85 protein-coding genes and 5 pseudogenes are annotated in these 103443 nt (G+C 48.2%); 17 read left to right on the top strand and 73 right to left on the bottom strand.

The window, feature by feature from the left end; all coding sequences use genetic code 11:
* From AMS66_RS21180 to AMS66_RS21160, 5 genes are all read right to left on the bottom strand, one after another.
* On the bottom strand, nucleotides 1-1651 hold a 1651-nt coding region (locus AMS66_RS21180; RefSeq protein WP_053782667.1), incomplete at its 3' end, for a tetratricopeptide repeat-containing glycosyltransferase family 2 protein.
* A gap of 45 nt (nucleotides 1652-1696) precedes the next feature.
* Nucleotides 1697-3625 (bottom strand): tetratricopeptide repeat-containing glycosyltransferase family 2 protein, encoded by a 1929-nt coding sequence (locus AMS66_RS21175; RefSeq protein ID WP_160319723.1) that lies wholly within the window; start codon nucleotides 3623-3625, stop codon nucleotides 1697-1699.
* A complete protein-coding gene (locus AMS66_RS21170; protein WP_053782665.1) occupies nucleotides 3582-5939 on the bottom strand; it encodes a glycosyltransferase in 2358 nt (785 codons plus the stop codon). The genes AMS66_RS21175 and AMS66_RS21170 overlap by 44 nt, the downstream gene beginning before the upstream one ends.
* A gap of 78 nt (nucleotides 5940-6017) precedes the next feature.
* Nucleotides 6018-7283, bottom strand: coding sequence for a DUF6385 domain-containing protein (locus tag AMS66_RS31940; RefSeq protein ID WP_236703554.1), 1266 nt, complete (start codon nucleotides 7281-7283; stop codon nucleotides 6018-6020).
* 45 nt (nucleotides 7284-7328) lie between these two features.
* Nucleotides 7329-7826, bottom strand: coding sequence for a DUF6385 domain-containing protein (locus AMS66_RS21160; RefSeq protein WP_053782664.1), 498 nt, complete (start codon nucleotides 7824-7826; stop codon nucleotides 7329-7331).
* A gap of 224 nt (nucleotides 7827-8050) precedes the next feature.
* Here AMS66_RS21160 and AMS66_RS21155 point away from each other — a divergent pair, with 224 nt between their 5' ends.
* Together AMS66_RS21155 and AMS66_RS21150 are read left to right on the top strand one after the other, a co-directional pair.
* The gene (locus AMS66_RS21155; protein ID WP_053782663.1) at nucleotides 8051-8584 is read left to right on the top strand and encodes a hypothetical protein; all 534 of its coding nucleotides are present in this window, start codon (nucleotides 8051-8053) and stop codon (nucleotides 8582-8584) included.
* A 30-nt stretch (nucleotides 8585-8614) separates the two neighbouring features.
* Nucleotides 8615-9196: a hypothetical protein gene (locus AMS66_RS21150; RefSeq protein ID WP_053782662.1), complete on the top strand. Its 582-nt coding sequence runs from the start codon at nucleotides 8615-8617 to the stop codon at nucleotides 9194-9196.
* A 103-nt stretch (nucleotides 9197-9299) separates the two neighbouring features.
* Here the strand turns inward: AMS66_RS21150 and AMS66_RS21145 are convergent, their stop codons facing one another.
* The 34 genes and pseudogenes from AMS66_RS21145 to AMS66_RS20990 form a co-directional block, all read right to left on the bottom strand.
* Nucleotides 9300-10640 carry an MFS transporter gene (locus AMS66_RS21145; RefSeq protein WP_053782661.1) on the bottom strand — a complete coding sequence of 447 codons (1341 nt, stop codon included), beginning with the start codon at nucleotides 10638-10640 and terminating at the stop codon, nucleotides 9300-9302.
* A 72-nt stretch (nucleotides 10641-10712) separates the two neighbouring features.
* On the bottom strand, nucleotides 10713-11888 hold the full coding sequence (locus AMS66_RS21140; protein WP_053782660.1) for a winged helix-turn-helix domain-containing protein: 1176 nt from the start codon (nucleotides 11886-11888) through the stop codon (nucleotides 10713-10715).
* Between the two features lie 192 nt (nucleotides 11889-12080).
* Nucleotides 12081-12875 carry an ABC transporter ATP-binding protein gene (locus AMS66_RS21135; RefSeq protein ID WP_053782659.1) on the bottom strand — a complete coding sequence of 265 codons (795 nt, stop codon included), beginning with the start codon at nucleotides 12873-12875 and terminating at the stop codon, nucleotides 12081-12083.
* 2 nt (nucleotides 12876-12877) lie between these two features.
* Nucleotides 12878-13765: an ABC transporter permease gene (locus AMS66_RS21130; protein WP_144424560.1), complete on the bottom strand. Its 888-nt coding sequence runs from the start codon at nucleotides 13763-13765 to the stop codon at nucleotides 12878-12880.
* Nucleotides 13766-13889: 124 nt separating this feature from the next.
* Nucleotides 13890-14939 carry an ABC transporter substrate-binding protein gene (locus AMS66_RS21125; RefSeq protein ID WP_053782658.1) on the bottom strand — a complete coding sequence of 350 codons (1050 nt, stop codon included), beginning with the start codon at nucleotides 14937-14939 and terminating at the stop codon, nucleotides 13890-13892.
* A gap of 320 nt (nucleotides 14940-15259) precedes the next feature.
* Nucleotides 15260-15907 (bottom strand): helix-turn-helix transcriptional regulator, encoded by a 648-nt coding sequence (locus AMS66_RS21120; protein ID WP_144424559.1) that lies wholly within the window; start codon nucleotides 15905-15907, stop codon nucleotides 15260-15262.
* 13 nt (nucleotides 15908-15920) lie between these two features.
* Nucleotides 15921-16808, bottom strand: coding sequence for an oxygen-dependent tRNA uridine(34) hydroxylase TrhO (trhO, locus tag AMS66_RS21115; protein ID WP_053782657.1), 888 nt, complete (start codon nucleotides 16806-16808; stop codon nucleotides 15921-15923).
* Between the two features lie 252 nt (nucleotides 16809-17060).
* The gene (locus AMS66_RS21110) at nucleotides 17061-18485 is read right to left on the bottom strand and encodes a YfcC family protein (RefSeq protein ID WP_236703553.1); all 1425 of its coding nucleotides are present in this window, start codon (nucleotides 18483-18485) and stop codon (nucleotides 17061-17063) included.
* Nucleotides 18486-18489: 4 nt separating this feature from the next.
* Nucleotides 18490-19683 carry a M20 family metallopeptidase gene (locus AMS66_RS21105; protein WP_053782656.1) on the bottom strand — a complete coding sequence of 398 codons (1194 nt, stop codon included), beginning with the start codon at nucleotides 19681-19683 and terminating at the stop codon, nucleotides 18490-18492.
* A 374-nt stretch (nucleotides 19684-20057) separates the two neighbouring features.
* Nucleotides 20058-20966 carry a LysR family transcriptional regulator gene (locus tag AMS66_RS21100; RefSeq protein ID WP_053782655.1) on the bottom strand — a complete coding sequence of 303 codons (909 nt, stop codon included), beginning with the start codon at nucleotides 20964-20966 and terminating at the stop codon, nucleotides 20058-20060.
* A 125-nt stretch (nucleotides 20967-21091) separates the two neighbouring features.
* Nucleotides 21092-22201 (bottom strand): hypothetical protein, encoded by a 1110-nt coding sequence (locus tag AMS66_RS21095; protein WP_160319722.1) that lies wholly within the window; start codon nucleotides 22199-22201, stop codon nucleotides 21092-21094.
* Nucleotides 22202-22256: 55 nt separating this feature from the next.
* Nucleotides 22257-23762, bottom strand: coding sequence for a sensor histidine kinase (locus tag AMS66_RS21090; RefSeq protein ID WP_053782653.1), 1506 nt, complete (start codon nucleotides 23760-23762; stop codon nucleotides 22257-22259).
* Nucleotides 23759-24469 carry a response regulator transcription factor gene (locus AMS66_RS21085; protein WP_053782652.1) on the bottom strand — a complete coding sequence of 237 codons (711 nt, stop codon included), beginning with the start codon at nucleotides 24467-24469 and terminating at the stop codon, nucleotides 23759-23761. The genes AMS66_RS21090 and AMS66_RS21085 overlap by 4 nt, the downstream gene beginning before the upstream one ends.
* A 220-nt stretch (nucleotides 24470-24689) precedes the next feature.
* Nucleotides 24690-25528: pseudogene (locus tag AMS66_RS21080) on the bottom strand (Rpn family recombination-promoting nuclease/putative transposase).
* Between the two features lie 88 nt (nucleotides 25529-25616).
* Nucleotides 25617-26123: pseudogene (locus AMS66_RS21075) on the bottom strand (AraC family transcriptional regulator); the annotation flags it as partial.
* A gap of 124 nt (nucleotides 26124-26247) precedes the next feature.
* Complete coding sequence (locus AMS66_RS21070; protein ID WP_053782651.1) at nucleotides 26248-27654, bottom strand: MATE family efflux transporter; 1407 nt, start codon at nucleotides 27652-27654, stop codon at nucleotides 26248-26250.
* Nucleotides 27655-28122: 468 nt separating this feature from the next.
* Nucleotides 28123-28995: a carbohydrate ABC transporter permease gene (locus tag AMS66_RS21065; protein ID WP_053782896.1), complete on the bottom strand. Its 873-nt coding sequence runs from the start codon at nucleotides 28993-28995 to the stop codon at nucleotides 28123-28125.
* Nucleotides 28996-29040: 45 nt separating this feature from the next.
* Complete coding sequence (locus AMS66_RS21060) at nucleotides 29041-29922, bottom strand: carbohydrate ABC transporter permease (protein ID WP_024629821.1); 882 nt, start codon at nucleotides 29920-29922, stop codon at nucleotides 29041-29043.
* Between the two features lie 30 nt (nucleotides 29923-29952).
* Nucleotides 29953-31272, bottom strand: coding sequence for an extracellular solute-binding protein (locus AMS66_RS21055; protein WP_053782650.1), 1320 nt, complete (start codon nucleotides 31270-31272; stop codon nucleotides 29953-29955).
* A gap of 117 nt (nucleotides 31273-31389) precedes the next feature.
* Entirely contained in the window at nucleotides 31390-32184 is a 795-nt protein-coding gene (locus AMS66_RS21050) for a response regulator transcription factor (RefSeq protein ID WP_053782649.1), read from the bottom strand.
* On the bottom strand, nucleotides 32150-33940 hold the full coding sequence (locus tag AMS66_RS21045) for a cache domain-containing sensor histidine kinase (RefSeq protein WP_082350821.1): 1791 nt from the start codon (nucleotides 33938-33940) through the stop codon (nucleotides 32150-32152). Before AMS66_RS21045 ends, AMS66_RS21050 begins: the two co-directional genes overlap by 35 nt.
* 285 nt (nucleotides 33941-34225) lie before the next feature.
* Nucleotides 34226-35053, bottom strand: a complete 828-nt coding sequence (locus tag AMS66_RS21040) for a carbohydrate ABC transporter permease (RefSeq protein ID WP_053782648.1) — start codon at nucleotides 35051-35053, stop codon at nucleotides 34226-34228.
* Nucleotides 35053-35919, bottom strand: coding sequence for a carbohydrate ABC transporter permease (locus AMS66_RS21035; RefSeq protein ID WP_053782647.1), 867 nt, complete (start codon nucleotides 35917-35919; stop codon nucleotides 35053-35055). The genes AMS66_RS21040 and AMS66_RS21035 overlap by 1 nt, the downstream gene beginning before the upstream one ends.
* Before the next feature lie 25 nt (nucleotides 35920-35944).
* Entirely contained in the window at nucleotides 35945-37183 is a 1239-nt protein-coding gene (locus AMS66_RS21030) for an ABC transporter substrate-binding protein (RefSeq protein WP_053782646.1), read from the bottom strand.
* 260 nt (nucleotides 37184-37443) lie between these two features.
* Nucleotides 37444-37938: a signal peptidase II gene (lspA, locus tag AMS66_RS21025; protein ID WP_053782645.1), complete on the bottom strand. Its 495-nt coding sequence runs from the start codon at nucleotides 37936-37938 to the stop codon at nucleotides 37444-37446.
* A gap of 124 nt (nucleotides 37939-38062) precedes the next feature.
* Nucleotides 38063-39040: a permease prefix domain 1-containing protein gene (locus AMS66_RS21020; protein WP_053782644.1), complete on the bottom strand. Its 978-nt coding sequence runs from the start codon at nucleotides 39038-39040 to the stop codon at nucleotides 38063-38065.
* A 6-nt stretch (nucleotides 39041-39046) separates the two neighbouring features.
* Nucleotides 39047-39373 carry a PadR family transcriptional regulator gene (locus tag AMS66_RS21015; RefSeq protein ID WP_053782643.1) on the bottom strand — a complete coding sequence of 109 codons (327 nt, stop codon included), beginning with the start codon at nucleotides 39371-39373 and terminating at the stop codon, nucleotides 39047-39049.
* A 201-nt stretch (nucleotides 39374-39574) separates the two neighbouring features.
* Nucleotides 39575-40522, bottom strand: coding sequence for a nucleoside hydrolase (locus tag AMS66_RS21010; RefSeq protein ID WP_053782642.1), 948 nt, complete (start codon nucleotides 40520-40522; stop codon nucleotides 39575-39577).
* A 57-nt stretch (nucleotides 40523-40579) separates the two neighbouring features.
* A pseudogene (locus tag AMS66_RS32455) lies at nucleotides 40580-40699 on the bottom strand (DUF350 domain-containing protein); the annotation flags it as partial.
* Between the two features lie 129 nt (nucleotides 40700-40828).
* Nucleotides 40829-42835, bottom strand: a complete 2007-nt coding sequence (abc-f, locus tag AMS66_RS21005; RefSeq protein WP_053782641.1) for a ribosomal protection-like ABC-F family protein — start codon at nucleotides 42833-42835, stop codon at nucleotides 40829-40831.
* Nucleotides 42836-42933: 98 nt separating this feature from the next.
* On the bottom strand, nucleotides 42934-43095 hold the full coding sequence (locus AMS66_RS32975) for a hypothetical protein (protein WP_181014143.1): 162 nt from the start codon (nucleotides 43093-43095) through the stop codon (nucleotides 42934-42936).
* 112 nt (nucleotides 43096-43207) lie between these two features.
* Complete coding sequence (locus tag AMS66_RS21000; protein ID WP_053782640.1) at nucleotides 43208-43492, bottom strand: YesK family protein; 285 nt, start codon at nucleotides 43490-43492, stop codon at nucleotides 43208-43210.
* A 54-nt stretch (nucleotides 43493-43546) separates the two neighbouring features.
* On the bottom strand, nucleotides 43547-44545 hold the full coding sequence (locus AMS66_RS20995) for a glycosyltransferase (RefSeq protein WP_053782639.1): 999 nt from the start codon (nucleotides 44543-44545) through the stop codon (nucleotides 43547-43549).
* A gap of 18 nt (nucleotides 44546-44563) precedes the next feature.
* Nucleotides 44564-45547: a phosphotransferase family protein gene (locus AMS66_RS20990; RefSeq protein WP_053782638.1), complete on the bottom strand. Its 984-nt coding sequence runs from the start codon at nucleotides 45545-45547 to the stop codon at nucleotides 44564-44566.
* 283 nt (nucleotides 45548-45830) lie between these two features.
* Here AMS66_RS20990 and AMS66_RS20985 point away from each other — a divergent pair, with 283 nt between their 5' ends.
* From AMS66_RS20985 to AMS66_RS20975, 3 genes are all read left to right on the top strand, one after another.
* Complete coding sequence (locus tag AMS66_RS20985) at nucleotides 45831-46421, top strand: TetR/AcrR family transcriptional regulator (protein ID WP_053782637.1); 591 nt, start codon at nucleotides 45831-45833, stop codon at nucleotides 46419-46421.
* 129 nt (nucleotides 46422-46550) lie between these two features.
* A complete protein-coding gene (locus AMS66_RS20980; RefSeq protein WP_053782636.1) occupies nucleotides 46551-47129 on the top strand; it encodes an NAD(P)H-dependent oxidoreductase in 579 nt (192 codons plus the stop codon).
* A gap of 187 nt (nucleotides 47130-47316) precedes the next feature.
* The gene (locus AMS66_RS20975; protein WP_053782635.1) at nucleotides 47317-49023 is read left to right on the top strand and encodes a hypothetical protein; all 1707 of its coding nucleotides are present in this window, start codon (nucleotides 47317-47319) and stop codon (nucleotides 49021-49023) included.
* Nucleotides 49024-49495: 472 nt separating this feature from the next.
* On the opposite strand, the gene AMS66_RS20970 is transcribed toward AMS66_RS20975, so the two are convergent.
* Entirely contained in the window at nucleotides 49496-49849 is a 354-nt protein-coding gene (locus AMS66_RS20970; protein ID WP_144424558.1) for a putative periplasmic lipoprotein, read from the bottom strand.
* A 161-nt stretch (nucleotides 49850-50010) separates the two neighbouring features.
* Between AMS66_RS20970 and AMS66_RS20965 the strand changes: the two genes are divergently transcribed.
* Together AMS66_RS20965 and AMS66_RS20960 are read left to right on the top strand one after the other, a co-directional pair.
* Nucleotides 50011-50571, top strand: a complete 561-nt coding sequence (locus AMS66_RS20965) for a matrixin family metalloprotease (RefSeq protein ID WP_053782633.1) — start codon at nucleotides 50011-50013, stop codon at nucleotides 50569-50571.
* Between the two features lie 11 nt (nucleotides 50572-50582).
* Nucleotides 50583-51170: a hypothetical protein gene (locus AMS66_RS20960; RefSeq protein ID WP_053782632.1), complete on the top strand. Its 588-nt coding sequence runs from the start codon at nucleotides 50583-50585 to the stop codon at nucleotides 51168-51170.
* Between the two features lie 283 nt (nucleotides 51171-51453).
* Here the strand turns inward: AMS66_RS20960 and AMS66_RS20955 are convergent, their stop codons facing one another.
* The 5 genes from AMS66_RS20955 to AMS66_RS20935 all read right to left on the bottom strand — a co-directional run bounded on the left by AMS66_RS20955 (nucleotide 51454) and on the right by AMS66_RS20935 (nucleotide 56677).
* Nucleotides 51454-52395 (bottom strand): glycoside hydrolase family 113, encoded by a 942-nt coding sequence (locus tag AMS66_RS20955; protein WP_053782894.1) that lies wholly within the window; start codon nucleotides 52393-52395, stop codon nucleotides 51454-51456.
* A gap of 43 nt (nucleotides 52396-52438) precedes the next feature.
* Nucleotides 52439-53476, bottom strand: coding sequence for a glycoside hydrolase family 130 protein (locus AMS66_RS20950; protein ID WP_053782631.1), 1038 nt, complete (start codon nucleotides 53474-53476; stop codon nucleotides 52439-52441).
* A 23-nt stretch (nucleotides 53477-53499) separates the two neighbouring features.
* A complete protein-coding gene (locus tag AMS66_RS20945) occupies nucleotides 53500-54339 on the bottom strand; it encodes a carbohydrate ABC transporter permease (RefSeq protein WP_144424557.1) in 840 nt (279 codons plus the stop codon).
* Nucleotides 54336-55223 carry a carbohydrate ABC transporter permease gene (locus AMS66_RS20940; RefSeq protein ID WP_053782629.1) on the bottom strand — a complete coding sequence of 296 codons (888 nt, stop codon included), beginning with the start codon at nucleotides 55221-55223 and terminating at the stop codon, nucleotides 54336-54338. The genes AMS66_RS20945 and AMS66_RS20940 overlap by 4 nt, the downstream gene beginning before the upstream one ends.
* Before the next feature lie 140 nt (nucleotides 55224-55363).
* The gene (locus AMS66_RS20935; RefSeq protein ID WP_053782628.1) at nucleotides 55364-56677 is read right to left on the bottom strand and encodes an extracellular solute-binding protein; all 1314 of its coding nucleotides are present in this window, start codon (nucleotides 56675-56677) and stop codon (nucleotides 55364-55366) included.
* Nucleotides 56678-56898: 221 nt separating this feature from the next.
* On the opposite strand from AMS66_RS20935, the gene AMS66_RS20930 reads away from it, so the two are divergent.
* From AMS66_RS20930 to AMS66_RS20920, 3 genes are all read left to right on the top strand, one after another.
* On the top strand, nucleotides 56899-58080 hold the full coding sequence (locus AMS66_RS20930) for an AGE family epimerase/isomerase (protein ID WP_053782627.1): 1182 nt from the start codon (nucleotides 56899-56901) through the stop codon (nucleotides 58078-58080).
* A 2-nt stretch (nucleotides 58081-58082) separates the two neighbouring features.
* Nucleotides 58083-59267 (top strand): glycoside hydrolase family 130 protein, encoded by a 1185-nt coding sequence (locus AMS66_RS20925; RefSeq protein WP_053782626.1) that lies wholly within the window; start codon nucleotides 58083-58085, stop codon nucleotides 59265-59267.
* 204 nt (nucleotides 59268-59471) lie between these two features.
* A complete protein-coding gene (locus tag AMS66_RS20920; RefSeq protein WP_053782625.1) occupies nucleotides 59472-60485 on the top strand; it encodes a LacI family DNA-binding transcriptional regulator in 1014 nt (337 codons plus the stop codon).
* 156 nt (nucleotides 60486-60641) lie between these two features.
* On the opposite strand, the gene AMS66_RS20915 is transcribed toward AMS66_RS20920, so the two are convergent.
* Nucleotides 60642-62069 carry a pectate lyase family protein gene (locus AMS66_RS20915; RefSeq protein ID WP_053782624.1) on the bottom strand — a complete coding sequence of 476 codons (1428 nt, stop codon included), beginning with the start codon at nucleotides 62067-62069 and terminating at the stop codon, nucleotides 60642-60644.
* Between the two features lie 313 nt (nucleotides 62070-62382).
* On the opposite strand from AMS66_RS20915, the gene AMS66_RS20910 reads away from it, so the two are divergent.
* Complete coding sequence (locus tag AMS66_RS20910; protein WP_053782623.1) at nucleotides 62383-62733, top strand: Fic family protein; 351 nt, start codon at nucleotides 62383-62385, stop codon at nucleotides 62731-62733.
* Between the two features lie 79 nt (nucleotides 62734-62812).
* Here AMS66_RS20910 and AMS66_RS20905 read toward each other — a convergent pair whose 3' ends face one another.
* Nucleotides 62813-63328 (bottom strand): DUF2179 domain-containing protein, encoded by a 516-nt coding sequence (locus AMS66_RS20905; protein WP_053782622.1) that lies wholly within the window; start codon nucleotides 63326-63328, stop codon nucleotides 62813-62815.
* A gap of 342 nt (nucleotides 63329-63670) precedes the next feature.
* Between AMS66_RS20905 and AMS66_RS34580 the strand changes: the two genes are divergently transcribed.
* On the top strand, nucleotides 63671-64888 hold the full coding sequence (locus tag AMS66_RS34580) for a Leu/Phe/Val dehydrogenase (RefSeq protein WP_053782621.1): 1218 nt from the start codon (nucleotides 63671-63673) through the stop codon (nucleotides 64886-64888).
* Between the two features lie 245 nt (nucleotides 64889-65133).
* Here the strand turns inward: AMS66_RS34580 and AMS66_RS20895 are convergent, their stop codons facing one another.
* From AMS66_RS20895 to AMS66_RS20840, 12 genes are all read right to left on the bottom strand, one after another.
* Nucleotides 65134-66795 (bottom strand): hypothetical protein, encoded by a 1662-nt coding sequence (locus AMS66_RS20895; RefSeq protein WP_053782620.1) that lies wholly within the window; start codon nucleotides 66793-66795, stop codon nucleotides 65134-65136.
* 1 nt (nucleotide 66796) lies between these two features.
* Entirely contained in the window at nucleotides 66797-67582 is a 786-nt protein-coding gene (locus AMS66_RS20890) for an ABC transporter ATP-binding protein (RefSeq protein WP_053782619.1), read from the bottom strand.
* Between the two features lie 239 nt (nucleotides 67583-67821).
* On the bottom strand, nucleotides 67822-69324 hold the full coding sequence (locus AMS66_RS20885) for an RICIN domain-containing protein (RefSeq protein WP_144424556.1): 1503 nt from the start codon (nucleotides 69322-69324) through the stop codon (nucleotides 67822-67824).
* A 352-nt stretch (nucleotides 69325-69676) separates the two neighbouring features.
* Nucleotides 69677-70312, bottom strand: coding sequence for a PepSY domain-containing protein (locus AMS66_RS20880; RefSeq protein ID WP_082350817.1), 636 nt, complete (start codon nucleotides 70310-70312; stop codon nucleotides 69677-69679).
* Nucleotides 70313-70445: 133 nt separating this feature from the next.
* A complete protein-coding gene (locus tag AMS66_RS20875; protein WP_053782617.1) occupies nucleotides 70446-71243 on the bottom strand; it encodes a PepSY domain-containing protein in 798 nt (265 codons plus the stop codon).
* Nucleotides 71244-71321: 78 nt separating this feature from the next.
* On the bottom strand, nucleotides 71322-72698 hold the full coding sequence (locus AMS66_RS20870) for a sensor histidine kinase (protein WP_053782616.1): 1377 nt from the start codon (nucleotides 72696-72698) through the stop codon (nucleotides 71322-71324).
* Nucleotides 72695-73444 (bottom strand): response regulator transcription factor, encoded by a 750-nt coding sequence (locus tag AMS66_RS20865; protein ID WP_053782615.1) that lies wholly within the window; start codon nucleotides 73442-73444, stop codon nucleotides 72695-72697. The genes AMS66_RS20870 and AMS66_RS20865 overlap by 4 nt, the downstream gene beginning before the upstream one ends.
* A gap of 54 nt (nucleotides 73445-73498) precedes the next feature.
* Complete coding sequence (locus AMS66_RS20860; protein ID WP_053782614.1) at nucleotides 73499-74143, bottom strand: SDR family oxidoreductase; 645 nt, start codon at nucleotides 74141-74143, stop codon at nucleotides 73499-73501.
* Nucleotides 74144-74477: 334 nt separating this feature from the next.
* A complete protein-coding gene (locus tag AMS66_RS20855; RefSeq protein ID WP_053782613.1) occupies nucleotides 74478-75659 on the bottom strand; it encodes an NAD(P)/FAD-dependent oxidoreductase in 1182 nt (393 codons plus the stop codon).
* Between the two features lie 23 nt (nucleotides 75660-75682).
* Nucleotides 75683-76129, bottom strand: coding sequence for a DUF1641 domain-containing protein (locus AMS66_RS20850; protein ID WP_053782612.1), 447 nt, complete (start codon nucleotides 76127-76129; stop codon nucleotides 75683-75685).
* A 696-nt stretch (nucleotides 76130-76825) separates the two neighbouring features.
* Nucleotides 76826-78607, bottom strand: coding sequence for an RNA polymerase sigma factor (locus tag AMS66_RS20845; RefSeq protein WP_053782611.1), 1782 nt, complete (start codon nucleotides 78605-78607; stop codon nucleotides 76826-76828).
* A 43-nt stretch (nucleotides 78608-78650) separates the two neighbouring features.
* A complete protein-coding gene (locus AMS66_RS20840) occupies nucleotides 78651-79583 on the bottom strand; it encodes a cysteine peptidase family C39 domain-containing protein (protein ID WP_053782610.1) in 933 nt (310 codons plus the stop codon).
* Between the two features lie 191 nt (nucleotides 79584-79774).
* On the opposite strand from AMS66_RS20840, the gene AMS66_RS31930 reads away from it, so the two are divergent.
* Nucleotides 79775-79948, top strand: a complete 174-nt coding sequence (locus tag AMS66_RS31930; RefSeq protein ID WP_064506464.1) for a CsbD family protein — start codon at nucleotides 79775-79777, stop codon at nucleotides 79946-79948.
* A gap of 160 nt (nucleotides 79949-80108) precedes the next feature.
* On the opposite strand, the gene AMS66_RS20835 is transcribed toward AMS66_RS31930, so the two are convergent.
* Complete coding sequence (locus AMS66_RS20835) at nucleotides 80109-81116, bottom strand: NAD-dependent epimerase/dehydratase family protein (protein WP_082350816.1); 1008 nt, start codon at nucleotides 81114-81116, stop codon at nucleotides 80109-80111.
* Nucleotides 81117-81265: 149 nt separating this feature from the next.
* Here AMS66_RS20835 and AMS66_RS20830 point away from each other — a divergent pair, with 149 nt between their 5' ends.
* Nucleotides 81266-81766, top strand: a complete 501-nt coding sequence (locus AMS66_RS20830; RefSeq protein ID WP_053782609.1) for a cupin domain-containing protein — start codon at nucleotides 81266-81268, stop codon at nucleotides 81764-81766.
* Between the two features lie 97 nt (nucleotides 81767-81863).
* On the opposite strand, the gene AMS66_RS20825 is transcribed toward AMS66_RS20830, so the two are convergent.
* The 8 genes and pseudogenes from AMS66_RS20825 to AMS66_RS20790 all read right to left on the bottom strand — a co-directional run bounded on the left by AMS66_RS20825 (nucleotide 81864) and on the right by AMS66_RS20790 (nucleotide 93821).
* Nucleotides 81864-82937: a DUF1835 domain-containing protein gene (locus AMS66_RS20825; protein WP_053782608.1), complete on the bottom strand. Its 1074-nt coding sequence runs from the start codon at nucleotides 82935-82937 to the stop codon at nucleotides 81864-81866.
* 75 nt (nucleotides 82938-83012) lie between these two features.
* Nucleotides 83013-83672: a TVP38/TMEM64 family protein gene (locus AMS66_RS20820; protein WP_053782607.1), complete on the bottom strand. Its 660-nt coding sequence runs from the start codon at nucleotides 83670-83672 to the stop codon at nucleotides 83013-83015.
* A 276-nt stretch (nucleotides 83673-83948) separates the two neighbouring features.
* A pseudogene (locus AMS66_RS32450) lies at nucleotides 83949-84386 on the bottom strand (HNH endonuclease); the annotation flags it as partial.
* Between the two features lie 1576 nt (nucleotides 84387-85962).
* On the bottom strand, nucleotides 85963-87138 hold the full coding sequence (locus AMS66_RS20810) for an acyltransferase (RefSeq protein WP_053782606.1): 1176 nt from the start codon (nucleotides 87136-87138) through the stop codon (nucleotides 85963-85965).
* 306 nt (nucleotides 87139-87444) lie between these two features.
* Nucleotides 87445-88797, bottom strand: a complete 1353-nt coding sequence (locus tag AMS66_RS20805) for a cryptochrome/photolyase family protein (protein ID WP_053782605.1) — start codon at nucleotides 88795-88797, stop codon at nucleotides 87445-87447.
* Between the two features lie 27 nt (nucleotides 88798-88824).
* Nucleotides 88825-89988: a response regulator gene (locus AMS66_RS20800; RefSeq protein ID WP_053782604.1), complete on the bottom strand. Its 1164-nt coding sequence runs from the start codon at nucleotides 89986-89988 to the stop codon at nucleotides 88825-88827.
* Nucleotides 89989-90087: 99 nt separating this feature from the next.
* Entirely contained in the window at nucleotides 90088-93183 is a 3096-nt protein-coding gene (locus tag AMS66_RS20795; protein ID WP_053782603.1) for an ATP-binding protein, read from the bottom strand.
* Between the two features lie 215 nt (nucleotides 93184-93398).
* The gene (locus tag AMS66_RS20790; protein WP_053782602.1) at nucleotides 93399-93821 is read right to left on the bottom strand and encodes an SRPBCC family protein; all 423 of its coding nucleotides are present in this window, start codon (nucleotides 93819-93821) and stop codon (nucleotides 93399-93401) included.
* 315 nt (nucleotides 93822-94136) lie between these two features.
* Here AMS66_RS20790 and AMS66_RS20785 point away from each other — a divergent pair.
* Nucleotides 94137-94929: pseudogene (locus AMS66_RS20785) on the top strand (class I SAM-dependent methyltransferase).
* A gap of 296 nt (nucleotides 94930-95225) precedes the next feature.
* On the opposite strand, the gene AMS66_RS20780 reads toward AMS66_RS20785, so the two are convergent.
* A complete protein-coding gene (locus tag AMS66_RS20780; RefSeq protein WP_053782601.1) occupies nucleotides 95226-96260 on the bottom strand; it encodes an NADH:flavin oxidoreductase/NADH oxidase in 1035 nt (344 codons plus the stop codon).
* Nucleotides 96261-96581: 321 nt separating this feature from the next.
* Here AMS66_RS20780 and pepT point away from each other — a divergent pair, with 321 nt between their 5' ends.
* Nucleotides 96582-97820, top strand: a complete 1239-nt coding sequence (pepT, locus tag AMS66_RS20775; RefSeq protein ID WP_053782891.1) for a peptidase T — start codon at nucleotides 96582-96584, stop codon at nucleotides 97818-97820.
* A gap of 153 nt (nucleotides 97821-97973) precedes the next feature.
* Here pepT and AMS66_RS20770 read toward each other — a convergent pair whose 3' ends face one another.
* Nucleotides 97974-98666 carry a Crp/Fnr family transcriptional regulator gene (locus AMS66_RS20770; protein WP_053782600.1) on the bottom strand — a complete coding sequence of 231 codons (693 nt, stop codon included), beginning with the start codon at nucleotides 98664-98666 and terminating at the stop codon, nucleotides 97974-97976.
* A 401-nt stretch (nucleotides 98667-99067) separates the two neighbouring features.
* A complete protein-coding gene (locus AMS66_RS20765) occupies nucleotides 99068-100486 on the bottom strand; it encodes an alanine/glycine:cation symporter family protein (RefSeq protein WP_053782599.1) in 1419 nt (472 codons plus the stop codon).
* 440 nt (nucleotides 100487-100926) lie between these two features.
* Here AMS66_RS20765 and AMS66_RS20760 point away from each other — a divergent pair, with 440 nt between their 5' ends.
* Nucleotides 100927-101856 carry a response regulator gene (locus tag AMS66_RS20760; protein WP_053782598.1) on the top strand — a complete coding sequence of 310 codons (930 nt, stop codon included), beginning with the start codon at nucleotides 100927-100929 and terminating at the stop codon, nucleotides 101854-101856.
* 126 nt (nucleotides 101857-101982) lie between these two features.
* Here the strand turns inward: AMS66_RS20760 and AMS66_RS20755 are convergent, their stop codons facing one another.
* A complete protein-coding gene (locus tag AMS66_RS20755; protein ID WP_053782597.1) occupies nucleotides 101983-102159 on the bottom strand; it encodes an aspartyl-phosphate phosphatase Spo0E family protein in 177 nt (58 codons plus the stop codon).
* Nucleotides 102160-102503: 344 nt separating this feature from the next.
* On the bottom strand, nucleotides 102504-103443 hold a 940-nt coding region (locus AMS66_RS34040), incomplete at its 5' end, for a chitinase N-terminal domain-containing protein (protein WP_330219339.1).

Raw genomic sequence — 103443 nt, 5'->3', positions numbered from 1 at the left:
GGCTGGGCGGCAGGGCCTGCAGCAGGCGCAGCCAAGCGGCCCAGGCGCCTACGCGCGCGAGCGCTTGCGCGGCGGCGTGCACGGCCTGCGGCGCTGGCGGGGCGCAGCGGGCCGATGCGCCGCGCAGCAGCGCTTCGGCTACGCGGGCTGCGTCGGGCGTGGCCGCCTGCTCGCGGGCCCACCGCCGCGCTGCCGGGGACACGGCTGCGCCTCGCGCTGAGCCCGTCGCAGCACTGGCGCGGTGCTCGCTGGGCTGCTTGTGGCCGAGCGCCCACAGCGCCAGCGCCGCCTCCGGCCCGTGCTGCGCATGCGCCGCCCAGGGCTGCAAAGCCGCCCGGGCAGCGGCGTCCTCGCCCAGCTGGGCCAGCGCCAGCCCGGCGGCAAGGGGCTGCGCCCGCAGCGCGGCGGATAGCGATGCCGGGTGGCGCAGCAGCCATTCCGGCCGATGCGCATCCAGCGCAGCCGGGATCAGTGCCTGCCAAGCCGCAGGCGGCAGGCTTATCCGCATGGCTGCGCTTGCGATGGCTTGCGGCCGCCCGGTAGCTGCGGCCAGCAGCAACAGGCGATGCCATGCTGGCAAGCTGCCGGGCTGTACGGTTAGCGCGGCGGTATACGCCGCAGCTGCTTCCTGCCAGCAGCCCAGCCGTTCATAGGCCATGCCTTCCAGCGTCTGGCTGCGATACGTTCCGGCACCAGAAACGGACGTATATCGACTGGCTGTGGATGCTGCCGCTTTGGACAGCTTCAGCCAGTCGAGCGCCGCAGCATCCCGTCCCTGATCCAGCTCCAGCACGGCACCAAGCTCCAACAGATCGGGGAAATCAGCATACACCGGCCTCCATTCCTCGACGATAGCGAGTGCCCTCTCCGGGCGACTACGCTCCCGCCAGGCATACGCCGTTTTGAGTACCAGATCTGAATGATATCCGCATTCCGGCGTAAGCTGTGCCAGCAAGGGCTGCAATAACCTGAGCGCTTCATCATATCTCGCTTGCTGAAACCATTCGGCGGCCATGGCATACAGCAGTTCGGGTTGATCCGGTGATTCATGGAGAGCGGAGCGAATCAGCCGCATATTACGCTCGGGTTTATTTTTGCCAACAATAACGTCTTCCAGATAGCCATAATGAATAATTTCAAGCCTGGAGTCGACCACACCCCACGGAGCAAAGGACAGAATGGAGGATGCCACTTCTTCATGAATCCTGCCCTGAAAAGCAATCCGGGGATCATTCCGGAATAAACGACACACCGCATCCGTTACACGCTCTTCTCCGGATGTTCCAAGCAGACTTGTAACCTGTATCCAGTACCCCCATACATCGTCCTGACTTGGAGACAGTATCCGTTTCATCTCGGCCAGATTGGGTTCTGTCTGCATCCAGACTTCATCCGCATCCAGCACCAGAATCCAAGGATGAGTGGCAGCGGCAAGAGACAGATTGCGGGCAGCGCTAAAATCTCCGGTCCACGCTGTATTGATGACAACCGCATCATAACGACGGGCAATGTCGATCGTATCGTCCGCTGACCCTGTATCCACGATGATGATCTCATCCACAACATCCCGAATGGCATCCAGACACCGCTGAAGCGACCGGGCTTCATCCTTCACGATCATGCACAGGCTGATTCCTGTCTGCAAGTTCATCCTCCGTCCTTCCTGTACGGCGTTCTGATCTCTTTCATTCAGCCCTCAAAACTCAAAACCATCCGGCCCCGGTAAATCCAGTCTAATCCGCTGAACAACGGGCCAACAACGGTGCCGCTGCCTATCTGCCTCCTGAGCGAATGCCTTCAGGTGGTGATCAGCAGCACTAACAAGCCCTTTCACCAGCCAGCTGGTTCCCACACGTGAATCAGACGCTCCATGAAAAGGTTCTTGTTCTTCCGCCCCCTGCCGGACGCCCGCTACCAATGGATACGCTCCTTCTGCCAACTGTCCCTGAGAAAGTTGAACCAGCGCATGCAGTACATCCCATTTCCCGGATTGCACACAGCCCTCCATCATCAGCCCGAGCGCCTGCCAGCCATCATACGCTGCTTCAGATGCTGTACTGGGCATTCCGGTGGAGCCGGCTTGTTTCGCAGCGTCTCCCACGCTTCCGCTTCGCTCTGTCTGTGGATGAGACACCACATCCGAGCCAGAACCCGGTTGTGAATGACCATAAAGCCACGCAGTCAGTTGATCTTTCCCATCTATTGTTCTTCCTTCAATCCAGTTTAATCGCTCTATCCAATGGGTAGCTGATACAGAGAGTTCTCCTTTTTTTCGCTGTATCGTATTCAGCTTAAGACGAGCCTTGCTCCATTTCCCCAGCTGAATCTGAAGCAACGCCTCCGCCATGGATATTCTCTCCCTCATCTGCCCGGAAGGGTGTGAAGAAAGGTCTGGTAATAGCTGCACAGCCGTATCATAGCAACGACACTGCTCCAGAATGCCCAACACTTTCTGGATCGCCTCTTCTGAAGTGATTGCAAATCGCTCCTTAATCAGCTCCACCAGATGTTGCTCTTGACCGGAAACCCGCATAATTCGAAAGATCCTGTACAACGGCGGCAGCAGGCTGGATTTGGCACGAACTGCTTCCACATAAGCATCCACTGCGCCTTCAAGGTCCGCCCTCCCTTCCAACAGCCTACCCAGGGTATACCAGGTCTGATAGGTTCCGATTCCTTCTTCCGTATGGAATATGGGTGGCGGCGGTCCCATACGGACTGCTTCACGCAGCGACAGCTCTGCCTTTTCTGTCTCGCCCAACGCCTCCTCACATACTCCGCAATGATGCAGCAGGTCCGTGTATTCTGGGAAGAGTTCAAGAGCAGCATGGATGTGATCCAATGCTTCCTGCCAGCGACTCAAATGCTGGAAACAACGAATCTCATATTTAAACAACAGATGTGCATAACTTGTCAGAGTAGGATCAATTCCCGCTTTAGCTACGCCAAACGTCTTCAGCGCCTGTTCCGCTTCCCCCATCCGCAGATACTCGACACCCAGGTTATAATGATGGAACGGCTGCTCCGGCTCTTCCTCCACCGCCTGTTGAAGCAAACGTAAATTCCGGTTCACCTTATCCTTGCGCTCCACAATGACTGTCTGATATCCGTAATGGTGGATGACCATGTCCGTCACATGGAAAGCAGCCTGTGGATTCTTCCGACAGATTGCCACCGCAATCTGCTCATGAATCCGACCTTCGAACCGATGCTCCAGGTCGTTTTTGAAAAGGCGCAATACCGGATTTACCGTAATCCCCTGCTGGCCCGACCCCGTATAGTTATGGATATTTAAAAACAATCCGTCACATCCGCTGGCTGCCGTCCAGCTTCGGATCTGCTCCCGTGCAGTCTCATCCAGCGCCTCGTCCGCATCCAGAAAAAGAATCCATTCGCCCACAGCCTGCTCCAGCCCAGCATTACGTGCCGCGGCAAAATCGTCGCTCCACACAAACGGTACAACCACTGCCCCATGTTCCCGGGCAATGGCAGCACTGCGGTCCGACGAACCGGTATCCACAACAATAATCTCGTCCACCACCCCGCGGACACTTTCGAGGCAATGGGGCAACAGTTCTTCTTCATCCTTCACGATCATGCATAATGAAATGTGCTTGGTCGGCAAGCTGGTTCCTCCTCTCCCTTGCATGGAACACCGTACGCCAAGGTATGCCTTCGGCGGTACGCAGTTGTTGTTCCAGCACAGTCTGTTGTGCCATAAGTACCTTGTCAGTGGGAGAACGAGTTAGTTCCTGTCTGATAACCCCCAGCGCCAGCCGCATATAACAGACAGCAGCTCCAGCCCTCGCCTGCCGCTGTTCTGAGTCCTTCTCCAATGCCTGCTGGAAAAGAATCAATGCCTGCTCATAATGCCCCTTGGCATACACGGCTTCCCCAAGATAGAAGAAGCTTTCCGCATCCAAATCGCCTTGTGACATACATTGAATCAGGAGATCAGCTGCCGCCATGGTGTATCCTTGGCGATAAAGAACCGCTGCCATCCATCGGCTATGAACACCACCCTTGTCGTAATCAGGGTTAATTACAACCATCTTCTCGTACAGCTTCCTGGCAAACGCCAGTTGTCCCGTCTTCACTGCCCGAATCAATATGTTCTTACTCAGCTCCGTTGCAGCCTGAAGCGTCTGATGAACTGTTTTCTCATCTCTGTTATCCTCGACATGCACCTGTTCTCTCACATCCAGCAAGTCATTCATCATTATCCAGCCTTCCCTCTCCTGAGGTTCTGCTGTTGCCACAAGTGAGTCGGATACAGATAATTCATTTACCCAACAGGTCAATGCCAAGTCCACTCGCTGTTCAGGCTGGAGGTTCTTGACCTCACCGAGTTCCTCACTCCACTGATTTCGCACGTACTGCAGCGCTTCTGATACCCTGTTGGCACATAACAGCCAATACAGATATTCTTCATGTCTTATTCGTATATTTCGGTCAACACCATGCAGCAGTTTCAGCGCTTGCCCATACGCTCCACTGGAAGCAAGTGCATGCACCACATGCGTCAGACCATCCTCGCGTGTGACTACCCCCGGACCTGTACTCGTCGTTGTTGAATGCTCTTTCCATCGTGCGAGTAATGTCTCTGCTATGCTCTCATCCGTTTCTCCGGATTGTTGTAATACATCGGCTAACCCTGTCCAGGCAGGAGCATACGTGACCTCGCTGCCCAGAGCCAGGCTGTACAAATGAGCGGACTCCTGCAGAAAGCCTCTTTTCTGTGCAAGCCTTCCCATCGCTGTATAAGCTTTGTAGCTATCACAACCCATGTCCGTTACGTAATGTCTGTCAATTCGGTTCGGCTCCCTGTAAATATCATCCAGGGAATTGCTCTCACGTATTACATCACTTTCCGGATCATCTTTTTGCTCAATTGTCTTCTGATGTATGCCTCGAATCTCTGCCTTCCTATTGTTCTTGAGATCACTTCCCTTGGAGCCCTCCCGGCAATTTGCTGCTCTTGCATAGGACTTGTAAGCTCTCTCCTCCAGACCCTGTTGCTCCAAAATCTCTCCATATATCAGATGCAGGTCGGCATACCCCGCATAACGCTGTCTTTCTACCGCCAATAACCAATGACCCTCGTCATAGCGCCCCATTGCCAGAAGAACCTTGGCATAGTCCCGAACCAGGGTGGAGCGATACGGAGCGTGCAGCGGTGTATGAAGAAAGGATTCAGTAAAGGCTTCTGCTGCCAATTCGATATTCCCTAGCTGGCAGTATGTCACCCCCACATTATAGAGGTGAAAAGGTTGCCCCGGACGATCAGCTAATTCCTGCTGCAAAAGCTTTAGATTACGCAATGGTTTATCTCCTTTAGCAATCGTGGACGGCAAATAACCATCATGAACCAAACGCAGTGGAGCCAAGGGTTCATGCTCAGCAATCCAACCTTTTTCATAGGCAAAGGAGTCGTTCATGTCCTGATCGTCGCCTTCTTGTTCTCCACCATCCCTTGTACCGCCACGAACCAATTGCTCATGGATACGCCCAGCATACCGATATCCTTGATGGGCGCGAAAAAGACGCACAGGTTGGAAGATCACACTCTCTCCCGCTCCCTCGCCAATTTGGTTCTCTATCGTAATCCGCAGTCTCGAAACGCTCTTATGGACCTTCGGTAGATAATCCAAAAGCTCTTCCAATCCCTGTATGACATGCTCATCCGCGTCCAGACACAGAATCCATTCCGTGCTCGCGAGAGGTAAACTTATATTTCTGGCATATGCAAAATCATCTTCCCAACGGGTGTGAAGCACCGTTGCTCCATAATGTCTGGCGATCTCCGGTGTACGATCTGTTGACCCGGTATCTGTAATGAAGCATTCGCTGCCAATCGACTTGAAACTGTCGAGACAGCGGGCCAGATGATGTTCTTCATTTTGCACAATCATATGAATTCCGAGTAACCTGTTCTGCAATGCAGCCACCTCCAATGCAAAAAAAGTACATGAAGCCCACCAAAGGGACTCCATGTACCTATATGACGACAAACCGGGTTATGTGCCTTGTCCATTGAAGAACACATCAATCGTACTGGGTGCTCCAAGCAGACTGGAGCGGTAGGAAAGACGTGTATATTTAAGAAAACGCTGCGGCACCAGAACATCCACCGAGCCTGGCAAAATCCCAGTCACTGTGTCCACATCATCGTACCAGTTGGTACCGTTGGCACTGATTTCGACGCGGGCATCGACCCGGTTAAGCCCCGGACCCCTGTTATATACAAAGAAAGAATAAGTGCCGAATACACTTGTCGTGACCGCTGGAAGCGGTGTAAATGTGTTTGCCGTTGGCGTGCTGAGAAGTTGTGATTCCTGAAAGCTCTTTTGCGAGATGGACGTCACGCTGCTGAGTGTACCCGCTGTAATTGTGGCTCCCAATACGCTGGTAATGGTACCGTTCAGCAAATTGGTCAACGTTCCGGCGGTAATGGTTGCACCAAGTACACTGGTAATCGTACCGTTCAGCAAATTCGTTAACGTTCCCGCTGTCACGGTAGCTCCCAAGACACTGGTGATTGTACCATTTAACAAGTTCGTCAGTGTTCCGGCTGTAATCGTAGCACCAAGTACACTCGTGATGGTACCATTCAGCAAGTTCGTCAGCGTCCCTGCGGTTACTGTGGCTCCAAGCACGCTGGTGATCGTTCCGGCTGTGATCGTCGCCCCGAGTACACTCGTGATTGTACCGTTTAGCAAGTTGGTCAACGTTCCTGCGGTTACTGTGGCTCCAAGCACACTGGTGATCGTTCCGGCTGTAATCGTCGCTCCGAGCACACTCGTGATTGTACCATTCAGCAAGTTGGTCAACGTTCCTGCGGTGATTGTAGCTCCAAGCACGCTGGTGATGGTACCATTGAGCAGGTTTGTTAATGTCCCCGCAGTCACGGTTGCCCCGAGCACACTTGTGATCGTTCCGGCAGTAATGGTGGCTCCCAAAACACTGGTGATTGTACCATTCAACAAGTTGGTTAATGTTCCGGCTGTGATGGTTGCGCCAAGCACGCTGTTAATTGTACCCGCCGTGATCGTTGCTCCGAGGACGCTGGTAATCGTTCCGTTCAGAATATTTGTGATGGTTCCGGCATTAATCGTAACTGTAGTCAAACCTGAGATATTACTGATCGTACCATCCAAAATGATTCCGAGTACGTTCCCGCTTGTATCGGTGTGAACCGGCTGGGCTGCGCCTGTACTATCATGACCAAAAATCAGGGTTCTCAGATTATCCGGATTCGTGTTAAATGTTGTAAAGTTAGGCATATTCCTCGTCCTCCTCCCTGGTCAAATCGGTTGTATTCCACGTTCTTACGGCATACGCTGCGCCTGAAAATAAACATCGATCCGGGTTGGCTGATCCGGTTCAACCGATTGGATAACCAGCCGGGTATAATGCAGAAATCGTAGCGGCACCAGCGCTTTGGTCTGACCTCCGGCAATCACTTCCTGGCTGTCCACAGCATAGTCCCTGGCATTAGGGCTTATCTGAACCTGCACAAGAGCCGGATGTTCGCCCCGATTTACAATGCCATATGTGTACATGCTGAGCGATGAGGTGTCTTGAGCCGGAAGAGGATTCATACTACCGTTTGTCTCGGCTCCGACATACGTATGCTCTGTAAAACAGTGAGTAGCACCAGGGAGTGTCGTACGTGAGGAACTACCCTGCTTGAACCGGGGACGAGTAATCCGGGAACAAGGAGGTTTCAGCAATTTAGCGCGGCAGGAACGACGGGATTGGCGACAGCTGACATATTTAGTTGTTTGGTTCGTTTTCTTCTTGCTACGCTTCGCTGTTCGACTCATATCGATTTCCCCTTAAAAAATGTGCTTCCGCATCGTATGCCCGCATTCAAAATACGGGCACGGCATCTGCCGTTATTTGAACATTAACTGTGGGATGTCCCAAACCCTTCGCCTGTTCTTTACATACACTGCAGTACAACCTTCTTACGTTTATGTTCTTTGAATCGCATCCAATTTCTAAATTTTCTGGTATACACTGCTCCGGCAGATCGGAGGTGGATTATATGACCAATTCCAATGTATTCAACCAATCCAATGGTCCCTTATATACTCAACTGACCAATACTTTCTCCACCCCCGGCATTGAGTCCACTCCAGAGGGCGGAGCCGCAGCGGCAGGAAGTAATTTTGCGTTGACAACCAGCAATGTCAGCATAGGTGCTGGACTGAACCTGTTGCTGCAGGTAGCCAATTCAGTGGGCAGTGGGCGTACACTTTATGTCTCCAGAATCAGCGGTGGCACAACGGCAGCGGCAACACTTATTGTCTATTCCGGCGGTACCATTACCGGCGGCACCACACCTACACCCGTCAACACGTTATTGGGCAATGCCAATACCAGTGTAATGACAACCAGACAAATTAACGGCACATTAACAGGAACATCCACAATCCTACTGAGCATCCCCCTTACAGCAGGCATATATATGCTGAGTTTGAACGGTTCTATCATCGTCCCTCCAGGACAAACACTAACCATTAGTACTGGAACAGGTGCTCAAACAGCTGCAATCAACCTTTCCTGGTGGGAGTTCTGACATATCATTTGAGAAAAGGAGGTGTGCACAATGCCGAATGATCACGTGTTCAACCCCCTAAACCGTCCCGTCTATACTTCCATTACGAATACGTTCACCTCTCCCGGCATTGTGGCTCCACCTGAGAACAATGCCGGAATCACAGGCAATCTGTACAATGCAGGCTCAACCAACTCCACCACATTGGGATTGCTGGGAGGAAGTGTTGTTGCCACAGTTCAGATGTCCAACCCGGCCGGAAGCGGAAAAACCTTATATATATCACGACTCTCTGGCGGAATCACCGTTGCGTTAAATCTGCTGTCCTCATTCAGCGGGAGTATGAGCCTGAGCGCAAATGGAACACTGACATCACCGAGCACACTCACGCCAGTGAACAGTAATTTGTCTAGCAGCAATACCAGTGTGGCAACCGTACGATTCTCCGCTGCTGCACCTACGGGCACCACCACATTGATGGCTACTCCGCTGCAAGCAGGACCTTTTCTGTCCAATGAATTTGGTCGTTATGTGGTTCCTCCAGGCCAGTCCATTAATCTATCCATCAGCGGCTCTCTTACTGTTGGGGGACTGATGGCCTCCACCTCGTATTTCGCCTGGTGGGAAGTGTGATTCACCATATGTACTGCCATCCTGCATGGAAACAGCCGCTTTCGGTTAAGTAACCGAAGCGGCTGTTTCTGTTCGTACTCTGCTTAGACTGTAATGACGTAAATCAGGCCTGTCTGACAGGTTCCTGCTGATTTTCTCCAGTCGACTCTGCCTGATGAGGCTGTTTTCCCACCCATAAGATGCGCTGCAGGACTATACCTGCGATACCGATAACCAGTGTAGCGATGCCAATATATTGAAATGTGGGACTGGGCCCTACTACCTGAATCAAGGCCCCGCCTGCCAGCGGAGCAACGACCAGTACGACACTGGAAAGTGAGTTTTGGATACCGAACACCCGGCCTACATAGGCAGGTGGGGTTTCTTTTTGCAGCAAATAATTTAAAGTGACCATAAAGAGGCCATTGCCGAGCCCAATGCAGAGTCCCCATATGATGACCCAGAACTCGGACGTTTGGGAACTGACCCAGCCAAGCGCAGCAATTCCTGCACCAATCAGCAAATATCCTCCCCCCAGTCCCCAGCCATACCCGATTCGAGGAAGCCGATTCAATAGTAGAATAATCACAACCGCACCTGCCCCAGCGGAAGATCCCAGCCAGCCGATTAGGGCCTCGTTACCCGGCTTGATCTCCCGAAATAACGTCGTAAACTGATAATCAATCATGAGGATAGCCATTAATCCAAAGCAGCCAAACAGAATCGTACTCAGAAGGGTACGGCTGCTATAGATAAAACGCCAGCCTTTCTGCCATTGGGTGAATAGGGATTCCGTCGTCCCCGCCGCCTCCGAAGGAATTCCGTCCGATGCAGAAGGTTCCAATTTCTCTGTTAAACGCCGTAAAGGCCACAACACGGCTCCGGATACCAGGCGCGTACAAGCGTTGATTATAATGCAGACTTGCGGTGAAAATACGGCCAGAATCACTGCGCCCAGCAGCGGTCCCGCCACTTTGGAGCATTGGTTTACAAAACCATTCAGCGACGATGCCTGAAACAGATGTGCCTCTGCCACTACCTGACGTGTCAACGCCTGCTGGGCTGGTATGTGGAATACGCCCATCATGGCCCGTAGAGCAAGAAGCGGAAGCAACCAGCCCGCACTGGGCGCGAACAGAATGGCAATCGTTAGCAGAACGGTAATCACATCGCAAAGCATCATGATTTTCACCTTATGCAGCCGATCGGCCAGTACCCCTGCAACAGAACCCAACAATATGCCCGGAACAGCCATACATACTGGAATAAGAGCAATAATTAACGGATCTGCACCCCACCGATAGGCAACCATTACCTGGATCGCCAGTGCATCAAACCAATCGCCGAAGGTAGCAAGCGCATACGCAATAAACATCCGCATGAAGCGGAAGTTGGTCCATAGGCTTTTGGATGAGCCATTGGATGAAATAGATGATGGATTGGGTTCATTTGAAATGACGGTCATACGTTATACTTCCTCCCCTGATTACAGCCTTGTTACTAGCTTGTATGTTCCTTGGCTGTAATCATAAGGGCGTTATATCAGAGGAAGATCAGAGGCTGGAGGAAACGGGGATAAAAAAGTGGAGATTTCATTCAAAATTTGCTGTCCATAAGCAGGCACACCATAATTTTTAGAGATTTCCGCATGGACTTGACGGTATTTGCTACGAAGACGTCCCTCTATCCGGTGATGTGCCATGAACAACAATATCTGGTAAGCGGAATTCAGATATAACGGTGCGTTCAGTGTCATTTTCAATACGTCGAGACCATCGTCCATTCTCAGCTCTGCCTCGCGGATTCGACCCTGTCTCAGCAACCATAAGCCCTCCATAATCTGAAAACGTCCGATTTCCCGCAAGTATGGTGCATCTTTCAACCCTGAACGCAGGATAGCCATCTGATCTTCTACCGCTTCATCACTGCCACCCCACAATTCCAAATACAATTCGGCGAGCCCTACTGGAAGTCTGAAATGGACCAATTCATCTTTTTCCATCACATGATACGTTTCAATGAGTTGAGCTCTGGCACGTTCGTACTGGCCCACTTCTGCATAAACTTCAACAATGTTCAGGATACGTAATTCCCGTTGCTGGTCTGGAGACAATGCGGTTGAATTCAGCGCCTTTTCGTACAATGGCAAACTCTCCGAGGGTTCAATCAGAGCATGTGTAAAAATCAGTAGCCAATACAAACGCTCCTCCAAAGGAATTTCTGTCGTTGTAATCAGCCATTCCAGATCGCCCACAATAAAATGGATGTACAGCTGATAGAATGGATCAACTTCAATGCCCAGCGCTTCTTGCTGATCCAGCAGCGTGAGCATCGATTTCCCCTGCCCATACAGATGATATTTACGAAACAAGCTATGGATTACTTCTCTCATCTCCTGATCTTGAGCGGAAGGGTTGGAGGGCAGTATCGCCATATTAGATCGAATATGAAGCCTGTAACCATAGCCGCGCACGGTATCCAGTGCTATTTCTTCCCAACGTTTCAGTTTCTTGCGCAGACGGTATACATGATCATCTACAGTGCGTTCGACCGGATACTCCAGGGGCCACACCCGGTCCAGCAGTTGGCTGCGAGTAAATGCTTTTTCCTTGTTCTCATACAGAAAACGCAGCAGCGCAAATTCCTTCGCCAGCAGGCGAATGGAATCGCTGCGCCGGGTTACGGTATATGTCCCTTCATCAAATTGCAACAATATCATGGTCCTCCTGTCAATATGCCTGATACATTCATGGGTTGAGGTGAAGATAACTATCGGCTCGATCATCACATCATGTGATGGATTATTTGTGTTCAACATATCACAAAAAACCTTTTGCCAGAAAGCAAAAGGTTTTTATATGGATGGGCAATCACCACCTGCCTGTACGTACAGGCATAACTGCACTTAACCCAGCACCACGCGATCATCAGCCATTTTTTTGCCGCTGATGCGTTCAAATTCCCCCAGTAGCTCAGGTACGGTCAGCGTGCGCTTGCGCTCTTCACTAACATCCAGAATAATCCGGCCTTTATCCATCATAATTAGACGATTGCCCAGACGAATGGCCTGCTCCATATTGTGTGTGACCATCAACGTAGTGAGTCTCATCTCACGTACAAGCGTTTCGGTCAACTCGGTAATCAGTTCCGCCCGGGAGGGGTCAAGTGCAGCCGTATGCTCATCCAACAGTAGAATCTGCGGCTGAGTGAATGTCGCCATGAGCAGGCTGAGTGCCTGGCGCTCACCACCGGATAGCAGACCCACTTTGGCATTGAGGCGCTTATCGAGTCCGATTCCCAACTTCTCCAATTGGGCGTTGAAAATCTCCCGTCTGGCACGGGTAACTCCAAAGCCCAGTCCGCGGCCTTTGCCACGTTTGTACGCCATCGCCATGTTCTCCTCAATGGACATATGCGGTGCCGTACCCGCCATCGGGTCCTGAAAGACGCGGCCAATCCAGCTGCTTCGCTTATGCTCAGGCAGGCTTTTGATGGAACGGTCATTGATCAGCACATCACCCATGTCGGGCTTCATAACGCCTGAGATAATGTTCATCAACGTTGATTTGCCCGCGCCGTTACTGCCAATCACCGTCACAAAATCTCCCGGATTCATCGTCAGGTTTACGCCGACCAGCGCAGTCTTCTCATCAGTTGTTCCCGGATTAAACAGTTTGGTTACTTGTGTAATCTCAAGCATGATCACATGCCTCCCTTCGCCTGTTGGCCCGACGAACGCATAAGCTCTTCGGTCCGTTTGCGAGCCAGACTTTTCTGCTTCATGGAGCGCTGCATGGTTGGGAAAACAAGTGCGATAATAACAATCACCGCAGTGATCAGCTTCAGATCGGATGTGTCGAACCATTCGACCTGGAGCGCTATCGCGACCACAATCCGGTAAATAATTGAACCCACCACGGCCGCAAGGGTGGCCCAGAATACAGTTCTTGCACCCAGAATGGCTTCCCCAATAATAACGGAGGCCAGTCCGATGACAATCATCCCAATCCCCATCGTAATGTCTGCAAAACCGGATTGCTGCGCAATAAATGCTCCAGACAGGGCAACAAGTCCGTTGGACAGACTGACACCAACAATAGTGGTTACATCCGTATTTGCGCCAAAGCTGCGGATCATGCGTTTGTTGTCACCTGTTGCACGCAGGGCCAATCCGATATCAGTCTTCATGAACAGATCCAGCATGATTTTGAACACCAGTACGACCACGATAATAATAATCATGACATGCTCACCCGAGAAGGGGTTGTCCATGCCCATAATGGATTTGTTCGGTGCGCCAAGAATACGCATATTAATCGAATATAAGGCAATCATCATCAAAATACCGGATAACAGCCCGTTAATTTTACCTTTGGTGTGCAGCAGACCTGTACAAGCTCCAGCCAACATGCCTCCAGCCATTGCTGCCAAGCAAGCGAGCCAAGGAGAGAAGTTGTTGGATATCATGACCGCCGCGATTGCGCCTCCTGTTGTAAAACTTCCGTCTACGGTGAGATCGGGGAAGTCCAGTATGCGGAATGTAATATATACACCCAGTGCCATCAGTGCATACAACAATCCAAGCTCGATTGCCCCTTAAATTGACCCCAAAGTCAAATTCACATTGCTTCCTCCCTGTCTATCGAAAAGAATGAGGCGAACCCGCCTGCACGTCCGCCTCGCATCCGTACTGCCGGAGGATCATCCGGTCAGATTACTGAATAATGTTGTTGTCCTGGTCCTTCACTTCTGCCTTCATCTCATCGGTAACGGTGATGCCTTGAGCCTCAGCCGCCTTCAGGTTCAGGATCAGATCCAGCTTGTCCGGTACAGTGACTTTCATGTCACCCGGTTTTGACCCATTTTTCAAAATGTCTGCAGCCATTTCACCAACCTGGTATCCATGGTCGTAGTATTTGAAGCCGACGGTTGCGAAAGCCCCTTTTTCCACGGTATCCCGGTCACTGGAGAAGAACGGAATTTTATTTTTGTTCGCTGTCTGGATGATTGTATCCACTGCGCTAACCACCGAGTTATCCAGCGTGATATAGAAGGCATCCACTTTGCCAACCAGAGAATCGGTTGCCTGTTTTACTTCGGATGTGTTCGTTACGGGTGCTTTGACCAACTTGATATTATGTGTCGCCAGCGCTTTCTCCGCATTGTTCGCCATCACAACCGCATTCGGTTCACCCTCGTTGATAACCAGACCTACTGTCTTCACATCCGGCAAATATTTGGCGATAAAATCTGCCAATTGCACGATGGCTTCCGGGTTCGTATCCGATGCACCTGTTACGTTACCACCTGGCTTGTCCATGTCACTCACCAATTTGGCACCCAGCGGGTCCGTCACTGCTGCAAACAGCAATGGCTTGTCCTTTACTTGTTGAGCCAGAGCCAATGCGGATGGTGTTGCAATCCCAAGGACCAGATCATTTTTGGAGTCTCCCGCAATCTTCTGGGCAATGGACAGGTTGTTCGTTGAATCCCCTTGCGCGTTATTGTAATCAATCGTCAGGTTTTTGTTCTCTTCAAGGCCAGCATCCTTCAGCGCTGCAATAAATCCTTCACGTGTGGCATCCAGCGATGGATGCTCAACGATCTGCGAGATCGCGACGCGATACGATTTCTCCGCAGTGCCTTCACTTGTTGGGCTTCCTGATCCCTCAGTCGTTGTGCTACCGCCGCTGTTATTTCCGCAACCAGCCGCTACGATCATTGATGCAACCATCATCAGAGACATTAAGAATTTCTTTTTCATGTGTGAAACCCCTCTCCATCTTCTAAAATGTTGATACCCTCATCGTTATCCAAGTGACACGATAGGGCGGGACAAAACGAACGCTTCAACGCATTGTTGCTTTGACCGACAAAAGCAGACAAATATAGACTTTCCTCATGCGACTGAAGTCCATGATCCGTGTTGGTATTTCATTGTTTCCCTAATATTAAGGTGCGACCTGTTTCCCGTCAATGGTTGAACCGCTTCCAATTTGGTTTCATTGCAGATACGTGAGAGAAAACATTACATAAAACAAAAAAAGAGACTGTTCCGAGTGAACGAAACAATCTCCATACATGCTAATTCCCAGCCGCCTCGCGAATCTGGTACGTACATTTCTTGCCACCGTCCGCATAACATTCAGTGCGCTCCACATCGGCCTGCAGCAATGAACGGAAAAGCTCCAGCTCACAGCGGCAAGCCTGTTTATAGACACTCGCTACCTGCACAATGGGGCAGTTCAGCTCGGTAAGCACATAGGTGCCATCCTCTTCCGTGGAAGCATCGGCCATATATCCGTTTGCATTCTGAATGCGTGCGAGTTCCTCGACACGTCCGGCCAGATCCTGACCTTTCATCTGCGGCAGTCCGCTGCGAAGCAGCTTGTCCCGACGGCTCTCGAACAACGCATCCACAACACCACTGCCCGCTGAATCGGACAATTCTTCCAGCAGTTCCAGCGTCAGTGAGGAATATGATTTCGGAAAAAAGTTATCCCCGCGTACCGTCAAATGGTACACGGAAGATGGGCGTCCGGCTGTAGCTCGGGCTTCCCGGACCTCAATCCATCCATCCTGCTCCAGTGCCGTCAGATGACGGCGGATCGCCATGCCGGTCAGACCAAGCTCGGCTGTCATTTCCCTTGCGGTCATTGTGCCTTGCTGCTTCAGCATGAACAAAATCCGTTCACGCGTCGTTCGTTCCTCTTCGCGCTTCACGATCAGCACCTGCTCTCCCTGCTTATGCGGTTACCGGTGCTGCCTCCCGGCAAGCATCCGAGCAAAAGCGGTTATGCGTCTCTTCGCAATCCTCACAGCATACATGCTGCAGGTTGCAGGTTGGACAGTTAATATAACGGTCATGCGTCGTGCCACAGTGATAGCAGCTGGCAATCACGATATCTTCATCCGTCCGGTTAATAGGCACGGAAATACGTTCGTCAAATACATAACATTTGCCATCAAACAGTCGCCCTTGTACCTCATCATCCTTGCCGTAGGTCACAATTCCGCCCTCAAGTTGTGCTACGTCCTGGAAACCTTCGTTAATCATGAACCCGGTCAGTTTCTCACAACGGATTCCGCCAGTACAGTAGGTAATGATCTTTTTGTCCTTCATGTCACCCAGGTTCTCTCGAATCCACTCTGGGAATTCACGGAACGATTCCACGTCAGGACGGATCGCTCCCCTGAAATGACCAATCTCGTACTCGTAGTCATTACGCCCGTCAATTACAATGACATCCTCCTGTTGAAGATGCTCGTAAAATTCTTTTGGCGACAACCGTTTACCGCTAATTGCGTTAGGGTCCAAATCGTCCTCCACGCGGAACGTTACCAGTTCGGCTTTGTGACGAACAAATATTTTTTTGAACGCATGCTCTTCGACATCATCAATCTTGAACACCATATCGCTGAACAGCGGGTTGGCGAGCATGTCCTTCATGTATTGCTCCGTTTGCTCCGGCGTACCGGATACAGTGCCGTTAATGCCTTCCGACGCGATCAAAATACGGCCTTTCACACCCAAGTCTTTGCAGTATTGCAGATGTTCTTGCGTAAACGTCTCAGGGTCTTCAATCTTCACGAACTTATAATATAAAAGCACGCGGTACGCGCTGTTACACATGTGTATCACCTGTTCCTATTCCATGTTGTTATTGGCCGGATCAACCGACAAGACTACAACGTTGCAACCTTGCTCATTAAAAAGAAAAGAAACAGCCGTCCGAAACAATGTCTCGAACTGCTGCTTTGAACATTCGACTTTTATTCCTGCATTCTAGTTTATCGGAAGCGGAATAGCTTAGTCAATATAAATGTATAGAAAGGAATGTAAGTTATGGAATACATCTTTCGCCACTCGTCTTCTATTGAAGAATTAGGAATACTGAATTGCATTTGCGATGAGCATAAATACGATTCCCATGGCGATCCACATCACCATCAGCGGCCAGAAGAATCTAACCCATTTCTGATACGGAATGCCAGATACCGCGAGACTGCCCATCAAGGCAGAAGACGTTGGCAGAATCATGTTGGTAAATCCGTCTCCGAACTGGAACGCCAGTACGGCAGTCTGACGGGTAACCCCGAGCAGATCCGATAACGGAACCATGATCGGCATTGTAGTCACGGCCATGCCTGTACCCGATGTGATGAACACGTTCATAATATTTTGGAAGAAGTACATGCCCAGCACCTGAACGGATGACGGCAGCTCGCCAACCAACGTAGACATTCCGTAGACAACGGAATCAATCACGTTACCTTGGTCGAGGACAACCATAATCCCTCTCGCCAAACCGATGATAAAGGCACCATAGGCAATACCGCTTGCACCTTTGACGAATTCACTTGCAATTCGGCTAGGACCGAACCCGGAGACAAGACCAGCGATCACGCCCATGCTCAGGAAGAGAGCGGCCAGCTCCTCCATCCACCATCCTTCTTTCGATACACCCCAGATCAACAGGGCAAATCCAGCTACAATGGTAATGATGGTCAGGATATGTGTGATACGAATGGTTGGCAGCTTGTTCAGATCTACCGCAGGCGCATCTGCTGCCTGCTCCTGTTCCAGCTCATGCACCAAACCGCGAGTGGGATCAGACTTCACTCTGGAGGCATACCGCATAATATAGATACTTGTCACGGAGATGAGACACACCAGGATAATCGCACGCAGCCACATGCCTGAGAAGATCGGAACTTCTGCAATAGCCTGAGCCAGTCCCACGTTGAACGGATTGAGCAGTCCCGCGGTAAAACCACACGAGGCCCCCAGCGAGATCATCGCCGTCCCAGTCAAAGCGTCATACCCCAACGCACGTGCGATGGCGATACCTATCGGTACAAAGACCATGACTTCAGTGGACATGCCCATCGTGAACCCGCCAACAGAGAACAAGGTGATAAATACGGGGATGACCCATAATCCCTTGTTGGCGAACGAACGGGCAACCCGGCCTGTGAGGGCTTCAATCGTGCCGGTACTCGTAATGATCTGAAACGCTCCGCCGATGATAAAAATAAAGAATACAACGTCAGCGGAATCAACCAGTCCGCGTACGATGGACTTCGGAATATCCCATAATCCCGTCGGATTGGCCTCCACATGATGGTATGAACCTGGGACGAGCAAGGATTTGCCTGTGGCTTCGTCCTTCACACGATCAAATTCCCCGGCGGGAATGATGTAGGTAAGCACCGTAGCTACCAGCACCAGAATGAACAAAATGACGAAGGTATGCGGCATCTTGAACCATTTACGCCGTTGTTGTGGTTGTTTTGTTATGTTTTCCAATTCATCATCCCTCGCCCTTCTGTTGTTTCCATGCTTCAAACTCATTCCGTACCTGCTGCAATGCTGCCTTGTCTGCGTACAGATCGAACGCTGTCAGTGCAAGTGCCTTTGCTGCACGATTCAGTTCAATCATACCTTCCTCTGCTCCGGCAAGCCGGGCAAATTCAGGTGTGTGTGTTGTCGCGTCACCTAACCGGATATACGGATGGATGGCGGCAGTGATTTGGCTTACGTTACCAATATCCGAGGAACCTACGCCGCCTGTTTGCGGTGGATCATTCACTTCAATACCCATGTCCTCCAGGTTCTGTTGGAACAAACCCGCCAGAGCCTTGTTGTTATTCCGCTCGGCATAGATGAGGCCTTCCGTAATATCTACCGTAGCTCCAACGCCTTCCGCAGCATGGCGTACTACACGATATACTTTGTCCATGACGACTTTCAGCTCTTCGACGGTCTTCGCTCGAATGATGTATACCGCTTCAGCCAGTTCAGGCACCACGTTGGGCGCATCTCCACCCTTGGTAATAATCCCGTTCACCCGAACGTCATCCTTCAAATAAGGACGCAGCGAGTTAATCCCAGCATACGCGTTAACCAGGGCATCCAGCGCACTAATGCCTTTCTCAGGAGACGAGGCCGCATGTGCCTGTTTGCCGTGGAACGTAAAGGTTGCATCCACACAAGCCAGCGCACCTCTCAGTACCATCGTTTTTTGCTGCGGGTGACACATCATGACGGCATCAATCTCATTGAATACGCCATCGTTCACCATAATGATTTTACCGCCGCCCTCTTCTTCAGCCGGTGTGCCAAGAACGATGATCCGTCCCGGAAGATCAGGGCAAGCTTCCTTGAGCGCCAGTGCTGCACCTACAGCAGAGGTTCCGATCAGATTGTGACCGCAGGCATGTCCGATGCGGGGCAGCGCATCATATTCAGCAAGCAGTGCAATCGTGGGTCCGCCAGGCTTGCCTTCCCATACAGCGCGGAACGAGGTATCGAGGCCGGATATACCTTTTTCCACCTGAAATCCGGCTGCTTCCAGCGGTTCGGTTAACCATTGTTGGGCTTGGACTTCCTGAAAGCTAAGCTCAGGGTTAGCGTGAATGCGCAGGGATAATTTCCGAAAGTCGGGGTCAAGCCGATCTACGGTTTCTTTGATCTTTTGTTTTATATGAGCAGGATCAGGATACATATTATTTTGCCGCCTTTCTTCAAATACAGCATTTCTATATTCAATTTAATCGAATAAATATACAATCAGATTGGATATATTGTATGTGTGACCAAGCCATAAGTAAATTCAAAAAAATTAAGGAATAGCCCATAAAAAATTTTATGGACTCGCTTGAAATCAATATATGGATATCATCAGATGTCAGTATATTACTGGATCATTTACATATTAGACAAAACAACGTCTATGAACATTTTGAACATATGTACATCCTTCGAGTGGTTTTTCATTATGAGATTGATACTGTCTAATAACAGTAAGATGCCTTTTATGACAAGAAAGTACCGGATAATTATGCATAAAGCAATGCATCTACTCTACTATATCTGTATCTAGCAACCATCCAAAACGTGCTGTGTACCTACTGTTCTCATCAAATCAACAAAGCGGCCCACCGTTGCCTGTTGCAGCACACTTTCCTTATACACCAACCAGGTGTTACGCCGCACTCCCTGTCCATTCTGTCGGATCAGTTCCTGCTGATGAAGTCCATCCGAAGCAGATACGAAGATACCCGGAATAATAGCGTAGCCCAGGCCGTACCGCACCATTTCTTTACAGGTCTCATAGCTATCCACACGCATCGCTACGGTTGGTGAACGTTCAAAACGCTCATACCACCAGGACGCTACTCCTTCTCGGAATGGACTCACAGGGGAACCGCCTGTTTTCGTCAAGGGCTCCTGAAATGCAATTTGCGGAAGGTCTGGAAGCTCATTCAGGTCAATGGGTTCACGGGATACAATGCAGACCGGTTCATCATGCAGCAGATGTTTCCCTTCATACCATGGATGCTCTCCCCGGATGACACCCACCTGGATTTCATCCCGCATCAATAGCTCCATAACCTCTACACTCAGAGCACAGGTCACAGCAAACTGAACCTCAGGATACAGCTCCTTGAACTGTTTTAACAACGGAGGAAGCTTGTACAATGAATAATGATTGGCAATCCCGAGGCGCAGCGTTCCCTTAACCTCATTACGAATATTCGACAGCTGTTCCTTGACTTGATTAAGCTCATTGAGCATTTTACGAGCATAGCTTGCAAGATGCTCTCCTTCGGGAGTAAACCTGGCACCTTTTAACGTTTTATCGATGAGCGGTACGCCAAATGCTTTCTCCAATTGCTGCAAACGGTATGTCAAAGCCGGCTGGGTCATAAACATGCGCTCCGCAGCCTTGGTCAGACTGCTCTCTTCGGAAATGCTCAACAGCAGACGGCAGTCTTTTTCATCCATGATTATGTCCCCCTTCACTTCTCGTCTCTTCAGTATAACCCAGAACACCTGCGTTAAAGGTACAGAAAAGGCCCAACTCGTTATGAGTCAGGCTCGCTCGCTGATTTGCCTCTTTTCAATGATGTTTACTGCGAGATCGTAATGACCGAGGTAACGAAGTGGTACGATTCATTTTCCTGCACGGACTGTGACAGCAAAATTCGGTTGCCTTCCGGACTCCAACTCAGCGGATCAGATGCGTTATCCATATCAGCCGAGATCTGGAACTGCTCCGCGGATTCCGTATTGGAGACGAACAGCCCCTTCTCATCATCACTCTCAGAATTGATTGTATAAGCGATTTTGGAATCGTCACCAGACCAACTCGTACCGAAGATCTGCGTGCCTCTGGCAAGTGTGGCTTTTTCATTCCCTTCCAGATCGGTCAGCACCAGCGCCCGTTTGGTATCGGCTGTTTTTTTCACAATTGCCAGTCTTGAACCATCGTTGGACGGAATCACCCACTCCACACTTTTTAGCACCTGCTTCTCTTCACCGGTCTTCGTATCGTAGGCATTCAGCTGTCCGTCCGTGCCTGTGATGTAGTAAATTACACTACCCGAAACACTAACACTCCATACATTGAAGTTCCCCGTCTTGACCAGCACCTTCGTCGTTCCATCCACACTCGCCGATACGATATCCCCATTCATATTCGGAAAGACGACATGCTCCTTATCGAGCCATGCACCTTCAAATACAAAGCCGTCGTCCTTACCTGCCGGAATCACTTCTCCATTGTGCAGGTTCAGAATAAAGCCTTTGCCAGTCGATTCCTCTGGTTCTCTGTAGAAAATATACTGACTATCCGGGGACACGAGTGGTGAGCCCAGACTCACTTCACTTTCTTTTACAGGTGAATCGGTGCCCTTCGTCAAATCATACATGTATAAGTTATGCGGATAGCGTTCTTTACCTTCAACCGTGACAGGCTTCATGGCCGTATTCTCTTTATCCGACAAAATCCAGTCATTACTCAGCCACGCCACCCCGCGCATATTCGGCAGTTTATCGATTTTCTCCAGCTTAAAGCTCTGGTACACCGACGTATTGGTGTTATCCTTCACCGTAATATCCGTGCCTGATTTCCCGTTCTGTGGATTCCCCTCTGGCTCCGTTGTTCCACCGCATGCTGTTGCCGATAATAGGACGATTGCCCCGAGCGTGCTCAAAGCCGCCTGTTTCCAATTCATCATGGTCCCCCCTGATTGCTTTCTATAGACCAAGCATACACATCGCATACTTCCAAAGTTATTCAGACTTGTTTCCAACTTGTAAACTTGAATGGGCCAGAGGGAAAGCCAGCTGGAACGTCGTTCCTTCCTCATGCTTGGGATCTTTAGGCAGCAGTGTAATCGTACCGCCCTGCTTCTCAACAAATTGCTTGACCAGCGATAGCCCAAGCCCGGTTCCCCCGGTTTTTCTGGCCCTGTCTTTGTTGACGGTGTAAAAGGGTTCAAAGATTTTCTCCTGCGCCTCTTCCGGAATCGGCGTACCCGAGTTAAATATGCGAATAACCGCTTGCCGCTCCTGCATTCGCAGTTCATTGCTTACCCGGATGACACCCCCGGGCACATTATATTTGATCGAATTATCCAACAGATTGATGAAAATATGCATCAGGCTCTCCCGATCACTGCGAATCACCGCAGGCAGTAACACCAGCTCCATGTTCAGCGCAAACTTCTCGGCTTTGCCCCGCATTCGGCCACAGGCATCCTCCAGCAGGGCACGAACTTCCACGTCTTCCGCCTGATTCTCAAAATCATATTTTTCCAGAGCAGACAGATGAAGAACCTTCTCAACCATTTCGTATAACCGCTCGGTTTCTTTCCCAATGTTGTTCGTAGCATCATCCAGCAATTGCGGATCATCCTTATACATGTCCAACAGCTCAACATACGCCTTAATTGACGTAAGCGGCGTCTTGAACTCATGGCTAATATTCCCGATATATTGTTTCTGCTGCTGCTCCAGGGCTTGAAGCTTCTCAATCGCGAGCTGGAGCTTCTGCTGTTCCGCATGCATGGCTTCAATATTTTGCTGAATCGATGTACTCATATAATAAATGCCCTGTCCCAGCTCGCCCAATTCATCCTTACGTCTCACAGGTGATTCGGTAATATAATGCCCCTCACGGATGGAATCGGCGGACTTCTTCAAGCGGGTTATGGCGACGGCAAAGCGATTGTAAAAGAGGTATCCCAAAATGAAGCTAAGTCCAACTACGGCAATACCCGCCCACATAAACAGCTGAAGGATACGGGCGTAGAATTCATGATAGCTCTGAACCGGATACTGCATTCGTACAGCACCCATCTGTCCATCCGGTCCATCCAGCGGTGCCACATATAACAGCGTATCACCTTGTTCGTGATAGGCAATTTTATTTTGCAGCGCATAATTCACCGTCGCTGTAATTTCCGCACTTTCCTCAGACATGATCGATGAACCGACTTGCTGTCCCTTCATATCATAAAGCGCGATGGGCAGACCTGTGGAGCTTGCAAGCTCCTGAGCCAGCCTGCGGCCACTTTGCTGTAAAAAAACCTCCTGCTCCAGACGAACGGACTCGGTATAATAAGACTGCCGCACATTCAGATTCACCAGACGGGTCTGCTGGGACAAAATGGTCTCAATCTGCGTCTGCTGGTTGCGCTCAATACCTCGTAATACCAGGGAGCTGAGCACAACGACGGTCAGGATTAGCAATGCGGCCAGAAAGACACTGAACTTCAGCTTGATGCTGACTCTCATACTGAGCCGCCCGGACCAGGGGCTGACGCCTTATAGCCAATTCCGTATACCGTCTGCAATTTTTGCTGGTCAGTATCGCCGATTTTTTTGCGCAGGCGCTGAATATGAATATCCACCGTGCGTGTACCCCCGGCATATTCCATGCCCCACACCCGGTCCAGCAGATCATCCCGCGTGTATACACGCTCAGGATTGGACATCAGAATGGTAAGCAAGTCGAACTCTTTTGGCGTCAGATCCAGCTTCTCCTCATTCACCGTCACAGTGCGGTGCGCGATATGGATGCGCAAAGTTCCATTGATAATGGCTTGATTTTTGGGATCATCGGATGGTGGACTGCTTTTCTCCACGCGACGCATCAGCGCTTTTACCCGGGCGAGCAGTTCGCGGATCTCAAACGGTTTGGTCATGTAATCATCCGCGCCCATTTCCAGGCCGACGATCTTATCCACGATATCATTTTTGACGGTCAGCAAAATAATCCCGATATCTTCCCGGTCCTCCAGCCTGCGGCATACACCGTATCCATCCAGCTTGGGCATCATCACGTCCAGAATCATGACCTGAGGATGGAATGAGGATACCTTCACCAGTGCTTCTTCGCCGTCATTCGCTGTCTCTACTTCATATCCTTCGCGCCTTAGCGCGTAAGCAATGGCACTGACGATGCTTGACTCGTCATCCACGACCAGTACTTTTTTATTCATCTGAATCATCCTCTATATGTGTCATAAGTTATATTATTCTTTGGATCTATGTTAACAAGGTATCGCCTGATTAGCTATCGAGAACAATGGGATTTATAGGGAAAAAGCCTGTATTCTCTTCTCAGCTTGGACTTCGCTCTACTTTTTGTATACCCCAAACGCAACAAAAAGAGCCAACCCGTAATTGGATCAGCTCTGGATCGTGTAAATTTAGTTTCAGTTACTGCTTGGGCAGGAGTTTTTTGATTTCCTCTTCAGAGAGTCCAGAGGCTTTCACCACAGCAGACATGTCTACGCCAAGTGCAAGCAGCTCACGAGCCATTTCTCTTTTCCCTTTGGCTTCTCCCTCAGCACGTGCACCTTCTATCATCGATTTTTCATCGCTTAGTGCTTTCATCCGTGCATCATATGCCATTCTCGTAGCCGCATCCTGACTCAGAAATTCCAGCGTGTCCATTGCCTTTTTTAGCATCGGTTCATTCATCGCCAGCACCTCCCAATTTGATGGATCAATTCCTTTTAAGAATAAAAGCCAGTTCACCAGTCCGCCCTTGTCCATAGGGACAGGGTGTTGATCCAGTTTGGTCAATTCCATTACATGAATTTCTATATCATCTGTCAAACCAATACCTGTATGATCTTCGCGTAAATGAAAAACATTGTGATATCGTTCATTGTCCAGACATGAGTAATTTAAAATATTGATCGTCACGCATTTTTTCAAAAGATTATAATTTTCACCCTTCTTGATCTGGTGAGAGTACATTTCGCTCCAATAGAATAGCGTTCTTTTTTCCATATTATACGGATTAAACAGCTACATCTCAATGTTGATTAACTTGCCTTCCACTGTACGCGCTTTGATATCCAAAATGGATTGTTTATCTTCCGGACTATCTTTGTCCGTAAACGTGTTAATAAGTGTAATCTCCGTAAGAGGCGACTCACCGGTTTCAATAAACGTGCTGTTAAGGAAAGCTAACAAAACATCTTTACTTTGCTCACTTCCAAAAATAGTTTGAATACAAAATCCACTCGTGGATCGAGCAAATCCGTCATCCAGCATCAGCTCCATTCTTCACCAGGATTATATCATAATTCCCATACTTCCTTCAGCTTAACGTTAAACCTGCATTCATATATCTGATCACTCCTCGAAAGACAAATTCATTGGCTCGTCCGACATCTCATACTCCGTCTCCATATGAGTCAACGGTGTGTTTGAATCAACCTCTTCAAAGCGGAAACTGTCCACCCACACTTTGCCTTTGCCGTTCAAAATAACCCCGAATGAGATAACCGCACTCTCCTTCGACACATCCAATACAATATTGTACTGATTCCAAGGTTGCGTGCCCGTAATGGGCCGATCATGCATGTTATCGAATTGAAGTACATCATGGACGTTATTATCCACACGCATCCATAATCCACAGAATGCTTCAACACGTTCGGTCTTCACAAATCCAGATAATTTCATCCGTTTGCCTACATACTTATCTGCCCTGAACTGCTGCATCATGGTGGCAAACTCATTGTTATCCAGCGGCGTAACAGCTTTCAGATAACCTGAAGCCTGGCCCTGGTGCACTTCGGCAGGATCAATACCCATCTCATAATTTTGCGGATGACTTCCGGTCAACATCCACCCCTTTCCATATCCTTACTATACGTGAGGCTGCACATCACGTTTTGATCATTTCTGCTAAAAAAAACCGACCAAAGGAGTATATCCCTTGATCGGCTTTCCTAATAAGTCTATCGTTCCCTGCCAGCAATCAGACTGCCGGCACCGGTTGAGCTCCAACTTCCTCATCTTGATCCAAAAGATCATGTTTCTCCCAAGCCCGGCTCTTCCAGCGGAAATACATAATGACAGCACGTGTCCACTCGTCTGCGGCAATCGCTAGCCAGACACCGGCCAGCCCCAAATGAAGCTTGAATACCAGCAGGTAGCCCAGCGGCAGACTCATGCAGACCATAGAGATAAGCCCCATATATACCGGGAACTTCGCATCTCCTGCAGCACGCAGTGAACCAATAATTACAATATTGCAGGTTCGCCCAGTCTCCAGCAGAAGACTGAGCAGGATGACCTGCGCACCCAGCTTGATAATTTCCGGATTATCCGTGAAAACACTCATCAGCGGAACACGGAAGAGAATAATAATGACATCGATCACAACTGTGGCGAGCAGCGCCCATTTCACACTGTCAAATACGCGTTTGTATGCATCGTTCTTGCGACGCGCTCCGACCAATCGGCCAACAATAATGGATGTCCCCATTCCGATCGCCATGCTGAATAGATAGATGTAGCTTGAAATATTGCCCGCATATTGCCGGGTTGCCATCGCTTCAGCGCCCAGATACGTCACGTACAGTGTGAAGACAAGCTGGCAGGACTGATATACAACCGATTCCAGCGCAGATGGAATCCCAATTCGCAATATTTTGCTAATAAATTTCTTCGAAAGGTTGATGTAATAGCTAAACTCCACCCTTACTTCCATGACGCGATAGAGCAGCCAAAAGAAAATGATCAGGCAGATCAGGCGGCTTCCGACCGTGGAGATCGCTGCCCCTTCTACACCAAGCTTCGGCATGCCAAAATGGCCAAAAATAAGGGCGTAGTTACCAATGACGTGAATCACGTTCATCAGAACGGAAACATACATCGTCTCTTTGGTGTAACCATGCGTACGAATCGTCGCGGCCAGCGCGTTAATCAGCGCCTGAAGGAAAATACCGCCTCCGACAATACTTATATAAGAACGGGCAAAATCGTATATTTCACCTTGAATATGCAGCAGTGTCAACAGATGTCCTCCGAACAGAAGAAAGCCTCCGCTCAGGATTATTCCGACAATCAGATTCAGTGTAATCGCATTACCCGTGACCTGTGCCGCCTCACTCAATTTCTTCGAACCAATATATTGTGCCACAACAATAGCAGCGCCATGTCCAATGACTTCCAGTACAAGAATCGCAATGGAAATAATCTGGTTGGCTGCTCCGACCCCGGATACTGCATTATCGGACACCGAACTGAGCATGAACGTATCCACGCTCCCCATCAACATAAACAAGAAGAGTTCCAGGAAAATAGGCCATGTTAGCCGAATCAGATTCAGATCCTTGGCATCCGAACGAAGGGACTCTTTGGTTGAGGATATTGCTGTCATTTTCTCACCTTTCCCGTGTGGGCTTTAATTCTTAGGGTATGTTAGCACAGGTAGTTTGAAAATGCAGTAGTTTTGCGAAAAAACTTGAAAGTTTTTTGAAATTCCAATAATAGGTATTTTCAATTCTTTCATTTATATGAATTGAACTAAAGATTATTTACACTTGCCACTCCGATGCCAGAACAACCTTCCGATCGATGTTATCCCCAGATTTTTTTGATTTCCTTTTCAAAGGAGAAAGTCTGGGGATAAAGGCGAAGCGTATGCTTTCGATGTAGCTTTCTTTCAGAAAGCTTTTAGCTCCCCTTCTTCAGGTTATTTCTGTCCTCTCCGTTCTCGTGTAAATGTTTGGTTCAATTTATCTAGCCCCAGGGCGATGAGCAAAAACCCTTACATATCCCTTTTGGATTGGGATATGTAAGGGTCCAAGGTTTAAGTTAGCCAATGATTCATGTGGAATGCTTAGGTCTAACCTTTTACCGATCCGGCAGCGATGCCCTCTACAATTCGGTTGCTCAAGACGAGGAAAGCGATAAGGATAGGCAGAATGCTAATCATCAGCGTCGCACCAATTGCTCCCCAATCCGTGGTGTACTGCCCAATAAAGTTCTGTACCCCAACGGTTAGGGTCTTGTACGAGTCTGTGCTGATGAACGTATTCACGAAAATAAACTCGTTCCAGTCATAGATCATGTTGATAATCGCCGTCGTAGCGATCACCGAAGACGTCATCGGCAAGACGATACGGAAGAAAATCCGATGGACTGAGCATCCGTCCATCACCGCTGCTTCCTCCACTTCCCGTGGAAGGGCATAGTAGAAGCCAAGCAGGATCATAATGGTGATCGGCATGTTAAACGCGATGTAGGACAGAATGACTGACAATGGGTGATCCGTAAGATGAAGCTTCAGGAACAGGCTGAACAGCGGGATCAGCGTAGAATGCACAGGGATCATCATACCTACCATGAACAACCCCAACACCAGTGAACGCCCTTTCCAGCGCATACGAGTGATGGCGAAGGTAACCAGACTCGCGAACAGTACGGTAAACACGACAGAAACAACCGTAATCCAGACGCTATTGAAGAAATATAAACTGATATTGCCTTCCGTCCACACTTTCACATAGTTCTCCCATCTCGGAGTTGCGGGAAGGGAGAATGGGGCCATATCGAATACTTCCTGATTATTTTTGAGTGAGAACAGCAGCAGCCAAATCAAGGGCAGAATCTGAAGCAATGCTACCAGAATCAACAGGCTGTAGAGCAGGAAATACCCGATCCTTCTCAGCACTGTTGAGCCCGGGCCTGTTCCTGGATAAGCTGGCAACCGAACCACAGTATCCGTCTTCACAGGGATGGACCTCCTTTCATTTCACTTGTATCAAGAGTACTGAATGGTGTCCTTGGATGCCGTAGCCTTCCGCAACAGCCAGGTGACGACCAAACAGATGACCAACAGGAAGAAACCGACAGCACTCCCATAACCAAAGTCAAATCCCCGGAAAGCCTGATGATACATATAGGAAGCCATCACTTCACTGGAGCCATTCGGCCCACCATCCGTCATCACATAGATCAGATCAAAGTATTTCAGCGAGCCGACGACCGCCAGCACAATCGTCACTTTAATCACTTCCGTGATCAGGGGCAGCTTGATACGAAAGGCAATCTGCCAGGGGTTCGCTCCATCAATCCGGGCAGCTTCCACCAGCGATTCCGGGATATTCTTGAGCGCAGCATAATAAATCAGAATATAGAATCCGGCATACTGCCACAAGATCGGCACGAACAGCGCATACAACACCAGCGATGGCTCCGCCAGCCATGCTGGCGGATTAGCAATCCCGATTCCTTCCAGAAAAGAGTTAAGCACGCCATTGCTTGGATGATAAATCTTCAGCCATAGCTGGGCTATAGCCACCGATGACAGCAGCATCGGAATAAGATATATTTTGCGAAACAGGTTGGCTCCCTTGATTTTGCCTGACAGCACAAGTGCAATCGCAAGATAACCGATTAGACTCAGTGCGGAGAACAGCGCCAGCAAAAAAGTATGATAGGCACTCTGCCAGAACGTTGCATCGTGAAGCAATCGCGTGTAATTTTCTAAACCGATAAAGGTCATTGCGCCGATCCCGTCCCACTGCATCAATCCGTAATATCCGGTCAGTACGATCGGTACATAGATCAGGACCAACAACAGCAGCAGCGCGGGAAGCACGTACAACGCAGCGACTAAACGGTTGGACATGACTTTGTCCATCAGAATATCCTCCCTTTGTGCGTTGTACCGTTAATTTCCTTTATCAATGGCTGCCTGATGATTCTTCACAAATTCCTCAGGAGTCACTGCTTTTCCGAACAGGGCCTGAATCATGTCCAGATGGACCTGAGCCGCCGCTGGTTTCATCTGGACATCCGCGAACAGTGTCAGGCTGCTGGCCTGATTCAATTCGTTCAGCAGGTCGGTATAGAGCTGCGGCAGTTGGACTTCCGCAGTATCCACTTTCGTTGCTGGAATGACGCCCGCCTCAGTTACGGAGCTCTCCCCCCATTTTTCCACGAAATATTGCACGAACTTCTGCGCTTCATCCTTCACCTTGGAGTTCTGTGCGACGAACAAACCTACGCCCGGGCCGCCGACCCAGCTGTTAATATCGCTTTTGCCGCCCTCCATCGTCGGGAATTTGAAAAATCCAATCTTATCCTTGAACTCCTGTGGTACATCCGGGTTGGTTGTATAGTTCGGCAATTCCCAGGTGCCCATCAGATACATAGCCGCTTTCTCATTCATGAATTCCGATTTGCCTTCATCGTTGGACAAACCGTTGAAACCCTTGTTGAACGCGTTCATGTCCACCAGCTTCTGTACTTCGGCAGCCGCCTCGATCAGAGCGGGGTCGTCAAACTTGCCCGTGCCCTGAATGGCCTTCTCCAGTGCATCTCCGCCCAGACGATTCGCCAGATACATATACCAGAGCGAGCCGGTCCAGCGATCCTTGTTACCAAGAGCGATGGGGACCTCTCCATTATCTGTCAGTGTTTTCACCACATTCAGGAACTCATCATACGTTGTTGGCGTTTGCAGATTATACTTGGCGAAAATGGCCTTATTGTAGTAAATCGGAGATATATTCAACTCAATCGGGAGGGCGTAAGTTTTGCCCTCTACGGCATATGCTTCGGTCGTTCCGGCAATGAACTTGCCTTCAAGTGAACCACTCAGAAGGTCATCCACCGGCGCAAACAGGTCTCCCTTTACGTAAGGCTCTAGAAATCCCGCAGCCCAGGTTACCCCTACATCAGGAAGTTCATTGGAAGCTGATAAAATTTTAAGCTTGTTTTTATATTGCTCATTCTCCAGCACTTCCTGCTTAATGGTCACGTTCGGGTGATCGGTCTGATATTGCTTGATGATGTCGTTAACCAGCTTGTTCTGCTGTGCGGAACTGCCCGCTGGCCAGAGGTGCATAAACTTGAGGGTCACCTTTCCGTCGGACCCGCTGCCGCTTGCTTCACCCTTTCCATCGGAATCCGAATTGCTGCATCCGGTTAAAAATATGGTGAGGATAAGCATCAATGTCAGAAGCATTGCTATGGGCTTTTTATTCATTTTCCCAACCCCCTGTATTCGTTTTTCGGTTTATGTAACCGCTTTAATTAAATTCTAGCACGGGTACATTAACCCCATAAGACCAGGATGATTTGGAAAAACTCCACTATTTTATGGTTATTTATTCTCTTGAGTGGTAATGGAATGACGATATTTGCTTGGGCTGATTGCTTCGAGGCTCTTAAACACTTTAATAAAATATTTATCCGTCTGATACCCCACCTGCTCGGCGATCTCCGAGATAGGCATGGCGGTCTGGACGAGCAATTCCTTGGCTCGCTGAACACGTTTGCGGGTCAGATATTCACTGAAATTGATCCCCATTTGCTCCTTGAACAGCACGCTAAAATAACTTGAGTTCAAATGCAAAAGCTCAGCGATTTCCCTCATGGTGACAGGCTCACCCAGATGGACTTCCACGTAAGCAATAGCTTCGCTGATCTGGGGATTAAGTCGCTGATCTCCTCGCTCCCTGGCGTCGAGAAGCTTGGGATCAACGAGCTTCTGCATCGTTTGAATGCGCCGTTGCTGTTCACCAAGTTCCAAGGCTTTCTCAACCGTCTGGATTAGCTGCTCCTTCTCAATCGGTTTAAGCAGATAATCCACCACGCCGAGCTTGATGGCCTGCTGGGCATATTGAAAATCGGCATGTCCGGACATGATCAGTACGACAGGCTTGCTCGGATAATCCTGTACCGCTTCAACCAGAGACAGGCCGGAGAACTCCGGCATTCGAACGTCTGTAATCAGCAGGTCCGCTGACTGCTCCTTGAGCCATTCGGCTGCCTCAACTCCACTAGCTGCCGTTCTGATCTCATTCCGCCCAGCCGACCAGCCTTCCAACGTCTTGCGGATGCCCTCTCTTGTGCGCGGCTCATCATCGACGATTAGAATCGTTTTGCCATGAATCATATGCGCCCTCCGTATCCTTCGGAATATCAAAGCTAATAATGGTTCCTTCATCAGGTTCACTTTTCACAGACAACCCGCAAGCTTTACCGAGCTGATTGCCAAAATAGAGCTTAAGCCGACGATCGACATTAATCAGACCCACGCCTGTTCCCTTGTCAGAAACTGCAGGGCCCCCATTCAATGCGTGAACGACAGATTGAAGCCTTTGATCATTCATTCCGGGCCCGTCATCCCGAACTTCAATGTGAACAAGCCCCTCCTTTGTCGAGGCATCGACGCGAACACTTACCTTTCCTGGTCCGATTCTGCTCTCCACTCCGTGAAGAATGGCGTTTTCCACCAACGGCTGGATGAGCAGCTTGGGGATTTTCACCGTCCGCATGCTATCACTCAATTGAATTTCCCATGTCAATCTTTCGCCAAGTCTCATCTCCATGATTCGAAGATAACGTTCGGCGTGTTCCAATTCATCGGCAAGCGTAACCCATTCGTTCTTGTTCGGACTGGAGATGATATAGCGAAATAATCGGGACATCGCGACAACCATACGTGCCATCTCCTCATCTCCTTTGTCCTCAAGTGACCAATAGAACGCCTCCAGCGTGTTGAACAGAAAATGGGGATTGATCTGCGACTGAAGCGCCTTTAGTTCTGTTCGGGACTGCATAATTTCCTTCTCATACACCTCCTGCGTCAACTCGTTCAGTCGATATACCATCTGATTGTATACTTCATTAAGCTTATGTATCTCCATTGTTGAACTCACCATAATATTGGGCTCCATTGCTCCCGGACGCGCACTGCGCATGGCCCTCATCAGTCGCCTGATCGGACGTGTAATCATGGTCGACAAGAGGAAGGACATGATTAGAAACAACACGACGCCAAATAATCCGGATATGAGCAGCGCCGTTCGAAGGATGGACACTCCCTCCGTTGTTTCACTCACAGGAGTAAGGACAGCGAGGGTCCACCCCGTAATTTCGGAATGCTGTCTGACCACGATATAGGGCTCATCCCGGGTCTGAACGATGGAGCGATCACTGCTCAGCAATGTCTCCACATTCAGGTCTGCTTCCAGATTGGAAGTCACAACGCTCCCATTGGTATCCACCAACAGAATCGAGTCCAGCGTATCGTCCGCATCATCCAGATCATTCAACTGAAAGAAACTGCGCTGCATCCGCACTACAACGTAGCCTCCATGTTCAAAGGCCCGGTCCAACAAGCTGACACGCCGAATAGCCATAATCACGCCGGGATCTTCCGGATCGGGGCCAGTCCATATCAGCCTTCCTTTTTCCTTGTCCGCTTCCGTAATCCAGTTCCGGTCCAGACGCCCATCCAGGGAGCGGTCATCCATAGGGAAAATCCGGCTGTAGTTGGTGGTGTAGATTTCCATGCTCTGCACACCATTCATAAAGGATTGATAGCTGCCCACAATCTGTAGGAGGGCCTGACGCTGATTGAATGTAGCCGACTCTCCGCCTTTTTCATTACTCAGTAAACGCTGTACGTAAGGGTCATCCGCCACTTGGGCTGTCAGGGAGTTCACCTGTGAAATAAGGGCATCCAATCTGCCATTGGCCTGAACAGCCGTCTGATGAATATGCTTCTCCGCATTGGTCTTCAGCAGACCGGATACCCGATCATAGGCGACAATGCCTGCAATGAACAAGACCATCAGCATCACGAGTACAAAACCAACAAAGATCTGATTGCGTAATGAATTCCACCTGCCCATTTTCCCCCGCAAGCCCCATCCTCCTCCCCGTATGTAAAAGAAATCGCCACCCGAATCTAAAGCTGGATGACGATGGAGTACAAGCTATGCCAAATTCAGCATCGCCAATAATTAAAGCGTTTACAAAATGAATTATCATTCTCTTCACCGATCTTTGTTTATCGATTAAACTAACGACTAAAAAATAGCACAGTTCCCTTTGTTAATCAATCACTTAAATCTATCGTCTTGTCCAAGCAGGCAAAAGAGTCATAAAAACAAAAAAAGGCGGGCTCCATGAGCCCAACCTCTTCTTTATTATTTTACCGAACCTTGTGTTACGCCATTGATGATCCACTTCTGTGCAAACAGATAAATGATAATCATCGGCAGCAACGCCAGCAGGTACGACGCAAACGCCAGGTTAAAGTCGGTATTGAATTGACCTTGGAACACATACTGTACCAGCGGTAGTGTGTATTGTGCCGGATCACTAATAATAATGAGTGGCAACAGGAAGTCATTGTAAGTGGACAGACAGGTCAGGATACCAACTGTGGCACTGATCGGCGCCATCAATGGGAAAATGATTTTCCAGAACGTGCCCCAGGTTGTCGCTCCATCTACGAAGGCCGCTTCCTCCAGCGCTACCGGAATGGACCGAATGTAACCCACATACACAAATACGTTAAAGGCGAGGCCATACACCGTATGCAGCAGGATAAGACCCAGCAGATTGGTCATTTCCAGTGATGCAGTCAGCTTAACAATCGGCAGCATGATGATTGGAAACGGAATGAACATCGCGCTGACGAAGTAGTAGTACAGCCCTTTGAAAAACTTTCGTTTCTCCATATTCCGCGCAATGGCGTAAGCGACCATGGAGTTACTGAGCAAGGTCAGGATGACTGTTGACGCAGTAACAATCGCACTGTTACGGAACGATTGGAAGAAGTTTGTCATGTCGATTGCACTTGCAAAGTTCTCCCAGTGAAGCGTTGTCGGAATGGCAAATACCGATTGGGCCATTTGCTCCGGATTTTTCAATGCGATCGTAACCGTCATATATAAAGGGAACAGAATGAACAAAGTACCCAGAATAATCAACAACATAACGGGCCAGTTGGTACGTAAACGGCTTCTCATTACAGATCCGTCTCCCTTCTTTGCAGGAACCGGATTTGCAGAATCGAAATCACCGCGATAACGATGAAATAGATAACCGAGTTCGCAGATTGATACGCATATTCGCCGCCTTCAAACCCACCCGTGTAGATCAGATGGGAGATGGACTGTGTTGCCCGTCCTGGTCCACCATTGGTCAAGGCCACGATCTGGTCGAAGACCATCAGTGAGTTTTTCATCGCCAGCACCATGTTAATCGTGAAGAACGGGGCAATAAGTGGAAACGTAATGCTCCAGAATTCACGCCATTTACCGGCGCCGTCCAGATTTGATGCTTCATATAATGTCGTAGGGATCGTTTGCAATCCCGCCAGATACAGAATCGTATTCAACGCAACTGATTGCCACACTGCCACAATCACGATCCCGATCCATGCGAGGCTTTCGCTGCCCAAAATGTTGGTGGATAGGGCGTTAATCCCCAGGTTTTGCCCCCAGATCGGAAATACGTTAGAGAACAGGTAGTTAAATATGTAACCTACGATCAATACACTCAGGATATTCGGGAGGAAATAGATGCCCCGGAAAAAGTTGCGGATCTTGATCTTGGCATTCAGCCCGAGTGCAATGAGCAGGCTCAGAATATTCGTCAGGATCGTTACAACGATCGCAAACTTGAAGGTAAACCAGTAGGCGTTACCTACATTGTCATCCTGAAACAGATTGAAATAGTTTTTGAATCCAACAAAATCATAACCTTGTCCGAATCCGTTGTAGTTCGTAAATGAATAATAGATCCCCTGAAGGGCCGGCAGTGTCATAAATACAAAGAACAATATTACCGCCGGAACCGTCATCCAGTAATAGGGCGCGATGCGCTTGTTCATACTCCATCCTCCTTCGGACAAGGCGTTATCGCCGATTCGCTACCTTGTCCCATTCTTTGTCGAGTGTATCCAGATAGTTGTCGATGTTCTTGTTCTGCAAAAAGGACTGTACGATGGAATTCAGCTGCACCGCAGCCGGAATATAGTGATCGGCGAAGTCGATAACCTTGCCCTGTTCAATGTAAGGTGTCAGTTCCTGTACAGCAGGATCATCTTGTTTTACACCTTCCACCGCTGAGAACAGCGTCTGTTCCTCAATGTATTTACCTATATTTTCAGGCTCTAGCAGAAACGCGATGAACTGCTCGGCCTGCTCTTTATTCGGCGTATTCGCTGCAATGGTAAACAGGGAGTCGATTCCGTTCACCAGCTTAATCTGGCTCGGATCATTGCCTGTCGGGAATGGGAAGAAACCAATGTCCACATTCGGGTTCGCTTTGCGAATCTCGGAGATCGCCCAGGTACCCTGGATGTACATATAAGCTTCGCCATTGGCAAAGGCACGGTTACCATCGGAATATGCTTTACCGAAGTTGTCGCCGTGACCGTAATTCATCAGTTCCAACTGCTTCTCCGCGACCTCGCGGTATTTCTCCTTGAAGGTCACCTTGTTCTCGCGACGCTCCAGATAGAAATCAATACCAACCAAGTTAGGTCCTAGTGCATTGAACGGCAGATTCGTCTGCCAGTCATCCTTGTATGTGAAGTAAAACGGAATTTTACCTGCATCCTTAATTTTTTGGGCTGTAGCAATCAGCTCGTCCCAGGTTTTGGGTACATCCAGGCCCATTTCCTTAAACAACGTTTTGTTGTACATGATTCCGTTTGCATTTGTTGCGTAAGGAACACCTGTCACTTCATCCATGCCCGTGACATCCTTCAGCATCTGTATGTAGTTGGGATCGATCGTTTTCAACAGTGGACTGTCGGTCAGATCGGCGAAAATATCACTCTGTGCAAGAATGGAATAGGTATCAGTTGCCCCCATCGCCATAATGTCTGGCACATCGTTCTTCACCACACGTGTCTTCAGCACCGTCTCCGCATCTGGTGGATTCACCTGAGTGACCTGAATATCGGAGTGTTCGGCGTTAAATGTTTTGATTAACTCATCAAAGGTTCCTTTGGCTTCGGGTTTGTTCTGAAAAAATTCAATCTGCACTTTGCCGTTGGCTTTATTCCCGCTGGTGCAGGAAGACAGCAGTACAGCCGTTATTCCACAAAGCAGCATTATCCCGAGTGCCTTGGTAAGCGATGTTCTCATGTTGTACCTCCCTCAGCTTATATACGTTAAGATTTACCCATTAAACTGGTGAAATAACCATGTGGTTAATCCTTCCAGAGATTCCTACTATGAGCGTTGACTATATCGGGCTCTATTATTCCTAAAACGGTTTCGATAAAATTGAAACAAGATCGCTGACCGCGAATCGGATCATCGGCATAACAAAAAAAGACATCGGAGAATGTCCAATGTCTCTTATTTATTCACTTATACTGGCCTACAACGGAGTTGTGGTTGCCTTATTGTGAACGCTCGATTTTCGGCAAAGCATTACGTAAACGCTTGGCTCGGTAACTCTGAAATGCACGGATTAGCATGCCGATGACCAGCATTACCACACCAACGTTTATCGCGACATCCGCCAAATTGAGAATACCGCGTCCCGATGGAAATACGAGAAAATCCGTTACGCGTGCGTAGACAAAGCGATCAACTGCATTACCCAAGGCACCACCGACCATGAAGCCGGCACCGGCCTGCATCCAGAAACCGCGAATTTCACCTTTTCTCCGATAATACATCATGCCCGCCACGAACAGAATGGCGACCACGCCGAACAGACGCGCATTGCCTTGAAAAAGGCTGCCGGCCATTCCGCTGTTCTCATAATGCTGCAGCTGCATTCCCGAATCGCCAAGTCTCATTGTGTCGCCAACTTCCATATACATCCTCACCGCCATCTTGGTTCCCTGATCAACCAAGGTAACCAGCAGTGCTATAAAATAAAATAACATTGTGCCAATCCTCCTGCCGGACGCTCAAAAGTTAAACTAAAGGGTCTCTGCTGTAACATTTCCTTCACTTTAACACACCCGAAGCGTTGTCACCAAATGAGCAGATCACGCGCATTGTACACTATCAGGAGGGATTCTTCCGCTTTAATATATGATAGGTGTTGCTGAACATACCGAATAGGACACCCGTAATCGGGAATATGGCCCAGTTAACATCCCATCGCTGGTACACAAAGCCGGTGAACAGAAACAGCGCTGTTGCCAGAGGCCACACGATAGCCCCCACTGCTCCTACAATTCTTTCCCGCTCCTTCATATCAGCAGTAAGATGTGGTTCCTCCAGCAATTTCGTATAAGCCCCCTGGATATTGCCGTAATAAATGAACAGAAACACGCCAACCGCTGCCATCAACATAAAGACAGAGACACCATAAGATGCATAGTCATCGTTGATATATGCACCCGCGAAAATAAAAGCCGGTGAAAGCACACACAGACCGACGCCCGTAATAATCGAAACGCGGTACGTCAGCGCAAAGTGAGCCTGACTGCGTTGAAGTGACATTTTGAGCTCATAAGGCAACTGAAAACCCTTCTCCATATACTTAAAGCGATCAAGCTTCATCCCGCTGTGAATAAACATGCCAACCGCAATGGCGATCAGTACAAACATTCCGATCAGCCCCAGCAGGCTCCCCGTTTCCATCGACCCTGTCATGGCCTTGATATTGTTGTGCTCAAAAAATGTAACCAGGAAAATCAGGAATGCTACCCCGGATGCGCAGAGAAAAACACCCAGACCAGTCCATAGACCCACGCTACGTTTGACAGCGGCATAATCGTAAGCCTCTTCCTCCGTCAGCACAGGTGCTACTTCCTCGATTCCGGCTGGTTGAATACCAAGCTCGGCTGTCAACTCCTCAATATTGCCGAATTCCGAGATTACAATGCCGATTGCCTCATTCTCCGACTTGCCTTCCCGCTTCAGTTCCAAGTATTTATCTTCCATCCCCGAAAGCAGCTCCCGTTTCAAATGCTCCACCTCGGAGGTCTTCGGCAGACTAGCAAACATGTTTTCCAGATACACTATAATTGTCTCCATGCTCTGTCACCACTCCCTGATAAATAGATTCACAACCTCCTGCGTAACCTTCCATTCCTCGCACTTTTCCCTATAATAGTCGAGACCCAGCGGAGTAATTCGGTAATACGTACGCCGCTTCCCCAAGCTCTCATCCAGGTAAAACGATTCAATGTACCCGTTCTTCTCCAATCGGGTGAAAGCAGAGTAAAGTGTCGTCTCCTTCATGACATACTTCTCATCTGTCAGCTGCCTGATGTTCTTGGAAATCTCGTACCCGTACGACTCCCCTTCCAGCAGCATGTAGAGAATGAGCGTATCGTTGTAGCCGCGTATAACATCACTGCTGATCACAAAAGATAATCCTCCTCCGTTACTTCATCTGTCGTAGTAGTTGAAGTATATCACAGTTTACTACGACAGGTGAAGTAGTTGGTCTCAAAATGGGCAAAAAAAAATCCGTACCTGAAATAGGCACGGATCATCTTGCTGTTCTTTGACATTATTTCATTCTTACGCACGTGCGTTTCCGATGCTCAGGGACGATTCTCGAAATTATTGAATAGCGGAGAGCACATCCAGCAGCATGGATTTGAATTTCGGACGGTCAATGGCCTCGCAGACGCGTACATTCGGTTCTTTGCCGAAACGTCCGTTGATATCCACGACGCTATATCCTCGCGTTAATTCTCCTGCTGCTTCCACATCCACGTAATACTGACCAGATTTGGTCATTAGTGACTCATCTGCGGCAACAGCCATTAGCAAGGTATCCGGGTGAGTGGTGCCATTCAGTTTATGTACCGATTTGTTGAACTGCATAACCACTTTATTGATTGCAGTGAAGAACTCAGCACCAGATGTACCGAGAGCTGCAATCTCTGCATGATCATCATCATCCATAACGGAATATTGAGTACACATCTCCCAGCCAACCATGGTAATCGGAATGCCCGCGTGTAGTACAATTTTGGCTGCTTCCGGATCTACATAGAAGTTATACTCTGCGGCTGGTGTGATATTGCCCAGTGCATTATTCGTTCCACCCATGATGTAGAGATGTGCAATCTCTGGAATAATGGTTGGGTCCTTCTGAATGGCCATCGCAATGTTGGTCAGAGGTGCAATCGCCAGAAGCGAGATCTCGCCCGGCTGTGCGTGTACCTTTTCAATGATAAAATCAACTGCATGCCCTGCCTCTGGACGCTGTTCCGCCTTCGGGAAATGGGCTCCGCCCATGCCGTCATCGCCATGTACGTCTTCCACCGTGCGGTGTTGGGCCTTACCATAGGCCATCAATGGGCGTTCGCATCCTTTGTACACAGGCACCTTGCCGCCATGTCCTGCAACCTGTACCGTGTACAGGGCATTTTCAACCTCCTGGTCAAACTGTACATTCCCGCCTGTAATCGTAATGCCCTCCACCTGGAAATGGTGCAGTGCCGTCAGGATCGCAATCGTATCGTCTCCTGCTGTATCTGTATCGATGATGACTTTTCTCATGATGCCGCGCTCCTTCTTCGTTGGATTGATATTCATTCCAAAACACTAGGGTTTATTTTACATCAAAAACGTACCGATGACGATGGAAACGCCGATGATAATGGAACGCAGCAGCTGTGCTACTGCCATATTGCCTCGTGCGATTTCGTCACATACCCGCATCTTGGGAGTCAGGAAACATGTTAGGGAGCCACAGCTCTCAGTCACGTTTGCCGCTGAAAAACTATGCTGATTCCACTCTCTCAAAATAAAAAGGCCGGAGAATAATCTCCGACCCGTTCGCTTAATTCCAATGCCTGACCCTGCTCACAACTCTGCCCACTGTGCCAACATTTCATTATATTTACTGGACACTTGCTCTCGCTCGTTCCACTTTTGTTCCAGATCCGTTGGATTGTTCTGTAGGGTTTCAAGCTGTTGATCCAACTCCTGAATTTCCACTTCAAGATGAGCCATTTTCTGTTCCAACTGTTCCGCGGACAGCTTTTTTCCGTTCGCGTTGTTATTTTTACTGCTAACAGACTTATGCGCAATCTTGCTCGCTCCTATAGAAACACCATTTTTACGGCTTTCAGAAGACTCGTTAGTTGTCGACGTTGAATCGGACTCAACCTCCAACTTAACAGTTCGACGAGTGGGGGCTACTGCATTCTGCTGATTTGCCGCCGCTGCACGGGCCTGCAGATCAAGCTTCTTCTCGCGATAGGCTTCATAGTCTCCCAGATACGTGGTCATCCGTCCGTTCTCCAGTTCCCACACGCGGGAAGCGAGTCGATTGACGAAGTAGCGGTCATGTGAGATGGCAAGCACTGTTCCTTCAAAATCAACCAACGACTCTTCGAGCGCTTCCCTTGAGGCGATATCCAGATGGTTGGTCGGTTCATCCAGCAGAAGCACATTCGGCTTGCGCTGAACCAGCAGAGCCAGCCTTAGCCGTGTCCATTCCCCACCGGATAACTGTCCTACCGAGCGGAATACATCTGCTCCATAGAATAAATATCGGGCCAAAATCCCGCGTGCCTCCCCTTCTTCCACGCCCGCTTCCAGCCGGAAGTATTCCAGCACGTTCAGCTTCGGATTGGAAGGCTCCTCCTGCTGGGCCAGATAACCAACATCTACACGTGCCCCCCACTCCAGGTTGCCTGCACTTGGTTGTTCCTCTCCCAGCAACAGCTTGAACAAGGTCGTTTTGCCTGAACCATTACGTCCAATAAGGGCAATTTTGTCGCCATATTCAAGTAATCCTGATACACCGCGCAGAATCGGACGTTCTCCATAAGCCTTTTCGACTTGTTCTATCACAGCCACCCGTTTTCCCGTACGGTCTGTAGGGCGTACATCGAAGTCGGCGTTACGCCGCTCCAGTACCGGGCGTTTCACCTGTTCCATCCGTTCGATTGCTTTACGCATCGAAGCCGCGCGCCGGAAGAACTTTTCATTGCCCCCGACTCGGCCCCATTCTTCCAATTGGCGGATCGTTTCTTTCATTTTTTTGATCACCTTCTGCTGCTCCTTGAACTCCTCAAATTGCTGCAACAGTCGTTGTTCCTTCACTTTCATATATTCCGTATAACCGCCAGCTGACGTCTGCGCTTCTCCATCCTCCAACTCTAACGTCCGGGATGCTACACGGTCCAAAAAGTAGCGATCATGTGAGATCAGGATAATCGTACCTGTGTACTCGCGCAAAAATCCTTCCAGCCATTCCACCCGCTCCAGATCAAGATGGTTGGTCGGCTCATCCAGCAATAACAGATCAGGCCTTACAATCAGCTGTGAAGCCAGCACAACTCGGGTCTGTTCACCGCCAGACAACGAACCAAACCGCCATCCGTAATGCTCCTTCGCAATATCCAGACCGTCCGCCACCTGATCGATCCGGGCATCCATCTCATATCCACCCTCACGTTCAAATTGGTCCTGCAATGCCGCATACCGCTTCAACAGGCGCTCCATTTGGTTCGGATCGGCTGCACAGTCCGGATCGGACATCTGCTGCTCCATTTCCTTCATTTGGCTCTGGCACGCCATAAGCTCCCTGAATCCAAGACTCAGCACATCCAGCACCGTGTAACCATCCATTCCTTCTGGCACCTGAGCCACGTAACCCATCCGTGTATCTTTCTTGATCATCAATTGTCCTTCATCCGGCTGGTTCAGCCGTGCCATCAGACGCATCAATGTTGTTTTACCGCTTCCGTTGCGGCCGATCAGGGCGACCTTGTCGCCTTCCATAATTTCAAACGTAATGCCGTCCAGCACCAGATGTGCTCCGTGGTATTGGGTCAGTTGTTGTGCGCTAATAATCATCATAATAAGGTTCCTCCTATGGATTGGAAGAGCCTGACCGCAACACAAAAAGAGCCGCAGGAGGTTAGCTCCGCGGCCCTTCAGAATTCAAGCAAAATTGCTTATCGTCCGAATGAGGTCAAGGCAGGCATCTTCTCGCAAATGTTAATTTCCGTATATTCAAATTTGGACAGACTTCTCCCGTTAGTTGGAAAAGTATGAACAATGCCAGCCATAGCAATCGGCAGCTGGCTAATACGGTTGTTAAGCATCTCGTGATTCACCTGTCTTCACCTCCCTTGTCATAATTAATGTCAATATATCACAGACGAATGCATTCCTGCAACCGTCTGATCGCCCAAATCTTTCTTACTGCCCACAGCTTAACCGTTCCGATTAATTCCTACCCCGACGCCGAAACACCACATCCGTAATTGCCACCGTAATTAGTGTCAACATTCCCGATGTACCCAGCGATGCGCCAAGCAAGGCATATCCGATGCCGTTCCACCCACCAATATCAATGCTAATCATGATCACAGTGGCTCCGCCGAGCAAGGCCACACAGGGCAGTAAATATTGAACCCAGGTCATTCGACGGCCCTGCATCCGATAAATGAGCCATTCGATCAGCAGCTGCACCGCCCACATGCCGAGCGTCCACAGGATGAGTACTTCCATAAGATTCTCCTCCTTCATGCTGAATGGTTAGAGCACGTCGTTACAGACCATGTATTACTTCAACCAGTTGGCGAAAAAGTCCCGGTATCCTTCTTTCATAATCGTGCGAGAAAAGGCTCCAAACGCATACTCCCGGTTGTCTTCCGACACATTGCGCGGCGCGGCAGCGGCCATGTTCACTAGTTCAAACCAGTTATCTTCATTGCCAGCAAAGGCATGGGTAGATCGAATGTGACCGTAACAGGCATGCTCCGGCTTCACAACCATTTTGCCCATCGCCATCGCTTCAGTCAGCGGCATCGCAAACGTATCAAAAGCCGAACAGCTCCAATATACCTTGGACGAATTCATCAGGGTGAATACTTCATCCTGTGTCAGCGCAAATTGCAGTTTTACGTTGTCTGGAATGTTGTATTTCTTCATGCTTTCCTCATAGCGGCGACCGCCGAATACCATGTACACTTCCTTGCCCGGGTTCTGTCGGGCATATTCCAGCACCAAATCCGGGCGACGATTTGCCTCATCCCGACCGATCCAGAGCACCCGATTATGCACAACCTGACTCGGGTCATAGTGCCGGTTCGCCAGCTCTTCGCTAAAGCCAATCGGGATGACGTTCACGTCATGTACCCCGAAATTGCGGCCCAGCTCTGTTTTCAAAAACTCCGTCTGCACAATCGCTTTATCCACCATTGTATAGAATGGCTTCATCATCTCATATCCCGTCAGCGCCGGGTCGGGAAAGCTGTGCGGGAACAACACGCTCTTCGGTAAAAACATCTTCAAAAACGTAAACCCCGATACGGTGTAGATGACATGCTCTATATTTTGGCTATATATCTGGTCCAGTACGATATCATAGTTCACTAGGTCGCCTTTCTCATGCTCATAACCTGGCAACCAGTCATATCCGCTGACATGGCGCTCCGGCGAGATGAACACAACCTCCACGCCCAGCTCCAGCCCAATCTGCTTCAGCCGATCCGCAAATACGCGCGGGCCCTGTGACTCCGTGAATTGAATTTTACGCATTACGAGTCCTACTTTACGCATGTTCTGCACCCCTCATTTCTATTCCCTACAACACTGCTTCATGCACTGTTTCAGCGTCATTGCCGTCTCGTGCCACTGGTTCCGCAGCTGTTCCTCGGGCCATACACAGTCTGCACTTCTCAAATCCCCATCAATCAGACGCAGCATCCAGAGCGAGAATACAATGGCATATGCGCTGTACCACCTTTTAAAAGAAACCCCGTCAACCTGAACGCTATGGCGCTCCAGCCCGTCCAAATAAACATCAATAATTCGCTCCCGCAGCTCAGGCGTAACGGTTCTCGGGTACAGCGGATGCGATAGATCCACCAGATGATACACGTCCCAAAGAGGCGTGTTGAGATGGGCATGCTCCCAATCGATGATGACCAGTCTGCCATTCACATCCGCCAGGTTGCCGGGATGAAGATCACCGTGACACAGAACAGGAGGCAATTCTTCCTCTGCCCTGTGGATTAATGTGGTGATGTCTTCCCAATCCGCTGGAGACAGTGTAATCTCCAGCTTGGATAACAAATCAGCGGTCGCTTCCTTTTGCCCAAGCAGATCATCCAGCATGTTCCGAATAGGTGGTTTCTGACCTTCACGAGGCAATTCGTCCCAGCCGGAAACGGGTATTGCGTGCCATTCGGCCATGTTTGCAGCAGCATCTAACAGCGTATTTTCCCGCGAATCATGCACCAATTGCCCCAGATCCTCATAGATGAGCCAGCTCTGATCAGGTGTAGCGTCTCTGACCGATGCAGCGATGAGCCGGGGATAGATCGGCGGTAAATACGCCAGCACATACTCTGCCATCCGCTGTTCACGTCCATGCTGTCCGTGATGGGTCAGCGGCTTAAAAATATAGCTTTCACCGCCTGGGACTGTGAATCGCTCGACATATCTGCCGTTCATTCCTTTGTACAGCCGTTCACGTTTGCATACATAGCGGTCATTCAGCGTTCCTTGCGGGGTCACCCAGCAAGGAACATGTAATTCTGCATTCCCCTGGTCCCCCATACTCCGTGTCCTCCGTAATTTGTCCGAATGAAAACTCCGGCATTTTGCCTCATTAGCTTCCCCCACACCCACAGGTACAAGCTCCCGTTGAACAGGGCGTATCCCTCTATATCTTGCAGTTTGTAAAACGTACTCGCCCATGATGTAAAATGCTCATTTCTATTCATCATACGTTGACACCCACCAGGCTGCAAGCTTTTAACAGAAGCATTCTGGAGGCAGGATATAAGGCAATTCATATATTATTGTTGCAATTTAGTTAGTGATCACTTACTATACAATCATGAAGAACAAACCTCATGTGGACAGCAAAAAGAAAGACATCCTACAAGCGGCGATGCGCTTGTTTGCAACCAAAGGCGTTGACGGCATTTCCGTCAAAGAGATCGGTGACGCCGCCGGAGTAACAGATGCGGCGATCTACAAACATTTTAAAAATAAAGATGCCGTTGCTCTCGAAGCCTTCACCCAATATTGCGCGGACTATACCGCCTTGATTGACGGTTATGTTCACCAGGAAGGTCCGGTGCTGGAGCGCTTCCGGCAACTGATTACCGAGGTTCTTCAATTGCACGATGAAGATCCTTACGGACTGCTGCTGATTTCGCAAAATCACGAAATATTTATTGAAGTCGGAAGCAGTGAAGATTACCGCCAGCCGCTCGATGCGTTGATAGACCTGATTGATCTGGGAGTGATGCGGGGTGAACTGCCTGCTCAAGATTCAAGGCTCACGGCCGTACTGGTCATCGGCGCTATTACACGGATGGCCGTCTCCAGTATGCAGGGTGAACTGCCCGAGCTGCTCGTCCCGTATACCGGGGAAACCGTTCATCGTCTAGCGTCGATGTTGGGGCAGCTACCATTGGAATAAAAAGAAAAAGAACAATCGTCAATAAACCGTCAGAAAATTCTGATCGATTACCGGGTCATTCGTGACCTTTTCTTTTTGTACATGAGGTTAGTGTTCATTAACTAAAATAGTCAGGAAGTGTCATCCTTCATGAAAAAAATATTAATTATCCAAGGCAATCCCGTCTCTCCTAGCTACAACGGCGCTCTCGCCGAAGCATACCGAAAAGGTGCTGTCTCATCTGGTGCAGAAGTCCGCATGATCACCCTGAACGAGCTGGAATTCAATATGAATTTAGCTGGTGGATATCGAAATAAACTGCCGCTTGAACCGGACTTGCTGGAAGCCCAAGAGGCTATTAAGTGGGCAGAGCATTTGGTATGGGTATTCCCGATTTGGTGGGGAGGACCGCCAGCTTTGTTCAAAGGATTCATCGACCGCATCTTCATGCCAGGCTATGCCTTCAAATATCACAAAGGTAAACTTTTCCCGGATCAGCTGCTCAAAGGCCGTACGGCTCGCATGATCACCACAATGGATGGTCCGAGCTGGTACTACAAATGGTTTCAGGGTGAGCCCGCACACAAAATGATGAAGATCTCCACCTTTGCTCTGACAGGCATCAAACCTGTGCGCATAACACCTGTAGATCTGGTGGGCAAACAGTCCGAGGAACAGAGAAAGAAATGGTTGGAGAAGATTGAGCAGATTGGACAGAAGATGATTTAAGTTAGTTAATCCTAAAATTCTATCAGAATGTACATCCTCCATCGCTTAGAAAATACCCAATTGTATCCTTCCATAATATGGATAGTACGCTTAAAATAAGACGTTGTGACAGTGTTGCCATAAAAGGAGGTATCCATAGATTCAATGGCCGTCTTATAACATCACAAAAGCATGGAGGATCACGAAAATGAGAAAGATATGGTTCGTACTATTGGCTTTATTCGTAGCTTTTCCAGCTTCGAGCACATCTACCTACGCCAATTCTGTTAAGGTAAAAGCCGAAGCTAGTGTTACCAAAAGCAAGGTTACTGTGAATGGAAAAACAATACGATTATCCGGTTTCAATATTGCAGGAAGCAACTATTACAGTCTAAGAGATATTTCCAAGCATTTATCAGGAACAACAAGTGAGTTTGATGTCACATGGAATACGGGAACCAACGCGATCGAGATCGTGAAGGAACAGTCTTATACTCCTGATGATTCGATTAAACAAACGTCCTACTCTTCAAACAAGAGCTACACGGCTATTTTGTCAAATGCCAAAGTAATCGTTAATGGAGCTCCTCAACAACTTAAAGCATACAATATAGATGGATCTAATTATTTTCAACTTAGAGATTTAGCTGCACAAATACCTTTTGAAGTTGAGTTCGATGAAACCTCCAATCAGATTAATATTTTTTCCAAAGCCGTTGAGAATACATATCGTGCAAACATTACATTCAACATCAATGACAATGTCATATCATCTGAATTCCCAAGATGGAAGAGCCCGATCCTCTCCTATCTCATTAATAACGCGGATCAAACGGTTAGTGTGGTCGAGGCCAACCAAGGAGTGACCATTGAGACTTACAATACCAATTTCGAACTAATCGAGAATCATAAGGTTGATTTGGAACTTCCGTTGTTTGGAGGGTTCTATAGCGGTAAAATCTACAACTATATTGCCTTTGGACAGGAAAATAAAGAAGAAAACGATGATAAGGAAGTTATCCGTATCGTTCGATATGACAAAAACTTCAAGCGGTTGGATAGTCTGTCGATCAAAGGTGGAGAAAGCTATACTATAGAACCGTTCGCTCACGGATCGGGGAGAATGGCGGAGCGTGAGAATACACTCATCTTCCACACCGCACGCAAACGTTATACTACATCGGACGGACTTAACCATCAGTCTCAGTTAACGATTCAAGTAAATACTTCAACAATGACTGTCTCAAATGACCTGGGTCAATTTCAGAAGAATCATGTGAGCCATTCCTTTGATCAATATGTACAGTTCGATGGGAGCACACCTGTCCTTGTGGATCATGGAGATGCCTACCCTCGCTCTATTGTTGTTCATCGGGGTAATGGATCGAATTATACCGAGGCAGACTTATTCAAGATTCCAGGCAGAATTGGTGCAAACACGACGGGAGTATCTCTCGGAGGCTTTGAAATGTCCAATGACTATTATATGGTTGCTATGAACTCCATAGATCACTCTTATGTAACAGAGTATACTTCCTACGAGATGGTTGGGTTACCCCGAGATCAACGGGATATTATTCTTAGCCTGATGCCCAAAGCCAATTTTAATAGCTCTGCTGCAAAACAGGTTACCTTGAGTAAATATATTGGAAGCGACCATATGGCTTCTATACCGAAATTGATCAAACGTTCTGACGATAACATGATCGTTCTTTGGCAAGAATTCGATATGAATAACCATCCCCATGATGTCAAATATGTTGAGATTGACGGAAAAGGCAATACATTAGGGGAAATCCAAAGCTTACCTCACTATGTATTATCTGAAACGGATCCCATTGTCATCGATAACCGCATCATCTGGTATACCAACGTGGATGGAAAACGTACGTTTTACACCATTCCCCTTCATTAATTCGAAAGTTGTTCCATAAGAATCAAAGAATTTTGAAGTATCTAATTACAGATTCCCCATAGTCGAAAAAGGCACTTTAAGAACCTACCCGCGAAGATGGTAGGTTCTTCTTTTTGCCTATTGCTTGCTCACAGCACGGATATTATCAAAACCAATGTGCCCGAGACAGGCTGGCTTGCATCCACAGCATTGATGTAGATGGAGAAATACTGGATATTATTGGATTTGGTTGCATCAAAAGTTGCATTCGCATTGTTCGTATCTCACAGCACAGGTTTGAAAAATGTTCCATCTACAGTTCAAGAAACAACTGCAACGTTTGATCAGAAATCGCGGAATTTACTCAATATAAGTTGAACTAAAGATGTTTTACACGAGTACTAAGATGACAGGAAAGCATATGGACTTCTTAAACTCAGTAAAGTGGGTCTGGGAGAATGTTGAAGGCTTTTATCTGTCGCAGATTCAAACATTACTCTAATTTTTTTAGAACGGAATAAACACCAGGTGATTCTTCAATTAGAAATATCTCTTTATCCTCGCTGACATTATAAATAACAGTTCCTTCATCGTAATAATTGGAGGTTAAATTTTCCTTTTGGATATCAGAGGATGGTACCCTTTTTTTGATTTTTCCAAGTACTTCACCTGCTGTATATTTTTCTTGTTTTGTTAAGCTATACGAGGAATAAATGGTTCCATTTAAATTCACCATTGGTACATACGATTGTTCTTTATCTAATGAAATATCATTCTCTTGATTTGTTGAACAGCCGCTCAAGACTATTATTACAGCCACTATGCACCCCAAAATAATTTTATTCAAAATAACCCACCCCTTCATTATTTTATTTCCTAATATTAGACGTATGAATAACTAAATAGTTACATTCATTTGAGATTTAATGTAAATATATTTGAATTATGCAAAATAATAGAATAATATAGAATAAAAGATATTTTAACCCAAATTTACAGGAGGTAAACATGAAAAAAATTGCGAGGGTAGTGGTACCAATGTTATTAGTATTCTTAATCTCTAGCAGCATAACGTACGCCTATGGTTTGTACGGAGGTAGTTGGTCTAACCCAGGTTCTCTGAAATACTGGAAAGATCAATCTGTTACAAGCTATGGTTATAGTAGTTCTACAGATAATGGTTTGACTAATTGGAATGGAGTCAGCTCAAAAGTTTCTATTTCATCAACTAGCACTGAAAGTAGCGCAGAAATAAAAATATATGCTGGGGATATTAATAAAGATGGCGTTTACGCAGATGCTTTAAACTATAGTAGGAATTGGTTAGGACAGGTAACAGCCTGTTGGGATTGTAACTATGCTGCATCAAGAATACGGATTAATGATCCAGTATCAAAAAAATATAATAACCAAAGAATAAGTGCCGTAATGGCTCATGAAGTAGGCCATTCTTTGGGTATAAATCACTCAGCTGTTACCAATGCCTTAATGTATGAAAGTATTGGTAGTTCAAATGAAGCAAGAATTTGGGATGACAATGCAGCTATTAAAGCTATTTATGGAAATTAGGAGGGGATCAGATGAGAAAACACAAACTTATACTTTTAACAGTTCTTGCAGGTCTTACAATTTTTTTAACTTCAAGTCATTTTATCAGCGCAGGTAGCCCAGACGAACTGGTGTTTTATGAAGCGCACGATGCTTTTGAGAGAACATATGATGATGTAGCTGAACTAGAAAAAAAAGCTGATTTGATCGTTGAGGCAAAAGCAACAGATGAAAAAATTAATCAGGTAATAATGGATGGGGATTTCCCTTTATACTACTGGACAGAGAGCAAATTTGAAGTAGAAACAGTTTATATGAATAATTCTGATAATACAGAAAAAGATATCATTACTGTTAATGAACCATATGCATTTTTTAATGAAAATGAGGTTTTGATCTCTGAAGGATATGAGATGTCAGAAGAGGGAGCAAAGTATCTTCTATTTTTAGTAAAAAAAGAAAATGAAGAAAAATATCTTCCTATCGCTGTATATCACGGGAAATATAAGATGAGCCCTAATGGTGAAAATCAAATATCAAACAGAATGGAACATTTCGAGCTTGAAAATTATGATTATGTAAAACTAAAAAATTCGGTGAAAGAGAAGTACAACTTTTGAGATTGTAGAACGCAATAAAACGGTTCACCTATCAATCAAAAGTCGACGATTCGCAATAAAGTAAAGTTTGATATCAAGTAAACATTTGAATCAACCCTTGTATAAAAATAAGGGTTGATTTTTATTAATAAACTTTCTCAGGAGAATTGTAAAAAAATATATCATTTGGTTATTATTTTATCTAATTACATCAGACACTTAAATCTATCCGCTTCGTTCACCACACGGAATGGACAACCAAACCCAGGTTGGTTGTCCATTGTTTTTTTTGATTTTTTGAGGTTCAGGCTTTCACTGCAACATCTTGATAAAATTGGCGAATAACCCTCTCGGCTGGTTTACCGTAAACTCCGTATCCATCATCGTTCAGGGCATCCTTCTCCTGATACAGATGCGCGCTCCAGTCCCACAGACCAAAGCCGCGTACCCACTCCCGCTTACTTGCATGACAGAACATGGCTTTATAGAACTGCTCCTGCTCTTTCGCGCTGACCTCACCTACCAAGCCCCAGTCGTTCGGTACCTGCGCCGATCCACTGCGGCTAGGGCAACCCGCTTCCGCGAAGAAGAAAGGTTTGCCGTAGGGTGCAATGACCTGTTCAATCCGATCCAGCTGCACTTCCCAGTCTCCGATGGGATAGTACCCGCTCGACGAGATCACGTCCACAGCATCCCACCATTTCACATGGCCTTCCTGGTACTTGTCGGTGTTGTAGGATACAAGCCCGGAATATACTTCACGCACTCCCGCGATGACCTCGCGCCATTCCTCACTCCGACGCTCAGACTGCACCATCTCACAGCCTACAATAAACATCTCGCATTTCTCTCGCTCTGCAATGGCTGCATAGTGCTTCTGATACGTGGTATAACTGCGGAACCAGTCTTTCCATTTCGGCTCACACGGCACATCGATATCAAAGAAGTTAATGTGTGCCCGCCATGTGCCATCGGTGCAATTGACGGTTGGTTTCAGAATGACCCGCAGTCCGAGCGTGCGCGCGTAACGTATCATGTCCACCAGTTCATCATCTTCCACCATATGTTCGCCCTCATATTTAACCTCTACAGCCTGCGGATGATCCTGCTGCGCCGCCATTGCAAAAATAACATGCGAACTGCCTGTGCGTTCAGCCATCAGACGCAAGGATTCTTTCGCTTCCGGCTTGCGGAAGTCCCCCCTGCCACTCATCCAGCCAAATGTAAATCCCTTGATGTATTCCATATGCATTGCGCTGTAAAGCCCCTTCCATCTATAAATATTCCAATTAAAGCTTGCCTTCCTCACGGTCTCCGGGGATAACTTCGTCGGTCTCAATGACGTAGTTCACAATCTCTTCGACGGTTGTATAGGCCACTCCAACGTATGTGTCGGCTGCCCCATAATAGATGGCGATCCGTCCTGTCTCCGCATCATGCAATGTGGCGCAAGGGAAGATAACATTGTCCACAAATCCTTGCTCCTCGTACCACTTTTCCGGTGTCAGTACGAAGTTGGAGGAACGATATTTTACTTTCGACGGCTCATCCAGATCCAGAATGACTGCACCCATGCTGTAGACAAAGCCATTGCACGTACCTGTTACGCCGTGGTAGAACATCAGCCAGCCTTCGGACGTTTCAATCGGAGCAGGACCGCCGCCAATTTTGACCGATTGCCACCAGCCTTGACCGCCTTTGCTCATGACATGACGATGTTTGCCCCAATACACAAGATCCGGGCTTTCGCTGAGGAAAATATCCCCGAACGGCGTATGTCCGCTGTCACTTGGTCTGGACAACATCACATAATTGTCATTGATTTTGCGTGGAAACAACACGCCATTGCGGTTGAACGGCAGCATTGGATTTTCGAGCCGGACAAACGTTTTGAAATCATCCGTCTTCGCCAAGCCCAGCGCTGCTCCGTAGAAATCGGTACACCAGATGATGTAATACGTGTCTTCCACTTTCACCAGACGCGGGTCATAAGCATAGTTGGGCATGAAAGGATCGCCTTTCTCATCCACAAAAGTAATGCGTTCCTCTTCGATATTCCACTCCAACCCATCCTCACTCGATCCCATATGCAGGTGCGGACGTCCGTTAATCGTTTCGGCGCGGAATACCCCGATGAATTTCCCTTCATAAGGAACGACTGCACTGTTGAAAATACGGGCAACTCCCTTGACCGGATTACGCGGCACGACTGGGTTGGCTGAGTGTCTCCAGACCGGTCCTTCTGTTCCCTCCGGTTTATCCTCCCAAGGTATATTCGGCAATGCATCCCCAACAATGTGTACGTGTTTCGTATCGACAACTGTCATCGTTTCATTTCTCCCTTCGTTTATTATTTAACGGAGCCTTGTGCGAAGCCGTTGTAGATGTACTTCTGTAGCAGCAGGAAGATAATCATCGTTGGAATGATGGCGATCATAATACCTGCGCTGATAACCTCCCACTGTGATCCGAACGGTCCCTTGAATTTGAAAAGAGCCGTGGATATGACCTGCAAGTCTGTCTTGGGCATGTACAGGAACGGCGTGTAGAAGTCGTTGTAGATGTTGACACCCTTTACGATAATGACCGTTACAATCGCCGGTTTCAGCAGTGGCAGAATGATTCTCCAATAAATCGTGAAGTAGGATGCACCGTCCAGCATGGCGGATTCATCCAGTGCGTTCGAGATGGAACCCAGGAATTGCAGGAAAATATACACCGCGATGATATCTGTACCCAGATACATGACAATGGCTGCCCAGCGGGTGTTGAACAGGTCGAGTGCGTTGATGATCTGGAATGTGGCGACCTGCGTTGTCACACTCGGAATCAGAGTAGCGAGCAGGAAAGCTGCGACCATAATTTTTTTGCCTTTGAATTTGAAACGATCCAGCACATACGCAATCATGGAGCCCGTTAAGGTGGCGCCTACGATGGAGATGATCAGGATGATAATTGTATTTTTGAAACCGACCAGCATGTTGCCGTCCACAAAAGCCTTCGTATAGTTCGCAAAGTTCAGCCAATTGGCTGGTGGGGCAAGCGGACTGCTGGTCGCATATTCGGCATTGGTTTTGAGCGATGCAAACAGCACAACAACGATGGGTACCAACGCAATGAACGCGGCGAGAATGAGTGAAGCATATTTGAAGATGCTCGCAAGGGTGTATTTGAATGGGTGCACGTTCATTCCTCCCCTTTCATGGTGACACGCTGAACCAGCGTAACAAGAATGACAATAAACAACAGCACAACAGCCATCGCTGACGCCAAGCCCAGCTTGCCGTACTTAAATGCGAGGTGAACGGTCTGAATAACAAACGTCTCACTGCCGTTGGAGCCATCTGTCATGATATATGGAATATCGAACGCACTGATTGCGCCGCTAATCGCCAAAATCAGGTTGAGCTGCAGAATGCGCGTAATGCTCGGCAGAATGATATGCCGGAACTGCTGCCAGCGATTGGCCCCGTCAATATCCGACGCTTCATAGACATCCTTTTGAATGGATGAGATCGCACCCAGGAAGATGATGAAGTTGAAGCCCATGTATCTCCATACCGATGCGCCTGCGAGCGACACGTTAATAATGTTCGGATTCCCAAGCCAAAGCTGGGTGTATTGTCCAAGCCCTACGGCCTGCATGAGTGTATCGAGGGTCCCGTCCGGTTTGAAGAAAAAGAGGAAGATAAATCCGATGGCTACGCCATTCAGCAGATAAGGAAAGAACAATATGCCTTTGAAAAAGTTTTTTCCTCGGATTTTGAAGCTCAGAATCGTTGCAAAGTAGAGGGCCAGACACATTTGTACGAAGGTAGCCACAAAATAATACAGACTGACAATAAACACTTTAAAATACTCAGGGTCACTGAATATCCGCGTGTAGTTCTCAAACCCAACATAATCGAACCTTTTGCTATACCCGTTCCAATCCGTGAAGCTGTATTTGAACATGTTAATGACCGGTAAATAAGCAAACGTGAACAGCAGTGCCAGCGGAATGATTGAGAAGGCACAGATAATAAATATGCGTTGCGCTGAGTAGCCCCAATTCGAAATCTTCAAGTATTTCATGCTCTCCACACCTCCAAGCGGTTCTACCGCTTTATATCAAAAGAAGACTCCCATCCAGTACGCGGTACTTCGCTGCATGTCAACGGTGGTCGGCCATATACATCGCGCCTTTATTGGCCGACCCATCCGCCGCAACTGTCTTACTTCGCGAGTTCTGCCCGCGCTTTCACCCATTTGTCATTCAGGTCCTTCATGATGTCGTCATACGATTCGCTGCGGTTACCGATGCCTGCTTCGATAATGCGTTTCTTAAAGTCAGGCTGCCAGAGACCGATCTCGCCTTCGTTGTCGATTTTGTCAACCAGACCTTCCTGTCCTTCTTTGGCTGGAGTCAGTGTGGAGAATTTAACATCTTTGTACTGGTCCAGAATGGGTGGCAATTCAGCATTTTTGTCTGCGCTCATGCCTCCACCTTGCTCAACCGCGTAGTTCGATTTTGCCAGGAACCAGTCAATCCAGGCTTTCGCAGCAGGTTTGTTCTCGCTGTTTACGTTCATGCCAATGTTATAGTCTGCAGCCAGCGGAACGACCACATCACTTGCATTCGTAGGGAATGGCAAGAATCCGATGTTATCCGGTGTATCCGTCAAACCTTGAATTTGTGTAATTGCCCATGATCCTAGTGCCATCGTTGCAATTTTGCCGTTTGCCAAATCAGCCTTGGAGCTTTCCCAGTCAGTTGTGGTCGGATCTTTCTCGATCAAGCCATTTTTGGCTGCATCATAAAGCACTTTGTACAGCTCGTAGTGCGGCTTGCCAGCCACAAAGTTCTCATCCGTGTTCGGTTGATCAATGTTAACGTAGTCCACACTGCCTGCAACCGTCGGCAGATCCGCTTCCCATTGTGTCAAAGCCCAGCCGGATGCATAGTTGGTGTACAGTGGCACCGCATCTGTATTATCTTTGACCAACTGAAGCGCAGCCTGGAATTGCTCGGGTGTTTTCGGAACTTCCGCAATGCCAGCATCTTTGAATACCTGTTTGTTATAAATGATACCGGAGAACGTAATAACCGTTGGAATGCCATATACCTGACCTGCCACCATACGTTCTTCAATGCCTGTGTACTTATCTTTCAACTCATCGTACGTGCCCAGCGGTTCAAAAAAATCCGGAATGTCTGCAATTGGCACGCTGGTGGGGATCATCAGCACATCTCCATAATCCTTGGTGCTCATACGGATCTTCACTTGTCCCTCATAATCGGCCAGTGCCTGGAAGTTTACTTTGACATCCGGGTATTCCTTATTGAACTCCGCAGCATAGTCTTTGAACACGGTATCCACAATATCTGTACGCTGCGTAAGGACGGTAATTTCACCCTTGATGTCCGCAGGATCTGTGCTAATTTCCTCTCCTGCCTGTGAAGAGCCACCGCCGGAAGAGCAAGCTGCGAGCAGAGAAGTAATGAGTAGCATGGTAAGCAGCAGTATCCAACCTTTGTTTTTTCTCAATTGATTCTACCCCTTTTCTAAGTTAATTTAAGTTATCGTTAAGGTTACAAAATAAATTTTATTATGGTAACGCTTACCTGTCAATTAAATTATTTATTACTTAACAAAAAAATTATTTAACGACTCGTTGACAACGCTATTATCCGACACTAATATTATTTAATAAAGTTACCGTTAACTTAAATTTTATTGAATCCTGTACTTTGAAGGAGCGCTCACTTATGATTCACACCAATGACATCAAAACGGAAATAAAGGAACACTGGGAAGGACATATATTGCCATTCTGGTCTGCCCTCAAAGATCCTAACAACGGCGGCTTCTATGGCTGGGTCGGCAATGACCTTCAGGTGGATCCTCTCGCTCCCAAAGGCGGCATCGCCACGGCACGGCAGCTCTGGTCCTTTGCAGCAGCATACCGGGTAACCGGGAATCAAATCTGGCGGGATCACGCCGAACACGCTTACCGTTTTCTTGCGGATCATGTGCTGGATGCCGAGCATGGAGGCTTGTACTGGATGGTGGATGCCAAAGGGGAACCGCTGGACACAAGTAAACATGTGTATACGCAATCCTTTGGGGTGTATTCACTGAGCGAGTATTATCGTGCAACCGGGGATGAATCTGCTTTGGAAATTGCGAAAACGCTTTTTGCGCTGATTGAGGATCATGGCCTGAATGCCGAATTACCTGCCTACAAGGAACAATTCGACCGCTTCTGGAATGAACAACCCAATGAAATGCTGAGCGAGAATGGTGTGACTGCGGATTACACGATGAATACGCATATTCATGTGCTGGAGGCCTACACCACGCTCTACCGCGTATGGCCAGATCCACAGGTGAAGGCGGCACTGGAACGCCTGCTCGGTATCTTATATGAACGGGTGTATGACAAAGAAACGAAGTTTCTCGGGGTATTTTTCGATAAACAATGGAATTCCATCATCGATCTGCGTTCATTCGGGCATGACATTGAAGCCAGCTGGCTGATTGACGAAACATTGAAAGTATTGGGTCTGGATCAACACCCGGAGTATTCTGCAATGGTTACGGATATTGCCTATAACATTTCCAATGTGGCCGTGAATACGGATGGTTCGCTGTTGAATGAACAAGAGGGAGACCATGTGGATGAAAAGCGGATCTGGTGGGTCCAGGCCGAGGCAATGGTCGGTTTCTACAATGCCTATCAGCGTACAGGTGATCCATTGTTTCTGGAGAGAGTGGAACGCTTGTGGACATATACGAAGGAACATATTATCGATCACCGTGCTGGCGGGGAATGGTACTGGTCGGCAGACGGGGATGGCACACCGGATCAAAGCGAAATCGCCGGACCGTGGAAATGCCCGTATCACAATAGCCGATTCTGCATTGAACTAATCGAGAGGATGGGATGACGATGATACACCCAAAATATAATGAATTACTGGAGCAACAGGAGCAACTGCTTACACGCCAAAATGAAATCGATCTTACCTTCTACAATGGCGTATATGATCGGCACCGATATCCGGTAATCACACGCCATCATGTGCCGCTGCACTGGAGATTTGATCTGGACGAAACGACCAACCCCCACTTCATGGAACGTCTGGGCATTAACGCTACGCTTAATCCGGGGGCCATCTATTTCAACGGTAAATACGTGATGGTCATCCGAACTGAGGGATTGGACCGCAAATCCATCTTTGCTCTGGCAGAGAGCGACAACGGCATTGACGGATTCCGCTTCACGGGCAAACCATTAGTGTGGGAAGATATCGATGCCGACGAGACCAATCAGTATGATATGCGATTGGTGCAGCATGAGGATGGCTGGATCTACGGTATCTATTGTTCTGAACGCAAGGACCCGGAAGCTCCGGCTTTTGATACATCCAGTGCAGTAGCCCAGGCCGGACTTGTCCGGACACGTGATCTGGTCAGCTGGAAGCGTCTGCCCAACATCACGACCAATTCTCCTCAACAAAGAAATGTTGTATTGCACCCGGAATTCGTGGATGGCAAATATGCGTTTTACACACGTCCACAAGATGGATTTATCTCCACAGGCAGTGGTGGCGGGATCGCTTTTGGTTCGTGCGATGATATTCTGAATCCAGTTATTGATGAAGAAACTATTATCGATGAACGCAAATATCATACCGTATACGAAGTGAAAAATGGCCAGGGTCCTGCTCCGCTCAAAACGGATCGCGGCTGGATTCACATTGCCCACGGAGTACGCAACACCTCAGCTGGCCTGCGTTATGTGCTGTACACGTTCGCCACGGATCTGAATGATCCGGCACGCATCATAGCCAAGCCGGGCGGGCACTTCATTGCTCCTTATGACGACGAGCGCGTAGGCGATGTGTCCAATGTTATTTTTTGCAATGGTGCAGTGGTCAACGAACAAGGTGAGGTTTTCATCTATTACGCATCCAGTGATACTCGCTGTCATGTGGCCACAACAACGCTTGATAAACTGGTCGATTACACCTTCAATACCCCGGCCGATCCGTATCGTTCCCTGGATTGCGCCAGCCAGCGTGGTGACCTGATTGAGCGGAATGAGAAGCTTCTCCAACAGCAATTGACTTAAATCCGACGAACAGCCTTCAACGGAAAATGCAGCATGCTGAAAAATTAGCGGAGCGCTAACCAGAATTTCTTTATTCCATGTGGGTAACGATGTATACTAATATGGATTGTTGTTATGATTTGAAGGAAGCGCTAACCATAATGACAGCACATTGTACGTAAACCGGCTTGAAGGAGGCGACCAAAGCTGAAGAACAATATCACCATGCGGGATATCGCCGACAAGCTCGGAGTTAGCAGTGTGACGGTCTCGAAAGCATTAAATGATAAAGATGGCGTCAGTGGCGAATTAAAGGAAAAAATTAAAGTGCTTGCCGTTCAGATGGGCTATCGGTATAATGCCGCGGCCCGTTCGATGAAGGAAGGCTTGACTCATAATATTGGCGTTATTATCCCGGAGCGTTTTACCGGACCTACACAATCGTTCTATGTACGTGTATTCCAGCGCATCACCAAACATCTGGAGGATCAGGGGTACTACGGTATTCTGCATATTCTGAATGTGGAGGACGAAGAGGAATTAATCCTGCCGAAGCTCTATAGTGACAACAAGGTGGATGGTTTCATTGTGCTTGGACAAGTCAGCAAGGAATATATCGAGCTGGTCCAGTCGATGGATGTTCCTAAAATGTTTCTCGATTTCTACGATGAGCATTCGGATATCGATTCTGTCGTTACCGATAACTTTTACGCTGCTTACGAGCTGACAAACGTTCTGGTACAACAGGGACACCGCCGCATCGCTTATGTCGGGAATCTCTATTCTACAAGTAGTATTCAGGACCGGTTCCTCGGTTATTACAAATCATTGCTGGAACATCGGTTGCCGATGGATCAAAATCTCGTACTTGATGACCGTGATGAGCGAGGTACGTTTATTGAAATTGATCTGCCGGAACAGCTGCCAACAGCTTTTGTATGCAACTGCGATCAGGTCGCTCATTTGCTCGTTCAAAAACTGACTTCCCTGGGTATTCAGGTGCCTGCACAATGCTCCGTCGTTGGGTTCGATAATGATATCTATGCCACGCTCTCCGAGCCCAAATTGACTACGGTTGAGGTGGATGTGGAACAGATGGCGCGGACCGCGGTTCATTCCATGCTCAAAAAGATTGATAACCCGAGTCGCAGCTTCGGCCGCGTACATGTGAAGGGCAACATCATTTATCGTGATTCGGTGAGTGCTGCACCTGCCCTTTCTGATAACGTGTCTAACTAACAAGGAACTACAACTCCCGTTCCACAAAAAAAGAGTGCTCCCGGCCATTACGGCTGCAGGAGCACTCTTTGCTTATGAAAAAACGATAAGTTGGCCAGGAATCCCTGTAGATCACAGCCACTCGCCACTCGTTCTAACACCCAACTCCTGTAGCACCTAGTAACTCGTCTTCAGCCAGTTGTCTTTGGACCAAGTTAATTTGCCTGCACCTGCTCCGCTTGAACCGGTAAGGCGTGCATTCAGCGTCGCTGGATCATCCGTAGTGTAGCTGTAAGGAAGTGAAGAGAATCCGTTCCAGGAGAAAGCTTTCACTGCGGCCGGAACCGGGCTGAGCGGACTGCCTGACGTATCACTGTTTCCACGGAATGAGCTTCCATCCAGTGAATACATGGTGTCGGTCACCTGAATTTTACCGGTATACGTTGCATCGGCCGGGTCGGTCTGGTTGTTGCGGACCGGGAACAGTACGTCTTTGATCACCGACTTTTCGACCAGCACTGCGCCGCTTTCAGTGGAGATCGCTCCATTGCCGATAATATCAAAATGGTACCCTTTGGACGAAATCGCCGTTGCCATTGCAGAAGTGATTCTGGATTTAGCCGCACGGGCCCCTGTCGCATCCATCACGATATTGTAGGCGTGCGCATTCCCTCCACGCAGACGTGGCATGCGATCCTGGATGTCCTTGTACAGGTTATGGTGCAGGGTCATGGATAGATTGGCATTGGCCGATTCGAAGCTGGTGGAACCAACCAGATGGCCTTTTTTCTGAGGAGACGAAACGGCAATGATATCGGCTTTGCTGAGCCCAACCGCGCTACTGCGCAGGTAATTGTACATTGGGTAGGAAGCTTTGTTCGCTTCCAACTCGTTAATCTGCTGGGTAACCCAGCTGTTCGAGCTGCCGTCATCCCCCTTGAAGAGGGACCAGGAGATGGTCACACCGCTTGTTCCTTTTTTCGAATCGACAAGCCCATCATATGCTTTATTGAATGTACAGTGATCAATCCATACGTTGTTGTTCTCTTCAAGAGTAATGTAATCCCAGTCATTTTTGTCATAATCGCCTTTGGTTGATTCATCCCATTCCCATAACTCATCGAATTCAAGGTTGCGGATGATGACGTTGGAACTGCGTTTGACGCTGAAGGCCGCATGTTTGATCTTGGCCCCATTGGCTGAGAAAATGGTCAGGCCATTGAAGCTATCGATCGTCAGCTTGCTGACACCCGTTTGTTTCAGTATAGGGTGAGTCAGTGCATCATTATGCTTGGCAAAAGGCGAGGTCTGAGCAGCGCTCGGAATTTCATTCCATCCCAAGTTCAGGTCGTTCATAATCTCGACGACTTTGACACCGGAATTCTTTTTCAGAGCCGCAGCCAGATCCGTTGCATTGTACACCTTCTTATACTTGGACGTATCCGATTCGCTGATCGTGCCTCCACCCGAATTCCCTTGGGAGAAACCTGTAAGATTGTAATCTGAATTGCCCGCTGCCTGTACACTTGTCGGTCCAGACAACAGGGTCAAGCCCAACGTCAGAGCCAGCGCTGCACTGCACCATGTTCGAATCTTGCTTTTCATAAAACCATTCCTCCCTAAATTATAATGATTACGTCCGTCCATCTCTGCCATCGCATGTCACGAAGGACTTGTCCTTAATGTAAGTGCTGGAAGCGATTACAACAATAATCCTTATCTCAGATCCTATGTATAAGTGATCGTATCTTCAGGGATTGTACCGTATGCAACCTAGCATCGTACGTACTTAACTTATGTATAGGGCCCTTCTACCATAATTGAACAATCACTTGAGATTTAGTGAGAATATTATACGTATAGGAACAAGTATCTGGAGAATTTCGAGATTACAAATAGTATTAAGAGTCGGGGCGAAATGAATTGTTTTATTGAATCTTTCCTTGAAATTATTCTTGAAACGCTTAGCAAAATGAGTGGAGAGTTAAAAGAAAAAATTGAATTACTTAAAATTACTGAGAACAAACTGTCTAAAGATTACAGACTCAAAGATAAAGATGCCATATATGGCCATATCATGTTTATCTTGGCCCAAAACCATTTCTTTGTTACAGAAAACGGACTGACCATCAAAGAATTGGCTGAAATTTCAAATAAATCCGAAATGACGATCCGCAAAACAATCAAAGAATTGCTACAAGTATCTCTTATTGATAAAAAGGGTGAGAAACCCGCGTATTATTCAATTCGTCGAAAATACTTTGAATGATAACTTTATCTGAAAATTTAACAAATGTTATATTTACAACTAAAAAGCAGGCCTGCACCTCGTGCAGACCTGCCATAATTTATCTTTTGATGGAACGTGTCCAGAACCCGCCATGGAACTGTTTGGGTTCGACGGTAATGACAAATGCTTTGGGATCAAGCTCCAGAATCGTCTGATACAGCAGTTTCTGGTTTTTGCGTTTCGCCAAAATTTCCATAACCAGTCGATCTCCGTCACGCCCACTGCCAACCCAGGCTGTAACACCGTACCCTTTATCCCGCAAGGCATTCGCCACATCCCCGCCCATCTGGTTACAAATAACCTTAACGGTAACGTAACCGAGCGCAATCTTCTCTTCAATCCAGGCACCCAGCAATACCCCTAGCCCATAACCAACGGCATACACAATCAACGCAGAAGGTTGAGTCAGATATTTGAGTACCAAATTCAGGCCGAGTACATAGATCACAATTTCACCCATACTGATGAGCGCAGCAATATATTTCTGTCCTTTGAGCGTCAGAATCATCCGAAGTGTATACGCGGATACATACACAATCTGAATCAAAAAGATAAATACCAGTATTTTAAACAATCGCAATCCCTCTTTCCTGACTTTGACACCGGAATGGGCTGTTGTTGCGCGCCTTCATTCCGTTCCCTCTGCACTTCATTTACGCATCTGTACGTTTTACTATATCTCCATCATTGGACGTTATGCGGTCATTTTAAACGGTTGAACGTAAATCAGCTGCATTTTCTGCCCACATGCATGCCGGAACTGCCATTATAGAGCCCTTTCTACTCATTATCAACCCGGCCTGAGACCCAGGGGCGAAAAGCTGCGTGACTGAATATGCTGAGTCATCAGCAATTAGAGCGAGATGTTCAGGCAAATAGGTTCGGGAAACGACGGCTACCAAAAGGGGGAACTGCCATGCAGTTGTGGCACGAGATGGAACGGGAAGGTATGGAAGAACTCATATTTTGCCATGATCCACGCAGCGGGCTCAAGGCCGTCATTGCCATTCATAGTACGGTGCTGGGTCCCGCACTTGGAGGATGTCGCTGCTGGACGTATGCATCGGAGGAAGAAGCGGTTCGGGATGCCATTAAACTTGCCAAAGGCATGACCTACAAGTCGGCAGTTTCCGGTCTGCCTTATGGCGGAGGTAAAGCTGTGGTGTGGGATGTGCCAGCCGAAATGATCATCCAATCGGGCGAGGCCAGCCCAGACAACAATTTAAATTCCGGAAAAGGTAAACAGAACGTTGTTCACCCTGCGAACATCATTAAAGACAAAGATACATTGGACGAATTAGATAAAGGATTAATTAGACCATCCATAAATAACCCACTAGCTTCCCGGCGTGCCGAAACGTTCCGTTCTCTGGGCCGCTATCTGGAAAGACTGAACGGACGTTATGTCACTGGGCTTGATTTGGGCACTACGGCGGCAGACATGGATCAGATCCGGCTGGAAACGGTGCATGTGACAGATACGACCGGGTCACTTGGCGCGCAGGATGATTTCACGGCCGAAATGACCGCCTACGGTGTATACACCGGCATTGTGACATCGCTGCGTCACCAAGGCACCGGCGCCTTGCAGGGCATTTCCGTTGCCGTCCAGGGACTGGGCAAGGTCGGGTATGCCCTGTGCCGTTACCTGCATGCAGCCGGGGCACGGCTCATCGTGGCAGACGTTGTACCCGAACGTGTACAACGTGCCCTTGTGCAGTTCAGCGGCGCCATTTCGGCCGATCCGGCCCATATTCACGCCGCTGACTGCAAGGTGTTCGCCCCCTGTGCCCTGGGGGGCGTATTGACCCCGGCAACGGTGGAGGAGCTGCGCTGCTCCACCGTTGCCGGGGCGGCGAACAACCAGCTCAGTCATCGGGAGCTGGTTGTTCGCCGAATGCAGGCGCGCGGCATCCTGTACGCGCCTGACTATGTGCTCAACGCAGGCGGAATTATCAGCACCGCCTACGAGCTTGAGGGCGCGGGGCCCGACCTGATCCGCCAGAAGGTGGCGGGGATTGCGGGCACACTTTCCAAGGTCTATACAAGAGCGGAGCAATCTGCCATATCTACAGCAGATGCAGCCGATCAACTCGCAGAGGCTATCCTGCAAAGCGGAAAACCCAATGATTAACATACCAATTGAACGCTACACTCCAACATCTCCAGCGATTAAATACTCCACAATCGAGATTACGGTTAACTTGGCCATATCATTTTCTCCATCATTAAGATCCAGCATATCGCCCTAGAGAACCTGATAGAATTTGAAAACCGTAAAAAGCCAATTCGGTTCAATGACCCGGATTGGCTTGAAGCAATTTTTCTTAACGTGTACAACTTCCAACCTTCATCATGGAACCTTAACCGGCTACCGCATTAAACTTCAACCGTTACAGGTGCTCGCTTCACTCGGTGCAGCATCATCCAGAACAGCACATTGGTCACCACCAGAAGCGCAGCATAGATCCAGATGCCTGCTGGTAGTGTGCGGATGAATACATGTAACCCCCATAACAATGCCATGAGCGGAAAGAAAGCAAATACGAGCCAGCCGTCACTCTGCCCGGCCACACTAAAGGATTGGGAAAACGGCGGTTTTCGCAGCAACAGTCTTCCAGACAACGGGATAAGTGCGGTTGCTACCAACAATATAATGACCAGATCAGGGAGAATCCGCAGACCAAAGGTCCACACAAATACGATGGCGTTCAATATAAACACCGGTAGGAACATGTTGCATAAGAAGGCTTTCAAGGCTCCGCTGTACAGTGCGTTCTCATTCGCCAAAGGGGCAGCACGGAAGGTCCAAAATGCTTTGTATTGTCCAGAATACTTCAGCATGGTTACCACCGTCACAATCAGTAAGAGAACAATATACAGCGTGTAAAAGAAGGAGCTTTCCCTGAACTCTGTCCACGAAGAACTCTGTAGTTGGGTGAACCAGAACACATACGGCAATACGAAGGATAATCCCATGGACGGATACACCTTGAGCTTGAATTCCCGCTCATTTCGCATCATACTGGCAGACAAACGAAAGCATGCCTGCTCCTCTCTGGAACGGGAGAATACCTTAGCCATGATGCGATCCCATCCCCCACGTCTTCGTCCAGAGGCCTGACCTGCATGTGCCATTTTCTCCAAATACAATTCGAAGGAAGGCATCAGCTTCACGTACACCAACAGACTTACTATCGGAACGATCAAGGCAAGCGCCGAGAAAACATACAGCCAGGTACCTCCACCACCGCCGAACAGCAACTCAAATGCCGCCGCATACCATACCGGAGGCAGCAGTAACTGCCACCAGGCAGGCGTGAACACCATATTAAAATCGATAATGCTGAACGAACGTATGACCAGTTGATATCCTACGGCAATCCCGATCGAGAGCAGGATCTGCACCATATTAATCATGTCCTTCAGCTTCTCGCCATCCAGAAACTTCATCATAAATAGATAGATCAGGGACGTGGTCACCAGAATCAACATATTAATCAGAATCAGTTCCACCAGGAAAAGCAGGAAAAAGCCGATCCCGTGGGCAATCAATCCCGCTATCAGCGGTGCAGCCGTCAGGGAGCCTGTCAGTAGCAGCAGATAGACTCCCGCGTGAATGGCTCGAGCCATGCCAACGGTACGCCCATGCACCGGCTTGGTCATGATAATATTACGATCCCGAATATCCAGCAGTACCGAAGAAAAGTCCGAGATCATGGATGTCATGATCATAAACATCAGCATGGCGGCCACAAGACCCATCTGAAGCATGAAGTGACCCGTATCCCAGACAACAAACGGAACCAGAATCAGCCCCATTAGTGCATATAACCAGAGGGAACGCAGATACAGATTGCCTTCTTTTTGCTCCTTATTGCCATTGCGCGTTGACAATACCGTCGGCACCCTGCGCTGATCCATCTGAAACTTCACCCGTAGAATAAGACGCAGTACATCATAGTCGGCTCCTGTCCTTGCGATGATATGCCGAAAACGATCCAGAATCTTCAGCGTACGGAAGTCAGAGGATTCCGCCATATCAGTACACCTCCTGCACGATGGACACAAAGCGTTCGGCAATCGCCTGATGCTCATTGAAGCCCGTCAGTTGATTAAATACTTCCTCCAGTGAGCCCTCCATGGATTGCTGCTGAAGCTGCCTGAATGTACCATCCGCCATCACGCGTCCTTCGGCAATCAGGACGATTCGACTGCTGATCTTCTCCACCACATCCATAATGTGTGACGAATAGAATATGGTTGTGCCTTTGGCTGATAGCCTCGTCAAAATCTCCTTCACCACCATCACGCTGTTGGCATCCAGTCCGCTGAGCGGTTCATCAAGGAACAACAAATCCGGGTCATGCAGCAGCGCGGAGATCAGCAATACTTTCTGACGCATGCCTTTGGAGAAGGAAGCAATGCGAGAATGATATGATTTTTCCAGTCCAAAACAGTCCATCAGCAATTTCGCCTTATAATCGGCATCTTCATAGGACAACCCGTACAATTCTCCGGTAAACGTCAGATACTCTGCCGGGGTTAATTGTTCGTATAATTCCGCCACTTCAGGCACATAACCGATTCTGCGCTTATATTCAACGTCACCGTCCGCGATATCCTTGCCAAAAATGCGAACCGTGCCCACATACCCCTCAACCAGTCCGAGCAAAATCTTGACCGTCGTGCTTTTACCCGCACCGTTCGGACCGATGTATCCGATCATCTCGCCCCGATTCACTTCCAGATCAATACCATTCAGCACATAACGCCCGTTATACCGCATACGCAAGCCTTCAATTGACAGTACTTGTTCTTCGCTCACTTCGCTATCCAGCTCCTGTCTCTATGTATATATTTCTACAATTATACTAGTTTACCACAGTTTAGGATGGAAAGGATCGGTAGGAAGTCACGATGAGAGAGAACGCCTGTATATCATCCCGTGTAAAACATCACGTAACAATCGTGATTACATGACGAAACCCTTGTCCCACCATAGGTGCGGGACAAGGGCTTCGGAAGACCGTCTCGATGGATAAACGCTCACCTCAAAATGAATCCTTATTGAACCTTAACAATCTGGAAATGCTGATTCGTACCGCCATTATCTGTCCACTGGATTGCGGCGGCCCCGTCCGACAGGGATTGTCCGGAAATATCAAGCACCTTGCCTGTGCTGCGGTTTTTCAATTTATAATAACCTCCGCCCACATTAACCAGCTGCCATTGCTGACTGGCCCAGCCGCCATCGGCCCACTGTTCAATAACAGTTCCATCTGCTGTGGAGCCATTTTCCACACCGATCAGCTTGCTGCTGGATCGGTTGATGATTTTGACATATCCCCCACCTGCATCCGTGATCTGCCACCGCTGACTGGTTGTGCCGCCGTCTGCCCGCTGCTCCAGATCGGCACCGTTATCCGAAGAACCACCGATAACATTGAGTAATTTATTGCTTTTGCGACTAATCAACTGATATGAAGCATTCGGGTCCCATACGTCAGGCGTATCCACTCCTGTTACGGAACCTGTAGCTGCATCAATGGTAACACTGCTTGCCCAGTTCATCGCCAGACTGGTTGCACTTGGGAAAGACAGTGGCAGCCACACATACTTGGAGTCCTGCACTGGCCCGCTCCAGGCGCCAGCCCAGCGATCACCCATATAGAGATAGGATGTTGTCTGTGAGCCTTCCACCGGAAGCACGTATGCCGATTGGGAACCATAGGTTGTGCTGTCTCCAAAGTTGCTAAGGCCGCTCCATGTGCCAGTTATGCTGGACGCTGTAGCATATTTGGCCTGGTTCGGATTCCAGCCGGTAGCCCCGGATGTGATCAGGAAGTAGACGCTGCCCTTTTTGAACATGGCAGGTGCTTCTCGATATTGCCCCGGCCACAGCGTCGTTACGAGCGATTCCACCCCGAGAAAATCCGGGGTCAGCTTGTAGATATTCAGGTCAGCATTCACTTTGGTCGCTGAGATGAGGTAAGCCGTTCCGTTGTCATTATATACCGTCATATCTCTCGAATCGTAGCCAAGCGGACGATAGCTGCCCACATACGTATAATTGCCATCCACCGTACTTGAAGTCGCTACTGCCACTCGGGCTTCACCGTAATCGACTCCATTTTCCTTGTGCATCCAAAGAACATACTTGCCTGTTGCACTGTTATAAATGACTTTCGGGCGTTCGATGTTGGAAATGTTCAGCTCGGCAGCTGAGCTGCTGGTGAGCACATCATTGCGATACTCCCAGTTTTTCAGATCTGCTGAACGATACACGGACACCGCCTTGAACGTTCCATTCGGATTGCGGTTCTCCCCGAACCAGTAGTAGTACCCGTTAGCCTTGATCACCCCGCCCCCATGGGCATGAATGACGTTTCCGTTCGTATCCTTGAACTGTATCCCGTTGGTCACACTGAGTGGAGCAGCGGAAGCTTGTTGTCCTGAAGCGACCAGCATACCTAGCGATTGTAGCGCCAGGATCAGAGCAAGCAGATAACAAAGGCGACGAGTGAAACGATGTGAATTTGTTTTCTTTTCCAACCAATCCTCATTCATAGAACAATACACCTCCGCAAATTATTTATAAAACGCTTACAATAAAATCGATACGTCTTTTCTTCCTCCGATCGATGATGCATTTCATTGAATTTCATATTTCTCAGGCTGCCTCGGCACTCACCTCCTGATTACGATTGTATCCGCCGTACCCCTGCTCGAATAGTGAACAATACTGCGGAACATGTACGATTACACACTGAACTTATGATTGAACAGCAAAAAGACGCTTCATTCGAAGCGTCCCCTGCTATACCTAACCTATAGCCTATAATGTAAGCTCTCTAGCTGCACTTGGCGCACGTAAAAGTATACTTTGTTCATCCCCTGCCTTGCCTGTTAACGTTACTTCTTAATCTTCGTCGTCAAAATCCTGGTCAAACGAAAGCACTTTACCTGTGTTGGCATCGACGTCTACATCGGCTTCACCGTTTGCTGTTCTAAGTTCCACTTCATAAACATAGCGGCCATTATCATGATCCAGTTCAATTTCGGTTACTTTCCCACCTGTCACCTGTTTCAGGGCAATGTTCGAAGCTTGTGCCTCTGTCAGTTTAACCTGCTTCGAAGCGGATGGATTGGAAGACGTGCCTGCCACTGAGTCGTTATAATCATCGTCGTCATCGTAATCTTCATCATCGACTACTGCAAGGATTTTGCCTGTGTAGGCATCCAAACGAACGACAACGTCATTGCTTCCTTTTTTGTCGATTTCGACTTCGTAGAATGTTTGGCCGTTTCTGCGCTCCAGATCCACATCATCCACTTTACCTTCCGTCGCTTTCAAGGCTGTTTCTTTTGCCTGTGCAACGGTTAGCAATTTACCTGTGCTGTTCTGGTTCTGTGTTACTGACTGTGTAGTGGACGTTTGCGAAGGCTGTACCGACTGTCCGTTCACACTCCCACTAGCCGCAACGGCTGACCCTCCGAGCAACACCGCTGCCGACAAGCTGCCAATCCATAGTTTATGTTTATTCATCATCATCATTCATCTCCTCGTTGTTGTTCTCGTTCTCGTCTACAGTTATAGATTAACCTGTACGAATGAGAGTTCAGCGAGAGCCAGATTAGAATTTGATGAGAAAATTGAATAAGATTCTCACAGAAACGATTCCATGTTTTTAATCTTCGTCATCATCCCAAGTGACCGAACGAATTGCGCCCGAGATGGCATTCACCTGCACAATGGCCTCCCGACCGTCATCCAGGTCAATTTCGACCAGATAATACGGATTGCCACTATTCGTTCCACGGAGTTCAATATCATCCACTTCCCCAGGAATTTTAGCCAGTGCCTTTTGCTCTGCTTCTTTCTCGCTCAGAAACTGAGTCTTGGTGCCTTCCTCTGTCGTCGGTTCGGGTGAAGATGCTTCCAGTGTCTTTGAAGATTGTTTCTCCCCGTTATACGGATCAATGGTCCATTGCTCCCGGCCATTATCCTTCATCTTCAATACCGCCACATACACCGGGCTTCCCTGCTGCTCGACGAGTTCAAGCGATACCAGCTCGGCATCCGTTTGTTTTAGTAATTCTGTCTTGATCTGTTCCCGGCTCCATAACGTCTTCTCCTCGGCTTGCGGGTTGGACTCCAGACGTTTAATGGAATTCACGGTTGCCGTAACCGCATCAACCTGTACGTCATACAACCCTGTTTCCGAGCGGAGCTGCATCATATAGGTTCCGTCCTTCAACGTGGAATTCACGATCTCTCCCGGATACTGATCCAAGACCGATTGCGCCGCTGCATCTGCGGTTAACGTCACGCGATCTGATTGCCACGGCTTCCACCACACGAGCGCTATAACCACAAGGAGAGCCAGGAACCCCGCACCCCACCAAAATGAACGTTTCGGCTTCGTCCATCCTTTGCTTCGTTGTACTTCCCGTTTCATTTCTGGACGCCCCTCATGCTCTTCCATCCTGTTCCCCCCTTACGCACTCTCTTATGATCCGAATTCGCACTGTGTTTATCAGTATATAAGAGAAGTATGAGAATTTCATGAGAGCGGCCCGTTCTGTACGAATGTGGGCAAAATAATCGAAGCCTCGGTTCCTCTACCCTCGGTGCTGCGTAGTTCAATACGCGCGCCCACAGCCTCTGCGATATCTTTGGCAAGGGACAGCCCCAAGCCAGAACCGCTTGCTCCGCCGCTGCGTGTTCTGGCCTGATCAACGCGATAGAAACGGTCAAACACTTTGGACAATTCCTCTTCCCGCATGCCGATTCCCGTATCTACAATCCGTATCCGACATTCCGTCCCCTTTGCCTCCAGCCGGACTTCTATGGCATCTTCACTATACTTACGGGCATTGTCCAGCAAAATAAAAAGCATCTGCTTCAGCTTGCTCTCATCACTGATCGCCCATATAGAGCCGGGATCATCGAAGTGGACTTCCCGATGATAGGCTTCGTGAAACGCACGCGTGGAATCCAGCGCCAGCCGGGTAATATCCACGCGTTCCAGCTGCACATTCCACTGCTCTGGCTGCTTTGCCAGCAATAGCAGCTGCTCAGTCATCTCCCGCATGCGCACGGATTCGGACAGAATGGCTTCCACCGCCTCGTCGAATACTTCGGGTCGATCCTTACCCCTTCGTTGCAGCAAACTGGCATAGCTTTCAATAATGGTGAGTGGTGTTTTCAGTTCATGGGAGGCGTCGGAAACAAAACGCTCCTGCCGCTCGAAGTTGGATTCGAGCAAATCCATCATGCGGTTGAACGTCTGTCCCATCGTTTTCAGCTCATCCTTCGATTTTTCGTCGAGTGGAAGTCGTTTGAACTGCCCGCTCGACTGGATATCGGTCATTGTGCGTGTCATCTGCTGGATTGGCCGCGTCATCCGGTTCGCCAGAATACGGCTGGAAATGATGGCGGGAATTAGCGCGATGATGGTCACGGCAACAAGAACTGTACGAAGCACAGACAGGCGATTCTCGGTATCTTCAATGCTCTCGGTGACCTGTAGATTCACCACTTCACCGTCCGGCCAGATCACTGGCACAGATACCCAGACATAACCGATCTGCCCAACTTGGGTGTATTCGGATTTCTTTTCGCTTTCATACTTGTAGGATAGCTTGCTCAGCTGCTCCTCTGCTGAGGTCGTCACCGGCGGGGAGCTGGTGCCGTCTTCATTAACGATCCGCAGCATGCCGTCCAGCGGCGCATAGGCCCGTAGCAAGTCGTCCGGCGGAATGGAACCGGCAGACTGGCGCACTCCTTTTACAATCGACTCCGCTTCGGCTTCTACCCGCTTGATCTCGTTATCGATCGACATTCGTTCAAACACGATGTATACCGACAGGTTCACGGCAATCAACAGCACGGCGAACAATACGGACGAGTATCCGTAAATTTTGCTGCGTAGACTCATATTTGCTCCTTCAGGACGTAACCGACGCCCCGAACCGTATGTATTAAGGGTGGTGTGAATCCGCTATCCACTTTTTTGCGCACATAACGGATATACACATCCACCACATTGGTATCTCCATAATAATCGTATCCCCAGACGGCCTGTACAATCTGGTCCCGGCTGAGCACCTGACGCTGGTTTTGCAGCAGATACACCAACAGATCGAACTCGCGCGGGGTAAGCTCAATGGGCTGACCCTCACGGGATACCTCACGGGTGCCTTCATTCAGCTTCAATCCGCCTGCGGTGAGCCAGCCATTCTCGCGTTCCGTCGTGAGTCCCGTCGATTGCGTGGTATCCCGTGTGACCGAGGAGGAGGAAAGAGCAGCGGCCGAGGCTGCACTCAGTCTCAGGGCCGCACGCACTCTCGCGAGCAGCTCCTCAATTCGGAACGGCTTCGTGATGTAGTCGTTGGCTCCGAGATCAAGTCCGGACACTTTATCCTCCACGGAATCTTTGGCTGTGAGCATCAGAATAGGCACAGTGGCATCTTTGACACGTATCCGCCGCAACACCTCAATCCCACTCAGACCCGGCAGCATAATATCCAGCAGAATCAGATCCCACTGCCCGTCCACATACATCGCCAGCCCTTCCGTTCCGCTGCCTGCCTTGCCTACCTGGTATCCCTCGTACTGTAATTCCAGTTCAAGCAGGCGTGCAATTTTGGGCTCATCCTCGATCACCAGCACGGCTTCATTCATGCAGAGCTCCCCCTCATTCCGTCATTCCATTCTCCCGTTATATTACAATACGAATTACAATTTACCTAAGGCATCCTCTACCAAATCATCCCCGGCGATTAGATCAAAAGCCATTCGATACGTTTTCTCTTCCTGAAGGGAAGCAGCGATTACACGAGCTACATCTTCACGCGGGATACTTCCCGGTTTCAGATCCGTTCCTACGGAAATTTTGCCGGTGCCCGATTCATTTTTCAAACCGCCAGGACGGATAATGGTGTAATTCAGATCACTTGCGAACAACGCCCGATCGGCATAATGCTTCGCCACATAATACGGCTTAATGGCATCCGACCATTTCTCCCTCTGATCTGCCCCAAACGCACTGACCAAAATATATCTGGTAATTCCCTGCTGCTGTGCCGCCTCCATTGTTTTCACTGCACCATCGAGATCAATGAGCAATGTTTTGTCTTCGCCCGTAGATCCACCCGAACCGGCAGTAAACACAATGGCATTATGATCCTTCATCGCCTCGGCCAGATCTTCCACGCTGCCTTCCAAATCGCCAATTACGACATTGGCACCGAGCTGCTTCAATGCATCGGCCTGCTCCGGTTTGCGAATCATCGCGGTGACCTCATGTTTCCCTTCCTGCGCCAGTTGCTGAACCAGAAATTTACCGATTTGTCCGTTCGCTCCAATTACTAATACGTTCATATGTCATTCTCCTCTCGGTTTCCCTTTTATAAACAGCTTATTATAAACAGACTTGTCTTTAATTTAAACGAAAGCCGACGCTTCTAAGCGCCGGCTACTATGTATTACTACCATTCAACGCATCTGATGTGATGCGGATAACATCTATTTCCTTTAATATACCATACACCCTATAGGGTTATACCGAATCCTTTTTTTAGCTAAAATTTCTGATAACAACGTATATAATTCAACATCTCACTTCATAAAACTTAGTCTATATGCCAATCGATGCTGGTTAAAATAAAAAAGGCACCCCAATAGGGGTACCTTTCTGCTGCATGACGTACAGATCTTAGTAAGCCAGTGCAAACAAACCGTGAATATGAGCAAGGTAACGGATGTTACTTGCTTCTTTCATCATGGTTGCTGGCAGACCTTTCAGACGAGTCTGGTTGCCACCGATCATGCCGACAGCATCCTTACGACCCAGACTTCCCAGTGTACCGGAGAATACTGGTGTGAAGGATTCCATTGCGCCACCTTTGAACATTACGCCCAGGTTGTGACCAATGGTTTCACCCATTTGCCAAGCCAATTGTGCTGTTGGAGGGTATGGACGAGCGCCTTCGCTAGGGAAGACCACTGCGCTGTCACCAGCAACAAACACGTCTTTATGGGATGTGGATTGCAGTACTTCCGTAACTTTCGCACGGCCACGATCCACTTCAATTCCACTGTTGGCAACAACTGCATTACCTTGAACGCCACCTGTCCATACGAGTGTGTTCGTAGGGATCGAGCTTCCGTCTTTCAGCAGAACTTCATTTTCTTTCATTTCGGTAATCGCTACGCCAACGATGAAGTTAACGCCACGTTTTTCCAGACTCGATTTAGCGCGCTCAACCAGTTCTGGAGGGAATCCTGCCAGAATGGAAGGACCAGCTTCAACCGTGTACAGGGAAACTTCTTTGAAGTCGATACCTTTTTCTTGGCATACAGCCGGAAGAAGGTCAGCGAATTCACCAACAAGCTCGATACCTGTCAAACCGCCGCCACCAATAACAAACGTAGCGTCTGCTTTGTTGCCGGATTGTTTGTAAGCTTCCAGACGAGCTTCCACGTGTGCACGAATGCGGTTAGCATCGCTAACGGATTTCAGCGTGAAGCTGTACTCCTGCAATCCCGGGATTCCGAAGAATGCCGTTTCACTGCCCAAGGCAACAACGAGTGCATCGTAAGAGTAAGTAGAACCACTAGTCATGAGAACTTTTTTCTCGTCCGGCTTAATTGTATCCACCGTATCGATTTTCAAGTTCACGTTTTTACCACTCAGCAATTTTTCGAGTGGAAGGGCCACTGCTTTTTCAGCAATGCTTCCCGCTGCAAGACGGTGCAGTTCCGTAATAATTTGGTGCGTAGGGTAACGGTTCACGACTGTAATAGTCGCTTCTTCCGGTGTCAGGTATTGACGCGCAGTCAGCGCAGTCAACAAACCGCCGTAACCTCCGCCCAAGATCAAAATTTGCTTCGACATATCCATCCTCCGTTCTTCTAATCTTAACGTTGCTGTTGCCCACGCTCGTTCAGGATGCTCAAGAATGATTGAGCAAAACGCAGCGTTTGTTGTACGTTTGGATCTTTAAGCATTTTGAGCATAGCGAACAAACCAACCGAAGTTTGCTCGGCTTGCGCACGATCATTGGCTTCGATGGCAGCAGAAGCTACACCTTTAGCTTTGTCTACAACAGGTTTAGCGAACTCGCCCATTGCGCTCATTGTGTCGCTGATCAGAACTTTGTCTGTAGCTACGCTTTGTGCAAAGTCATAAGCTTTGGTCATTGCAGTGACCATTTCAGCCAGTTTAGGCAGGTTCTCCACCAGAACGGTCAGAGATTCCTGTACCTCAGGCTTCATCAGTTGATCCAGTACGTCCAAGGACTGGCGTTGGGAAACGTCGGCACCTTCTGTAACCGGCACCTCTTGTTGAGTAGGCGATTGTGACATAAGAGAAAGTCCTCCTTTACTTTGGGATAGAAGTCCGCGACTTTCATGATGCCTGTCAAGCAGAGCCGAACCACAAATACATCCAATACAACTAAATGTACCAAATTTCACACAATAGAATGAGCATAGCCCATGGGCCGCTCCCACATCATGTATTGTATCTTGGGTCTATTGCGGACAACATGTGTTGACGCAAAACGACAAGCAGGCCGAAACCGAACTCTATACCCCTATATTACACCTCTTACACATGAACATGAAAAAGAAATTTTTTACACTTGTGAAGATATTGTGAACATTGTAACAAAATCGATTTTTTTGTCAAGCATTGCGGTCTCGTTAAAATCGATTATCATCCTGTCCCAGATCCGTAATCCTACCACATGTGGTATGAAGACAAGATCCCATATGACCATATGTGCGATATGTACACTAGGGAGGATTTTTTCAACTTAATTTTTCAGGAATTGTTTTCCAAAATCATGAATTTCATGCAACGAAATTGGTCACTGTCGTTATTATGCAGCTAGGGGTACAGCCTTATTCCTGAAATAACATCATTTCTTGTCCAAGTATGAACCTATCGTGGCATGAAAGCAAAAAAGACACAAAGAAGGCTGACTTATCGTCCTGCCTCCTGATGTTTGTTTCACTGTTCGCCCGATCTAATTGTTAACATTCGAGTTACACCACAACTTATTGCCGGGGAATGTTGAGCCATTCCTTCAGCAATGCTTCTATTGCAACGACAGCGTCTCGCTCCAATTCCTCCACCTTCACTAGTATCGAGATGGCCTTATCCCCCTGAACTTTTTCGTTAGGCTTTCCTCCTTCTGGAAAAGGAAAACATTGCTTGAGCATGTCTAACCTGTCGGTCATAATCCGATATAATTCTTCAGCCTGGCGACAGAATGGCATCAACTTGGTGTATCGGGGGATCGAAGCCCAGCTTAGAGAAAGTTCTTTGAAAAATTCACCGGCGTAACGTCTTGCGTCCCACAAAATCGCAATGTTATAGGCATGACCATTTGGTTCTACCCGTCTATTTCCCAAGGCTTCTCTCCAGACCCCATAAGCAGCCAGACCACTGACTGTGTTCGGCAAGGTATACGGGTCCTCCCCACGATAATGAGCCAAAACATCTGTCAGTGCCGCGCGCAAGTTCATTTCTCGTATCATGCCATCTGATTCCGCTGCCAGTACAAATACTTCCTGATTCACACCCCGGCCTACATGATCATAGGGAATTGTTCCTGATTTAATGAAATCTGTACCGTATAAGGTTCGAACTGCATCATCATAGCCATAAATCAATCCGAATTCGGGAATATTCAGGTCCCATACTACGGCCGGAATTCCCCGATGAATGGAGTAACGAATCAGGGAGAGAGCCCGAACTAGCCTTGGATTTAGCAACCTTTTCCCTTTCGCTTTCTCCTCTAGCATCGAAGGATCGACCAGATTGGCATTGAGCCCCACTTCGCTCGCCAAAGCCTCAACCGCACGGGAACGATAGCCCATACGTTGCAATCCTCTGGTAAGCACCTCTTTGAAGTTATAGGCGGTAGGTCCAGCGATATGTATGTCCTTAGGTAGGATGGTCAGACGAAAAGAAAGTCCACTCATCCCCATAACCATGGGGAGAGATGGAGATGAACCGATATAACCTAACATCTCGTGAATGGATGCTGCTGCCGAGTTCCAGGTTTGGGAAGCCCGAAACGAAAGGGGCTCCTCCAAAATCAATCGATTTTGTCCGATTGAATGCCACTCTGCCAGCATTTCTTCTACGGATAAATGAATATGAAGCTGCGACACTTTTTTACGTGAACGTGACAGAATTTGATACACATTAGCACTTGTCAGATTGAATTTGCAGGCAATTTCCTGCGGTGACAGCTGTTCCATCCAATACGATGTGAAGACCTGTTGCTCTCTCTCATTCAGACAACCCAGCAGCTTATGGAAATTATTTCTCATTTCCTGCTGAACAATAGCTTGATACGGATCATAACCTGCCTCCTGAGATCTCCAATCGGCGTCATTCAGAAGATGATTCAGCGTCTTGTCGAGCGAGTCTTGTTCGCTCCATGATGCGTCTTCGGCTCCAAATGCTAGGAAAGAAGAAAAATGTTGTTCCCGCTGCTGCTCTCGGCGATTCATATGTGAGTACGCCTGATTACGCACAATGCGCTGCATCCAGGCCATAAAACGGTCGGCATTCTGAAGCTGCCCCATATGAATGAAGGCGCGAATAAGCCCATCCTGTAAAATGTCTTCTGCGAGATAAGAATCATGTGTAAGTGCTCGCACATAACGGAACAATTGCCCGCGGTAACGGTGAATCAACTCACCAAAGGCCTCTGTATCCCCAGTTTGGGCTCGTTGGATAAGCGCAATGTCCGACTCCTTTTGCCGATTCTCGAATGTCTCATCTTCCCCTGGCGTGATATGGCGATTGTCAGCTAATTCATCCATGTGTATCTCCCTTTCTCATAGCCTTGCTTCACTTACACTTACATTATTCCATCTTCAAAATAGCAGCTTGGATCATGGCTTCCGTCTCCGCGAGTGCCACCATGATTGTCGCAGCAGCCTCCCAGTTCCGGGAGACAAGACGGGATTGGCATTCCCCGAATTGGCGGGATTGCGCGTATTTCAAAGCAGAAAGATCAGGATGGCTTGTTTTAAAAAACAAACCATAATCATGAGCACGACGCGCGCCTACTGGCAGTGCAAAATACACATAATGAGCCCACTCATTACCATCGATTGCTCCAGCACGAACCTGTTCCGACTTATGCAGAATCGCTGAAGCTCCGGTTCGTCCCTCCTGTGCAGCAATATCATGGATCTGTTCTGTAAGGGTTGATTTGAACCAAGTAAAAGCGCGGCAGTTAATCTCATCCAGATCGGGCTGTTCAAAGCGTTCAGGACTCCACCATCGTCGGTACACACCGCTACTCCACGGGAATTCAGACTTCCATGCTTCCTCAAGTTTATCCACTGTCAGAAAGACATTCGGGAATCCCGCCGGGTCATGCAGGCATATTTCATCGCCCTCCATGCTCAACGCCACTACATAATGATCGCAACCACCCAGGTTGGGAGAGTTGGGATTGTAGACGAGTTTGCCCATATCCAGCGGACCCATCATCACCGGCCCCTGCTTCAAAGCCTCTCTTAGCTCATCTACAGGCATCTCTGTACCCCGTGGTTGCACACTCTCGCGCACACTGAATCCCAGAATGCTCATCGCTTTGCTGATGGCCAGATCCGGACTAGAGGTACAGTTATCAAAAAAGAGAAGATCTTCCTGCGTGCGGAAAGCTCCCAGGGAAAATCCACCTATAACTTCAAGGAGACTCGGGTCAACCTTTTCTCCAATGGACGACAGTAGCATCGCTGCTGAATTGGCGTAACAATACGCACCGTTTCCAATATAATTGCTCATATCATAACATCCTCTCATTCCTTTAATGAAGCACGCGATTATGCAATGCCTATACTTATACTGACTCTTCGTACAGATCATTTCTGACAGAAGATTCAGAACAAATTTCTGCCCGCATCACAATAGAAACGTTTAGAATACGGACATCCCGGTTAATAAGGACTACACCAGAAACGAAGGAGATGTTCGATATGAGTAATTCAACTAGCGATAAAATCAAAGCAGGCGTAAACAAAGCCAAAGGCGAAGTGAAGGATCAGATCGGTAATGCAACTAACAACAGATCCCTTCAGGCTGAGGGCAAGAAAGATAAGGCTAAAGGTGCTGTGCAGGATAAAATTGCCGATGTGAAAAAACATCACTAGATCCATTCGTTAAACGTGAACATGCACGACGATTCGTGCAGTAAATATAGGTTCAATGCCCGACCGTCCATATCGGTTGAAAGCCGGGATTCGACGGGGGCGCAAAAAAGCCAAGGAAGGTGTTATTCACTACACCCTTCCCTGGCTTTTTTTGTCCTGGTTAGATAGTCGGTACTGCATATCTCGCCATATCGATAATAAAACTGCGTGCTTCTCTAGTCGTGTGGTATTCACGGTTGAATTGTCTTACCCATTCGGGATGTTCCTGATACCATCGAAAGGTCTGCTCCAGTCCTTGCTCCAGCGTCGTCTGGGGGAACCATCCGGTCTCTGATCGTAATTTTCCAGAGTGAACGACCAGACTCGAACCTCTGGACTGGGTGGGTTCCTGCTCCCGAATCTCCGCCGTTCCATTAGAAGTATGCAATTGTTGCAAATGATCTCCGATCTCTTGCATGGTCGTTCCTTGCCCCGTCGAAATGTTATAGATATGCTGATCTTGTCCTTTCAGCATAATCTGTTCAATCGCTCGCAGCGCATCATCCACATACAGAAAATCACGTACAGCCGATCCCTGGATATCCAGCGGAAGGCCGTCCATGATTCGCCCAAAATTACGCGGAATAATCCGATCCGGCAGCTGCCAGGGACCATAAAGATTGGTCAAACGAAATATTTTGACAGGAAGCTGGTAACATTGAGCGTAGGATAGCGCAAGCGTCTCACAGGCTACTTTGGACGCGGAATACGGGGATACTGGAGCATAATCATCGGATTCGTGATACACTCTGCCCATCTCCCCTCCATATACCTCTACGGATGAAGCCAGTACGACGGGAATATGGTGATCGGATGCGTATTGCAGAATGGCCTGTGTACTGAGGGTATTGTTACGAAACACTTCTCCGGGGTGATGATACGAATAGTCTACGTGTGGCATCGCTGCCAGATGAATAATATAATCTGTTTCGTGTGGCAAGCTGAATCTGTCTGTAGCGAGGTCACAACAGATGAAGGCCATGTCATGAAGTGGGGAGCTGTGAACAAGCCTCTGACAATAATCATCCTGATCCACCAAGGTGATTCGATGTCCTTTTTGCGCCAAATACTGCGAAAGGTTAAATCCTACAAATCCAGAAGCTCCTGTAATGACAATGTTCAAGCACATTCCCCCTTGCGATTTATACAACAAGTTCACTAAAGAGAGTCTATGTTCTGAGTATAACCTTAAAATGATACAATTTGTATCATTTTACAATTGTTTTTTGTTCTTCTCCAGAAATAAACGGGTAATGCCATAATGAGGTGATATTTACAATGAAGGATCGAATAAATGATGTACAGACGCTGTTATTTCAGGACGATGGTGTGATTCCCAATCATCCGAGCCTGCCTGTACTGCTGTATAAAGGGGTTTGGGCAAAAGATTCCTCTCGTGCGGCGTCGTTACTGAGCCGTAACGGATGGGGAAATAGCTGGATTAACGGTGTGTTTGATTATCATCATTACCACAGTAATGCTCATGAAGTACTTGCCGTGGTCAGCGGCTGGGTTCAGCTCATTCTTGGTGGGGAACATGGACAGACTGTTCGCCTTCAGGCTGGAGATGTCGTTGTACTTCCTGCGGGAACCGGACATAAGCGGCTTGATGCGAGCCTTGATTTTCGTATAGCCGGGGCCTATCCGGGTGGCATGAGTTACAATACCCGAACTGGCAAACCGGGGGAGCGGCCCGAGGTTCTGCGTGAGATTCAGGAGGTCCCGGTTCCGGATACTGATCCGGTCTATGGGCAAGAGGGGCCGCTGTTGGAAATATAGGGGCCGGATCACTCAAAAAGCCGATCTGACCAAAAATAGTATAAAAAAAACAGACTGTTGACCGACAGAACGATGTGTCGATAACAGTCTGTTTCATTTAAGGACTGAGCCGGATACTGTAAAACCTCATGGCATGAGGTTTCCCCTCCATCTCAAGCCGCCCCTGTAATACCAGATGCCTTAATCGGTATTGAATAAAATCGTCTCCGACAGCTTGTTCGAGATGACCCAGTACCTCACCTACAATACGGGCTGATTTTATGAATTCACCAGGCTGTCTGGTTAACGTAAGCTCTCTGACCTTCTGCATAATAAACTCATCTATCCCGTCTTCGGACACGCTTTGAATCACGCCATCCTTCATTAACCGCAGAAGTCCAGGCTGTATAGCCAGATTCACCCACTCTTGCTCCATTTGTCTGCGTTCCTCCAAAGACAACGGATCGGCATTCACGCAGTGTTTCCACATCGCTAGCAACTTCTCAGAAAAAATTTCACCTGTTCTAAGAACATCATGCTGAACTTCAGAAGTATTGAATAATTCCTGATATAATGCACTTGTCTCGATCAAATAAACAGGGGCAAGCCGGTTACGCAGCAAATGCATGGCATATAAAAGTCCCGTTTTCTCATGAGCATTATTCGCATACCAGATAGTGATTTGCGTATCTTCATCAATCGAACTCACTACGTTGTTTAATCGAAGCAGCTCATCCATACCTTGGACGGCATAACTTCCATGCTCACTCAAATAGAGTTTTTCGAGTAGCCAAAGGTGCCTGCGTTGCAAATCCGCCTTGTTAGTCAAGTCGCCCAATGGACCGATTGCATAGTAGTCATTCATTGAGTAAAAACGTCGCTCCGAGCGTCCGGGAACTTTGCTCATCGCAACTTTAATGCTGCCTAGCGGCGATTCACCAATCGCAATGTGAATTTCACGTGGTTTCTGTGCCTCCAATGCCTGTTGCTCAGCTTTCTCACGATTCCGATCCTCGTCCAATGTTTTGAATATCGACTGTACTTTCGCTGCAAAATGAACAGAATGTTCTTCCGCTGACTGAACACTGACTTCCCTGTCTGCGCTGAGATAAAGCAAACGCAATAACGAACGCAGCTCATCTTCATGCATACGGTGCAGCTCCTGATCAAAATCAAAGACATTTTCAATCATACTTATCCCCCTCTATACGGATGGTCATCTCCAACAAAACCATTCAAATCGAGCGTATTCGTATTTTCCCTAAGTTTACGAAGAAATAGACTTTTCAGAGGAATGACTCCGATCATTCAAATGCTCACGATCTAATGACGAACGGGTAAAATGACGCTCCAGTTTCCGGCTCGCCCATAGCGATGCAGCGATAAACAGCAGCACGCCACCCCACCGAAGAGGATGCTCCATAAATTGCTCTACATTGGAACCAATATACGTAACACAGAAGATCATGATGGCTTTACCACAGCTCACCGCCAGCAGGAAGGACATGAATCTCATTCGCGCAATACCTGCCGCAACATTGATAATCACGAACGGACCCACCGGGAAAATACTCAGCAAAAACACATAACTGAAGGCATTCCGCCGAATCCAAACCATACTGCGCTGCACACGGGGTTTATTGGCCCAACGTTCCACAAAGGCCGATTTCCCAATCTCCCGAACAATCAGGAACGTAACGGTACAACCAAGTACCATCCCGATCCATGAATATAAAAACCCTGCCCATAGCCCGTACACCGCACCGTTAACCCCCACAATCAGCAGCGTAGGCAGCGGGGGGACAAATGATTTCATAAAGGTAAGCAAAATACCCGGTAACGGGCCCAGGGAGCGGAATTTCTCCAGCCAAAAACGAATATTCTCTTCCGTAATATAGGACATGATGTCCAAAGATGCCAGGGTCATCTGCTTCCCTCCAATCTATAAGTCCAATATTTCATCTATGATGTTTGTTATCAAATCCGCTTTCGAATATAAGGATGCTGAAATAACTCTACTCACTCCCCCCAGTATAACGTACATATGAACGCTGTACCGTTGTCAATTTGAAGAAATTTCACCCGCTGCGCTGAAAAACAAAAAAGCACACCCGGACCTGTTCAGTCTTGGTGTGCTCTCCTTATCAAATGCCCCGCCTGAAACGGATTGTGATCAAGCCTAGGGCAGTGTATCGCTTAACAATTATTCTAGCTGAGCTTCCTGGATGGCCAGCTCATTCAGCTCTTCCTGATGCGCAGCATTCCACTCGGGAATACCGGAACGCATGAATTCTTCCGCATCCATCGCTGCTTTGGACTGATTGCACAGATTGCAGGCGCAGACACAATTGAGCGGAGTGGTATGTCCACCCTTGGCTCGCGGCAGAAGATGGTCAATTGTGTCTCCATACGAGCCACAGAAGTAACAGGTATAGTTATCACGGGTCAAAATAAACCGCTTAAAGTCCTTGTTACTGAATAATCGGCGGATCGTGTACCGATTAACCACAACCGCGGCCTTTTCCTTGACTAGCGTGACCGCCAGCTCCATATCCACTTCCTGATGCCAGCGCCTTCCTTTGTCCGTCTTGCCGCGCATGCGCACCATGCCTTGCCGGTTCGTCCGAAGCGATGCCGGATCTTCCGGGTCAATCGCTACAGGAGCCGCCGGAGTATGACGGCGGGGACGACTTTCCGTTCCAGCCCCGTGGCTGCGGCTGGAATGCGCAGGCGCCCGCTGCCCGGATGTTCCGGCACGGGCTGTGTCTTCGCCGCCCGCCTTGGGCGCACGCTCCTTGCGTGCCGGGCGTGGCTTCGACCCGGGCGTGCCAGGCTGGCGCACGGGTGCAGGAGGCGCAGCCTCCACGGCAGCAACCGGTACCTCGCCGGGCGCGGGCTTTGCAGTGGCAGGCTGTGCTGCCGCCGCTGCGGGTCCAGCGACCGTACTGGCATCGCCACGGTCGCTCAGGCTCGGCGCACTGGCCTCAGCTATGCTGCGGGCTTGTCCTGCGCCGGACGGCAGCGCGGCAGCACGTTTGCGGCGCCGCTTGCGTTTGCGCTTGGCTGCGGTCGGTTGATCCGCAGCTCCTGGCTCTGCTGCCGGGCCTTGCGGCTTGGCTGGCAGCAGACCCTTGACCGCCGCCATTTCCTGCTCGGCGGCCTGATCCGTGCCAGCGGCTATACGCACGCGGGCACGCTTAGCAGATGGATCAGTACTCGCTGTATACACCTGCGAATCCCTGTCTTGTTGTTGGAGCACATCGGTCTGTGGATGATCTGCAACCCCGCTCTCGGGGTTCGTTTGCGAAATCAATTCCGTCGGCTCATGACCCAGATGCAAGTCAGTACGCTTCGCCTTTCTCCTTCTTCTCCGCTTCTTCCTGTTGCCTGAAGGAGACGAAGGGGGAGCAGCAGAAGCCGCGACAACGTCTTCTCCAAAGTCAGCAGTGTCATCCTCACTTGAAGAAGTTGAATTCACAGAAGGTGGAGCATCCACACGTCTATCTGACGTAGGGACGGAATCTGAATTCCTATCCACTGCATCAATGATCCGGGTTGCTGTGGCCCTTTTTTGATTCCTCGTACCCTCATCCGTCTGCCGAATTGAGACGTTATAGGCATTATCGTTATCTGCTTGTCCACCGAGCTGACGACAGTGGCGACAAGCGCCGCGTCTGGCTCCCGGGCCAGCCCGCTTTCCGGTTCTTCGTCGAAATTCGGACAAAGGTCGCTTTTGCCCGCAATACATACATGTCTTGGTCAGTTGCGCTTCATGTTCCGTCATTTCCTGCCGGAAAGGGGCCGTGCCCGTCTCCATGTTGTCACCTCTGTTCCGTATGAATCCGGTTTCTTTCTATTGTATCACATCTGTTCGCTAACACACTCATAGCCAGATGTCCCGTAGTCTTTTATCTTGTACTCCTGCGTCTGCCCCACGCATTCGTGAAGGATATGTTCCACGTATTCCAATATATCTTGCATCGGTTTCCCGCATTGTTCACATGTTGTCATTTATCTCACCTTAATCCTGTTCTTAAAAGTTCTCTGCTTATCGATTATTTAAATAGTGTTCCGCTTCTCATTACCCTTTGTATATAAAAAAGAAACATCCGTTCCCCATATATGAATCAAATCGGCAATCAAAAAACCGTTCCCTGCTCAACCCTAATGGTCGACCAAGAAACGGTTTATTATTCCTGCATTGGCATAAATATTTTTTAACGAACGTCGAGTTGGCCCGAGTTTTGTTGCGGTACCAGACGTGGCTTGGGTTTGGGCAAATTGCCGAAAATCACCCATGCAAATGGAACGAACCTTGCAGTGAGTCCAACCACAATCCATGAAGCGATTAATGCCACACCAAAGCCTCCGGCGTACCACAGGTGAATCAGCCAGGAAACCCCGGTTTGTGGTGGGAAATTCCGATAGACCAGCAGGAAGAATGGATGGATCAGATAAATACCGAAGGACAGTGCCCCAAGCCGATTAAGCGGCTTGACGATCAGGGATGGTCCTTTGCGATAGAGCAGGTACGCGATCTGAATGAGCACCAGCGCACAGGCGAACGTATGCAGATTCCAGAAGAACTCGTACCACAGCGTGTTATAGGTCGCAATCTTCAGACGCAGCAGATAATAAATGTACACATGTCCGAGTCCGGCAAATATCCATACCGCCCACAACAAAATCCATGAAACTACACGAGCTTTGGTTGCATTAGATCGGCTGATGACAAACCATTGTTTAATCTTTGGAAAATATACCCCGATAAAAGCACCCAACATGAAGTAGGAAAAGTACGAGAAAGCCCAGCTTCCCTTGTTCGGTACCTGGAAGCCATATTTGTTACTTACGATAAATGCCCACTGAATGAGCAACCCAATCGGTACCGACCATTTAACGACTGAGGGATATTTCTTAAGCAGCCACAAGACCAACGGGAATAACAGATAGAACTGCATATTGATAAATACAAAATATAGATGCGTATACGCCTTGCCCGTGAACAGTTTCGTTATGAAACTTACTGCTGATTCACCGAACGGACGGCCCTGATAATGCGTGAAGTGCAGGATTACAAAATACATTAATGAAAATATGAAATACGGTAGCAAAATGTAAACAAATCTTTTTTTGTAAAAGTTACTGACCAGCTTCTTATCCAGCGGGCGGGAATAATAGTTATAGAACAGCACGAAACTGCTCATGAAAATAAACGTTGGTGTACCATATTTCATAAAAATATTAATAAAATTGTACAGCCAGTAATACCCTGAACCTGTCATGTCCACCGTTGCATATGAAGTGGAATGCACACACAGCACGCCGATGATGGCCATTGCCCGTACGAGATTCAGCTCTGGAATTCGCTCTCTTTTGATTGTCTCACTCATAATTAGCGTTTCTCCTTAATATGTTCGTTGATATGTCTAATATGACTTAATACAATAAGCTCACTATCTATTAAAAAGCATAAAGCTTAAGATGTGTAGTCCAATTTCTTAAAATTTCCTGAATTTTCAACATGTTTCACAGTCTCTTCATGTCTATATATGTAAAAAAGACCGCTATGACGCGGCCTGCGAGCACGTTCCTGTCTGTCCAAAATAATGTTGGTTCACAAAGATGAAAATGGTAAACCCCACTACTGAAATGCATCTTCGCTATATAAATCTATTGGTTAAGGCAAATTTCTTTTCTTAACCATTGGTCTGACGGCTCGCCAGTATTTGTTTATAGACCTCAATCGCCGATTGTCGGGAGGTTTTCAGATCAACAATCGCATTCTGGCGGGGCTGATGGATCTCTTTGCTATGCAAATCTTTCAGGTCAGGCAGCCATTTGCGAATATAATCCCCTTGAGGATCATACTTCTCTGACTGTGTCACCGGATTGTTTACCCGAAAGTATGGAGCTGCATTCTCGCCAAGTGATGCACACCACAGCCAGTTGCCCCGGTTCTGAATATTGTCATAGTCACGAAGCTTGCGTCTGAAATACGCTTCACCCAGTGTGAACGGGCATTGCAGATTTTTGGTAAGGAACATCGCGGTCAGAATACGAAGCCGATTCGGCATATGTCCAGTCTCATTCAATTCCGTCATCGCTGCGTCGATAATCGGAATGCCCGTTTCGCCCTTGCACCACCGTTCGAAGTGGTACTCACTGAGCGGCGACAGATCGTATACCTTTTCATATGTAAAATAATGACTCTCATACACCGCACGATACAGATAGAAGTCTCGAAAGCACAATTGTCTGAGCCATTCGTCCGCATGGTCCGTGCGTTTTGCAGCATCGTACATCTTGCGAATGGATACAGCCCCCACAGCTGCATAAGAACTGAGATGGCTCGGTTCATAAGCTTCATATTCATCCCGATGGTCTCCGTAATCGGCAATCCTGTCAGATAAAAAGCTATCCAACAATAGATGAGGATCATTCAGATTCGAACCATCATATGCCTGCAATTGTATTGGTACCTGGAAGGGCTCCGGCCATTCTATCTGCTGATCACTGACCTTCACATCCGCAACCGTAGTAATTGAAGCTGGATTAGGATGCTCATTCATGAATTCCACCCAACGTCGGTGAAAAGCAGCAAATACTTTATATGGCTCGGACTTGCCCGTAAAATCAGCGAACCCTTTCAGATCCATCAGCAGATGATCCGTCAGCTGCGTAAATGCGACTTCTCGTTCCTCGGTTACCTTGCGTATTCCACGATCCCGTTCGATTGCATATGGCGTCATATCCCGATGAACAATGACTTCATCTACACGACTTTGCATCTGTTCGAGGATATAATCAATTACCTCAACTGGTTTGCCATAAGCGACGTGCAGCTTGCGGCCTGACTCCCGATACCGCTTACCAAGCTCTACAGCATGCTGTAGAAAATTCACTCCGCTATGTTCCTGATCACGCCCCTGCCGAAGCAGAAAAGGGTCATAGATGAGCACATGCAGACTCTCTGCATCCTGGTTCCGCAAATAATCGAATGCGACCAGATCATCTGTACGCAAATCTTTGCGATGTATGAATAACTTCATGCTTCATCCTCCTGCCAGAACCTCTGCCTACCTTGCCGTTAAATCTTCATATAGCCTGCTTGTTTCCGGCTCCGGTTGATGTCCCAGTTCCTCAAGCAGGGTCAGCATAAATGAATGATATATTCTGAGTATGGCTTGCTGATCATCCATGGATGCACATACTCTCATCATTAATCGGCAAATCTCTTCGGCATAGGGCTCCCGTTCCTGTAGTTCGCTCAATTGCTCCATCGCTTCCTTGCCCCGTCCATGCTTCATGTCCCATTCGGCGATATCCATGACCAGTCCCACATATTTACGTCTCAGATCTCTCGCTTTGGCTTGAGCCCAGCGATAATCATGCTCCTCCAGATAATCACCACGATAGAGCGTCACGATATCCCTCAGTTGATCCACGTTGTCTGACGTAACGGTAACGTATGCCGTACTTTGCTCGAATTTCTCTACATCACTGACCAGATTACCCGATAACAGACGATAGCGGTTCATGTTGTATTCCAGCTTGCCCGTCGTCATGTTCCATTCCTTCAGCAGTTTGCGGATCTGATAAACGGAAGTATGCAGATGCGTTAACCCTTTCTCTTGCGAGACATCTGCCCACAACTTATCGAGTAGAATCTCTTTGCTTACCCAATCCCCTCTATGGTGAAACAAAAAGGAAAACAGTTCCTGCGATTTGGCTGTGCGCCACTTATGCTTCTGCGCTTTCTGATCCAGACTTCTGTAAATATCCAGATGTTTGAAAGTAAGCAATCCAGGCACATGGGTGTCCACCCCCACAGCCTCAGATTCCTGAACCTCAGCGGTAGCAGCAACCTGAAAGGATGACGATATCATTCCTGCGGCAATGCGATCGATTGTTTTGGCAAGTCTCACTGAACTTACCGGCTTCAGCACATAATCCAGCGCCTGAAGCTCAAAGGCTTCAACCGCATGATCGGCGTAAGCCGTTACAAATATAATGCGAATACTGCTGTCCAATTGCTGTATATATTCAGCCGCTTCCAGTCCATTCATTTCCGGCATGCCAATGTCCAGAAACACAACGTTCACACGCTCTTTTGCCAGAAAATCCAGACCGGCACGGGCTGTTGAAAAACACTGCACGGGGGTAATCCGCCCATCCAATCGTAACAGGCGCTCCAGATGAAGCTGCGCCGGTTTCTCGTCATCGATTACAATGGCTTTCATTGCTCTTCCAGCCTCCTGCCGTGAATTATTCAATGGGAATACCGCTTAACTTGGCACCCGCTTATTAGTCTGTTAACCAGATTCGCCTGCCTCGGCGCATTATCTGGAGTCAATTGCTATCTTCACAGGTATGCGAAATCGTACTAACGTTCCTTTCCCCGAATGACTCTGAATCTCGAGCCCTTGACCATATAAGGACAACAGGCGCCGATTTATATTCTGTAAACCCACACCTCCAGGACCTTCCGTTCGCCCTGAACTTACCTGAGCCAAACGCTCAGGGGGTATGCCTACTCCATCATCCTGGACCTCAATGACGATGTGCTCACCTTCTCTGGTAATGCCAAGGTTAACCGTGCCACCTGCAGCACGTGCCATCACCCCGTGACGAATCGCATTCTCCACAAGTGGTTGAATACTGAGCGGTGGCAGGTAAAGACGCACATCTGAATCGATATCATAGTGGACCACCAAACGTTCCTCGAACCGTGCTTGTTCCAGATGTACATAGGATTCCACCAACTCCAGTTCCTTCGCGAGCGGAACTAGTTGGTCGCGGTTCTGGAAGTCAAAACTTCCTCGGAGGTAATGACTCAGTTCGATAAGCAAATCAGTAGCTTTGTCCGGATTGACGGCGCATGTTGCAATAATGACGTTGAGCGCATTATATAGAAAGTGCGGTTTGATTTGAGCCTGCAAAAAAGCCATTTCCGTACGAACAACCTCCTGTACCGAGGTACGCATCTCAATTAACGTCCGTACCCGGGCACGCAGTTCACCTGCATCCACAGGCTTGCTCAGAAAATCATTTGCTCCTGCCTGGAATCCCATTTTGATATCCTCAGGCAGCCCGCGAGCTGTCAGCATCAGAATGGGTAATTCGGACAAGGAACTATTCTCACGCAGCTTCCGACATAGCTCAAGCCCGGACATTCGCGGCATCATCCAATCGGTAATGACAAGATCAATAGAGGGGTGTTCTTCTCGCAGCTTCAGTGCTGCTGCCCCGCTATCCGCTGCAATGACACGATATCGTTCCGTCGATAACAGATTGAACAGTACCTGTCGGTTCACTGGATCATCGTCTACAATCAGAATGGTATGTTCTGCTTCCAGAATATCATCCGTCTCATCCCAATCGATTGCAGCCGTATCCTGTGCTCTTATTTCTTGAGCAGCTACATATCGAGCTGCAACAGGTCTAGAACTCGCTTGCAGCAGAGGAAATTGCACAATGGGCAGGGTAAAATGAAAGGTCGAACCTTCACCAGGCTTCGATTCTACCCAGATGGTCCCTCCGCCAAGCTCGACCAGTTTACGGGTGATACTCAGTCCAAGGCCAGTTCCCCCATTAACCCTCTCACTTGTTCCATTGCCCTGTTCGTAAGACTGAAATATGCCTTCCAGTTTATCTGGGGCAATTCCGACGCCCGTATCGGCGACAGATACTGTCACCACCGCTCCATCCACACGGGCATAGAGCCGAATCTCGCCCTGCTTCGTGTACTTATACGCATTGCCCAGCAGATTGTATAGAATCTGCCTTAGCCGATCCTCGTCTGCCTCAACCAATGGTAACGCTGGAGGCCATTGCTGGATCAGTACAACCGGTTTATCCTCAAAGGTGAAACCAGATACTTCAACGACCGTTCGAGCAACCGATTCGAGATCAACAGCACTCCGTTTTAATTCAATTTCACCATTTTTGAGCTTGGAAAAATCCAAAATATCGTTCACCAGCAGTGAAAGCCGCTTTCCAGTTGACGTGATCATGGACAGATTTTTGGCCTGCTTGGGTGTGACCACCCCGGCCGCCCCTTCGAGCATCGATTGAGCAATATTAATGATGCCATGCAGGGGAGTTCTCAGTTCATGCGACGTATTTGCCATAAACTCATCCTTGAGGCTGTCGATGGCAAGCAAACGTTCGGACAAGGCTTCAACTTCACGGAATGATTGTGCGAACCGGATCGCTGTAACGATCATCTGGGCAAAGACAAATAACAGCAACTCATACAGCGCAAGAAATGTCGTATCCACAGTGGTGAAAGCACCAACGGTGTGCAGCACAACCACCATAAATATACTCATCATGCTCATCAGGACAAAATGACCATCATCCGGTCGCTTTTTCAGCCAATGGAGCATGGCTCGCAATGTGTAACCAATCACCACAAGTGAAATCAGCAACATGGGCAGCTCCAGCATTGAGAACAAAACAGGAGACAATGTAAGACCCACCGCGCATTGGACTAGTACCAGAACCACACCTAAGCGAACAAACCATTGATGGATCGCTCCAGGTACAAGCGCATCCATATAACGAAGCAAGTAATAATACGCAAGAGCCGCGCTAATTAATTGAAGCCGCAGAAATTCATTATTCGGCAGGAATGGTAACAGTGTCCCCAGCAACTTCTCTCCATGAGTCAATGCGTACATCGCACCGGACAGGCTGAATAACCCTAGATACCGAAGCTCTTTTTCACTGCGTCGTAGCCGGAACAGCATCAGGAAGAAGGCAGCTGGCAGAATAAATCCGAACAGTGTCATCAGATCCTTGAGCCAGTCCTGCTGTTGGCTTTTCAGAATGCTGTGCTCGTCTCCGAACAAAATAGATGCAATAATGCCGCCAGATGAGTAGCTGTAATTGGATACCTGAACAATAATATCTGCAACATCGCCATCTATGGAGGTAAATCCCGTAAAAGGCAAATTGAGCTGAATATCGGTAATTTGCGTTGTGCCTGGCAGACCTTTACCGCCGATCTCTTTGCCATCTATAAATAAACGATGGGCCATGCGGATATTTTGAGTACGTATCCCATAATCGTTCTTCTCTGCTCTCGGGGGAATTCGAACACGCAAATGATAGGTCCCATACCCATGTGCCTCTCCAAGAGTCCCATTCCATCGGGATGGAACATGGATGGGTAAAGGCTCAGAAAGAGGCTTGCGTCCTGATATATCCGCCTCAAAGTCAACGGGTTTCAACAATTGGCCCGGATAGAAATCCCACGTACCATTCAGGGAAGCAGCCCCCTGCCGGTCAAAGTCCCAGCCGGTCAGGTCCATGATTCCATCCCTCGCATGAGGATTGCCACGCTCGGTAAATAACGTTTGTACGATGGAACCCAGAGGGAAAACAACAATACATATAAAGCTAATGGTGAGCATAATCCAATGTTTTCTCATCTATGTAATCCTTCCGCCTCCATGGCGAGAGACGTCTAATTTTGTCGTTTTATACCTATCACTCCATGTTACACGTTTCTGTTGCTGACGGAAATAGTTCTTACATGATATTTTAATGGCAAAAAAGCCACAGGCTTAGCTACCGGAATGCAGACCGGAGTAAGACTTGTGACTTTTTTTGAATTTGCCCTATCTGTTTTACTTCTCCCGTTTTCTTACGCTTGTCCAACGACCTGGGCCAGTTTCTGCACAATTCCTGCCCAGCCCTGCTCCATCCGTTCACGAACGATGGCATGAGCCTGTCCAAATTCAGTCAGTTTGTCCGCGTCCCAGCCGCTGTGAATCAATGTAAAATCCGTGTCTTGTCCTTGCTCCGTCAGTTCAAACGTAAGCGTCCAGTCCTTACCCCATTGGAATGACAGCTTATGTGGCGGCTGAACTTCCGTGACTTTACACGGTGATTTTCCGAAGGGTCCTGCTTCCAGTATAAATTCATGCCCTTCCACCGGCTCCAGATTGCTTGGCATAAACCACGATTCCAAACCTTTCGATGTCGATACAACTCCCCATACTTTCTCCACAGGTGCGTGAAGCAAAAGCTGTTCCCGAATATCCGGCAATGCACTTGAATATTCCATAAATATCTCCTCCTTAATATATATATCAGCATTTGCATCATTCCATTTTATCCTCATGGAATTTATGAAAATCCCCTTTTAACTTATTGTTCAAAATTAAGTGATGAGTGTCAAATATATTCCTCTAACAACAGGTAAGCTATTGACTACCTTTAAAGACAAACCTATGATTGGAGCATATTACATAATGGGTGCGTGATTCCTATGTTAGTCTGCTCTGAAAAATTTAATTCCAACCGTTGCCGGAAGGGATAAATACCTGACAGTCATTCCCTTCCACTGCTCATTTTAATTATGTTGTGGAGGAAACATTACATGTCTTTTAGTTATTATGGGCCATTATGTACCGAGGTTTACAATGCCACCAAGCCCGTCGGTCACTCCCTTGGAGGCGATATTGAATTTTATCGTGACTATCTGATGAACTGCAACGGACGCATCCTCGAAGCGATGTCTGGCTCAGGTCGAATGCTGATCCCATTACTTGAGGCTGGTTTGAACGTAGACGGTCTTGATTATTCAACCGATATGCTCGATTCTTGCCGTGCTCTTTGCACCGAGCGGGGACTGCCCGTGCCTGAATTGTTCGCTGCTGATCTGGAGACACTTCATCTTCCTTTTCGTTATGAAGTCATTATAATCGCCGCAGGCTCACTGTTGCTTATTCAAGACAGACAGGCTTCCATAAAGGCCCTTCATAATCTGTATCTACATCTGGAACCGGGAGGCCGACTTGTGCTGGATCTCTTTCTGCCGGATGTGACGAATACGACTTCACATTACTCAGGCACCTCGACAGTTCAATTACCGGATGGAGACACGATTACAATGGAGAGCAAAGACATCGAAGTCAATATGCTTCAACAGTACAAAGTAAGTCTGATTCGCTACGAAAAGTGGCGCCATGGGAGCCACAGAACTGCAACAGCTTGCACTACGTTGGTACGGTGTAGAGGAGCTCCGCATGATTCTGGAACAAATCGGTTTCATAGATGTTGTTGTATATGCAGACTTCGATCCCGACCAGCCACCCTCCCGTTCTGATCAGAAATATGTGTTTGAAGCTACACGAGAGATTCCCTCGGAATCGGTTTCACTTTCGGGTTAAAGCACTAACGAATCCGACCGTACGTTATAGAAGGATTCGCGTATACTGCAAACTGTAACGAACTTCAGTCACGTTATTCCGCCGAAAAAGCTTGCGGCCGTACCCGACAGATCCAAGATCGAGGAAGTAACGTGCCTACGATTTGTTAAACCAAAGCGTTGTGAAAATTGCAGTAGATAGCGCCTGCTTGATTCGTTACAAAGTGTACTCACACTAAAGAGGGATGTCCTCCGTCATGTTCATGACTTATGGGACATCCCTTTTTAATTAATTATATATAAATGTTCTAATTAAGATCAGTATCCGCGGGAATATGGCACTGCAATAGCCGCTTTATCTTTGCTGACGCCCAGTTCCAGGGCTGCATGAGTAGCCCAGTATGGATCGCGCAGCATGCCTCTGCCAACGGCGACCAGATCGGCATCGCCGTTGCCGATAACCGCCTGAGCCAGAGCTGAATCCTCAAGCATACCTACCGCAATGACAGGGACGTTCAATTCTTCGCGGAAACGACGGGCAAACGGCACCTGGTAACCAGGGTAGTTACCCGGTTTACGTTGTCCGGAAGGGCCTTCACCACCAGAGCTGATGTGGAACATATCCACGCCTGCTGCCTGATAGGCACGGGAAATTTCAATCGTATGATCAATGTCGTATCCGCCATCGGCGTATTCCACTGCCGAAATTCGCATAATCAGCGGCATATCTTCCGGCATTTCTTTTTTCACTGCACGAATAATTTCGACACCAAAACGGGAAAGATCCTGTCCATATTCATCCTCGCGATGATTCATCAGCGGAGAATGGAATTGGTGAATGAGGTAACCATGCGCACCATGCAGCTCAATGGCATCGACCCCGGCAGCTACTGCACGGCGTACACCGTCCGCAAATTTTTGTACCATGGCTTGTGTTTCCTCAGTAGTTAAAGCATGCGGCGTATTGAAGTTCTCGCCAGGGAAGGTAACTACCGATGGAGCTACAGGCTGTGCCGCATCCTCTGCTTTACGTCCTGCATGCGCGATCTGAATCGCCACCTTGGAGCCATAAGCATGAATACCATCCACCAGCTTGGTAAAGGCAGGAATGTGTTCATCGGACCAGATGCCCAGATCATTGTCGGTAATGCGTCCGTCCGGATCAACATCCGTCATCTCAATCACAATCAATCCTGTACCCCCAACGGCACGGCTTACATAGTGTACTTGATGCCAATCGTTCGGAATACCGTCTTTGGCAGTTACAGAATATTGGCACATTGGTGCCATGACGACACGGTTATTTAATTCAAGTCCCTTAAATTGATACGGGGAAAATAATTTCTCTGTCATTTCAATTACATCTCCTATCCACATGATGATATATATTGAGGCAATTATTTGTTTTCCAGATCGGAAAACAGCTGCCCATTCTTGCCGCAGTTGTCCTACTCCAAATCCTCAATGACTATTATGAACCTAACCTATAGAAAAACAAGTACGTACTTTTTTGTGAGATAGTACCCTTTTTGATACCTAGTTGGTCCTTTCTTTCCTCCGACGATGTATCTGGCACAACTCGAAATGAACCCAAAACATGATATGATAGCCATACAGACATACAGGTTATAATATACCCAACTATAATAAACCGAAGCCGAAGGAGCGATTATGGTGAAAGATATTTTAATTCAAAGACTGACAACCTATGCTCAAATGGATACGCAATCCGATGAAAATAGCGAAACCTGCCCTTCCACACCAGGCCAGCTGGTCTTGGGTAAATACCTGGTTGAAGAATGCAAATCCATCGGTTTGCAGGAAGTGACCATGGATGATAACGGCTACGTGATGGCGACATTGCCATCCAATACGGACAAGGATGTTCCAGTGATTGGTTTCCTCGCTCATCTGGATACAGCAACCGACTTCACAGGTAAAGATGTCAAACCACAGGTGATCGACAACTATGATGGGCAGGATATTGTACTTAATCAGGAACTGGATGTGATGTTATCCACCACTGATTTCCCTGAACTGCGTGAATATAAAGGCCACACCCTGATCACAACAGATGGTACAACACTGCTTGGTGCGGATAATAAAGCGGGCATTACCGAAATCATGACAGCAATGGCTTATCTGATTGAACACCCGGAATTGAAACACGGAAAGATCCGCGTCGCTTTTACCCCGGATGAAGAGATTGGCCGCGGGCCGCATAAGTTCGATGTTCCTGCTTTTGGAGCCAAGTATGCCTATACGGTGGACGGCGGACCCCTCGGCGAGCTGGAATACGAAAGTTTTAACGCGGCTGCTGCCAAAATCACAGTACGGGGCACCAACGTGCACCCAGGCACAGCCAAAAATAAAATGGTCAATTCCGCCAAAATTGCGATGGAGTTGAATCGCCGTCTTCCTGCGGAGGAAGCTCCCGAATTCACGGAAGGTTATGAAGGATTCTATCATTTGTTATCCATCGAGGGAGATGTCGAACTGACCAAGATGAGCTACATCATCCGGGATTTCGATCGGGAGAAATTTGAGGAACGCAAAGCGTATTTGTTGAGTGTCGTTGGTGAGTTAAAAAGCAAATATGGCGAGAAAAGCATTTCCATTGAATTAAATGATCAATACTATAACATGCGTGAGAAAATCGAACCTGTGCGCCAGATCGTCGATATTGCACATGAAGCGATGACTCGCTTAGATATCGAGCCTGTCATCCGTCCGATTCGCGGAGGAACAGACGGTTCCCAGCTCTCGTACATGGGCATGCCTACACCCAACATCTTCACTGGCGGAGAGAACTATCACGGCAAATTCGAATATGTATCGGTTGATAATATGGTGAAGGCCACACAAGTCATCGTGGAAATTGCTCAGTTATTCGAACAGCGCGGAGATGTTTAATCGGAGCATAAAGCTAACTCTACAGCACGACCATTAATAAAATGGATCATCCACCAACAAGATGGATTCATGGGCACCCTCTGTCATATGAAACGCAGAGGGTGTTTTTGTCGCATTATTGGCTTAAAAAGCCATAGTACATCCACTCTTGATTTATTCGTACATATTACCTCCAGCAATTTCACGCAGCTGCTCCAGATTGCAGATGACAATGTTGCGCTGTTCTTTGCGGATGATTTCACGGTCGCAGAGATCATGGATAACCCGGTTCAAGTGTCTATAGCTCGTGCCCAGCATATCTGCGAGCTCTGTCAGTTTGGAGGTCTGGATTTCTTCGGTAACTTGCTCCCCTTGTTCCAGGGTAGACAGCAAATAGCTTGCAAAGCGGCTCTCGACCGGGTATAGCAGATTGAGACTCGACAGATTCGAGAAGGTATATAATTTGTGGGTCACATGGCTGAGCATAAAATGAAGAAACTTCGGATTCTCTGCATATGTATTCTGGAGATAACGATAGCTTACACTCAGTAACAGGCTCTTGTTGACGGATTCCACCGTGTTTTTGGCTTCCTTGCCATTGACCAGCTCCAGATCACCTACCAGTGCAGGTGGCATGCTGAAACGAAGCAACAGAGACTTGCCATTCGGCAGTGTTGTATATATCTTGAGCTTACCCTGGACGAGAAAATATAATCGCTCGGGACGTTCACCTTTGGCACATATAACCTCGCCTTTGGAAGCTTCGAGCAACCTTAATTCAGCAAGCGCAGGCTCGTCGAGCACCTGGTTCAGGCCATGCTCTCGCGCAAGCTGGCGCAGCAATCCAAAATCCATGATTTCTCTCATCTCGGATAACCCCCTTGTGTTGTTCTACATACCATGAACTCCAATCCATAGAGAACCAGAATCAGCTAGAAGCTATTATACAAGAAAACCAAACCAAGCTACGCTTGTATCCTCCTTCACAGATGTCATCGAGAAGCTAAATGAAGCGGGAGAACGCATGAAAGCTCTGTGCGAGCAACTCATCAGTTACACAGATTAAGGACAGGTACACCTCCCGATGGGATGCTTACCACTCCATCAGAGATGCCTGAACTTGAACTGCTTTAATATGTAACAAAAAGACTTGGAAAAGCCACCTAGTGGAAATCCCAAGTCTTTTTCATTTGTCTTTTTATCCTGATATATGTGAATCACATGTTGTATCTGAATCCATAATTACCTCGTCAGTTGGCAACTTCATTTCATTTTGTTCCTACTACCTCGGCCTCCGACTCCCAGCATTCCACTTCACCCGGAATGTGAATACGGTCCCGCGTAAAGATCGGGTCACGTCCATCAGCTTTTTGTTTCTTATAATCCTTCAGCGCTTCGAATGTCACCTTGGACAGCATCAGAATGGCAATGAGATTCACCACAACCATCAGCCCCATGAACAGGTCGGCCAGATCCCATACTAGCTGTACCTTGGCAACAGCACCGAAAAGCACCATCGCGATGACACAGACACGGTAAACCCACAGCCATACTTTACTGGATTTGATAAACTCAATGTTGGTTTCCCCATAGTAATAATTACCGATGAGCGTACTAAAGGCAAACAGAAACACCATGACTGCCAAAAATCCGGACGCCCATGAGCCCATATGCACACTTAATGCCGCTTGGGTCAATTCAATCCCGCCCAAATTCGAACCTTTGTACACGCCTGACAACAAAATAATCATGGCTGTGCTTGTACAAATAACCAATGTATCCGTCAACACGCCAAACGCCTGAATAAGTCCTTGTTTGACCGGATGTGTTGTATCCGCGGTAGCCGCAGCGTTCGGTGCACTACCCATACCCGCCTCGTTGGAGAACAAACCACGTTTGACACCATTCATCAGCGCGGCTCCGAGTGTACCACCGGCGACCTGTTCAATGCCGAAGGCATTTTTCACAATCAGGGCAATCATTGCCGGAAGCTGGGTGATGTTCGCCAGCACAACAAATGCAGCTACGCCAATGTATAACACAGCAAGAACAACGACAATATATTCGGACGCCTTGGCAATCCGTTTAACACCGCCCATAATGATTCCTGCAAACACAACGGCCATAATAATGCCCACAGTCAACCGATCGATGCCGAATGAATTTTTGAATGCCACCGTAATCGTATTGGACTGAACCGCATTAAAGACCAAACCGAACGACAACGTGATGAGAATCGCGAACAAAATTCCCATCCAGCGTTTCCCAAGGCCACGCTCCATATAATAAGCTGGACCCCCGCGGAATCCGCCATTATCTTTGACTTTATAAATTTGTGCAAGTGTACTCTCTACAAAACTGGAGGCTGAACCGAAGATCGCGATGACCCACATCCAGAACACTGCCCCGGGTCCCCCCAGTGCGATTGCCAGTGCAATACCGGTAATGTTCCCAGTACCTACGCGGGCTGCCATACTGATACAGAATGCCTGAAACGGCGAAATTTTGCCGGGTTCCTTACTTCTCGGCTCCTTAAGCACTTTCACCATATCTCCAATCATGCGGAATTGCATGAACCGGGTCTTGGTCGTAAAGTACAGACCGCATACCACCAACAAGATGATTAACAGCTTGGACCACAGAAAATCATTGAAAACTGCAATAATATCTTGTATTGTTTGCTCCATTGGCAATGCCCCTTTTCGTTGATGGTTCATTAAAAAGCGTTTCCCAGTTGTATGACTGAGCGAAAAATTCTCATACTACTTCATAAAAGCATGCAGTTCTATCACCTCAGAAGCACAAATTCCCACTGAAGTACGAGAGGTTAAGAGGTATCGTTTGTACCATTCTGCACAACACTGAATCTAGACTTTCGGATGTTACTTATACTACAAGGTCATCTACGGAAATCGACAAATACCTACACAGAATCATTTAAATTTTTTATAAATAAGCAACGTTTATCCATTCACTGTCACTTTATCTGACATATTGGGCAGTTTACACGGGTCTTCACATCGGGATATACAACCAAGTATGATAATAGGGGACATTAAAAGTAGGACAAATCGTCTTCACCATACATTTTTTCTCATATCACTTCTTCAGAAAGGAGGACACGGAAATGCGTTATTTTATTGTGGATGATGATCCTGGCGTTCGATCCATGCTGATGGATATCATTGAAGATGAGGCACTTGGAGATATCGCGGGAGAAGCAGAGGATGGAGCTCATATTCATGCTGAACTACTGGAGCTGCATAAGGTGGATGTACTGCTAATTGATCTGCTCATGCCGCAGCGAGACGGGATTCAGACCATACGTGCGCTTGAAGGAAGGTTCGATGGCAAGATCGTGATGATCTCCCAGATTGAATCGAAAAATATGATTGGGGAAGCCTATTCGCTTGGCATCGAATATTATATTACGAAGCCGATTAATCGGCTGGAGATCCTGTCTGTTCTGCGCCTGGTGGACGAACGTCTGCGTATGCAGCAATCCATCGCAGATATTCAGCGTACACTGCAGGGACTATCCAGACTGCAATCTTCCGAACGTGCTGCAACACCGGCTCCCGACAAAACGATTACGACAGCAGGACATTTCCTGCTATCCGAGATGGGCATGATCGGAGAAGCAGGCAGCAGAGATCTGCTGGACATGCTGGAATACCTGGAGCAGATTGAAACGGAGGAACATAAGCTCTCTCCATACACGTTCCCGTCACTTAAGGATATCTTCCAGAACGTAGCCCTACGCAAACTGGGCTCCGATGCCTCTCCAGCGGAAGTAACGAAGGAGATTAAAGCATCCGAGCAGCGCGTGCGCCGTGCCATTTTCCAAACATTAAGCCATGTCGTATCGCTCGGACTCACCGATTATACACATCCGAAGTTCGAGAATTACGCGTCGAAGTTTTTTGACTTTACGGAGATTCGCAAGAAAATGCTGGAACTGCAAAACAATGTAGAGCCCTCTTTGTCCCAGACCCGCATTAATACGAAAAAGTTCGTTCAGGTACTGTATCTGGAAGCCAAGCGGCTGTTGCATTGAGGAGTAACAAAAAAACATGCGCTCATGATCGAACTGGAATGGTACAGCATTCGTTCTCTCTGCTGCCTATGCCTATTCCAACTGTTATCATGTGCGCATGATTGCAAAAAAGCTCATCTATATCCATCAAGCCCTCGGCTTGCTTAGGTGCATTCGATTATACTCATTGATCAATTCATCCAGTACCATGGACTGCTGGAGCACGTCGGGATGTCCAAACCTACCCTCGTTATGCTCTACCAACATATGAAGGTTATGTCTGGCTTTCTCTATTTGATTTTTCAATTCCAAACTCATAACCATCGCGCCTGATCCCTCCTTATTTCTGTGTTACATTTTAGGTTTTCCTGTCAATCTATAGTTGGATTAACATATGGCATAGTTCGCATGGATGTTTTGTATGCTTCTCCAAATTTTGATAGTCCCTAATGCTGTACCTAGAAGGCGCTCCAAAAATGGCTCTGGAGCGCCTTATTAAAGGTACGGTTGCAATTTTACGAGCAAATTTTCCCCACTACCTTCATAATCAAACAGTTGTGTCATTATTGTGTATGTTAAAAAAACAAAAAAGCACCTCTCGATCGACAGGCTACCCAAGGGGTTACCCCATATCGATAGAGAGGTGCTTAATCATTTGATCATTTTAATTAATGCGTCACCTTCACTGTAATCAATTCACTTGAAACCGATCCACTGTCGTTGATCCATTCCACAACGTATTCATACTCACCAGGTGCACGATCTTTGATCGCTGCCGTCGCTGTCTGTGCATTCGGGGATGCAGCAGTCAACGGTTGGCTGTCGATCTCTTGACCGTTTTCATACAGACGATAGGAGGTGGCATTTGTGCCCCACCACATATTCATTGTAATGGTGTAGTTTCCACCCCCATCCCAGTTGTCATGAGAGAGCACGGGCTTTGCTGGTGCTGCATCACGGACGATTACGGTATGCGGAGCGCATTCGGTCGTTCCCTTTGAATTGATCAGTTCGCAAGTATATACATACGTACCGTTTACCCGGCCCGAAATATCCGTAGATGCCTTTTGGGCGGAAGGGCTTGAGGCCGTGAGCTTTTGTGTATCAATCAGTTCACCGTTCTCATACAATTTATACTGTGTACCGTTATTCCCCCACCACATATTCATCGTGATGGTGTACGTTCCATCCGCCAAACCGTCGCCATGTTGGTTATCGTCGGACAAGGCAGGTACACCCGGTACACCTGTGGCTTGGTCTGCGGCAATGACTGTCACTTCCACGGAAAGCTCGGTGATGAGTCCCGCGCCGTTAACCGCCTTGGCTGTAAAGATGTGTTTTCCCACCAAACCCGTCAGCTCAATCTCATCACCCTGTTCTACGCCCCCACCATCCCAAGTCAATTCCAGAAGAGTGATTCCGGACTCCGGATCTTCTGCCTTCACGTTGACGTTGAGTACATCCTCTTCACTCATTTGTTCCAAAGGCATGCCGGTAATGACCGGAGGTGTCGTATCTTCGTGTTCTTGAGGAGCACCTACATAACGAATATTCGGTGCCGCTGGCTGCTCCATGCCTACTCCCAGATGGAAGCCGGTATGTGGCGGC

Source organism: Paenibacillus xylanivorans, from assembly GCF_001280595.1.
Classification (GTDB): Bacteria; Bacillota; Bacilli; order Paenibacillales; family Paenibacillaceae; genus Paenibacillus; species Paenibacillus xylanivorans.
This window is presented reverse-complemented; position numbering and strand designations above follow the sequence as displayed.

What these genes read in the sequence shown, in the direction of transcription:
- AMS66_RS20955 (WP_053782894.1), bottom strand. Translation starts at nt 52,395, where the DNA reads ATGGAATACATCAAGGGATTTACATTTGGCTGGATGAGTGGCAGGGGG.
- AMS66_RS20875 (WP_053782617.1), bottom strand. Translation starts at nt 71,243, where the DNA reads ATGGAAGAGCATGAGGGGCGTCCAGAAATGAAACGGGAAGTACAACGA.
- AMS66_RS20850 (WP_053782612.1), bottom strand. Translation starts at nt 76,129, where the DNA reads ATGTCACAATCGCCTACTCAACAAGAGGTGCCGGTTACAGAAGGTGCC.
- AMS66_RS20820 (WP_053782607.1), bottom strand. Translation starts at nt 83,672, where the DNA reads ATGACCCTGGCATCTTTGGACATCATGTCCTATATTACGGAAGAGAAT.
- AMS66_RS21000 (WP_053782640.1), bottom strand. Translation starts at nt 43,492, where the DNA reads ATGGAAGTACTCATCCTGTGGACGCTCGGCATGTGGGCGGTGCAGCTG.
- AMS66_RS20780 (WP_053782601.1), bottom strand. Translation starts at nt 96,260, where the DNA reads ATGACAGAGAAATTATTTTCCCCGTATCAATTTAAGGGACTTGAATTA.
- AMS66_RS20845 (WP_053782611.1), bottom strand. Translation starts at nt 78,607, where the DNA reads ATGGATGAATTAGCTGACAATCGCCATATCACGCCAGGGGAAGATGAG.
- AMS66_RS20760 (WP_053782598.1), top strand. Translation starts at nt 100,927, where the DNA reads ATGCGTTATTTTATTGTGGATGATGATCCTGGCGTTCGATCCATGCTG.
- AMS66_RS20945 (WP_144424557.1), bottom strand. Translation starts at nt 54,339, where the DNA reads ATGAACGTGCACCCATTCAAATACACCCTTGCGAGCATCTTCAAATAT.
- AMS66_RS20950 (WP_053782631.1), bottom strand. Translation starts at nt 53,476, where the DNA reads ATGACAGTTGTCGATACGAAACACGTACACATTGTTGGGGATGCATTG.
- AMS66_RS21085 (WP_053782652.1), bottom strand. Translation starts at nt 24,469, where the DNA reads ATGAATAAAAAAGTACTGGTCGTGGATGACGAGTCAAGCATCGTCAGT.
- AMS66_RS34580 (WP_053782621.1), top strand. Translation starts at nt 63,671, where the DNA reads ATGCAGTTGTGGCACGAGATGGAACGGGAAGGTATGGAAGAACTCATA.
- AMS66_RS20960 (WP_053782632.1), top strand. Translation starts at nt 50,583, where the DNA reads ATGAGAAAACACAAACTTATACTTTTAACAGTTCTTGCAGGTCTTACA.
- AMS66_RS21160 (WP_053782664.1), bottom strand. Translation starts at nt 7,826, where the DNA reads ATGAGTCGAACAGCGAAGCGTAGCAAGAAGAAAACGAACCAAACAACT.
- AMS66_RS20810 (WP_053782606.1), bottom strand. Translation starts at nt 87,138, where the DNA reads ATGAGTGAGACAATCAAAAGAGAGCGAATTCCAGAGCTGAATCTCGTA.
- AMS66_RS21135 (WP_053782659.1), bottom strand. Translation starts at nt 12,875, where the DNA reads ATGCTTGAGATTACACAAGTAACCAAACTGTTTAATCCGGGAACAACT.
- AMS66_RS20895 (WP_053782620.1), bottom strand. Translation starts at nt 66,795, where the DNA reads ATGGCGGAATCCTCTGACTTCCGTACGCTGAAGATTCTGGATCGTTTT.
- AMS66_RS21020 (WP_053782644.1), bottom strand. Translation starts at nt 39,040, where the DNA reads ATGGAGACAATTATAGTGTATCTGGAAAACATGTTTGCTAGTCTGCCG.
- AMS66_RS31930 (WP_064506464.1), top strand. Translation starts at nt 79,775, where the DNA reads ATGAGTAATTCAACTAGCGATAAAATCAAAGCAGGCGTAAACAAAGCC.
- AMS66_RS20755 (WP_053782597.1), bottom strand. Translation starts at nt 102,159, where the DNA reads ATGGTTATGAGTTTGGAATTGAAAAATCAAATAGAGAAAGCCAGACAT.
- AMS66_RS20865 (WP_053782615.1), bottom strand. Translation starts at nt 73,444, where the DNA reads ATGAATGAAGCCGTGCTGGTGATCGAGGATGAGCCCAAAATTGCACGC.
- AMS66_RS20765 (WP_053782599.1), bottom strand. Translation starts at nt 100,486, where the DNA reads ATGGAGCAAACAATACAAGATATTATTGCAGTTTTCAATGATTTTCTG.
- AMS66_RS21105 (WP_053782656.1), bottom strand. Translation starts at nt 19,683, where the DNA reads ATGTATCCTGATCCTGCTCATATAAAACAAAAGATCAAAGAAACCGTA.
- AMS66_RS20930 (WP_053782627.1), top strand. Translation starts at nt 56,899, where the DNA reads ATGATTCACACCAATGACATCAAAACGGAAATAAAGGAACACTGGGAA.
- AMS66_RS21010 (WP_053782642.1), bottom strand. Translation starts at nt 40,522, where the DNA reads ATGAGAAAAGTCATCATCGATACAGATACAGCAGGAGACGATACGATT.
- AMS66_RS21030 (WP_053782646.1), bottom strand. Translation starts at nt 37,183, where the DNA reads ATGAGAACATCGCTTACCAAGGCACTCGGGATAATGCTGCTTTGTGGA.
- AMS66_RS21050 (WP_053782649.1), bottom strand. Translation starts at nt 32,184, where the DNA reads ATGATTCATGGCAAAACGATTCTAATCGTCGATGATGAGCCGCGCACA.
- AMS66_RS20965 (WP_053782633.1), top strand. Translation starts at nt 50,011, where the DNA reads ATGAAAAAAATTGCGAGGGTAGTGGTACCAATGTTATTAGTATTCTTA.
- AMS66_RS21155 (WP_053782663.1), top strand. Translation starts at nt 8,051, where the DNA reads ATGACCAATTCCAATGTATTCAACCAATCCAATGGTCCCTTATATACT.
- AMS66_RS20920 (WP_053782625.1), top strand. Translation starts at nt 59,472, where the DNA reads ATGCGGGATATCGCCGACAAGCTCGGAGTTAGCAGTGTGACGGTCTCG.
- AMS66_RS20885 (WP_144424556.1), bottom strand. Translation starts at nt 69,324, where the DNA reads ATGAATGAGGATTGGTTGGAAAAGAAAACAAATTCACATCGTTTCACT.
- AMS66_RS21040 (WP_053782648.1), bottom strand. Translation starts at nt 35,053, where the DNA reads ATGAGAAGCCGTTTACGTACCAACTGGCCCGTTATGTTGTTGATTATT.
- AMS66_RS20800 (WP_053782604.1), bottom strand. Translation starts at nt 89,988, where the DNA reads ATGAAAGCCATTGTAATCGATGACGAGAAACCGGCGCAGCTTCATCTG.
- AMS66_RS20840 (WP_053782610.1), bottom strand. Translation starts at nt 79,583, where the DNA reads ATGAGCAATTATATTGGAAACGGTGCGTATTGTTACGCCAATTCAGCA.
- AMS66_RS20860 (WP_053782614.1), bottom strand. Translation starts at nt 74,143, where the DNA reads ATGAACGTATTAGTAATTGGAGCGAACGGACAAATCGGTAAATTTCTG.
- AMS66_RS21145 (WP_053782661.1), bottom strand. Translation starts at nt 10,640, where the DNA reads ATGACCGTCATTTCAAATGAACCCAATCCATCATCTATTTCATCCAAT.
- abc-f (WP_053782641.1), bottom strand. Translation starts at nt 42,835, where the DNA reads ATGATGATTATTAGCGCACAACAACTGACCCAATACCACGGAGCACAT.
- AMS66_RS20985 (WP_053782637.1), top strand. Translation starts at nt 45,831, where the DNA reads ATGAAGAACAAACCTCATGTGGACAGCAAAAAGAAAGACATCCTACAA.
- AMS66_RS20830 (WP_053782609.1), top strand. Translation starts at nt 81,266, where the DNA reads ATGAAGGATCGAATAAATGATGTACAGACGCTGTTATTTCAGGACGAT.
- AMS66_RS20835 (WP_082350816.1), bottom strand. Translation starts at nt 81,116, where the DNA reads ATGTGCTTGAACATTGTCATTACAGGAGCTTCTGGATTTGTAGGATTT.
- AMS66_RS21095 (WP_160319722.1), bottom strand. Translation starts at nt 22,201, where the DNA reads ATGATGAATTGGAAACAGGCGGCTTTGAGCACGCTCGGGGCAATCGTC.
- AMS66_RS20915 (WP_053782624.1), bottom strand. Translation starts at nt 62,069, where the DNA reads ATGAAAAGCAAGATTCGAACATGGTGCAGTGCAGCGCTGGCTCTGACG.
- AMS66_RS20980 (WP_053782636.1), top strand. Translation starts at nt 46,551, where the DNA reads ATGAAAAAAATATTAATTATCCAAGGCAATCCCGTCTCTCCTAGCTAC.
- trhO (WP_053782657.1), bottom strand. Translation starts at nt 16,808, where the DNA reads ATGTGTAACAGCGCGTACCGCGTGCTTTTATATTATAAGTTCGTGAAG.
- AMS66_RS31940 (WP_236703554.1), bottom strand. Translation starts at nt 7,283, where the DNA reads ATGCCTAACTTTACAACATTTAACACGAATCCGGATAATCTGAGAACC.
- AMS66_RS20880 (WP_082350817.1), bottom strand. Translation starts at nt 70,312, where the DNA reads ATGATGATGATGAATAAACATAAACTATGGATTGGCAGCTTGTCGGCA.
- AMS66_RS20795 (WP_053782603.1), bottom strand. Translation starts at nt 93,183, where the DNA reads ATGAGAAAACATTGGATTATGCTCACCATTAGCTTTATATGTATTGTT.
- AMS66_RS21035 (WP_053782647.1), bottom strand. Translation starts at nt 35,919, where the DNA reads ATGAACAAGCGCATCGCGCCCTATTACTGGATGACGGTTCCGGCGGTA.
- AMS66_RS21100 (WP_053782655.1), bottom strand. Translation starts at nt 20,966, where the DNA reads ATGGATGAAAAAGACTGCCGTCTGCTGTTGAGCATTTCCGAAGAGAGC.
- AMS66_RS20940 (WP_053782629.1), bottom strand. Translation starts at nt 55,223, where the DNA reads ATGAAATACTTGAAGATTTCGAATTGGGGCTACTCAGCGCAACGCATA.
- AMS66_RS20805 (WP_053782605.1), bottom strand. Translation starts at nt 88,797, where the DNA reads ATGAAGTTATTCATACATCGCAAAGATTTGCGTACAGATGATCTGGTC.
- AMS66_RS20925 (WP_053782626.1), top strand. Translation starts at nt 58,083, where the DNA reads ATGATACACCCAAAATATAATGAATTACTGGAGCAACAGGAGCAACTG.
- AMS66_RS20870 (WP_053782616.1), bottom strand. Translation starts at nt 72,698, where the DNA reads ATGAGTCTACGCAGCAAAATTTACGGATACTCGTCCGTATTGTTCGCC.
- AMS66_RS20770 (WP_053782600.1), bottom strand. Translation starts at nt 98,666, where the DNA reads ATGAGAGAAATCATGGATTTTGGATTGCTGCGCCAGCTTGCGCGAGAG.
- AMS66_RS21150 (WP_053782662.1), top strand. Translation starts at nt 8,615, where the DNA reads ATGCCGAATGATCACGTGTTCAACCCCCTAAACCGTCCCGTCTATACT.
- AMS66_RS21060 (WP_024629821.1), bottom strand. Translation starts at nt 29,922, where the DNA reads ATGGACAAAGTCATGTCCAACCGTTTAGTCGCTGCGTTGTACGTGCTT.
- lspA (WP_053782645.1), bottom strand. Translation starts at nt 37,938, where the DNA reads ATGTTATTTTATTTTATAGCACTGCTGGTTACCTTGGTTGATCAGGGA.
- AMS66_RS20855 (WP_053782613.1), bottom strand. Translation starts at nt 75,659, where the DNA reads ATGTCGAAGCAAATTTTGATCTTGGGCGGAGGTTACGGCGGTTTGTTG.
- AMS66_RS20825 (WP_053782608.1), bottom strand. Translation starts at nt 82,937, where the DNA reads ATGATTGAAAATGTCTTTGATTTTGATCAGGAGCTGCACCGTATGCAT.
- AMS66_RS20995 (WP_053782639.1), bottom strand. Translation starts at nt 44,545, where the DNA reads ATGCGTAAAGTAGGACTCGTAATGCGTAAAATTCAATTCACGGAGTCA.
- AMS66_RS20990 (WP_053782638.1), bottom strand. Translation starts at nt 45,547, where the DNA reads ATGGGGGACCAGGGGAATGCAGAATTACATGTTCCTTGCTGGGTGACC.
- AMS66_RS20910 (WP_053782623.1), top strand. Translation starts at nt 62,383, where the DNA reads ATGAATTGTTTTATTGAATCTTTCCTTGAAATTATTCTTGAAACGCTT.
- AMS66_RS21090 (WP_053782653.1), bottom strand. Translation starts at nt 23,762, where the DNA reads ATGAGAGTCAGCATCAAGCTGAAGTTCAGTGTCTTTCTGGCCGCATTG.
- AMS66_RS21070 (WP_053782651.1), bottom strand. Translation starts at nt 27,654, where the DNA reads ATGACAGCAATATCCTCAACCAAAGAGTCCCTTCGTTCGGATGCCAAG.
- AMS66_RS21125 (WP_053782658.1), bottom strand. Translation starts at nt 14,939, where the DNA reads ATGAAAAAGAAATTCTTAATGTCTCTGATGATGGTTGCATCAATGATC.
- AMS66_RS20975 (WP_053782635.1), top strand. Translation starts at nt 47,317, where the DNA reads ATGAGAAAGATATGGTTCGTACTATTGGCTTTATTCGTAGCTTTTCCA.
- AMS66_RS20790 (WP_053782602.1), bottom strand. Translation starts at nt 93,821, where the DNA reads ATGGAATATTCAAGTGCATTGCCGGATATTCGGGAACAGCTTTTGCTT.
- AMS66_RS21055 (WP_053782650.1), bottom strand. Translation starts at nt 31,272, where the DNA reads ATGAATAAAAAGCCCATAGCAATGCTTCTGACATTGATGCTTATCCTC.